At 59.9% G+C, this 110,457-nt stretch carries 115 protein-coding genes, 4 tRNA genes, 3 pseudogenes and 1 riboswitch (1 of these 123 only partly in view); of the genes and pseudogenes, 68 read left to right on the plus strand and 54 right to left on the minus strand.

Going from position 1 to position 110,457, the window contains the following annotated elements:
• Positions 1-259: 259 nt before the first annotated feature.
• The 5 genes from ACIOWL_RS17920 (at position 260) to ACIOWL_RS17940 (ending at position 3,358) form a co-directional block, all read left to right on the plus strand.
• Positions 260-1,129, plus strand: a complete 870-nt coding sequence (locus ACIOWL_RS17920; protein WP_400388224.1) for a glycerophosphodiester phosphodiesterase — start codon at positions 260-262, stop codon at positions 1,127-1,129.
• Positions 1,130-1,133: 4 nt separating this feature from the next.
• Positions 1,134-1,817, plus strand: coding sequence for a hypothetical protein (locus tag ACIOWL_RS17925; RefSeq protein ID WP_400388227.1), 684 nt, complete (start codon positions 1,134-1,136; stop codon positions 1,815-1,817).
• Positions 1,818-1,839: 22 nt separating this feature from the next.
• Positions 1,840-2,529 carry an AzlC family ABC transporter permease gene (locus tag ACIOWL_RS17930; protein WP_400388572.1) on the plus strand — a complete coding sequence of 230 codons (690 nt, stop codon included), beginning with the start codon at positions 1,840-1,842 and terminating at the stop codon, positions 2,527-2,529.
• The gene (locus ACIOWL_RS17935; protein WP_400388229.1) at positions 2,526-2,843 is read left to right on the plus strand and encodes an AzlD domain-containing protein; all 318 of its coding nucleotides are present in this window, start codon (positions 2,526-2,528) and stop codon (positions 2,841-2,843) included. The genes ACIOWL_RS17930 and ACIOWL_RS17935 overlap by 4 nt, the downstream gene beginning before the upstream one ends.
• Positions 2,844-3,043: 200 nt before the next feature.
• Complete coding sequence (locus ACIOWL_RS17940) at positions 3,044-3,358, plus strand: MTH1187 family thiamine-binding protein (protein WP_400388232.1); 315 nt, start codon at positions 3,044-3,046, stop codon at positions 3,356-3,358.
• 427 nt (positions 3,359-3,785) lie between these two features.
• On the opposite strand, the gene ACIOWL_RS17945 is transcribed toward ACIOWL_RS17940, so the two are convergent.
• On the minus strand, positions 3,786-4,091 hold the full coding sequence (locus tag ACIOWL_RS17945) for a hypothetical protein (protein WP_400388235.1): 306 nt from the start codon (positions 4,089-4,091) through the stop codon (positions 3,786-3,788).
• Positions 4,092-4,644: 553 nt separating this feature from the next.
• On the opposite strand from ACIOWL_RS17945, the gene ACIOWL_RS17950 reads away from it, so the two are divergent.
• A complete protein-coding gene (locus ACIOWL_RS17950) occupies positions 4,645-4,986 on the plus strand; it encodes a hypothetical protein (protein ID WP_400388238.1) in 342 nt (113 codons plus the stop codon).
• A 313-nt stretch (positions 4,987-5,299) separates the two neighbouring features.
• A complete protein-coding gene (locus ACIOWL_RS17955) occupies positions 5,300-5,989 on the plus strand; it encodes an O-methyltransferase (RefSeq protein WP_400388241.1) in 690 nt (229 codons plus the stop codon).
• Between the two features lie 8 nt (positions 5,990-5,997).
• On the opposite strand, the gene ACIOWL_RS17960 is transcribed toward ACIOWL_RS17955, so the two are convergent.
• Positions 5,998-6,390, minus strand: a complete 393-nt coding sequence (locus tag ACIOWL_RS17960) for a hypothetical protein (protein WP_400388244.1) — start codon at positions 6,388-6,390, stop codon at positions 5,998-6,000.
• A gap of 135 nt (positions 6,391-6,525) precedes the next feature.
• On the opposite strand from ACIOWL_RS17960, the gene ACIOWL_RS17965 reads away from it, so the two are divergent.
• Together ACIOWL_RS17965 and ACIOWL_RS17970 are read left to right on the plus strand one after the other, a co-directional pair.
• Complete coding sequence (locus ACIOWL_RS17965) at positions 6,526-7,041, plus strand: GNAT family N-acetyltransferase (RefSeq protein ID WP_400388246.1); 516 nt, start codon at positions 6,526-6,528, stop codon at positions 7,039-7,041.
• A complete protein-coding gene (locus tag ACIOWL_RS17970; protein WP_400388249.1) occupies positions 7,034-7,861 on the plus strand; it encodes a spermidine synthase in 828 nt (275 codons plus the stop codon). Before ACIOWL_RS17965 ends, ACIOWL_RS17970 begins: the two co-directional genes overlap by 8 nt.
• Here the strand turns inward: ACIOWL_RS17970 and ACIOWL_RS17975 are convergent.
• Entirely contained in the window at positions 7,858-8,394 is a 537-nt protein-coding gene (locus ACIOWL_RS17975) for a DUF2087 domain-containing protein (protein ID WP_400388252.1), read from the minus strand. The genes ACIOWL_RS17970 and ACIOWL_RS17975 overlap by 4 nt on opposite strands.
• A gap of 101 nt (positions 8,395-8,495) precedes the next feature.
• Positions 8,496-9,947 carry an NCS2 family permease gene (locus ACIOWL_RS17980; RefSeq protein ID WP_400388255.1) on the minus strand — a complete coding sequence of 484 codons (1,452 nt, stop codon included), beginning with the start codon at positions 9,945-9,947 and terminating at the stop codon, positions 8,496-8,498.
• A gap of 169 nt (positions 9,948-10,116) precedes the next feature.
• Between ACIOWL_RS17980 and ACIOWL_RS17985 the strand changes: the two genes are divergently transcribed.
• Positions 10,117-11,088 carry a universal stress protein gene (locus ACIOWL_RS17985; protein WP_400388258.1) on the plus strand — a complete coding sequence of 324 codons (972 nt, stop codon included), beginning with the start codon at positions 10,117-10,119 and terminating at the stop codon, positions 11,086-11,088.
• A gap of 99 nt (positions 11,089-11,187) precedes the next feature.
• On the opposite strand, the gene ACIOWL_RS17990 is transcribed toward ACIOWL_RS17985, so the two are convergent.
• The gene (locus tag ACIOWL_RS17990) at positions 11,188-11,955 is read right to left on the minus strand and encodes an IclR family transcriptional regulator (protein WP_400388261.1); all 768 of its coding nucleotides are present in this window, start codon (positions 11,953-11,955) and stop codon (positions 11,188-11,190) included.
• A 166-nt stretch (positions 11,956-12,121) separates the two neighbouring features.
• Here ACIOWL_RS17990 and ACIOWL_RS17995 point away from each other — a divergent pair, with 166 nt between their 5' ends.
• The 6 genes from ACIOWL_RS17995 to ACIOWL_RS18020 are packed head-to-tail and all read left to right on the plus strand — an operon-like array spanning position 12,122 to position 17,992.
• Positions 12,122-13,486 carry an MFS transporter gene (locus ACIOWL_RS17995; protein ID WP_400388264.1) on the plus strand — a complete coding sequence of 455 codons (1,365 nt, stop codon included), beginning with the start codon at positions 12,122-12,124 and terminating at the stop codon, positions 13,484-13,486.
• A 2-nt stretch (positions 13,487-13,488) separates the two neighbouring features.
• Positions 13,489-14,481: a C-terminal binding protein gene (locus ACIOWL_RS18000; RefSeq protein ID WP_400388267.1), complete on the plus strand. Its 993-nt coding sequence runs from the start codon at positions 13,489-13,491 to the stop codon at positions 14,479-14,481.
• 14 nt (positions 14,482-14,495) lie between these two features.
• On the plus strand, positions 14,496-15,281 hold the full coding sequence (locus ACIOWL_RS18005; protein ID WP_400388270.1) for a glucose 1-dehydrogenase: 786 nt from the start codon (positions 14,496-14,498) through the stop codon (positions 15,279-15,281).
• Positions 15,278-15,964 (plus strand): bifunctional 4-hydroxy-2-oxoglutarate aldolase/2-dehydro-3-deoxy-phosphogluconate aldolase, encoded by a 687-nt coding sequence (locus ACIOWL_RS18010; protein ID WP_400388281.1) that lies wholly within the window; start codon positions 15,278-15,280, stop codon positions 15,962-15,964. Before ACIOWL_RS18005 ends, ACIOWL_RS18010 begins: the two co-directional genes overlap by 4 nt.
• Before the next feature lie 2 nt (positions 15,965-15,966).
• A complete protein-coding gene (locus tag ACIOWL_RS18015) occupies positions 15,967-16,929 on the plus strand; it encodes a sugar kinase (RefSeq protein WP_400388288.1) in 963 nt (320 codons plus the stop codon).
• Between the two features lie 40 nt (positions 16,930-16,969).
• Positions 16,970-17,992 (plus strand): L-idonate 5-dehydrogenase, encoded by a 1,023-nt coding sequence (locus ACIOWL_RS18020; protein ID WP_400388291.1) that lies wholly within the window; start codon positions 16,970-16,972, stop codon positions 17,990-17,992.
• Positions 17,993-18,098: 106 nt separating this feature from the next.
• On the opposite strand, the gene ACIOWL_RS18025 is transcribed toward ACIOWL_RS18020, so the two are convergent.
• Together ACIOWL_RS18025 and ACIOWL_RS18030 are read right to left on the minus strand one after the other, a co-directional pair.
• On the minus strand, positions 18,099-18,644 hold the full coding sequence (locus ACIOWL_RS18025; RefSeq protein WP_400388294.1) for a GNAT family N-acetyltransferase: 546 nt from the start codon (positions 18,642-18,644) through the stop codon (positions 18,099-18,101).
• A 2-nt stretch (positions 18,645-18,646) separates the two neighbouring features.
• Complete coding sequence (locus ACIOWL_RS18030; RefSeq protein WP_400388297.1) at positions 18,647-18,997, minus strand: ArsR/SmtB family transcription factor; 351 nt, start codon at positions 18,995-18,997, stop codon at positions 18,647-18,649.
• A gap of 99 nt (positions 18,998-19,096) precedes the next feature.
• On the opposite strand from ACIOWL_RS18030, the gene arsB reads away from it, so the two are divergent.
• Genes arsB through ACIOWL_RS18045 form a run of 3 tightly spaced genes read left to right on the plus strand, consistent with a single transcriptional unit; the run spans position 19,097 to position 22,081 of the window.
• Positions 19,097-20,176, plus strand: coding sequence for an ACR3 family arsenite efflux transporter (gene arsB, locus ACIOWL_RS18035; protein ID WP_400388300.1), 1,080 nt, complete (start codon positions 19,097-19,099; stop codon positions 20,174-20,176).
• A 52-nt stretch (positions 20,177-20,228) separates the two neighbouring features.
• Positions 20,229-20,639 carry an arsenate reductase ArsC gene (locus ACIOWL_RS18040; protein ID WP_400388302.1) on the plus strand — a complete coding sequence of 137 codons (411 nt, stop codon included), beginning with the start codon at positions 20,229-20,231 and terminating at the stop codon, positions 20,637-20,639.
• An 11-nt stretch (positions 20,640-20,650) separates the two neighbouring features.
• Positions 20,651-22,081, plus strand: a complete 1,431-nt coding sequence (locus tag ACIOWL_RS18045; RefSeq protein WP_400388304.1) for an FAD-dependent oxidoreductase — start codon at positions 20,651-20,653, stop codon at positions 22,079-22,081.
• Between the two features lie 139 nt (positions 22,082-22,220).
• Here ACIOWL_RS18045 and ACIOWL_RS18050 read toward each other — a convergent pair whose 3' ends face one another.
• Complete coding sequence (locus ACIOWL_RS18050; RefSeq protein WP_400388307.1) at positions 22,221-23,954, minus strand: NlpC/P60 family protein; 1,734 nt, start codon at positions 23,952-23,954, stop codon at positions 22,221-22,223.
• 545 nt (positions 23,955-24,499) lie between these two features.
• The gene (locus ACIOWL_RS18055; RefSeq protein ID WP_400388310.1) at positions 24,500-24,871 is read right to left on the minus strand and encodes a metallopeptidase family protein; all 372 of its coding nucleotides are present in this window, start codon (positions 24,869-24,871) and stop codon (positions 24,500-24,502) included.
• A 135-nt stretch (positions 24,872-25,006) separates the two neighbouring features.
• On the opposite strand from ACIOWL_RS18055, the gene ACIOWL_RS18060 reads away from it, so the two are divergent.
• The 4 genes from ACIOWL_RS18060 to ACIOWL_RS18075 all read left to right on the plus strand — a co-directional run bounded on the left by ACIOWL_RS18060 (position 25,007) and on the right by ACIOWL_RS18075 (position 25,461).
• Positions 25,007-25,079 (plus strand) — tRNA-Glu (locus tag ACIOWL_RS18060).
• Positions 25,080-25,133: 54 nt separating this feature from the next.
• A tRNA-Asp gene (locus ACIOWL_RS18065) sits at positions 25,134-25,207 on the plus strand.
• A gap of 49 nt (positions 25,208-25,256) precedes the next feature.
• Positions 25,257-25,329 (plus strand) — tRNA-Phe (locus ACIOWL_RS18070).
• A gap of 58 nt (positions 25,330-25,387) precedes the next feature.
• Positions 25,388-25,461, plus strand: a tRNA-Asp gene (locus ACIOWL_RS18075).
• Between the two features lie 90 nt (positions 25,462-25,551).
• Here ACIOWL_RS18075 and ACIOWL_RS18080 read toward each other — a convergent pair.
• Together ACIOWL_RS18080 and ACIOWL_RS18085 are read right to left on the minus strand one after the other, a co-directional pair.
• Positions 25,552-26,394, minus strand: coding sequence for a hypothetical protein (locus ACIOWL_RS18080; RefSeq protein WP_400388313.1), 843 nt, complete (start codon positions 26,392-26,394; stop codon positions 25,552-25,554).
• A 15-nt stretch (positions 26,395-26,409) separates the two neighbouring features.
• Complete coding sequence (locus ACIOWL_RS18085; protein ID WP_400388316.1) at positions 26,410-27,210, minus strand: exodeoxyribonuclease III; 801 nt, start codon at positions 27,208-27,210, stop codon at positions 26,410-26,412.
• A gap of 104 nt (positions 27,211-27,314) precedes the next feature.
• Between ACIOWL_RS18085 and ACIOWL_RS18090 the strand changes: the two genes are divergently transcribed.
• The 5 genes from ACIOWL_RS18090 to ACIOWL_RS18110 all read left to right on the plus strand — a co-directional run bounded on the left by ACIOWL_RS18090 (position 27,315) and on the right by ACIOWL_RS18110 (position 30,823).
• Entirely contained in the window at positions 27,315-28,367 is a 1,053-nt protein-coding gene (locus tag ACIOWL_RS18090; protein ID WP_400388319.1) for a 3-hydroxyisobutyryl-CoA hydrolase, read from the plus strand.
• Entirely contained in the window at positions 28,364-29,260 is an 897-nt protein-coding gene (gene mmsB / locus ACIOWL_RS18095) for a 3-hydroxyisobutyrate dehydrogenase (protein WP_400388322.1), read from the plus strand. Before ACIOWL_RS18090 ends, mmsB begins: the two co-directional genes overlap by 4 nt.
• A gap of 617 nt (positions 29,261-29,877) precedes the next feature.
• The gene (locus ACIOWL_RS18100; protein WP_400388325.1) at positions 29,878-30,087 is read left to right on the plus strand and encodes a hypothetical protein; all 210 of its coding nucleotides are present in this window, start codon (positions 29,878-29,880) and stop codon (positions 30,085-30,087) included.
• Entirely contained in the window at positions 30,087-30,527 is a 441-nt protein-coding gene (locus ACIOWL_RS18105) for a hypothetical protein (RefSeq protein ID WP_400388327.1), read from the plus strand. The genes ACIOWL_RS18100 and ACIOWL_RS18105 overlap by 1 nt, the downstream gene beginning before the upstream one ends.
• Entirely contained in the window at positions 30,524-30,823 is a 300-nt protein-coding gene (locus tag ACIOWL_RS18110; protein ID WP_400388330.1) for a winged helix-turn-helix domain-containing protein, read from the plus strand. Before ACIOWL_RS18105 ends, ACIOWL_RS18110 begins: the two co-directional genes overlap by 4 nt.
• Here the strand turns inward: ACIOWL_RS18110 and ACIOWL_RS18115 are convergent.
• From ACIOWL_RS18115 to ACIOWL_RS18135, 5 genes and pseudogenes are all read right to left on the minus strand, one after another.
• Positions 30,807-30,932: pseudogene (locus ACIOWL_RS18115) on the minus strand (hypothetical protein); the annotation flags it as partial. The gene ACIOWL_RS18110 and the pseudogene ACIOWL_RS18115 overlap by 17 nt on opposite strands.
• A gap of 41 nt (positions 30,933-30,973) precedes the next feature.
• Positions 30,974-31,087: pseudogene (locus tag ACIOWL_RS18120) on the minus strand (type II toxin-antitoxin system prevent-host-death family antitoxin); the annotation flags it as partial.
• A 144-nt stretch (positions 31,088-31,231) separates the two neighbouring features.
• Positions 31,232-31,714 carry a hypothetical protein gene (locus tag ACIOWL_RS18125; RefSeq protein ID WP_400388333.1) on the minus strand — a complete coding sequence of 161 codons (483 nt, stop codon included), beginning with the start codon at positions 31,712-31,714 and terminating at the stop codon, positions 31,232-31,234.
• An 871-nt stretch (positions 31,715-32,585) separates the two neighbouring features.
• A complete protein-coding gene (nadE, locus tag ACIOWL_RS18130) occupies positions 32,586-33,416 on the minus strand; it encodes an ammonia-dependent NAD(+) synthetase (protein WP_400388336.1) in 831 nt (276 codons plus the stop codon).
• A 93-nt stretch (positions 33,417-33,509) separates the two neighbouring features.
• Positions 33,510-33,947: a MarR family winged helix-turn-helix transcriptional regulator gene (locus ACIOWL_RS18135; RefSeq protein WP_400388339.1), complete on the minus strand. Its 438-nt coding sequence runs from the start codon at positions 33,945-33,947 to the stop codon at positions 33,510-33,512.
• Positions 33,948-33,986: 39 nt separating this feature from the next.
• Here ACIOWL_RS18135 and pyrE point away from each other — a divergent pair, with 39 nt between their 5' ends.
• Positions 33,987-34,544 carry an orotate phosphoribosyltransferase gene (gene pyrE, locus ACIOWL_RS18140; RefSeq protein WP_400388342.1) on the plus strand — a complete coding sequence of 186 codons (558 nt, stop codon included), beginning with the start codon at positions 33,987-33,989 and terminating at the stop codon, positions 34,542-34,544.
• Positions 34,545-34,659: 115 nt separating this feature from the next.
• Here the strand turns inward: pyrE and ACIOWL_RS18145 are convergent, their stop codons facing one another.
• A complete protein-coding gene (locus ACIOWL_RS18145) occupies positions 34,660-34,944 on the minus strand; it encodes a hypothetical protein (protein ID WP_400388345.1) in 285 nt (94 codons plus the stop codon).
• A gap of 162 nt (positions 34,945-35,106) precedes the next feature.
• Between ACIOWL_RS18145 and ACIOWL_RS18150 the strand changes: the two genes are divergently transcribed.
• Complete coding sequence (locus ACIOWL_RS18150) at positions 35,107-35,319, plus strand: AsnC family protein (RefSeq protein ID WP_400388348.1); 213 nt, start codon at positions 35,107-35,109, stop codon at positions 35,317-35,319.
• A gap of 650 nt (positions 35,320-35,969) precedes the next feature.
• Here ACIOWL_RS18150 and ACIOWL_RS18155 read toward each other — a convergent pair.
• Together ACIOWL_RS18155 and ACIOWL_RS18160 are read right to left on the minus strand one after the other, a co-directional pair.
• The gene (locus ACIOWL_RS18155) at positions 35,970-36,674 is read right to left on the minus strand and encodes an RraA family protein (protein ID WP_400388351.1); all 705 of its coding nucleotides are present in this window, start codon (positions 36,672-36,674) and stop codon (positions 35,970-35,972) included.
• 63 nt (positions 36,675-36,737) lie between these two features.
• Positions 36,738-37,187, minus strand: a complete 450-nt coding sequence (locus ACIOWL_RS18160) for an Lrp/AsnC family transcriptional regulator (RefSeq protein ID WP_400388354.1) — start codon at positions 37,185-37,187, stop codon at positions 36,738-36,740.
• Between ACIOWL_RS18160 and ACIOWL_RS18165 the strand changes: the two genes are divergently transcribed.
• On the plus strand, positions 37,155-37,928 hold the full coding sequence (locus ACIOWL_RS18165; protein WP_400388357.1) for a LysE family translocator: 774 nt from the start codon (positions 37,155-37,157) through the stop codon (positions 37,926-37,928). The two genes, ACIOWL_RS18160 and ACIOWL_RS18165, sit on opposite strands and share 33 nt — an antisense overlap.
• A 255-nt stretch (positions 37,929-38,183) precedes the next feature.
• On the opposite strand, the gene ACIOWL_RS18170 is transcribed toward ACIOWL_RS18165, so the two are convergent.
• Positions 38,184-38,606, minus strand: coding sequence for a heme-binding protein (locus ACIOWL_RS18170; RefSeq protein WP_400388360.1), 423 nt, complete (start codon positions 38,604-38,606; stop codon positions 38,184-38,186).
• Positions 38,607-38,616: 10 nt separating this feature from the next.
• On the minus strand, positions 38,617-39,384 hold the full coding sequence (locus ACIOWL_RS18175) for a transposase family protein (protein WP_400388363.1): 768 nt from the start codon (positions 39,382-39,384) through the stop codon (positions 38,617-38,619).
• A 218-nt stretch (positions 39,385-39,602) separates the two neighbouring features.
• Between ACIOWL_RS18175 and ACIOWL_RS18180 the strand changes: the two genes are divergently transcribed.
• Positions 39,603-39,902, plus strand: coding sequence for a helix-turn-helix domain-containing protein (locus tag ACIOWL_RS18180; RefSeq protein ID WP_400388366.1), 300 nt, complete (start codon positions 39,603-39,605; stop codon positions 39,900-39,902).
• 273 nt (positions 39,903-40,175) lie between these two features.
• Here the strand turns inward: ACIOWL_RS18180 and ACIOWL_RS18185 are convergent, their stop codons facing one another.
• The 4 genes from ACIOWL_RS18185 to ACIOWL_RS18200 all read right to left on the minus strand — a co-directional run bounded on the left by ACIOWL_RS18185 (position 40,176) and on the right by ACIOWL_RS18200 (position 44,438).
• Positions 40,176-40,568: a hypothetical protein gene (locus ACIOWL_RS18185; protein ID WP_400388369.1), complete on the minus strand. Its 393-nt coding sequence runs from the start codon at positions 40,566-40,568 to the stop codon at positions 40,176-40,178.
• Positions 40,569-40,806: 238 nt separating this feature from the next.
• Entirely contained in the window at positions 40,807-41,532 is a 726-nt protein-coding gene (locus ACIOWL_RS18190) for an ABC transporter permease (protein WP_400388372.1), read from the minus strand.
• On the minus strand, positions 41,529-42,314 hold the full coding sequence (locus tag ACIOWL_RS18195; protein WP_400388575.1) for an ABC transporter ATP-binding protein: 786 nt from the start codon (positions 42,312-42,314) through the stop codon (positions 41,529-41,531). The genes ACIOWL_RS18190 and ACIOWL_RS18195 overlap by 4 nt, the downstream gene beginning before the upstream one ends.
• A gap of 1,329 nt (positions 42,315-43,643) precedes the next feature.
• Complete coding sequence (locus ACIOWL_RS18200) at positions 43,644-44,438, minus strand: HAD-IIA family hydrolase (RefSeq protein ID WP_400388578.1); 795 nt, start codon at positions 44,436-44,438, stop codon at positions 43,644-43,646.
• 198 nt (positions 44,439-44,636) lie between these two features.
• On the opposite strand from ACIOWL_RS18200, the gene ACIOWL_RS18205 reads away from it, so the two are divergent.
• The 4 genes from ACIOWL_RS18205 to ACIOWL_RS18220 all read left to right on the plus strand — a co-directional run bounded on the left by ACIOWL_RS18205 (position 44,637) and on the right by ACIOWL_RS18220 (position 48,303).
• Positions 44,637-45,290, plus strand: coding sequence for a TrmH family RNA methyltransferase (locus ACIOWL_RS18205; protein ID WP_400388375.1), 654 nt, complete (start codon positions 44,637-44,639; stop codon positions 45,288-45,290).
• A gap of 104 nt (positions 45,291-45,394) precedes the next feature.
• Positions 45,395-46,717, plus strand: a complete 1,323-nt coding sequence (locus tag ACIOWL_RS18210; protein WP_400388377.1) for a peptidoglycan DD-metalloendopeptidase family protein — start codon at positions 45,395-45,397, stop codon at positions 46,715-46,717.
• Between the two features lie 147 nt (positions 46,718-46,864).
• Positions 46,865-47,887 (plus strand): class II fructose-bisphosphate aldolase, encoded by a 1,023-nt coding sequence (gene fbaA, locus ACIOWL_RS18215; protein WP_400388380.1) that lies wholly within the window; start codon positions 46,865-46,867, stop codon positions 47,885-47,887.
• 2 nt (positions 47,888-47,889) lie between these two features.
• Positions 47,890-48,303 carry a DUF3151 domain-containing protein gene (locus ACIOWL_RS18220; protein WP_400388382.1) on the plus strand — a complete coding sequence of 138 codons (414 nt, stop codon included), beginning with the start codon at positions 47,890-47,892 and terminating at the stop codon, positions 48,301-48,303.
• 105 nt (positions 48,304-48,408) lie between these two features.
• Here the strand turns inward: ACIOWL_RS18220 and ACIOWL_RS18225 are convergent, their stop codons facing one another.
• Entirely contained in the window at positions 48,409-49,077 is a 669-nt protein-coding gene (locus ACIOWL_RS18225; protein WP_400388384.1) for a hypothetical protein, read from the minus strand.
• Positions 49,078-49,683: 606 nt separating this feature from the next.
• On the opposite strand from ACIOWL_RS18225, the gene ACIOWL_RS18230 reads away from it, so the two are divergent.
• Together ACIOWL_RS18230 and ACIOWL_RS18235 are read left to right on the plus strand one after the other, a co-directional pair.
• Positions 49,684-50,319, plus strand: coding sequence for a DUF4956 domain-containing protein (locus ACIOWL_RS18230; RefSeq protein WP_400388387.1), 636 nt, complete (start codon positions 49,684-49,686; stop codon positions 50,317-50,319).
• Entirely contained in the window at positions 50,319-51,200 is an 882-nt protein-coding gene (locus tag ACIOWL_RS18235; protein ID WP_400388390.1) for a polyphosphate polymerase domain-containing protein, read from the plus strand. The genes ACIOWL_RS18230 and ACIOWL_RS18235 overlap by 1 nt, the downstream gene beginning before the upstream one ends.
• On the opposite strand, the gene ACIOWL_RS18240 is transcribed toward ACIOWL_RS18235, so the two are convergent.
• The 4 genes from ACIOWL_RS18240 to ACIOWL_RS18255 all read right to left on the minus strand — a co-directional run bounded on the left by ACIOWL_RS18240 (position 51,183) and on the right by ACIOWL_RS18255 (position 54,453).
• A complete protein-coding gene (locus ACIOWL_RS18240; protein WP_400388393.1) occupies positions 51,183-51,851 on the minus strand; it encodes a response regulator transcription factor in 669 nt (222 codons plus the stop codon). The genes ACIOWL_RS18235 and ACIOWL_RS18240 overlap by 18 nt on opposite strands.
• Complete coding sequence (locus ACIOWL_RS18245; RefSeq protein ID WP_400388396.1) at positions 51,848-53,302, minus strand: sensor histidine kinase; 1,455 nt, start codon at positions 53,300-53,302, stop codon at positions 51,848-51,850. The genes ACIOWL_RS18240 and ACIOWL_RS18245 overlap by 4 nt, the downstream gene beginning before the upstream one ends.
• Entirely contained in the window at positions 53,292-53,744 is a 453-nt protein-coding gene (locus ACIOWL_RS18250; RefSeq protein WP_400388399.1) for a hypothetical protein, read from the minus strand. The genes ACIOWL_RS18245 and ACIOWL_RS18250 overlap by 11 nt, the downstream gene beginning before the upstream one ends.
• A gap of 223 nt (positions 53,745-53,967) precedes the next feature.
• On the minus strand, positions 53,968-54,453 hold the full coding sequence (locus tag ACIOWL_RS18255; protein ID WP_400388402.1) for an Lrp/AsnC family transcriptional regulator: 486 nt from the start codon (positions 54,451-54,453) through the stop codon (positions 53,968-53,970).
• Positions 54,454-54,530: 77 nt separating this feature from the next.
• Between ACIOWL_RS18255 and kynU the strand changes: the two genes are divergently transcribed.
• Together kynU and ACIOWL_RS18265 are read left to right on the plus strand one after the other, a co-directional pair.
• Positions 54,531-55,841: a kynureninase gene (gene kynU / locus ACIOWL_RS18260; RefSeq protein ID WP_400388405.1), complete on the plus strand. Its 1,311-nt coding sequence runs from the start codon at positions 54,531-54,533 to the stop codon at positions 55,839-55,841.
• Between the two features lie 120 nt (positions 55,842-55,961).
• Positions 55,962-57,344, plus strand: coding sequence for an amino acid permease (locus ACIOWL_RS18265; RefSeq protein WP_400388408.1), 1,383 nt, complete (start codon positions 55,962-55,964; stop codon positions 57,342-57,344).
• Here the strand turns inward: ACIOWL_RS18265 and ACIOWL_RS18270 are convergent.
• Complete coding sequence (locus tag ACIOWL_RS18270; protein ID WP_400388411.1) at positions 57,341-57,637, minus strand: hypothetical protein; 297 nt, start codon at positions 57,635-57,637, stop codon at positions 57,341-57,343. The two genes, ACIOWL_RS18265 and ACIOWL_RS18270, sit on opposite strands and share 4 nt — an antisense overlap.
• Before the next feature lie 19 nt (positions 57,638-57,656).
• Positions 57,657-57,803, minus strand: a riboswitch (SAM riboswitch).
• A 177-nt stretch (positions 57,804-57,980) separates the two neighbouring features.
• Here ACIOWL_RS18270 and ACIOWL_RS18275 point away from each other — a divergent pair.
• Entirely contained in the window at positions 57,981-58,604 is a 624-nt protein-coding gene (locus ACIOWL_RS18275) for a thymidine kinase (protein WP_400388414.1), read from the plus strand.
• On the opposite strand, the gene ACIOWL_RS18280 is transcribed toward ACIOWL_RS18275, so the two are convergent.
• Both ACIOWL_RS18280 and ACIOWL_RS18285 read right to left on the minus strand, forming a co-directional pair.
• The gene (locus tag ACIOWL_RS18280) at positions 58,601-59,158 is read right to left on the minus strand and encodes a TetR/AcrR family transcriptional regulator (RefSeq protein ID WP_400388417.1); all 558 of its coding nucleotides are present in this window, start codon (positions 59,156-59,158) and stop codon (positions 58,601-58,603) included. The genes ACIOWL_RS18275 and ACIOWL_RS18280 overlap by 4 nt on opposite strands.
• A gap of 42 nt (positions 59,159-59,200) precedes the next feature.
• Positions 59,201-59,962, minus strand: coding sequence for a gamma-glutamyl-gamma-aminobutyrate hydrolase family protein (locus ACIOWL_RS18285; RefSeq protein ID WP_400388420.1), 762 nt, complete (start codon positions 59,960-59,962; stop codon positions 59,201-59,203).
• Between the two features lie 387 nt (positions 59,963-60,349).
• On the opposite strand from ACIOWL_RS18285, the gene ACIOWL_RS18290 reads away from it, so the two are divergent.
• Genes ACIOWL_RS18290 through ACIOWL_RS18300 form a run of 3 tightly spaced genes read left to right on the plus strand, consistent with a single transcriptional unit; the run spans position 60,350 to position 63,150 of the window.
• Entirely contained in the window at positions 60,350-61,588 is a 1,239-nt protein-coding gene (locus tag ACIOWL_RS18290) for an ammonium transporter (protein WP_400388423.1), read from the plus strand.
• A 24-nt stretch (positions 61,589-61,612) separates the two neighbouring features.
• The gene (locus ACIOWL_RS18295) at positions 61,613-61,960 is read left to right on the plus strand and encodes a P-II family nitrogen regulator (RefSeq protein WP_400388426.1); all 348 of its coding nucleotides are present in this window, start codon (positions 61,613-61,615) and stop codon (positions 61,958-61,960) included.
• Between the two features lie 59 nt (positions 61,961-62,019).
• Positions 62,020-63,150: a tyramine oxidase subunit B gene (locus tag ACIOWL_RS18300; RefSeq protein ID WP_400388428.1), complete on the plus strand. Its 1,131-nt coding sequence runs from the start codon at positions 62,020-62,022 to the stop codon at positions 63,148-63,150.
• Positions 63,151-63,541: 391 nt separating this feature from the next.
• Here the strand turns inward: ACIOWL_RS18300 and ACIOWL_RS18305 are convergent, their stop codons facing one another.
• Positions 63,542-64,273, minus strand: coding sequence for an SDR family NAD(P)-dependent oxidoreductase (locus ACIOWL_RS18305; protein WP_400388431.1), 732 nt, complete (start codon positions 64,271-64,273; stop codon positions 63,542-63,544).
• Positions 64,274-64,440: 167 nt separating this feature from the next.
• On the opposite strand from ACIOWL_RS18305, the gene ACIOWL_RS18310 reads away from it, so the two are divergent.
• Together ACIOWL_RS18310 and ACIOWL_RS18315 are read left to right on the plus strand one after the other, a co-directional pair.
• Positions 64,441-64,872 carry a hypothetical protein gene (locus ACIOWL_RS18310; RefSeq protein ID WP_400388434.1) on the plus strand — a complete coding sequence of 144 codons (432 nt, stop codon included), beginning with the start codon at positions 64,441-64,443 and terminating at the stop codon, positions 64,870-64,872.
• A 168-nt stretch (positions 64,873-65,040) separates the two neighbouring features.
• Positions 65,041-65,484, plus strand: a complete 444-nt coding sequence (locus ACIOWL_RS18315; protein ID WP_400388437.1) for a hypothetical protein — start codon at positions 65,041-65,043, stop codon at positions 65,482-65,484.
• A 158-nt stretch (positions 65,485-65,642) separates the two neighbouring features.
• Here the strand turns inward: ACIOWL_RS18315 and ACIOWL_RS18320 are convergent, their stop codons facing one another.
• Positions 65,643-66,197: a helix-turn-helix domain-containing protein gene (locus tag ACIOWL_RS18320; RefSeq protein ID WP_400388440.1), complete on the minus strand. Its 555-nt coding sequence runs from the start codon at positions 66,195-66,197 to the stop codon at positions 65,643-65,645.
• A gap of 32 nt (positions 66,198-66,229) precedes the next feature.
• Here ACIOWL_RS18320 and ACIOWL_RS18325 point away from each other — a divergent pair, with 32 nt between their 5' ends.
• Complete coding sequence (locus tag ACIOWL_RS18325) at positions 66,230-67,165, plus strand: DMT family transporter (protein WP_400388443.1); 936 nt, start codon at positions 66,230-66,232, stop codon at positions 67,163-67,165.
• Between the two features lie 32 nt (positions 67,166-67,197).
• Here the strand turns inward: ACIOWL_RS18325 and ACIOWL_RS18330 are convergent, their stop codons facing one another.
• A complete protein-coding gene (locus ACIOWL_RS18330; RefSeq protein WP_400388445.1) occupies positions 67,198-67,710 on the minus strand; it encodes a winged helix-turn-helix transcriptional regulator in 513 nt (170 codons plus the stop codon).
• 71 nt (positions 67,711-67,781) lie between these two features.
• On the opposite strand from ACIOWL_RS18330, the gene ACIOWL_RS18335 reads away from it, so the two are divergent.
• A complete protein-coding gene (locus ACIOWL_RS18335; protein ID WP_400388447.1) occupies positions 67,782-69,104 on the plus strand; it encodes an MFS transporter in 1,323 nt (440 codons plus the stop codon).
• Here ACIOWL_RS18335 and ACIOWL_RS18340 read toward each other — a convergent pair whose 3' ends face one another.
• The 3 genes from ACIOWL_RS18340 to ACIOWL_RS18350 all read right to left on the minus strand — a co-directional run bounded on the left by ACIOWL_RS18340 (position 69,105) and on the right by ACIOWL_RS18350 (position 72,141).
• Positions 69,105-69,602, minus strand: coding sequence for a DUF664 domain-containing protein (locus ACIOWL_RS18340; RefSeq protein WP_400388450.1), 498 nt, complete (start codon positions 69,600-69,602; stop codon positions 69,105-69,107).
• A 110-nt stretch (positions 69,603-69,712) separates the two neighbouring features.
• A complete protein-coding gene (locus ACIOWL_RS18345) occupies positions 69,713-70,942 on the minus strand; it encodes an allantoate amidohydrolase (RefSeq protein WP_400388453.1) in 1,230 nt (409 codons plus the stop codon).
• 32 nt (positions 70,943-70,974) lie between these two features.
• Positions 70,975-72,141, minus strand: coding sequence for an FAD-dependent oxidoreductase (locus ACIOWL_RS18350; protein WP_400388456.1), 1,167 nt, complete (start codon positions 72,139-72,141; stop codon positions 70,975-70,977).
• A gap of 118 nt (positions 72,142-72,259) precedes the next feature.
• Here ACIOWL_RS18350 and ACIOWL_RS18355 point away from each other — a divergent pair, with 118 nt between their 5' ends.
• The 3 genes from ACIOWL_RS18355 to ACIOWL_RS18365 are packed head-to-tail and all read left to right on the plus strand — an operon-like array spanning position 72,260 to position 74,703.
• Positions 72,260-73,144, plus strand: a complete 885-nt coding sequence (locus tag ACIOWL_RS18355; RefSeq protein WP_400388459.1) for a LysR family transcriptional regulator — start codon at positions 72,260-72,262, stop codon at positions 73,142-73,144.
• A 60-nt stretch (positions 73,145-73,204) separates the two neighbouring features.
• Positions 73,205-73,774 carry a TetR/AcrR family transcriptional regulator gene (locus tag ACIOWL_RS18360; RefSeq protein WP_400388461.1) on the plus strand — a complete coding sequence of 190 codons (570 nt, stop codon included), beginning with the start codon at positions 73,205-73,207 and terminating at the stop codon, positions 73,772-73,774.
• Positions 73,771-74,703 carry a DMT family transporter gene (locus tag ACIOWL_RS18365; protein WP_400388464.1) on the plus strand — a complete coding sequence of 311 codons (933 nt, stop codon included), beginning with the start codon at positions 73,771-73,773 and terminating at the stop codon, positions 74,701-74,703. The genes ACIOWL_RS18360 and ACIOWL_RS18365 overlap by 4 nt, the downstream gene beginning before the upstream one ends.
• A 115-nt stretch (positions 74,704-74,818) precedes the next feature.
• Here ACIOWL_RS18365 and ACIOWL_RS18370 read toward each other — a convergent pair whose 3' ends face one another.
• Positions 74,819-75,718 (minus strand): GntR family transcriptional regulator, encoded by a 900-nt coding sequence (locus ACIOWL_RS18370; RefSeq protein ID WP_400388467.1) that lies wholly within the window; start codon positions 75,716-75,718, stop codon positions 74,819-74,821.
• Between the two features lie 163 nt (positions 75,719-75,881).
• On the opposite strand from ACIOWL_RS18370, the gene ACIOWL_RS18375 reads away from it, so the two are divergent.
• The 6 genes from ACIOWL_RS18375 (at position 75,882) to ACIOWL_RS18400 (ending at position 81,485) form a co-directional block, all read left to right on the plus strand.
• Positions 75,882-76,748, plus strand: a complete 867-nt coding sequence (locus ACIOWL_RS18375; RefSeq protein ID WP_400388469.1) for an amidohydrolase family protein — start codon at positions 75,882-75,884, stop codon at positions 76,746-76,748.
• A gap of 22 nt (positions 76,749-76,770) precedes the next feature.
• On the plus strand, positions 76,771-78,129 hold the full coding sequence (locus ACIOWL_RS18380) for a 2-hydroxycarboxylate transporter family protein (protein WP_400388472.1): 1,359 nt from the start codon (positions 76,771-76,773) through the stop codon (positions 78,127-78,129).
• A gap of 59 nt (positions 78,130-78,188) precedes the next feature.
• A complete protein-coding gene (locus ACIOWL_RS18385) occupies positions 78,189-79,253 on the plus strand; it encodes an isocitrate/isopropylmalate dehydrogenase family protein (RefSeq protein WP_400388475.1) in 1,065 nt (354 codons plus the stop codon).
• A gap of 24 nt (positions 79,254-79,277) precedes the next feature.
• Positions 79,278-80,669 (plus strand): NAD-dependent succinate-semialdehyde dehydrogenase, encoded by a 1,392-nt coding sequence (locus tag ACIOWL_RS18390; RefSeq protein ID WP_400388478.1) that lies wholly within the window; start codon positions 79,278-79,280, stop codon positions 80,667-80,669.
• A gap of 78 nt (positions 80,670-80,747) precedes the next feature.
• Positions 80,748-81,176 (plus strand): cupin domain-containing protein, encoded by a 429-nt coding sequence (locus ACIOWL_RS18395; protein WP_400388481.1) that lies wholly within the window; start codon positions 80,748-80,750, stop codon positions 81,174-81,176.
• A 9-nt stretch (positions 81,177-81,185) separates the two neighbouring features.
• Positions 81,186-81,485 carry an antibiotic biosynthesis monooxygenase family protein gene (locus tag ACIOWL_RS18400; protein ID WP_400388483.1) on the plus strand — a complete coding sequence of 100 codons (300 nt, stop codon included), beginning with the start codon at positions 81,186-81,188 and terminating at the stop codon, positions 81,483-81,485.
• 129 nt (positions 81,486-81,614) lie between these two features.
• Here the strand turns inward: ACIOWL_RS18400 and ACIOWL_RS18405 are convergent, their stop codons facing one another.
• The 5 genes from ACIOWL_RS18405 to ACIOWL_RS18425 form a co-directional block, all read right to left on the minus strand.
• Positions 81,615-83,174: a tripartite tricarboxylate transporter permease gene (locus tag ACIOWL_RS18405; RefSeq protein ID WP_400388486.1), complete on the minus strand. Its 1,560-nt coding sequence runs from the start codon at positions 83,172-83,174 to the stop codon at positions 81,615-81,617.
• Complete coding sequence (locus tag ACIOWL_RS18410) at positions 83,174-83,695, minus strand: tripartite tricarboxylate transporter TctB family protein (RefSeq protein ID WP_400388489.1); 522 nt, start codon at positions 83,693-83,695, stop codon at positions 83,174-83,176. Before ACIOWL_RS18410 ends, ACIOWL_RS18405 begins: the two co-directional genes overlap by 1 nt.
• On the minus strand, positions 83,692-84,669 hold the full coding sequence (locus tag ACIOWL_RS18415) for a Bug family tripartite tricarboxylate transporter substrate binding protein (protein ID WP_400388492.1): 978 nt from the start codon (positions 84,667-84,669) through the stop codon (positions 83,692-83,694). The genes ACIOWL_RS18410 and ACIOWL_RS18415 overlap by 4 nt, the downstream gene beginning before the upstream one ends.
• Positions 84,670-85,594: 925 nt before the next feature.
• The gene (locus ACIOWL_RS18420) at positions 85,595-86,392 is read right to left on the minus strand and encodes a MerR family transcriptional regulator (RefSeq protein ID WP_400388495.1); all 798 of its coding nucleotides are present in this window, start codon (positions 86,390-86,392) and stop codon (positions 85,595-85,597) included.
• A gap of 72 nt (positions 86,393-86,464) precedes the next feature.
• Positions 86,465-87,508 carry a hypothetical protein gene (locus ACIOWL_RS18425; RefSeq protein ID WP_400388496.1) on the minus strand — a complete coding sequence of 348 codons (1,044 nt, stop codon included), beginning with the start codon at positions 87,506-87,508 and terminating at the stop codon, positions 86,465-86,467.
• A 165-nt stretch (positions 87,509-87,673) separates the two neighbouring features.
• On the opposite strand from ACIOWL_RS18425, the gene ACIOWL_RS18430 reads away from it, so the two are divergent.
• Positions 87,674-88,288 (plus strand): TetR family transcriptional regulator, encoded by a 615-nt coding sequence (locus ACIOWL_RS18430; RefSeq protein ID WP_400388498.1) that lies wholly within the window; start codon positions 87,674-87,676, stop codon positions 88,286-88,288.
• 19 nt (positions 88,289-88,307) lie between these two features.
• Here the strand turns inward: ACIOWL_RS18430 and ACIOWL_RS18435 are convergent, their stop codons facing one another.
• From ACIOWL_RS18435 to xylA, 3 genes are read right to left on the minus strand one after another with little or no spacing between them, the layout of a single operon-like run.
• Entirely contained in the window at positions 88,308-89,609 is a 1,302-nt protein-coding gene (locus ACIOWL_RS18435; RefSeq protein ID WP_400388501.1) for a D-arabinono-1,4-lactone oxidase, read from the minus strand.
• Complete coding sequence (gene xylB, locus ACIOWL_RS18440) at positions 89,594-91,021, minus strand: xylulokinase (RefSeq protein ID WP_400388504.1); 1,428 nt, start codon at positions 91,019-91,021, stop codon at positions 89,594-89,596. Before xylB ends, ACIOWL_RS18435 begins: the two co-directional genes overlap by 16 nt.
• 51 nt (positions 91,022-91,072) lie before the next feature.
• Positions 91,073-92,260: a xylose isomerase gene (xylA, locus tag ACIOWL_RS18445; protein ID WP_400388507.1), complete on the minus strand. Its 1,188-nt coding sequence runs from the start codon at positions 92,258-92,260 to the stop codon at positions 91,073-91,075.
• A gap of 144 nt (positions 92,261-92,404) precedes the next feature.
• Between xylA and ACIOWL_RS18450 the strand changes: the two genes are divergently transcribed.
• Both ACIOWL_RS18450 and ACIOWL_RS18455 read left to right on the plus strand, forming a co-directional pair.
• Positions 92,405-93,655 carry an ROK family protein gene (locus tag ACIOWL_RS18450; RefSeq protein WP_400388510.1) on the plus strand — a complete coding sequence of 417 codons (1,251 nt, stop codon included), beginning with the start codon at positions 92,405-92,407 and terminating at the stop codon, positions 93,653-93,655.
• Positions 93,656-93,789: 134 nt separating this feature from the next.
• Entirely contained in the window at positions 93,790-94,065 is a 276-nt protein-coding gene (locus tag ACIOWL_RS18455; protein WP_400388513.1) for a hypothetical protein, read from the plus strand.
• Between the two features lie 644 nt (positions 94,066-94,709).
• On the opposite strand, the gene ACIOWL_RS18460 is transcribed toward ACIOWL_RS18455, so the two are convergent.
• A complete protein-coding gene (locus tag ACIOWL_RS18460) occupies positions 94,710-96,113 on the minus strand; it encodes a cryptochrome/photolyase family protein (RefSeq protein WP_400388516.1) in 1,404 nt (467 codons plus the stop codon).
• A 196-nt stretch (positions 96,114-96,309) separates the two neighbouring features.
• Positions 96,310-97,092, minus strand: coding sequence for a hypothetical protein (locus ACIOWL_RS18465; protein ID WP_400388518.1), 783 nt, complete (start codon positions 97,090-97,092; stop codon positions 96,310-96,312).
• A 387-nt stretch (positions 97,093-97,479) separates the two neighbouring features.
• On the opposite strand from ACIOWL_RS18465, the gene ACIOWL_RS18470 reads away from it, so the two are divergent.
• Positions 97,480-98,769 carry an adenylosuccinate synthase gene (locus ACIOWL_RS18470; protein ID WP_400388521.1) on the plus strand — a complete coding sequence of 430 codons (1,290 nt, stop codon included), beginning with the start codon at positions 97,480-97,482 and terminating at the stop codon, positions 98,767-98,769.
• A gap of 96 nt (positions 98,770-98,865) precedes the next feature.
• Here the strand turns inward: ACIOWL_RS18470 and ACIOWL_RS18475 are convergent, their stop codons facing one another.
• Together ACIOWL_RS18475 and ACIOWL_RS18480 are read right to left on the minus strand one after the other, a co-directional pair.
• Positions 98,866-100,302: an SLC13 family permease gene (locus ACIOWL_RS18475; RefSeq protein WP_400388524.1), complete on the minus strand. Its 1,437-nt coding sequence runs from the start codon at positions 100,300-100,302 to the stop codon at positions 98,866-98,868.
• 12 nt (positions 100,303-100,314) lie between these two features.
• On the minus strand, positions 100,315-101,433 hold the full coding sequence (locus ACIOWL_RS18480) for a PrpF domain-containing protein (RefSeq protein ID WP_400388527.1): 1,119 nt from the start codon (positions 101,431-101,433) through the stop codon (positions 100,315-100,317).
• A 237-nt stretch (positions 101,434-101,670) separates the two neighbouring features.
• On the opposite strand from ACIOWL_RS18480, the gene ACIOWL_RS18485 reads away from it, so the two are divergent.
• The 4 genes from ACIOWL_RS18485 to ACIOWL_RS18500 all read left to right on the plus strand — a co-directional run bounded on the left by ACIOWL_RS18485 (position 101,671) and on the right by ACIOWL_RS18500 (position 104,473).
• The gene (locus tag ACIOWL_RS18485) at positions 101,671-102,609 is read left to right on the plus strand and encodes a LysR substrate-binding domain-containing protein (protein WP_400388530.1); all 939 of its coding nucleotides are present in this window, start codon (positions 101,671-101,673) and stop codon (positions 102,607-102,609) included.
• Positions 102,610-103,072: 463 nt separating this feature from the next.
• Positions 103,073-103,390, plus strand: a complete 318-nt coding sequence (locus ACIOWL_RS18490; RefSeq protein WP_400388532.1) for a PadR family transcriptional regulator — start codon at positions 103,073-103,075, stop codon at positions 103,388-103,390.
• 113 nt (positions 103,391-103,503) lie between these two features.
• Positions 103,504-103,839: a hypothetical protein gene (locus ACIOWL_RS18495; RefSeq protein WP_400388535.1), complete on the plus strand. Its 336-nt coding sequence runs from the start codon at positions 103,504-103,506 to the stop codon at positions 103,837-103,839.
• Between the two features lie 97 nt (positions 103,840-103,936).
• Positions 103,937-104,473, plus strand: a complete 537-nt coding sequence (locus ACIOWL_RS18500) for a hypothetical protein (RefSeq protein WP_400388581.1) — start codon at positions 103,937-103,939, stop codon at positions 104,471-104,473.
• A gap of 165 nt (positions 104,474-104,638) precedes the next feature.
• On the opposite strand, the pseudogene ACIOWL_RS18505 reads toward ACIOWL_RS18500, so the two are convergent.
• A pseudogene (locus ACIOWL_RS18505) lies at positions 104,639-105,016 on the minus strand (IS630 family transposase); the annotation flags it as partial.
• A gap of 27 nt (positions 105,017-105,043) precedes the next feature.
• Between ACIOWL_RS18505 and ACIOWL_RS18510 the strand changes: the two are divergent.
• Entirely contained in the window at positions 105,044-106,105 is a 1,062-nt protein-coding gene (locus tag ACIOWL_RS18510) for an ankyrin repeat domain-containing protein (RefSeq protein WP_400388538.1), read from the plus strand.
• 99 nt (positions 106,106-106,204) lie between these two features.
• Here the strand turns inward: ACIOWL_RS18510 and ACIOWL_RS18515 are convergent, their stop codons facing one another.
• Positions 106,205-107,719 carry a sodium:solute symporter gene (locus ACIOWL_RS18515; RefSeq protein WP_400388541.1) on the minus strand — a complete coding sequence of 505 codons (1,515 nt, stop codon included), beginning with the start codon at positions 107,717-107,719 and terminating at the stop codon, positions 106,205-106,207.
• 367 nt (positions 107,720-108,086) lie between these two features.
• Here ACIOWL_RS18515 and ACIOWL_RS18520 point away from each other — a divergent pair, with 367 nt between their 5' ends.
• Together ACIOWL_RS18520 and ACIOWL_RS18525 are read left to right on the plus strand one after the other, a co-directional pair.
• Positions 108,087-109,742 carry a thiamine pyrophosphate-dependent enzyme gene (locus ACIOWL_RS18520; RefSeq protein ID WP_400388544.1) on the plus strand — a complete coding sequence of 552 codons (1,656 nt, stop codon included), beginning with the start codon at positions 108,087-108,089 and terminating at the stop codon, positions 109,740-109,742.
• Between the two features lie 173 nt (positions 109,743-109,915).
• Positions 109,916-110,457, plus strand: partial view of an AAA family ATPase gene (locus ACIOWL_RS18525; protein ID WP_400388547.1) — the 5' portion only. It continues 733 nt past the right edge of the window; the window shows 542 of its 1,275 coding nt (coding positions 1-542); it begins with the start codon at positions 109,916-109,918; its stop codon lies beyond the right edge, outside the window.

Below are 110,457 nucleotides of genomic sequence, written 5' to 3' on the forward strand. Positions count from 1 at the left end.
GGAAGCTAAGGCCCATTGCGCCGATGGTACTGCACTCGTGAGGGTGTGGGAGAGTAGGTCACCGCCGGACTTAACTTGATAGATGGGGGAGGGGTCCTAACACACAGTGTGTGTTGGGGCCCTTCTTCTGTTTAACCCGCAGGGTGGGGATGGGGTAGCGTGTGCTACCCCACTTTTCTGTTTAAGCTCTTTCTCAAAAGAAGCAACATGTCTTGCTAGGTTTGTCCGCGGAGCTATCTGACCGCGTAGCGTAGAGACTATGGATACGCTTTTTTACGCGCACCGAGGCAGCTCCCACAAATATTCTGAGAACACTCGTGCCGCTTACCTGCAGGCAATGGATGAGGGGGCCGATGGCATTGAATGCGATGTCCATCTGACCAAGGACGGAATTGTTGTCTGTCATCATGACCCGACCGTAGACCGTACCTCGGATACAACGGGGCTGGTCTCGGATCTCACCCTGTCCGAAATGAAGGCCATGGACTTCACCGGGGTGGTGCCGAGCCTCATTCCTGAAGACTACGGTCAAGAAAACGAGCAGCTTTTGAGCCTGACCGAGCTATTCGAGATTCTGGAAGCTCGTGCTCAGCCCATTGGGTTGGCCATTGAGATCAAGCACCCAAGCCCCTTTGGACACCTCCTGGAAGACGGTGTCCTTAAAGTCCTGGCCGACAATTATTTTGATCCAGCCACCGGGACTGCCGGAAGCACAGGACAGATTGCAGTGACTTTGATGAGCTTTGAGCCGGAGTCGCTGCGTTACCTTTCGCGTACCGTCGACAAAGCGTTGTTATGCCAGCTGATTACCGAAGTTGATGCCGCTTGGGTGGACGAGCTTGTCTCGACGGGGCAAATCGGACGGGCCGCGGTGTACGAAGTCCTTTACCGTTCGGTGGCTGAGGGAATCGAATTCATCAATGCCGGTGGCGCCGGTATTGTTGGCCCTGGAGTCGCCTGGACCCGCGCCAACGAGAAGTTAGTGCGTGAATGGCTCGAGCGCGGTTTAGCCGCCAGAATTTGGACGGTTGACCGTCCTGCCGACGCCCAATATTTGGTTAATCTGGGAGTAGGGCAGTTGACGAGTAATCGACCGGCAGAACTTCGCAGGGAATTGGAACAGAACTAAAAATATGAGTACGGCCTTAACGCAAGAAAACCTCTATCTTCAGAACACCTATGTCTTCGAAACGCCAGCGCAGGTGATCGCCAGCGGCGCCGATGACGACGGTTCGTGGATTGCCCTGAGCCCAAACATTTTTCATCCCCGCGGCGGTGGGCAACCGGAGGATTCAGGAACCGTCGATGGGCATCCGGTCAGTGTCTCTCGAGACGCCGATGGGCTGGTGATTCTTCATGGCGCCCCGCAGCTGCCGGTCGGGGCTCAGGTCCAAAGCGCCATCGTCAAAGAACTACGCCTGGCGCATGCCGCGTTGCACACCGCCGGGCACGTCCTGGGATTTGCCGGGGAGGATCGCGGCTGGCAGCACAAGGGGCATTCGCACTTCCCCGGTCAGTCGCGCCTGGACTTCGATCCGGCTAGCGTGGATATGCCGTTGAATGGTGAAACCGAACGCGAAGCGGCCAAAGTGTGGCTGCAGGAACGTGTCAACGAGTTGCTGGCCGGTGGTGGCAACATCACCACAACCATGAACGCTGAGGGCCTGCGTACCGTACACATCGAGGGAATCAATGCCGAACCCTGTGGTGGTACCCACGTTTCTCACGTGGACCAGCTGGTGGACGTGATCATTGTCGAGGCAAAGGTCAAACGAGGCGTTTACAAAATCCGCTACGACGCACACCATCGTGACTAAGTGGCTTACCCCAGCGACGAAGATGGGTTTGTCCATTGCGATCGCGACGGGGCTTTACGGAATCTCATTTGGCGCGCTGTCGGTAGCCGCGGGGCTGAACCTGTGGCAGACCATCGCCCTGAGCGCGCTGATGTTCACCGGTGGCTCGCAGTTTGCCTTCATCGGGGTGATCTCCGGCGGCGGTGCTGGTTCGGCGGCTTTCTCCGCGGCTTCCCTGCTGGGTATTCGAAATGCCGTGTACGGCATGCAGATCAAACAGACCCTGCGCCCGCGGGTGAAGCAGGTGCCGTGGATGGCTCAACTGACCATCGACGAATCGACGGCAGTGAGCCTTGGGCAGGTTGATGCGCAAGAAAAACGCCGCGGCTTCTTCAGCGCGGGTGTGGGGATCTATATCCTGTGGAACGTATTCACCGTTGCTGGCGCATTGCTCGGCGAACGTATGGGGGATCCAGCTGCGTGGGGACTGGATGGAGCCGCCGTCGCCGCATTCGTCGGGCTGCTGTGGCCACGCCTGAAATCGTTGGAGCCCGTGTTGATCGCGTTGGCGGCCGCCGTGGTCACCGCCTGTGCCGTGCCATGGACCAACCCGGGGATGCCGATCCTCATTACGGCCTGCTGTGCCGCGGTGTACGCGTTGCTCACCGGACGCCGGGCCAAACCCGCGACAGAGCACGGACAACTGCAAAACGTAGAGCGGGAGTCTGAATGAGTGAATTAAGCTGGTGGATCCTCGCCGCCTGCCTGAGCGCCTACGCCATCAAACTCTGCGGCTATTTTGTGCCGCGCAAGGTGCTGGATTCTCCGACGATGTCCCATGTCGCCGCGACCCTGACCGTTGCACTCCTGGCCTCACTGGTCACCGTGAACACCTTCACCACTGGTCAAGAACTGGTTATCGATGCGCGGATCGGGGCCTTGGCGGCTGCGATTATTGCGTTGCTGTTTAAAGCTCCGTACCTTGTGGTGGTGATTGCCGGCGCCTTGGCCGCGGTGCTTTTGCGGCTCACCGGGTTGGCCGCCTGAAAATCTCCAGGGCGCCGCAATGCTTTATGAATTACAGGTTCACGGTGAGAGAGTTGAATTCAGGATCGTAAGGGTTCCGGCAGCATCAGGGTTTTGCACTCCCGATGGCTCGGTGTTGCCTGCCCGAGCGCTCAAAATATGGTGCAACTCCGGGAGGCACCTGAGCTTGTGCCCGCCAAACATCTGAAGAAGGAATATCCATGATCGTCGCATTTTCCGTAGCTCCATCAGGTACCGGCAGCAACCCCGACGGGTCGGTACATGACGCCGTCGCCGCGGCGGTGAAGGTCGTTCGCGACTCGGGACTGCCCAACCGGACCTCGAGCATGTTCACCGAGATCGAAGGTGAATGGGACGAAGTCTTCGACGTCGTTAAACGTGCCACCGAGGCGGTCGCGCCGTTTGGTTCGCGAATTTCACTCGTGATCAAGGCAGATATCCGCCCTGGTTTTGAAGGGGAAATCGATGGCAAGCTTGAGCGCTTGGAACACGCCATCGAGGAATCGGGGCAGTAGCCTGTTTTGGCATGCCCTCAGTCGGAGGGCATGCCACCGTCGAAGTGCCCTGGGCTGTCGTTCTCGGAGACGGGATTGTTCCCGATGCGCAGGCGGTAGGCCAAAGAGCTCTCTGAGCTGTTCGGAGTCACCAAGCGCAGAGTCCAGAGATTCTTCGCGGAGGCCGCGAAGAAGGCCGAAGGCAAAGACCTGCCAATGACCCCGTGAAACCCGGCGACGCCAGGAACTTTACCAACCGATAGAAAGAAGCAGAACTATGAAAATACGGATACGTGCAAAACATTGAGACTTTGGAACTGTCGGGTTCTCGATCTGAACCAACAACGGCGGTAGCAACAAAATCGGTGTTGACTATACTTGATGAGGCTGACGCCTGCCACGTTCATAAACGAGACAGGCATCGGTATTCATTTAATGGCAGTCGTCGCTACAAGCCCAGCGCCTCGTATCCGTCTTCTCCGAAGCCACTGCCCTTATGAGCCTTCAAAACTTCAAAAGCTAGGGCTTGGCTACCGACAACCTCCGCGACGAGGCGAATCGCCTCAGCAAGGTCGATGCCACCATTGGCCTGCGCTAACGACAACACAGGAAACAGCTCGATCATCGGCTTGGCCCTGACTACCTGCGGCTCTTGCCCTCGCGCCCTACTCAGCACAGCTCCCAGGACCAAGTTCAGTGCCGCGCGCCGTTCACCGGAGATCTCATTCTGGGCAAGAACGGCTTCGAATGGCACGTCGTCTCGGAACTTGGCACTTAAGATGACAGAGGTCAGCACCCCCCCGCAGTTCTTCCAGATCGCGTTCGAGTTTTTCGATTCTGTGATCGTTCATCGGTGGGTCCTTCTTTCGTCGGTGGCTTTAGCGCTCAAAGTAGAATCCACAAGGCTCCTTCTACCGCGGTCGCGATCACTTGGGCGGTACCGTGGCCCAGCGATCCTTTGAGACCGTTATACACGGCAGTGCGCACTTGGTGCGTCATGATGTCGGGGATGTTCGCGACATCGTCGATGACATTGGCAATGTGTCCCGAGTTATTGCGCAGAGCTTTCCGGGCTCCAGCGTCCAGCCAGTCGCCGGCGATGTTGATGATGGTGTTCGCTTCTCCGCGAGCAACAGCACGAGTTAACCGTCGACGCTTTGGCCAGCTGGACGCATGGGAGTATGGTGCCGAACCGTTCGACTGCCCCAGCTGCGGTATTCACCTCAAGCCAATTAGAATTGACAGCATCTTCGCCACTGACTACCGAAAAGAGGCATCCCGTGGATATGCTGGCCTCCGTCTTAGGAGTGACGGCATCGTCAGTCTTCCTGACCATCGTAGGTGCCGGGTTCATCGCAAACCGCACGGTCAGCGGCACGGTACGGCACTACAAGGCCGTCACCGTCATTTTGACGGCGTTTTGGCCACTGGTGCTCCTGTCGTCGTTCTGCGCGGCAGCCCATAGCTTGGACCGCAACCTGTTCTCATCCTTCGTCTCCGTAACCCAGATCGTCATGTCCTGGATCGAATGGAACCGCTACAAGGACGACGACAACTGGTGGAAGGGCCGTGGCAAGAAGCTGGGTCGCGCAATCAAGGGGATGTTCGAGGGCTCGGCGTCCACCTCGCTGACCGGAGGCGTCGCTTAGACATCGCGTTGCGTTGGGGAGGTACGACAGCCTGAGAAGATCTTGCACTGGCGCAACCTCGGGATTCTGAAGCTGCCTGCCGAGAATGTCGAGGTCGCCGGGTTAGTCCCTGCCCTTATTACGGCTTCAGGAGTACTCTGAAATCGAGGAGCCCGGGGCTGTCCACGGCGAAATACACTGCGCCGGCTACCTGCTGATCCTGAAAACCTAAGGGTGTCCACAGGGTCAGTGAGTGCCGGTGCGCAACGCCAAGCTAGCCGCGGGAAAAGGAGACAACGGCCGGTAACGGGCAACGTGAGGAGAAGCTGGAACCATGATTCACCACTTGGCAGACAAAGAGAGTTCCGCGGTAGACGACTACCTGAACTCAGCCCTTGGGCTGGAGATCCCAGAGCTGGAAACCGGCCGGGAACATGCCCACAACGCTGGATTGCCGCACATCGAGGTAAGCGCCGCGCAAGGCAAGTTCTTGCAATTGCTGACCGAGATTTCCGGGGCTACTCGCGTTTTGGAAATTGGGACGCTTGGCGGGTATTCGACCAGCTGGTTGGCCCTCGGTGTTGGCCCGCAGGGCAGCGTAGTTTCCTGCGAGTTCGAACCCCTGCATGCCTCGGTCGCCAGGGAGAACCTGCAAAGAGCCGGGCTCTCCGACCGTGTGGAAATCAAGCTCGGCCCTGCGCAGGGATCACTCGATAAACTGATCAGTACCCGTAGCCCCGCATTCGACCTCATTTTCATCGATGCGGACAAACGGAATAACGTAGCCTATCTGGAGCGTGCCTTGGAGCTTTCTCGTTCCGGAACCGTTCTTGTGCTGGATAACGTCGTCAGGGCCGGCCATGTGCTTGACGACCCGGCGGAACTTGGCCTGCAAGAAGCGGATCTGCGCGGAGTTCAGCAGTCGTTGCGCTGGCTTCGGGACGAACCCCGGGTGTCTGCTACCGCCTTGCAGACCGTTGGTTCCAAGGGATGGGACGGTTTCGCGCTCGCCCGAGTGCTCTAAGTGCGAGGCTAGCCGCGTGAGGAGTCGCGTAAATTCAGAAAATAATTTTCGTCGACTTCCTCATCGGCTCCCGGTTCTTCAAATGGCGGGAACTTCATGATGAGAAGATAAGCCGCGAAGCCGCACAGAAGCCCCACGACGGTGCCGACCAGGATCGCGTACGTGGTGCCGCGTAAGAGTCCGCCAACTGCGGGGCCAATCATCATGGGCACCACGTAGTAGTAGGACCGTGAGGTGGTTGGTCCCCAGAATTTTTCGATCTTGGCCAAGGTGCTGAACCCGATCACCAAAACCAAGCTGCCTAAGAGGATGACCCAAAAACTGGGTGAGAGACTGATGATGAGAGTCAGGCTGGCAATAACGCCACCAGTCAGTAGTGCAAACGACTGATTTCGACGCACCGGCTGGCTCCTTCCTTCCATTAGCTCTATTTACCTATCAATCATTTCAAAGACAGGAGATGCTCGCAATCGTACTTAAGTAGGAGGGTGGTGCGTTCCGGGGCTCCACCGCCACCCTGCCGTAGGGTTGATAATGTGCCAGAACTGAAAGATTATCGAATCCGCGCAGCCACTGCCGCGGACGTGCGGCCGGCTTTGGAAATGAAGCTGATTGCTTGGAAAGAAAGTTACGCCGAATTCCGCGGCGCTGACTTTTTCACTTTCCATGAGCGACAAATCGACGCTCAGGTTGCCTGGTGGGAACGCGGTTTAGCCAGTGGTGCCCAGTTTTTTATTGCGCAGGACCCTGCCGGGCGGATCATCGGTCTGGCTGGTGGAACCCCGGTGGTGGAAGAAGATCAAGACGCTGGGGTCGACATTGAACTGGGGATGCTCTACATCCTGGCCGAATACTACGGCACCGGTTTGGGTGCCCACCTGCTTCAGGTGGTGCTGAACCAACGCCCGGCATTGGTCTGGGTGCTGCAGGGCAACCAGCGCGCCATAACCTTCTACCGCAAACATGGTTTTGAACTCGACGGAACCAGCGAAGAACTGACCGGTTCATGGGATGGACTGCGAGAACTGAGGATGGTGCGCCGCAATGGCTAAAGACGTCGCCGCGGGGCTGGTAGGAAGCTACCAGATCGATACCGGCCTAGCTGAAATTGAGTCAGACCCCTACGGTGCCAACCGCTACATCCTTAAAGTCAACGGGGTGCCCTCCTCGCACATCGACCTGGACGATCCGGGGTACCTGGACTTTGAATACATGCGTTGGATGGAACCGATCTTCACGGAGGGCTACCGGCCCGAAGATTTTGACGGGCGCGCCCGGAAGCTGCGGGTGCTGCACCTGGGCGGCGGCGGGTGCTCGATGGCCCGCTGGGTGGCCTCGCGTTATGAGAACGCCCGCCAGGTAGTGGTGGAGCTGGACGGAAAACTGGCCGAATTGGTGCGCACCAACTTCCAGGTGCCCCGCGCTCCCTTGGTGCGTTTGCGCGTGGGAGATGCCGGGCAGGTGCTGCCCACGCTCAGTGATGACAGCCGGGACGTGATCATACGCGACGTTTTCGCCGGGAGCACAACCCCGCGTCAGCTGACCACCGTGGGTTATGCCCGCCACGCGCAGCGGGTGCTGGATACCGGTGGGGTGTACATCATGAACTGCGGTGACACCGCTGATCTTGGCCTGGCGCGAGCGGAGGCCGCCACGTTGCTGCAGGTGTTCAGCCATGTGGCCATGGTCGCCGACCCGCCGATGCTCAAGGGACGGCGTTATGGAAACATCGTGTTTTTGGCCAGCGATGAACCGTTGGCGCTGGGGCCGGCCTTTGAGCGCAGCCTGCGCACCGCGCCATTGCCGGCCCAACTGGTTTCCGGAGCAGCCGTGAACCGGTTTGCCGGCTCGTCCGCACCTATCGAGGACTAGGACCCCGGATGCTGCGCGCCGTGGCGGTAGCTTGATCCGTCGGCGGCGCGCAGCACCAAGCCATGGTCTACCAGGTAGCGGCGAATCAGCGCGGTGTCCGGGTGGAAAACTCGCAGGCGTTCGTTGAGCTGATCTTCGCGCAGCTCATCCTCGCTGCTGATGACGGCATCACGAAGATAGGTCAACACCTCCAGGCGATCGCCGGGTTTAGCTGGCAGCGTGTGCAAGGCGGTGCCGGTAAAAAACCTTTGGATTCCGCTGCGGTCCGCCTTGCTGGCCTTTGCCGCGTTGAGGGTCTCATGCAGCAACGTTTCGTTCAGTTCCCACCCGCCTGGTTCGGCACGGTGCAGCAAACCGATCTGCTCCCAGCGTGCAAGGTCCTTGGCGCTGCGGGAACCTGCTGCATCCGGGCGCGGGTCTTGGCCGAGCAATACCTGCCCCAGCATCTGCCGCATACTTTGGTTGTTCAGCCCCGCCGCCACCTGGATCCAGGTTCCCGTGGGGAAATCCGCCACTTCATTGTGATCTGCCATGACTTCATGTTAACCAAGCCGTTTGCCGAAGGGCACCCCCAAATGAACTGCGGCCCGCCCCGAATGCATCGGGGCGGGCCGCAGGATCAGGCGTGATCGGGTTAGTTCACCCCGGCCCAGCTTTCAATCAGTCCAATACCGAAGAACAGCACAAACGCGGCGGCGACTGCCCACATCAGCGGGTGGATTTCCTTGGCGCGTCCCTGCGTTGCACGGATGAAGACGTAGGCGATGAAGCCCGCGCCGATGCCGTTGGCAATGGAGTAGGTGAATGGCATCAGGGTGAAGGTCAGGAAGGACGGCAGGGCAATTCCCCAGTCGTTCCAGTCGATCTTGGTGATCTGGCTGATCATCATGAAACCGACAACCACCAGGGCCGGGGCCACTGCCTCGAATGGCACCAAGTAGATCAGCGGGCTGAGGAACATCGCCACAACCATCAGCAGGCCGGTGACCACGGAGGCCAAACCGGTGCGTGCGCCTTCGCCGATGCCGGCGCCGGATTCAACAAAAATCTGCGCCGAGGAGCTCGAGGTGCCGCCGCCCACGATGGCGCCCGCGGCGTCAACCAACAGCACCTTGTCCACGTTCGGAATCTGTCCGTTTTCATCCATTACCTCGGCCTCGGAAGCCAGGCCCACCATGGTGCCCATGGCGTCGAAGAAGATCGAGAGCAGGATGACAAATGCAAGCAGCGAAGCGGCGGTCGGGCCGATCTTGGCGAAGGCGCCGAACAGGCTCACCTGGCCAATCAGCGACAGGTCCGGCAGCTGCCAGTCCGGCAGCGACGGGACCACCAGCGACCAGCCGTTGGTCTGGGACTCGCTGATGTGGAAAACTGCCTCAAAAATGTTGGCCACCACGGCCGAAACCACGATGCCAATCAGGATGGCGCCCTTGACCTTGCGCACCACCAGGGCCATGGTCAGCAGCAGGCCGATGATGAACACCAGGATCGGGAAGCCCATGAGCTGCCCGTCGAAGCCCAGGCCTACCGGGACGGTGGTGTGCGCGGCGTCCGGGATACGCTGGACAAAACCGGCATTAACCAAACCGATCAGCGCGATGAACATGCCGATACCCACCACAATGGCGGTTTTCAAGCCCGCGGGAACCGCGTTGAACACCGCGGTCCTGAATCCGGTGAGCACCAGCGCGAACATCACTATACCCGCAATCACCACCAGGCCCATCACGTCGGCCCAGGTGAGTTCCGGGTTGGTGGTGACGGTAATGGCAACAAATGCGTTCACACCCAGGCCTGTGGCCATGGCAAACGGGTGGCGGGCCCAGATGCCCATGATGATGGTCAGCACACCGGAGACCAAGGCGGTCACCGCGGCGACCCGCTGGATTCCCAGCTCGCCACCGGAGGAATCGGCCCCGGAGAGTACCAGCGGGTTGAGCACCACGATATAGCTCATGGCAAAGAAGGTGGCGATGCCGCCACGCAGTTCGGTGGCGAAGGTGGAGCGCCGCTCCGAAATCTTGAAATAGCGGTCAAGGCGTTCGCGCATACTACTGGCAGGCGCGGATTTTGTGGAGGAGGACATAGGAAAATTCTAGGTGCTCATCCACTCTTTCCAATACCTAATACTATTCTGAGTAGGCTATGCGTGAAATCTTTAGATCCAACTCACACGAGCGGGCGTCAACGAAGTACATTGGGTGTAAGGGGCATCACGCCCGAGTGAAACGGTATGTAGTTGAGGAGCGGGTCTGATGAGTGACGAAGCACCAGTCGCAGCTGAAAAAATCGAAGGCATCGTCGTCGGCGTAGACGGTTCGCAGCAGAGCAAATGCGCGCTGCGTTGGGCCGAACGCGAAGCGGTGCGCCGTGGAAGTGTGCTGAACATTGTGTCGGCCTACACGATCCCCGTTTTCGCCGCGTCCTCCATGGACGCTGGCTACTCAACGCTCGATGATGATCTGATCCGCGGCGGCGCCGAGGACATTGTGCGCCAGGCCCGCAAGGATCTGGAAAACAGCCAGGCGACCATCCGCACCTACATTGAATCCGGGGATCCTTCCGGGGTGCTGCTGGATCTGAGCAAGGATGCCGAACTGGTGGTGGTTGGCACCCGCGGTCGAGGCGGTTTTGTGGGCCGCCTGCTCGGCTCGGTTTCCTCCGCGCTGCCGGCCCACGCCAAGTGCCCCACCGTGGTGGTTCCGCTGGCCGTGGCCAAGGAGCAGGAAGGCGACGCGACGGCAGCGGCCACTCGCAAGGCCATTGTGGTTGGTGTGGACGGGTCGGATCGGGCTCGTGCGGCGGTGCTCGCCGCCGCTGATGCGGCGATCGCCAGCGACCTGACCCTGCGCCTGATCTGCGCCGTCGCCCCGGTGGGTGCGGCGCTGGCCTGGATGCCGGCTACGGTAGACCAGGAAGCGGTGCTGGAAGACGTGCGTTACCAGATGAGTGTGGGTGTGGCCTGGCTGACCTCGCACTATCCGAACCTGAAGATTGAAACCGAGGTCGTCAGCGGCCCTCCGGTTGAGGTGCTGATCCGTGAATCCGAGCATGCGGTGCTGACCGTGACCGGTTCGCGTGGCCGCGGCGGGTTCGCCGGCATGCTGCTGGGTTCAACCTCCCAGGGTGTGCTGCACCATTCAAAGGGCCCGGTGATGGTGGTTCCCGATTCGGATGATCCGCGTCTGGCGGATCGGAAGAATTTCGACACCCGCGCCAATGACTAGCTGGTGAGCTAACCGAAGTTTGGCCGCAAGGCATGGTGGGCCGGCCCGCTGCTCTTCTGCTGAAGGGCGGCGGGCCGGCCTTTTGGCGCTTGTGCGGTTTTAGAGCCAGAGATCCCTGAAATGCGGCGGCAGGCGGCGCGAGAACTCGGGTTCGTAGGTGTTCAGAAGTTCCACCAGCTCGCTAATGCGTTCCTCGGTCATGTAGACGCTTGGGGCCGAGATGGACACCGAGGCCACGGGTGCGCCCTGGCGATCGCGAATGGCGATGGCCACGCAGATCAGCCCGAGCTCATTTTCCTGTTTGTCCAGGGCGTAGCCGCGTTCGCGGATCTGGGCTAGTTCGGCTTCGAATTCCGCCGCGGTTTTGATCGAGAATTCGGTGACCGTGCGTTCGGGGTCGAACTGGGCCAGTGCGGTTTCGCGGGGTTCGAAAGACAGCAGCATTTTGCCCATGGCGGTGGTTTGCGTCTGGAAACGCGAGCCCGGCCGCGAGGCCATTTCCACCCCGCGACTGCCTCTTGACTTGGCTAGATAGAGAACTTCTGTGCCGTCGAGGACGCCGAGGTGGCAGGTTTCGCGGGTCTTGAGCGAAATGTCTTGCAGCATGCCCTGTACCTCGGCTGGGAGATCAAGGCTGGCCTCGGCCTGGGAGCCGAGTTCCAAGAGCTTGACCCCTAATTTGTAGTGGTGCTCAACCGAAAGCGTGAGGTACTTTTTGGCAACCAAAGAGGAAAGCATGCGGTGAGCCGAGGAGCGGCTGATACCCGAGAGCCGAGCGACGTCGTCGAGCCTGTTGTAACCGCTGGCGACGAGTTCAAGTAGCTCGAGGCCTCGTTCTAAGGTCTTGGAGCCGGTGGCGTTTTCCATGCTGATAGTCAATCACGAGAACATGTCCAACACCGATTCTTAAGCCGTTGTCCGAATTTTTACGGACCGGCTATTGCGTGACTCACAAAATGCGCTAGAGTCGGAGAAGAAAAATTTGGGATGCCGTCCCGATAATCGGGATGACGCTGAAATGAAAATGGTATCTATGAGCCAGAACAAGGAAGTTCACGTGGGGGACCCCGCGACTCAGAACGCACCGCAAGAGCCAGCAGTCGACCAGGCTAACGTGCGTCGCGCGGCCTGGGCGGGCCTGGTTGGCACCGCCCTGGAGCAGTATGACTTCGTCATCTACGGCACCGCCTCCGCGATTATCTTCAACACGATCTTTTTCCCGAACGTCTCCCCGGCGATCGGCATCATCGCTTCCTTCGGCGCCTATGCCGTGGGTTTTGGTGCTCGTCCGCTCGGCGGCCTGTTCTTCTCCCGCTTCGGGGATCGATTGGGACGCAAGTGGGTGCTGGTCTGCACACTGTTCCTGATGGGTATCGCGACCTTCGCCATCGGCCTGCTGCCAACCTATGCCCAGGCCGGGATCTGGGCGCCGATCCTGCTGGTCGCCTGCCGCTTCCTGCAGGGCTTCGGCGCGGGCGCCGAACAAGCCGGCGGTGTGGTGCTGCTGGCCGAAACCGCCGCCAAGGGCAGCCGTGGCCGCTTCGCGTCACTGATCTTTGTCGGGGCCGCCGCCGGTACGGCCATCGGCGCCGTGGTATGGATCCTGGTGCAGATGCTGCCCGAAGAGGCACTGCTGAGCTACGGCTGGCGTTTGGTGTTCTTCTCCTCGATCTTCGTGACCATCGCCGCGTACATCATTCGCCGCCGGCTCAAAGAGTCCCCGATCATGGACGAACTGAAGGAAGACGCCGGCAGCGCTGAACGCCAGCAGACTCCGGTCGGTGAAGTTTTCCGCCACGGCCGCAAGGGTTTGTTCCGGGTTTTCTTCATGAATGTCGGCGCCAATGCGCACTCGTACATTTTCCAGACCTTCCTCGGGTCGTACTTGATCACCTACCTGGACGTTGATTCCAAGTTCATCCCCAAGGTGCTGTTTGTCGGTGCACTGTTCGCATGTATTTCCGCGGTGGTGGCCGGAAGCCTGTCGGATAAGTACGGGCGCCGCCCGGTCTACCTCTCGATCACCAGTTTCCTGCTGATCTTCCCGTTCCCGGCCTTCATGCTGCTCAATACCGGCAGCACCTTCTGGATGACCGTAGTGATCATCCTCGGCTTCATCTTCGCCGCCCAGGGCACGGTGGGTGTCCAGGCCGCGTACTTCCCGGAGCTGTTCGGCTCGCGCTACCGCTACGCCGGCGTGGCCCTGGGCCGCGAATTCTCCTCCGTTTTCGGCGGCGGCATCGCCCCGCTGATCTGTTCCGCGCTGGTGACCTGGGCCTCGGGCTCCTGGTGGCCGGTTGCCATCTACATGATGCTGATGATGGCGATTTCCGTCATCGCCACCATCAAATCCCCTGAAACTCTCGACCGCGACCTGCGCTTGAAGGAAGATGCCTGAGCATGAGCCTGAAAATTCTGATTACCGACTGCGACCACGACTCGACCGAGGTTGAACTGCAGGTCGCCCGCGCGGCGGGTATCGAGCTCGAAGTGGCGCAGTGCCGCAGCGAGGATGACGTGATCGCGGCGGCCGCCGGATTCGACGGCATCGTGGTGCAGTACGCACCCATCACCGCTCGGGTGCTCGATGCGCTGCCTCAGCTAAAGGCCATTGGCCGTTACGGTGTCGGCGTGGACACCCTGGACGTGCCGGCCGCCACAGAACGCGGAGTGCTGGTGTGCAATGTGCCGGACTACGGGACCGAGGATGTCTCCGACCATGCCATCGCCCTGGCGCTCACCCTGGCCCGCGGCACCGCCCGGTTGGACCGCGAGGTGCGCGCCGGGAACTTCTCTCTGGAAAGCATCAAGCCGCTGCACCGGTTCAACTCCCGCGTTTTCGGTGTGTTCGGGCTGGGCTTGATTGGCGCGGCCACCGCTCGGAAGGCCAAGGGCCTCGGCTACGAGGTCATCGGTTTTGATCCGGTGCGCGAGCCTGGAACCGTGACCGAGGAGGGCGTGGCAGTGGTCAGCCGCGAGGAACTGCTGCAGCGCGCCGATGTGATCTCCCTGCACGTGCCGCTGAACACGCACACCCACCACCTGGTCAACGACGAATTCCTGTCCGCGGTGAAGGACGGCGCGGTGCTGATCAACACCTGCCGTGGCGGGGTGGTAGACACCCAGGCGGTGGTTCGCGCCCTGGAATCCGGCAAGTTGTACGGTGCCGGGCTTGACGTGTTCGAGCAAGAGCCGTTGCCTGCCGATGCCCCGATCCTGCGCCAGCCAAACGCCGTGCTGACCCCGCACGCGGCGTGGTACTCCGAGGAGTCCTACACCGAGCTCAAGTCGCGCACCGTGCAGAACATCGCCGACTACCTGTTGGGCCGCACCCCGCGCAATATCTACAACCCGGACGCGCTGAAACTGGCTGCCAAGTCAGCCGCCAACTAAGAAGGACCCGTACGTTGAATAACACCCACCCCGCCGGTTCGCCGGTCCCCAACCCGCTGGATTTGAGCGGGCGCACCGCCGTGGTCACCGGAGCCTCACGCGGCATCGGCCTGAGCATCGCGCTGAGCTTGATGACCCAAGGCGCGCATGTTGTGTGCCTGCAACGCGGGCCGCTGGCGACCGAGCTGGCGCAGCTGGCCGCAGCGACCGGGCGTACTGCCGCCGCCTTTTCGGTGGACCTGACCGATGCCCGGTCCGTGGCCGCCGCGGCTGCCGCGGTCCTTGCGCAGCATCGTGTGGATATCCTGGTGAACAATGCCGGAACGCAGATTCGCCATGACGCTGTCGAGTTCCCTTTGGAGGACTTCGACACGGTGATGAATGTGAATACCCGTGCGGTGTTCCAACTCTGCCAGGCCTTCGGTGCGCCGATGCTTGAACGCGGCGAAGGCAAAATCATCAACCTGGCCTCGATGCTGACCTTCCAGGGCGGATTCCGTGTCCCAGCATATGCGGCATCCAAGGGCGCGGTGGCGCAGCTGACCAAGGCCCTGTGCAATGAATGGGCCGGACGCGGGGTCAACGTGAATGCGGTGGCTCCGGGGTACATCGCGACCGAGATGAATAGCGCGCTGCTGGCCGACGAGGCCCGCAACGAACAAATTTTGGTGCGGATCCCGGCCGGGCGCTGGGGTAATGCCAACGACCTGGCCGGAGCGGTCCTGTTCCTGGCCAGCGACGCGGCGGACTACATCCACGGCACGGTCCTCCCGGTAGACGGAGGGTGGCTTTCACGATGAGCACCCAGTTGAGTAACGCTATCCAACGGGTTCCCGTACCCGAACTGTTGAGCGCCAACCCGGTGGTGGCCGTGCTGCGGGCCGCCCACGCCAGTGAATATGCGCCGGTCATCGAGGCCTTGGTGGCTGGCGGGGTGAACAACATCGAGCTCACGTTGAGCACCCGCGGGGTGTTTGAACTGCTCGCCGAGATCTGCGAGCAGTTTGACGGCCGGGCCCAGATCGGGGTGGGAACGGTCACCACCGCGCCCGAGGCTCGCCAGGCGATCGCCTCCGGCGCCCGGTTTATCGTCACCCCGGTCACCGACCCGGAGATTGTCGACGCCTGCGTCCAGGCGGGGATTCCGGTGTTCCCCGGCGGGTTGACCCCCACCGAACTGCATCGCGGCTGGGCGGCCGGCGCCAGCGCGGTCAAGGTGTTCCCGGCGTCCCAAGTAGGCGCCGGATACCTCAAAGACCTTCGCGGCCCGTTCCCGCAGATCCAGGTCATCCCCTCCGGCGGGGTGGGTGTCGCCGAAGCTATTGAATGGATCAAAGCAGGTGCGGTGGCGGTGTCGGTAGGCGGACCCCTGGTGGGCGACGCCTTCAAGGGCGGAGACTTATCCGCACTGACCGAGCGCGCCCGTACGTTGCAGCTAGCGGTGCGTGCGGCCCGCGATGAAGCAGTAAGCGCAGGGAACTGAGCATGATATCGGAGCAACGCTTCACGGACGTGGTGACCGTGGGGGAGACCATGGCGCTGATGCGCAGCACCGTTCCCGGCCCCTTGGCGCACAACGCCCAGCTGGGTCTGGGGGTCGGCGGCTCGGAATCCAACTTCGCCATTGCCCTGCGCCGGCTCGGCGCCAGCGTGACCTGGGTGGGCCGGGTAGGCCAAGACGCCCTGGGCGACCTGGTGGAACGCGAAATCCGCGGCGAGGACGTGCACACCGTGGTGGTCCGCGACCCGCAGGCCGCCACCGCGCTGATGATCAAGGAATCCCGCACCAGCCACCATCAGAAGGTCTACTACTATCGCCAAAACCAGGCAGGCTCCCGGATTGAGCCGGCAGACCTGCCCCGCGATGTGATCTCCCGGGCCAAGGCGCTGCACCTGACCGGCATCAGCGCCGGATTGTCCAGTTCTTCCGAACGCACTCTCCACGCGGCGATCGACATTGCGCAGGCCGCCGGGGTGCAGGTAGTTTTCGACCTGAACTACCGGGCGGGACTGTGGAACGAAGAACAGGCCCGTGAAGCCTACGCGCGGATCCTGCCGCGTGTGGACGTGGTTTTTGCCGGGGACGACGAGGCCGCAATCGCCCTGGGACACCACGGGGAACCGGCCGCACTGGCCGAAGGACTAGCCGCCTTGGGGCCGACGCAGGCGATCATTAAGCTCGGTGAGCGCGGTTGTGCCGCGCTGATTGACGGAACGTATTATGAACGCGAAGCGGTGGCCGTCGACGCGGTGGACACCGTGGGAGCAGGAGACGCTTTTGTCGCCGGGTACGTGGCGGAACTCCTTGCCGGTTTGCCGCCGGCCGACCGCTTGGAGACCGCGGTGCGCACCGGCGCATTCGCCTGTTTGGTCCCCGGCGACTGGGAAGGGATGCCGCGCCGGAATGAACTGGGCCTGTTGGGGACCAGCGAACCGGTGATCCGCTAAACGGCCCGCGGGCCAAAAAATTTTGATGAGGGGAAAAAACATGAAGGCAGTTGTGGTTCGCGGAGCCATGGATCTACGCATCGAACAAACCCCGGTGGCCACCGCCGGCGCGGGCCAGGTTCTGGTGGCGATCAGCTACGGCGGGATCTGCGGCTCCGACCTGCACTATTGGCAGTACGGAGCCAACGGTTCCTTCCAGGTGCGTGAACCCTTGGTGCTGGGGCATGAAGTTGTTGGACGGGTGGCCCAGCTCGGGCCGGAAGTCAGCGGGTTTGCACTCGGTGATCCGGTGGCGATTCACCCGGCATCCCCCTGCCCGCTGCCTGGTGCGGCCCCGAGCGGACTGCACCTTGCGGCAGGCGGAAGCTACCTGGGCAGCGCCAGCACCACCCCGCACACCCAGGGTGGGTTGACCGGGAACCTGGTGGTCCAGGTTGAACAGCTGCGTGCGCTGCCCGCCGAGTTGGAACTGCGCACCGCCGCGCTCGCCGAGCCGCTAGCCATTGCCCTGCACGGCGTTGGCCGGTTGGGGGATGCGGTGAAGGGTGCCCGGTGTTTTGTCAGCGGGGCCGGACCAATCGGGTTGTTGGCCGCCGCGGTATTGCGGTTCCGCGGGGCGGCCCATGTTGCGATCAGCGACCTGCAGCCGCGGGCGCTAGAGGTTGCCGGTGCACTGGGAGCAGATGAGCTCATCAACATTGCCGAGGGCCAAGCACCGAGCGATGCAGGGTTCGACATCGGCATTGAGGCGGCCGGTGCGCCGCGCAGCCTGCAGACGGTGCTGGGTGCGGTGCGCCGTGCTGGTTCGGTGGTGCAGCTGGGGATTCTTCCACGCGATCCGTCACCAGTGGGCCTGGCCGAACTGGGTTTGCGCGAACTGACCGTCTACGGCTCCCAGCGTTTCGAGACCGAACTGGATGAAGCCATCGAGTTGTTGGCCGCGCATCCCGAACTGGAACAGGTCATCAGCCACGTATTCGAACTGGAAGATGCTGTCAGCGCCTTTGAGATGGCGGCGGATTCAGCAAAATCGTCCAAGGTGCTGATTCACCTCGCCGACTGATACGGTCAATGATGTGAGCTAGAAGTAGAGGAAAACGGCCGGGATCATTGCGATCCCGGCCATTTGCCTGCCCGCACGGGACTGGCGGGTTCAACGAAGAAAACAGTTAGTGTTGGCTCGAATTGGATGCGGGCGATAGGTGATCCAAACGCAGCTCGCACAGCGTTGTATTCATCCAATGGCCGGCGAAGGGGCCGGTTGCCGCTTGGGCGATTCGTTCTCGGTAGCCGACTTCACGAAACCCGAGCTTCTGATGCAGGCTCAGGCTGGGGTGATTTACGGAGAAGACGGAGCATTGAATCATCCAATAACCATGCAAGGTCGCCTGCTCGATCAGCTTCTGGAGCAAAAGGTTTGCCACGCCTTGGCCTGAAAATCTGGGGTCGACGTAAACCGAATGCTCTATGACGCCGCGATAGGCCTGCCGTGTGGAGACCGGGGTGGCGGCAATCCAGCCGAGTACACGCTGATCTTCGGTGACCGCGACGTATCCAAGGTTTTGGATTTTGCCGGTGAAGAATTTTTCTTCCGCGGGCACGGTATGTTCGAAGGTCGCAATGCCGGTGTCGATTCCCAGCTGGTAAATGCGGCTGACTTGGGTCCAGTGGTGGGTGGTTAGTTGCTCCAGCTGGAAACTCGGGTGGGTGTTCACGCCTAGAGCCCGCGAATGAGGTTTACAGCCTGATTCAGGGCCTGTGGGTGCAGGGTGTAGTACGCCCACGTTCCTCGTTTCTCACGCGTCAACATCCCGGCCTCGACCAGGATTTTGAGGTGGTGTGAGACCGTTGGCTGGCCTAGTTGCAGGGGCTCAGTGAGATCGCAGACGCAGGTCCCGTCTGCCGGCCCGTTTTTGATGATGGAGAGCAGACGCAATCGATTCGGGTCAGCAAGTGCCTTGAAGAACCGAGCGCTGTCCCGCGCCGTGTGCTCGTCCAAGGTTTCTTGCGCTGTCGGTATGCAGCAAGCGGCCTCGCCTGCAGCGGTGGTTGTAGGCCCTGCAACCATCAGTGCACCTCCGTACTAAATTGACATTCATCGATGTATGCAATCATACTCGAGGCGAATCAAATATCGATAAATGTCAATATTTCAAAAGGATGCGCTGTGCCCTCGAAGACAGTTCCAGATGCCAGGCGGAATCCGGGGAAACTTTCAACACTTGATCGCTTCTTGCCGGTATGGATTCTTCTGGCAATGGGCCTAGGCCTTGGCTTGGGACGTCTTGTTCCTTCCTTGGGACACTGGCTCGATTCCATGTCAGTTGCAGGAATCTCAATGCCGATCGCGTTGGGTCTCCTCGTGATGATGTATCCGGTGCTTGCCAAGGTGCGTTTTACCGAGGTCGGTAGTGTGGCGGCTGATAAGAAGTTGATGATCACCTCACTGGTGATCAATTGGCTTCTGGCTCCGGCCTTCATGTTTCTATTGGCATGGGTGTTTCTCCCGGATTTGCCCGAATACCGCACCGGCCTGATCATTGTTGGGCTCGCTCGATGTATCGCTATGGTGCTCATCTGGAATGAGCTGGCTTGTGGAGATCGGGAAGCGGCCGCAGTTCTGGTTGCCATCAATTCGGTGTTCCAAGTCTTGGCGTTTGGGGTACTTGGATGGTTCTACTTGCAGGTGCTTCCTGCCTGGTTGGGTCTTCCCACAACCAGTGCCGAGTTCTCCATCGGCGCGATCACGCTTTCCGTGCTTGTATTTCTCGGGCTGCCGTTGCTGGCAGGGTATCTGACCAGGTTTGTCGGGGAGAAGACCAAGGGCCGAGAGTGGTATGAGAATAGGCTTCTTCCCCAACTTGGTCCCTGGGCTCTGTATGGACTGCTCTTCACCATTGCCCTGCTTTTCGCCCTGCAGGGTGAGGCCATTACGAGCAAACCCTGGGACGTGCTCCGTATTGCGCTACCGCTTTTGGTGTACTTCGTGGTGGTGTTCGGCGTCGGAATGCTCAGTGGGAAGGCGCTGAACCTTGGTTATGAGCGAACCACAACACTGGCCTTCACTGCGGCGGGAAACAACTTCGAATTGGCCATTGCCGTGGCAATTGCAACTTTTGGAGCCTCCAGCGGTCAAGCTCTGGCAGGAGTAGTTGGACCGTTGATCGAAGTGCCAATCTTGGTCGCCCTGGTCTACGTAGCTCTGTGGGCTCGCAAATTCTTCAGAAATGCACCGAGGCGAATCTGACGGGTGGACCCGAGAATATGCTCAACAACTACGAAAAACTGGGGAAATCACGGTGAATCAGCAAAAACCATCCGTCCTGTTCGTCTGTGTCCATAACGCTGGGCGCTCGCAAATGGCCGCCGCCTATCTGCATCACCTTTCCGCGGGGTTGATTGCGGTTCGCTCGGCAGGTTCGATGCCGGCGCAACGGCTGAATCCTGTTGCGGTGCAAGTCATGTCCGAGGCGGGCATCGACATGTCGGCGCAGATGCCAAAGATCCTAACCGCCGAGGCGGTTCAGTTATCGGACGTGGTGATCACCATGGGGTGCGGGGATAGTTGTCCGGTATTCCCGGGTAAACGCTATGAAGATTGGAAACTTGATGACCCCGCCAACCAGACAACGGACGCCGTCCGCCGCATCCGTGACGAAATACGTTCGCGTGTCGAAGTGCTCATCAGCGAGCTACTTCCGGCTCGTTAGGAGATTCCCTCATGATTGCTGACTACCCTGTCATCGTTATTGGCGCGGGCCCTATCGGCTTGTCAGCCGCCACCCACCTGCGTCTACGCAAACAAAATTTTGTTGTGTTGGAAGCTGGAGATGCGGCGGGAGCCACAATGAAGCAGTGGGCTCATATCAAGCTCTTTTCACCATGGAAATACAACGTTGATCCCCAAGCGCGGCGACTGTTGGAGACTTCGCGTGGATCCTCTCCAGACGGCTGGGAAATGCCGCGAGAAACCTCGTTACCCACCGGTGGCGAACTGGTCGACCGCTATCTCCGGCCGCTCGCGGCTCACCCAGGGCTGTCCCCGTCGATCCATTACCAACACCGGGTGCTGAATGTATCCCGAATCATGGCAGGCGGACAGGGCCTGGACAAAACCCGAAAAACCGACCGTGACAGGTCGCTATTCTTGGTGCGCACGCAGACACCTCAAGGAATCAGGGACCTTGTCGGGCGGGCAGTCATCGACGCTTCGGGAACGTGGGAAACCTCCAACCCAATCGGTCGCGCAGGTCTGAGCGCACCAGGGGAATCTGAAGCGCGGGCGCTGGGCAAAATTACTTCTCCGCTGCCGGACCCGCTAGGTGCCGACCGCGAACGGTTTATGGGGAAGACTGTCTTGGTACTCGGGGCCGGGCACTCGGCTGCGAATACGCTGATCGCTTTGGGGCGGTTGAAGCAACAGAACGAAAATACCCGGATCTTATGGGGTCTGCGCGGGGCCGCCAATCCGGTCAAACTCTACGGAGGTGCAGCTGCAGACCAGCTCCCGGCCCGTGGCCAACTGGGCATCAGCTTGCGACGCCTCGTTGACGCGGGGCACATCACCATCGTTGAAGACCTTGCAATCACGGGTATTAGGAGTCGCAAACGGATCGATCTTGAGTCGGCGGATGGCCGCGAGCTGTCGGTGGACTACGTTGTACCGGCCACGGGTTTCCGTCCCGCTTTGGGTATGCTCTCGGAACTGCGGTTGGATCTCGACCCTGCGGTGGAAGCACCGAAGGAACTTGGTCCGCTGATTGATCCCGAGTTCCATAGTTGTGGAACGGTCTCAGCGCACGGTGAGTCTGCGCTGGCCCACCCGGAACAGAACTTTTACATCGTCGGGGCAAAAAGTTATGGGCGTGCACCGACCTTCCTCATGGCCACCGGCTACGAACAAGTACGATCAGTCGTTGCGCACCTGGCGGGGGACTTCAAAGCTTCCTTGGCAGTTGAACTGCGTCTACCGGAAACAGGTGTATGCTCTACCGGGCGTGACGGAGCACGCGACGAGCCGGCCGGTGAAATCTCGAGAGGCAGCCTTATGCGGACTCAAGACAATGATCGTTGCCAGACTGCTCAACAAACGAAGTTCGGCGTCCCCACGGGAACGCTGCATGGGTTTACCGAAACGCAGGCCCCGAACTAACAATCGCTGAGGTGATGGCCAAGTGCCTATCCCATGGTGAATCTTTCCCTGGGCGCGCGAGTCCTGTTGCGCCAAAAACACTAAACCGCCCCGGCCGCCGTAGTAAATACGGGAACCGGGGCGGAGAAGTGTCTTGAATTTAGTAGCGGGCAGCCTTCGAGTAGAGGTTGTTCACCCAACTCAGCGGGGTGACCGAAATGCCGGCATTAGGGTTACGGGCGTGAACTACCTGGCCGTTACCGATGTAGATGGCCACGTGGTAGAACGAGGACCCACCGTTAGAGGAGGAGAACACCAGGTCACCTGGCTGCAGGTTGCTCAGCGACACGTACTGCGGTGCTGAGAAGAACTGCTGGGTCGAGGTGCGGGGCAAGCTGATGCCGGACTGGCTGAACGCACGCTGCGAGAAGCTCGAGCAGTCGAAGGCGTTCGGTCCATTGCCGCCGTACACGTAGTACTTGCTGTTGTCATTGGCGGTTTTCAGGGCCCAAGAGATTGCCGCACCGTAGCTCTGCCCGCTGCCCTGAGGAGTGACTTCCTGCTCCTGCTTGGGAGCTTCGGTCTTCTCTACCTTGGGCTTCTGGGTAGCTTTAGGAGTTTCCTTAGGCTTCTGCGTGGCCTTAGGGGTCTGCGTAGCCTTGGGGGTTTCCTTGGGCTTCTGGGTTGCCTTTGGAGTCTCTTTCGGCTTCTGCGTGGCCTTTGGAGTCTCTTTTGGAGTCTGAGTTGCCTTGGGGGTTTCCGCCGGCTTCTGCGTGGCCTTAGGGGTTTCCTTTGGAGCTTGGGTTTCCTCGGCCTTTGGAGTCTCTACCGGCTTCTGAGTTTCCTCAGCCTTCGGAGTCTCGGTTGGCTCAGGCTCTTCGGTGACTTCCGGCTGCGGAGCGAGGGTCGGGGTGACGGTCTGGACTTCGTCCAGCTCAGGCTCTTCGGCCTTGGGCTTCACAGTTGGTTCGGCGGTCGACTCATCAACCTCCAGCTCCTGCGGCGCTTCAACGGCCAGTGGCTGAATGGTGCCCACTTCGCTCGGCATGGCCACAGGGGCATCTGCGGCGCTGATGCTCGCCTCCAGGGCGGTTTCGCGCTCTGCTTCTTCCTGCTCCTGCACCTGCTGGCGGATGTCGGCTTCTTCTTGGTCCTTGAGCGCTGCCAGGTTGCCAATCAGGTCATCACGCAGATCCTGCTCAGGCTGGATGGACGCCTCGTAAGCGGCCAGCGTGCTGTTTGCGGTCGCGGCGGAAGCGTCGTAGTTATCGGCTGCTTCCTTGGCTGCGCTCTGCGCGGCGTCTGCGTAGGACTGCCATGCGGAGACCAGTGCCTCGGCTTCGCTGGCCGAATTAACCGACTGAACCTGCTGCTGGCTCAGGGTGTCAATGGTGGCTGCCTTGTAGAAAAGGTCTTTGGAGTCATCGCTGTTCAGCAGGATGCCGAGCGTGGAACTGCTGGCTCCGTTGCGGTAGATGTCCGAGGCGATAGCGCCAAGATCCTTTTGGCTCTGCTCGAGGTATTTTTTCGCGTATTCCAGCTGCTTGACAGCTTTTTCAGCGTCGGCGGTACGCAGGTCACGCTCTTCACCGGCGCTCAGCAGCGACTCCTGAGCTTCTGCGGCCGCTGTCTCTGCCTGGAGGAGCTCTGCACGGCTCGATGCCAGCGAGGCCTCTAGGCGGGCGATCATCGCATTGGTGGAGTCTTTGTCTTTCTTGGCGGCTTCAATCTCAGCTGCGCTGGGCAGGCTGGAGACTGACGGCTCGGCACCGATCGACACTGTGGTCGGGAACGACGTAGTGGTTGCTGCTGAAGCGGGTGCTGCTCCGGCCAGGCAGGTGACTGCCAGAGCAAGAGTGCTCGCTGCAACGCCGAGCGTGTGGCGATAAGCCATATCGTTCCTCACTAAATCCAAGAGATGACGGTGGGGCCATTTCATTCTGTGACCATCCAAGGTCGAAAGGTCACGATTTGGATAAGCCCCAAATAGCACACTATGCCAACACTGGTAGCGTTCGCAACAGTAGTCACACCAGTCACACGAATTACACTGATGGAATTCTGCTCAAGATCTCGCGTGTGATTTGGAACGACGCGCGCATAAGGTCAGAGATGGCAGCACTGCCAAAACATTAAACCTTCACCCGACCCTGTGTGCCTTTTCGTAATTTTGAGCCTGCGGGTGACAAAAATGTAACGGTGGGCGACTGCCGACTCGGCGTTGGATTTTTCGACCTCTTAAAGGTGAGTTCAAAATATCCCGATCCGCGATCGATCGCCAGGGGAGATTCCGAGAACCTTCCGGATTGCATGGACCGATCCCTCGTGCCCGGCCGGACACTCGTCGTGTGAGCTCGGCCACCTACGAGTGCAGGCGTAGCTGCAATCTCACCACTTTTTGTGACGCACATCTCAGAAAGAGTTTTTCGAAAAAATCGCTCATGACCACCCGAGTTCGTGCAATTTTGCGTCGTCGATACCGAAGTGATGGGCCACCTCATGCATGACCGTAATCTTGATTTCGCGGACCACATCTTCGCGAGTTTCGCAGGCTCGAAGGGTGGGGTTTTTGAAGATGGTGATGCGATCTGGAAGGGCGCCTGATGCCCAGCCCTGATCTCGCTCGGTGAGTGCAACACCGTCGTAAATCCCCAGAATCTCGGTGTTTTCAGGCTCTCCGGGGAGGGGTTCATATTCGTTTTCGATAAAAAATATGACGTTGTCCATCATGTCCAGCGCCTGCTGCGGAATGGCATCGATGGCTTGCTGAACCAGGGCGTCGAACTCGTCGTCGGGCATCTGTAAATCCATGATTCCAGCCTAGGTTGGGTGGCTGCTTTTTGGGTGGCTTGCCGGGCGCTAGGTGCCGATTTTGCGAAATCAAAAAAGCCCACGTATAGTTATTGGAGTCCGCAGCGGAGACGAAAGAAACCGCAGCAGATATAGGCCCCCATCGTCTAGCGGCCTAGGACACTGCCCTTTCACGGCAGCGGCACGGGTTCGAATCCCGTTGGGGGTACAAACAACCATTTATGGTTGTCAGATGGAGAAATCCATTGGCTTGCGAAAGCAAGGCCCTGTAGCGCAGTTGGTTAGCGCGCCGCCCTGTCACGGCGGAGGTCGCGGGTTCAAGTCCCGTCAGGGTCGCTCAATTTACTAGAAATGGTAAATTAGGTGTCCAAATATTGTGACGCCAGGCTCTGTAGCTCAGTTGGTAGAGCGTTCGACTGAAAATCGAAAGGTCACCGGATCGACGCCGGTCGGAGCCACGCAGGCCCTCGGGTAACCGGGGGTTTTACTGTGTGTGTTGGGTTTCCCAAAACACCAGGCCCTGTAGCGCAGTTGGTTAGCGCGCCGCCCTGTCACGGCGGAGGTCGCGGGTTCAAGTCCCGTCAGGGTCGCATTGTAAAAAACTCCAGTTCTTCGGAACTGGAGTTTTTGTTTTCCCTGGCTCGTTAGCCAACCGTGGGTCCCGGCCTACAGGCCGATCTTTAGTTGGCTCGACCCAGCTGGCGCGGACCGATCCAGCGGTTGTTTAGACGTCGGTAGGCGGCCGCGGCGACGGTCATATCCCCGTCTTCGAGTGCTTGAATTCCGTAGACCAAGTCGTTGACCGATTCGTCGGGCCAGAGGATCTCGGCAAGAAGTCCGTAGTCCAGCTCGATAACGGCCTGAGAGTCGAATGACTCCAGCCAGCCTCCCAGGGAGCCGAGCTCCTCGAAGAGCGGTGCCTGGGGTGCGTGGGTGGCCATGGTCTGGACCGCCCATGCGAGCCGTTCGATGGCCTGTTCAAAGGGAACCAGCAGACGGACGGTACGCAGGCGTTCTCCGACGTAGAGCACCTCGCACTCGTCATCATCACGAAACAGGGTGAACCAGCTCAGCGGGATGCCCCAGGTGGACGTGCGGGTGTGCAGGTGCGTCAGGTCTGCGGCGAGTTTGTCCGTATCTACCCGCTGGCCGTTCGCGCGGCGTGCGGCCGGCGGGATGAGCAGGTCGAATACTTCGGCGCGCATGGCTTCTTCGGCCTGTTCGGCCGCCAGCAGGCTGCGGGCCTGTATTTGCGAGGGGCAGTAGCGTGTGTGCTCTGCTCCCTGATAGTCCAGAACCTTGACCGAGCGGAAGATCTCCTGCTCGGTATGCGGGAAGGGATCCGAGACGCCGCGCAGGGTGCGTTGCCACAGCTGCTGGTTTTCCAGCGCATCCAGCTGTTCGGGGGTGCGCGGAGGAGTGTTGAGGATGATTGACTGGGCCCAGTCCTCGAAAGCGGACAGCGGCTCGTAGACGCGCAGGTGCGCGGTCGCAGCCGTGAGGTCGTCGAGGGGCCCAGTCATCTTCATTCCCCTAATCTATCCGTCCAGTTCCACAATTACCGGTGTATGGTCGCTCGCGCCCTTGCCTTTGCGCTCTTCGCGATCAATGCTCGCCCCGGTGACACGCGCGGTCAACGCCGGTGAGGTCAGCGAGAAATCAATACGCATCCCTTCGCCCCGGGGGAAGCGGAGCTGGGTGTAGTCCCAGTAGGTGAACTGTCCTTCGGTATGCGGGCGCACCACATCGGTGAAGCCGGCATCCTCGAACGCGGAGAACGCGGCTCGTTCCGGCGCCGAGACGTGGGTGAGTTCGTTGTCGCGGAAGAAGTCGATGTCCCAGACATCCTCGTCCTTCGGGGCAATGTTCCAGTCGCCCAGTAAGGCGATTTGGGCTTCCGGGTCGGCTTCCAGCCAGCCGATGGCATCCTGCTTCAGCGCATCAAGCCACGTGAGCTTGTAACCCATGTGTTCATCATCCAGGGCGCGGCCGTTGGGGACGTAGAGGCTCCAGATGCGTACGCCGCCGCAGGTGGCGCCGATGGCGCGGGGCTCCAGGATCGGGTTTTTGCCGCCCTTGCCGAATTCGGGCTGACCCGCGAAACCGCGCTGCACGTCTTCCAGGCCAACACGCGAAGCAATTGCCACGCCATTCCACTGGTTGACGCCGCAGTGAGCGACCTCGTAATCGTTATTTTCAAACAATTCCCACGGGAAATTGTCGTCTTTGCATTTTGTTTCCTGGATGGCCAGGACATCTACGTCGGTGCGGCGCAGCCAGTCTTCAACACGGTCGGCTCGGGCGCGCAACGAATTTACATTCCAAGTCGCAATCTTCACTTGTTCAACCTATCAAGTTTGGCCGAGTCAGCCACTTCAATCTAATTGGATGTCCGAGTATATTCGTTGCTAAAGGTGACCCTGATCACTCAAAGGAGAGGTTCTTGTCTGAAATCCTGACCGAACGCCGAGGGCATTTGGGGCTCATCACCCTGAATCGACCGGAATCCCTGAACGCACTGAACACCACAATGTGTCGAGCTATTTTGGACATCTTGTTGCAGTGGCGAGAGGACCCACGGATCGCTCAGGTGGCCGTTGTCGGGGCGGGGGACCGGGCGTTCTGTGCCGGCGGTGACATTGTTGCGATTTATCGCGACATCCTCTCGCGTGAAGGCACCTCGGAGGATTTCTGGCGCGTTGAATACCAATTGAACGTCTTGATTGATGAGTATCCCAAACCATACATCGCGTTTATGGACGGGATTGTGCTTGGCGGGGGCATTGGAATCTCCGCTCATGGCAGCCACCGAATTGTGACCGAGGCCAGTCGCTGCGGTATGCCGGAGGTTGGAATCGGGTTCTTCCCTGACGTTGGCGGCACGCACCTGCTTTCGCGGGCGCCGTGGGCTGCGGGGAGGCTGGCCGCCCTCACCGGAATGAAGTTCGATGCCGCGGACACCATGGCCCTGGGGCTGGCCGATACCTACGTGGCGCAGGCGCAGATCCCGGCTTTGCTGGCGGCTTTGGAAGATGAACCAGTGGACCGCGTGCTTTCGAGGTACGCCGGAATTCCGGAGGGAGGGTATCTGCAGGAGGAATGGGTCCAGTCCTTTGCCGAAACGAGTATTCCGGCGGTCGTGCTGGGTCTCTCAAAATTTGAGAACCCCCGCGCCGAGGCGGCGCTGTCGGCGCTCAAAGCCGCGTGCCCCAGCTCGGTGCGACTGGTTCAGGAGCTGCTGCGGCAAGCCGGAGTGGACCTGCGTGAAGATTTGATTAGAGAGTTCAGGGCTGCGGTTCACCGGCTTGATGACCCAGACTTTGCCGAGGGAATTCGCGCCGCGGTGATTGATAAGGACCGCAACCCGCAGTGGACTGAGCTCCTGGCAAACCTCACTGCAGAGCAACGCACCGCCCGGCACTTCGGCCCCTTGGCTGGATCCGAGTTGACCTTCACCCTGGTGGACCAGGGGCTACGTGAAAAGAGTGGACGATGAGCGAGCTGCCAGTAATCGGATTTCTGGGATTGGGGCACATGGGATTGCCCATGGCGATCAATCTTCACCGGGCCGGCTATAAACTCAAGGGTTTCGACGTTGTCCCGGCTGCGGTACAGGCCGCTGCGCAGGCCGGTATCCAGACCGTGGACAGCGGAGCCGCCGCGGCGCAGGGGGTGGATATCGTGTTGACCATGTTCCCCTCCGGCCAGCATGTTCTGGATGCGTATCGCGGATACTTGCTTGACGTGGCTCAGCCGAACACACTGTTTTTGGAGTGCTCAACCATTGATGTCGCCCAAGCGAAGGAAGCTGCTCAGCTGGCCGTTGCCGCCGGGCACCGCAGTGCGGATGCGCCCGTCTCCGGCGGGGTGGTCGGCGCCGAAGCCGGAACCCTGACCTTCATGCTCGGCGCGGAAGCTTCAGATCTGGAGCAGATCACCACGGTGTTGGAGCATATGGGACGACGGATTGTGCACTGCGGCGGTCACGGGTCGGGGCAAGCCGCGAAAATCTGCAACAACATGCTCCTAGGAATTTCGATGATCGGGGCTGCCGAAGCTTTTGTGCTCGGCGAGCGTTTGGGTTTGGAGCATCAGGCCCTCTACGAGGTGATTTCCACCGCGTCGGGGCAGTGCTGGTCTGTGACAACTAACTGTCCGGTGCCTGGTCCCGTGCCAAGCTCGCCGGCCAACCGGGATTATCAGCCAGGCTTCGCCGCGGCGCTGATGGCCAAAGATCTGGGGCTTGCCTCCAACGCAGTGGAGCATACCGACACGGATGCGCAGTTGGGCGCCTTGGCTGCTGCGCTCTACCGCAAGTTCAGTGATGCAGGCAATGCTGGAACCGATTTTTCCGGAATTATCAACGCCATCCGTGAAGGGACCCTCTAGGAGATCTCCTGATTTTTTGGCGGAAACGCGAAAGATTCTGGAACAGATCCCGCACCTCGCCCGGCAGTAAGCCGCTGCCTGCGAAGAGGTGATTATTGAGGTCGCTTCTCGCCGCGGACAAGACACCTCAACCCGTGGACGCAATCTCCAGAAGCCGTGTGCGGCCGTCGGCGGGGTGCTGAATTCTGCGCACCGGTCCGGTGGCCTCCAACCGATCCGCCGAATTGTTGAGGCTGGTGGCATGAACCTGTAGCAAACGGCTCACCATGTGTCATGGGCAGCGAACCCCGTTTGGAGAATTCCAAGAGTGCGAGGACCATAAATCGCGCATACGTGAGGCCTGGGGTTTCAGGATCGTGTCTGCACGCTGAATAAAGATTAGGGCCGCGCGCATCTGCGCTGTAAGCGCGGCCATGGTATCCGCTACGGCATTCCAGCCATGGGCAAGCCACTGGTCGCGGGCTTGAAACAACTTGTGCGGCGAGTTGAGTAGGTGTGTCAGCTGACTTGTGCTCGGCCAGGAGCGAATAGATTCGAAAGAAAGTACTTTCCAAAATGGAAAGTACTTGTTAGTCTCTAGATGCAAGGTCAAACACAAATCGCAGAGGAGCAAGACCATGAACAAGACATCGAATGCCAAGTACGCCATCACCATCATTGTTGCCGGTGCACTATTTGTGGCACTGGCCCTCTTTGCTTACTTCTCCGGGCAAAACTTCTTGGTTTTTGTGGGGATGGGAATCTTTATGGCAGTGGCTATGACCATGACTTCGCTGATCGCCCGTCGACAGGCTGCGGCTCGCGCGGCTGAAACCAAGAGCGCCTAATGAGCGACGAAAAGGAACTGGACGCCCAGCGGCAGCTGGCAGCGCTCGGGCAGGCTCAGGAAAGCATGGATCGTGCCCTGAGCTACGGTTCGAAACTCCTCGGCTGGTACAGCATCATCGTTTCATTGGTGATCGGCGCCCTGGCGTTCCTGCTTCAGCTGAATAACCCACGGGATAACATGGGCGGCTTCATCCTGATCATGGGACTTTATGTGGTCGTGATTGTGGCCGTCTCCCTGGCTTACCGCAAGCTGTATCGTTCGCTTCCGGTTGGCTACTCCAAGCGCTACACCAAAGGGTTTGTTTTCACGATCGTGCTTTATGCCGCTTCGCTGGCGCTCATGCCATTGGAGCTGGAGTCTTGGATCCTTCTGGTGTTGCTCGGATTGGTGGTCGCAGCGCCACTGCTGCTAGCTGGAATCGGGATGGTGCGGAAGTGAGCACCCATGCTCGGAATCGGCTCAACGACGATTTCTCCAATCCGGTTCGACTCTCCATCATGGGCTCGTTGACTGCCGCTGATGAAGCGGATTTCAAGTCACTCAAAGAAGCACTGGGGATTTCGGACTCAGTATTATCCCGCCACTTGAGCGCGCTGGAAGAGAAAGGCTACGTGCAGATCCGCAAGGGGTTCGTTGGAAAGCGCCCCAGGACCTGGGCCAAGCTCAGCACTGAGGGCCGCACCGCCTTCGCGGAGCATGTGCAGGCATTGAAGGAAATCACCGGAATAGCCTAGCGTCGATGGGTATTCCAAGCCGCTGGAAGAAGTCTCGGAGGTCAGCCTCGATCAACGTGTTGACTCTCTTGAGAACGTGCCGTCCGGCGGCTTGCCAGTGGGCGCAGTCGTCCCATCCAGCACGGTCCTAGACCAGTCGCACTTTTCTTCTCAGTCGAGCTCATGGGTCTCGGTCACTCCTGGCCGTGCACGTTCGTAGGCATCTAAAAGCCGCCGGGCATTGGCTGGTGAGCGGAAGAGATACGCGGTCTCCTGCCATGCCGCGTCACATCTGCCCTGAGGCCGGTTCGCCCGCTGAATTGCAGTTGAATCAGGTGACCCTTTCCTTGGCTTGATAGTGGGGCTGACCACATCAGCAGAGGCGCGTATCAGGTTTCGCTATATCGATAGCCGTGAAGCCACTGCGGTTCATGAACCACTACTACTTTGCGAGTCTGATGCTTGGCTCTCGCTTTTGATCCATTGTCCAAAATCGGGGTCAACGTAGCCTGCTAGTGTGGCAAGATCATCGAATTTCCTCTCTAGCTCAGAGGCCCAGATGCGATGGTGATGGCCGATCCTGTTCCTCAAGTCCCGAAGCGCGCCGACCTTCTTGCTGACGAGCGTTTGATTGCGGCCTTTCATGTAGGGGGAATGCTGGGCAAGATCCGGCCAGAGGAACATCTGACTCTTCGAAACCATCTGATGCCAAAGACTCAAAGAAATCTCAGAGATGACCTGCCTGGAATCCATGGGCATACGGTTTTTGCGCACCCGAGATTTCGCAGTGTCGATATCGACATAGGGGAAATCATGGCGCCGTGCCCCGCGGCCCGTATCACGACTTAATTCCCTGGAATCATTAAAAATCCAATGCCCGGTGCGACGTTTAGCAGTGTGTCGAGCACTCATCTGCCGGTTGATAGCGTTTCGCAAACCCACTTCTAAGTGGCCTAGAGATTCCCAGAAAACCGCTGAGATGTCCGAGATTCACTCGAATAGGAGTTTGGCTTGATCTTGATCTCCACCACATTCAGTGAGGTAGTGCTTGAGCCGTGCAGCGCCGAAACGAAACTCGTTGAACACCCAGGACTGCAGGTTGGCCATCAATACTCACTTTGTCTAAAATAGAAGAGAACATTCCGGAACCGTCCCTGTAGTCTTTTTTTACGAAAGACCGATCAAACGGCCGGGATTCTGCTTTTAAAACGTCATTTCACATGTTCGACTCGCTGAGCCTGAGGCGGCGGGGGAATGAGTCTAGGGTTAGCTTTCTGTAGCTCCGCGTATTGTTCTTGAGCATGCTGCGCGCAGGTTGCCAATGAACCCTTCGAGCCATTTACTGCCGTGGAGATGTTCCAGTAGCGGATGTCATCATTGGTACCAGTCGCGGGCAGCTGGTGATCCGTAAACTTCAGGTCGCGACTCTCAAGGACCGCAGACTTCCGTAGTGGCCTAGCTTGGCGCAGGGGTCGCCTTGTGAGAACGCAACGACCCTGCACTGCGAGTCGCTAAATCACCACCTCATGCGTTCGGTTCGTCTGGGCGCTGAGCCAGAACGAGGATTCCGCACTGCGAGATTGCAGGTTCAGAACTACTGCCAGGTCCAATGCCATTGAACGTATCTGACAACGCTCAGTCTGAATTCCAGCGGTCTTCACTCACGCGATCAGTCAATGGCCAGGGCCTCTTGGTTGAAAATTAATTGTCTACCGCGGCAGCTACTTCGGCCAACGCCGTGCGAACCTAAAGGTCCCGCACGGCGCTGGCTTTCCAAAGTGGGCTAACCCTGGGCGCGCCACCATGGATCCAAATTGGTGGCCGGCACGGTGCGCTTGTGCCGCGAGAGGGTAAAACGACGCTCGATGACCTGCGCCGCGGCCTGATCAATCTCACGGCCTTCAAGGTAGTCGTCAATTTGTTCGTAACGCAGGCCCAGCTCGTCCTCGTCGGTGCGTTGCGGCTGGCCGTCGAGCAGATCGGCGGTGGGGGCCTTGGCCCAGAGCTGTTCCGGCGCATTCAATTCACGCAGCAGCGCCTGGTTCTGGCGTTTGTTCAGTCCGGCCAGCGGGAGCAGGTCCGCGCCGCCGTCACCGAACTTGGTGAAGAACCCTGTGACCGATTCGGCTGCGTGGTCAGTGCCGATCACCAGCATGCCGCGGTCGCCGGCAATCGCGTACTGAACCACCATGCGGGTGCGAGCCTTGGCATTGCCCCGGTTGAAATCGCTGATGACCGGGTGCCCGGCATCAGCCAGCGCCTCATCGAGCGCGGCCACAGGTTTGGCGATGTTGACGTCGAATTCCTGATCAGCCGCGACAAATTCCATGGCGGCGGCGGCGTCGGCGGCATCCTGCTGCACCCCGTGAGGCAGCCGGACCGCGATGAACTCGGCCGTTCCGCCGGCTTCCCTGACCTCCTGGACGGCAAGCTGCGCCAGGCGTCCGGCGAGTGTGGAGTCGATGCCTCCGGAGATCCCCAAAACGAAACCCTTGGCGCCGGTTGCGGCCAAATAATCTTTGAGGAAGTCTACGCGGGAGCGTACTTCGTCGGCCGGATTGATGGACGGTTTGACGCCCAGCTCTTTAATGATCGCTGCTTGCAGTTCACGCATGTAACTAATCCTAGGCATACCGATGAGAGCCTGCAGGTCTTCCTGCGGGAAGGGCGGCGAAAGTTAACATGTTCTCAACATTCGCCGCAATTCCTAACGGTCTTCCAGATCCGGATCCCAGCCGAGGTTGCGTGCCATCTTTTCCAAGGTGGCAACCACGGCGTCGTACTCCGAGCCGTCGAGGTCCTGCCCGGACTGGGTGCGGATCCGCTCAACCAGCTCGCTGAGCTTGAGCAGTGAAACATGTCCTCGGTCGGTAATCGAGTATTCACCCTCGCTCAGAGAAATCCAGCCGGATTCCACCAATTCCGAGAGGTGCTCGGAGACCGAGGCAGGTTCGTCAGGCGACGCGAAAAACGGGGAGAGTCCGGCGGTCAGTTCCGGCTCGGTGGCCGGCTGCTGTTCCAAAAGATTCAGCACCTGCCATTGCCGGCGTGTCACACCGTGTTCTTCCAAGGTCGCTGCAAACTGCTCGTCAATCAGCGAATCCACCAATTTCAACCAGTAACCCAAGGGGCGTGTAGCGTTCATGGGATCAGCCTAGCGAGGATGCCGACTAGAATCGAGGGTATGAGCGAAACCAGTGCCCGTGGGCGTTTAAAAGAATTGATTCAGAAATTTGCCGTTGTTCGCGGCAAGGTCATCCTTTCGTCCGGTAAAGAAGCCGATTATTACATTGACCTCCGTAGGGTCACCCTGCAGCAGGAAGCTTCGGGTTTGGTTGGACAGGTCATGCTTGACCTGCTGGATGAGGCAAACCTCGAGTTCACCAACGTGGGCGGCCTGACCATGGGGGCTGATCCGGTAGGCACCGCGATCATGCACACCGCGCGTGAAAAGAACCGTGCCGTCGACGCGTTTGTGGTGCGCAAGGCGCAGAAGTCCTACGGCATGGGCCGTCAGGTTGAGGGGCCAAGCGTTGAAGGCCGCAACGTGATTGTTTTGGAAGACACCTCCACCACCGGTGGTTCGGCGCTGACCGCCGTCGAGGGCGTCCGTAAAGCCGGCGGCAATGTCATTGCCGTGGCAGTGATTGTGGACCGCGACACCGGGGCCAAGGAGCGTATTGAGGAAGAAGCCGGTGTGCCTTACCTCTTCGCTTACGGCAAGGATGAGTTGGGTCTGTAACCAAAGCCTTAATATTAGGGTTTGATTTCGAGGCTCCTAAATAGCTTCACATCAGGTCTTCGGGAGACCAGTAAACAATTGGGCCTTAGGCGACGAAAGTTGCCTAGGGCCCAGGCTATTCCCCGGATGCCCCGAGCGCGTTCGAAACTACAGAAACGTCGTTCAGTCCGTAGTGTTTTCCCCCATTCGGGGTGTCGGAATCCGCCGAGGTTTTTCCGAGGCGCCCTAGGAGAACCCCGCTGACTACCGAATGGTCAATGCAGGGTGAGCTGCCATTTGTTGAGTTCGGCAACGGCCTCTCCCGAGCAGTCTTCTCTGACAGGTCGGCATGCGTGACGCCGTTACCGAGGGACTGGGCAGTCGTGACGCACCCATGCTGATACAGCGCAATCTCACTCATTTTGTCGAGTTTGGTTACCGTCGGAGTGTCAAAACCTTGCCAAAAAGGAAAGGTTTTGACACTAGTGAGAATCTTGGTGTGTGCAATGAGTTTGGAGATAGGTATCTCACCGAATGTCAACTTTGGTTGACGCGCTAGCTTTTGTCAACTATTGTTGACGGCATGGAGCATGGAAATAAAACGGCCATCGATTCCGAAGACCGGGGAGGCCCATTGGCCCAACTGCGCCGGCTCACCGCCGGGCAGCGGGAACTGGCGCGGGAACAAACCGCCCAAGTGCGCCGAGCCCGTGCCGATGGATACTCTTGGCAGTCAATTGCCTCGGCGTTGGAAATTTCAAAACAAGCGGCACATAAAAAATACGGGCGTAACTAGGGATTATGCGCCTTGCGTTCGGCTCAAAGCCAGGCGTGAGAGACCGTGAACCTCTGCGTTAGTTTGCGGATGAGCCCCATCAATTTATCTGAAAACGTTTTAGGATAGGCGCTTACGCGTGTCGACCTGCTTAAGGCACCTCGTGTATTGCCGATGCGCTGAAATGTTGTGACGACGCAATCTTTCGTTCCAGCAGAGCCGCCGATGACGTTTCCATTTTCCGGCAATACTCAAGGGTGCAGTCCCTCGCAGAATGCGGCAGCGCGTAATTACCAACTGCGACGCTCACTATTGAAAGCGGAAAACTGACCGCTGGATCTTGTGCTCAAACATCCGCGAACCAGTATGCGACATAAACATGACGACGGTTGACTCGGAATCATTGCGCTGTTTATTGCTGATCGTGTTCTTCGTATCATTCAACGCAATCCGAAGTTTTCGGGATGCCGTCCAGTACTATTTGGACTTCTTGAAAAGCCTGCAGGCAGGTCCGACTTGGCAAAAAGTAGGATGTCCGTGACAGTTGCCGCTGAACTCCTACTGCCTTGTTGACCTGGGTTTGGGCACCTTTGGCGGTTTCGATCAGTGGGCCTAGTGCCTTTCGAGACGGGCTTGGAGCCTAGGATTTGCCGACGAGGAGCGATCGGTCGCTATTCCTCAATTTCTCCGCCAATCCTCCTTAGGTGTTGGCGAAAAGTAATGCCCTCACTTTCGCGGGCAGACAGGAAGTCAGCAAATCGGGCTTGCTCTCGCAAACTGGTCCCAGAGCGCATGAGGGAAGCCTGGCGGCGTTCGGTCTCACGAATGGCCACGGCAACCTCGGCAATGTCGGCTGCTCGTTCTAGTGGCATGGCCAAGAGGCCGTCGTCATCGCCCAGCACGAAGTCATCAGCAGTGACCGTGAAGTCGCCAAATTGTGCGTGTGTAATGGCGGTCTTCGACTGAGGATCAAGTCGCTGTGGGCCAGCCGGCAGCGATCCCATGCTGAAAATCGGAAGGTGAATTGCGCGTAGTTCGCGGGAATCCCGGTGCAAACCCCAAATGGCAATGCCCGCCAGTCCTGCTTGGGATGCTTCGAGCGTTACTAGGTCCCCAACACATGCTTCATCTGTGCGCCCCGAATTGTCGACGACCAGGACGTCTCCCGGGCAAGAGTTGTTGATAGCTTCCAGGAATACATCAACGCTCCCAGTGTGTTGAGCTGGAAGAACTCGGCCAACGATGTGGGTTTCTGACCAAAGTGCGTTCAACCCAGCGGGCGCCTGGCGTACGGGGATACCTAAGCGCATGACTGCGTCAGCGACATGCGGTGTTGTCAGATCTAGGTAGAGCCGCTGCAATTCGTGTGAATCCATTGGTGGTTTGCCTTTCGGTTGACAGGTGGCTTTGGAGGTCAGGTCCAGTTGCAAAGAAGTAGGTCAGACCGGCGCGTGATGGTCGACAACTGTTTTCATCACTAACGTGGAGGTCAGTCGTTGCACTCCTGGTAAGAGTGAAAGTTGCTGGTCATAAAGGGTTTGGTAGTGCTGCTTCGACTCGACGGCGACGAAAAGCTGGTAATCCGGTTCTCCGAATAGGCGGTGTGCTTGGACAACGTTTGGTATTTTCGCTACCGCGGATTCAAAAGCCGCTACCGCGTTGCCATCACCGGCACGCATGGTGACGAACACTAAGGCTTCGAAGGGCAGGCCCAGCAGGTCGAGGTCCAGATCGACGCTGAATCCTTGAATCACTCCCGATGCTTCGAGGTCGCGGAAACGTCGGTGGCAGGCAGATAGGCTCAAGCCTACTTTTTGCGCCACATCTGTCATCGTGGCTCGACCATCAATTTGCAGTTGAGAGAGAATCTCCCGGTCAAGTTCGTCCATGCAGAAAAGTATGCTCTCAAGGAGCAGATTTTGCAAAATTTTCGGAACACATTGCGCGGAAGTTCGAATATTATTGCATCAAAACGAGTTTGGGCTGGAAGGCAGCAGATGGAAATAGGGTTGGCGTGGGCATTCTGGGGTGTTTCAATGTTGTTCGTCCTGACTCCGGGGGCTGACTGGGCATATGCCATTTCGTCAGGGGTTAGGCAACGAGCGGCTGTTCTTCCCGCGGTGTCCGGCATGCTGATGGGTCATATTTGCGCAGTATTGTTGGTAGCTGCAGGTGTGGCGGCGGTCGTTTCTGCTTCGCATCTGGCGATGACCTGCCTGACTATGGTCGGTGCGATGTATTTGATTGTGCTGGGTATCCAAGCCTTGAGGAATCTCGCTGATTCCCCGGTCCACGCCGAAGGGACACTGCCTGGGAGAAACAAGCTGTTTGCTAAAGGAGTGGGTATTAGTTTGTTGAACCCGAAAGTTATGCTCTTGTTTCTTGCCTTGTTGCCGCAGTTCGCCAGCGCTGAAGCTTCGTGGTCGATAGGCCGGCAAATCGTTTCGCTTGGGGCAGTGCACGTGGCCAATTGTGCTTTGGTCTATTTTGCCGTTGGTTACGGGGCCAATACGGTGTTGAGCCGAAAGCCTCGTGCCGCTCGACGGGTCACCATCACCAGCGGAATAGTGATGATAGCGCTGGGTGCATTGTTGGTGGTGGAGAAAGTAGTGTCGGCCGTCAATGGGTAGTCAGAGTTTCAAGCATCTATGCGTCTACACATGCCTTTCACGGCAATTGATGGGCGGGAGTAGTTTCGCGCTTCTAAATGTAATCCTCGCGAATCTCAAATTTTGGGCTGGGACTCGCGGACATCGGGCAATCGCGATTAAACTCAACGGCCGCCGTTCAATTGTCCAGAAGTTGTCTGAACAATTGAACGGCGGCCGCGATGGTCTACAATCAGACCAAGTTATCTCCATAGGTCTACCAAATTGTTAAGCGTGTCATGTTGTCAGAGATGGAATACGAGACAATTCCCCTTGGCCGGCCAGAGCGACTTCTTGATCGTTTTCCACGGTGCTTCCGCTAACGCCGATGGCGCCAATGACTCTTCCATCGATAGTTAGCGGAACACCGCCTGCGAAAGTCACAAGGCCGCCGTTGGTGACTTCAATGCCGAACAGAGGCTGCCCCGGCTGGGCCAAGACTCCAAGTTGCTCGGTGGGCATATCGAAGTATCGAGCAGTGCGGGCTTTGGCCATGGCGATGTCAATGCTTCCCAGCCAGGCGCCGTCTTGGCGGGCGAACGCGGTCAGGTTGGAACCCGCATCCACCACGGCAACGTTCATCGACAATCCCAGAGCCTTGGATTTGGCTAGGGCCGCATCCAGTACTTTTTGCGCGAGTTCGTAGTTGAGTTCAATCATTGAAGTCTATTCAATACTTGGTTCCAGACGCGTTGTCACGGAAGAATTCCAGTAACGAAACACTACGAATCACCGCCGGCAACTCATGGAACACTCCACGATAGACCTCCGCGAGGATCTTCCAGTTCTTCAAATGCGCGTTGCCTCGTTCAACCGCAGCACGATGCTTTGACAGCTCTTTGTTGAACAGTTGATCATGCTCAATCAACTCCCCGGTTCCGGGACGGTGTCCCTTCTTGTACGGGATCATCCCGGACGTTCCTTGGTAGCCGAGATCCGCGAGGTAAGGCGACTCCGTCAGCAGCTGCTCCACACCGGTGTGGGTGAAAGCTACCCTGTCGTGCATCCTCCCGGGCACTGGTTCACCGATATAAAGGGCCCGTCCGGCCAGCGTGGTGACGACTTGGATATTGACGCAATGCCACTTCTTTTTCCCTGAGTAATGCGTTTTGATCGCGGGTCGGTGTTTGCGAACTCGCACGTCAGTGCCGTCTACGATCAAGGATTCACCCCTGGCTAGTGCCTCTTTCAGATCGGGTGCCTCCAACGCGAGAGCCATGCTGATCAATGGCATGATCTTGCGGTAGATCCGGGAGACTGTGGGTTGGCTGATGTCGTACTGGTCGGCGATGAATGCTTGGCGGACGTTGTGGCGCAGCAGGTGCAGGACGATCCGTAGTTGCTGGTGCAGGTTCAGAACCTTAGGTCTGCCACCGGGGCCTTTGTGGGGGTTGGGACGTGAGTCGAGGATCTGTTGGATCCTGTTCTGTAGTTCCATGAACTTGGTCAGGGGCAGACCTGTACTATACTTGTAACTCATCGGCTTCTTCGGTTTTTGTGTTGTTTGATCACTTCCATTATTAATCGTTGAAGCCGATTTTTCTATGTTTTCACTGGTCAGGTGATGAATGTCATTAACTAGAGTTATGAATTAAGTTCATTCTAAAGACAGTTAAGAATCGATATTCTGGATTTTATAACCGACAGGAGGTTCCCTTGCAGAAGCACATTCCGGCTAAAACCCGCCGCGAGGCCATCCAGGTCGGCGAGCACTTCTCCGATTGGAGAAAACTCACCGGCCTGAAACTCTCAGAAGTGGCTGAACGTGCGGGAGTCTCAATTAATACTGTCCGTGATCTTGAAAGCGGCAAGGGCAGCACTTCCTTGAGCAACGTCTTGCAGGTTGCCCGAGTCCTCAGCGTGGATTACCTGCTAGCCGAGGCGTTAGACCCCTACAACACAGAACTCGGACGGGCCCGATCTGCTGAGAAACTCCCGCAGAGGGTTCGGTCGTGAACAACAACATTCACGTCTGCGGGCCCGAATCAGTCCCGACCCAAGCGTTGCTTTCTCGTGATGGGCAGGCCCTGCAGGCTCAGGAGCGCGTGATCTTGAAAGTCGCCTTGAGCATCTTCGGATCTCGCGCGTTTTTACCAACGAGCAGGAAAAAAGTGCCTGGCTCGACGATACAATCTCCTTTGTGATCCACCAATGAACATGCGCTCGCCGGGACGGAAAACAGGTCGGCACATTAACCAGTCCCACATGCTGAGGTTAAAAGATGGATAGTTATCCTAGAAGCTCTCCAGCGCCGCGAAGGTTTACTTCTCCAAGACGAACTTTTTGCAGGTAATAATCTGGTGCTTCGCGTTCCGCTGTTTTCTGACTGAAAAATAGAGCTTCGGGAACCGGCGATTCCATGATTCCGAAGATCGGATTTCCGTCGGTGTCGTAATCGAGCGGTAGAAACGTGGTGTGGGTGAGATGCAGGATTTGGTCTCCGTCCAGGGATTTGTTGCCCGCGCCCTGCACCTTCCGCGCTTCCCAACTGACTTCCGTGTCCGAGTACTTATCCTGCAGTGCATAGCAGTCGCCCTCGCTGGACAAGACCGCAATAATTGGCTCTATGTACTCCAGTGGCGGAAATGGCTTAGGTTGTTTGCCGTCGACAACGTAAACCAATGAGTCATCTGAGGTTCTCGACCCACGTCGGCTTTTCGATTTTTGCCAGGGCCTTGCTTAGAGACAATATGGGGTGCCCTTCAGTACAGAAGTGTATGCAGCGGCATCATCACTCTGGCCATATGGCCTTCTTCGCTGTTTTGCAGGAGAGTTGGTGGTTCTTCTGGTTCGAGAAGATTGGAGTCGCTGCTTTTCTGAAACACGGCGTAGCCCCATCTGAAATTGGCTTTATTTCCCCCTAGGCCGTGCGTCGCCTAAGCGTCAGGGAACCAATAAGAAGCGCCCCCAAGATCCAGGCTCCGATGACCAACAGGCTAGTGAAGGTGGCGCTGTCTTCGGTGCCTGCGGCGACATCTCCCAGCGCGTCGATTGCGTGTGAAAGGGGTAGCCAATCACCAATGGCGTGCAGCACCTCGGGCAGCTGTTCGCGGGGCAGGAGCAACCCGGAGAGCAGGAACTGCGGGAGAACCAGCAACGGCATAAATTGAACTACCTGGAATTCGGTCCGGGCGAACGCGCTGGCCATGAGCCCGAGGCTGGTTCCGAGCAACGCATCCAGCGCTGCTACAAAAAAGAGCAGTCCGAGGCTTCCAGAGATCTCCAGCCCCAAAACCAAAACAGCGAAAGAGACCGCGATGATGGTTTGCAGGATGGAGATGAGCGTGAAGGCTATCGCATAGCCGAAGATGAATTCGCCTTTGGCCAGGGGCATGCTCAGCAGGCGCTCCAGGGTTCCGCTGCGTCGTTCGCGTAACGTGGCGATGCTGGTAACCAGGAACATGACAACAAAGGGGAACAACGCGATCATCGCCGGACCGATGTGTTGAAAGGTCCCGGTGTCCGTGAAAATCCAGGCCATCAAACCAATGAGCAGGCTGGGCACAACCAGCATCAGCGCGATGGTTCGTGGATCGTGCCGGATCTGGGTCAGTACCCTGGCTGCGGTGGCTAAGGTCCTTCTCACGACGTTTCTCCCTTCGCGGTAGTGCGGTGCCGTGCAGGCGGTGGGTTGTGCAGCTCGGTGGATTCCAACCCGCCGGCGGCAATGATCCGCAGGAAAGCTTCCTCCGGGTCATCCGCGCCGGTGCGCCTGAGCAAATCGCTGGGGGAGAGTTGCGCGAGAAGTTTTCCGTCTCGAAGCAACAGGATTTCATCGCAACGCATCGCCTCGTCCATGACGTGGCTTGAGACCACCAGGCAGATGCCGCTCTGTGCCAGCGTGGCAAATAATCCCCAGAGTTCCGCGCGGAGTACCGGATCCAGTCCGACCGTCGGCTCATCAAGGATGACAATATCCGGGGAACCAAGCAGCGCGACGGCCAGCGACACCCGGTTGCGTTGGCCTCCGGAGAGGTCTAAAACCAGGCGTTTGGACTGATCGCGCAGGTCGGTTGCTTCGATGACACGATCGGCTTCGGTGGCAGGCAAACCAAGAATTTTGGCGAAATACACAATGTTCTGTTGGACCGTCAGGTCATCGTAAACGCTGGCAGCCTGGGTCATATAGCCCACTCGGCTTCTCAGCGACTTGTGTCCCGCTGGCTGGCCCAGAACCGTAACCGTGCCGTCGGTGATGATCTGGTTGCCCACGATGCTTCGCAGCAGCGTGCTTTTGCCGCTTCCACTGGGCCCTAGTAGCCCAATGATGCGGCCCGGGGCCAGCGCGCAGTCGATATCCTGCAGGACCAGCGACTTGCCCCGTTTGACGTTCAATCGCTGCACTTGAATACATGCCGTCTTGTTCATCACACAATGAATTAGAGACCACCGCGCGGTCTGGGTCAATGCTTAGAGATACCAAGTCTGAAAGCGGCGGAAGGTTGTTACTCCGATGATCCGGGGAGATCAGTATGGACGGTAAGTCAAAGACTTGATCACTGCGAGTAAACGTTCAGTTCCCCTGTTTAGAGCGAGGTGTGGTTGCCATGAAGGACTGGTCTCAGTCAACCCTGGCTGACAGGGTTCACGCTCATCGTCAGGCAATTCGTATGCGTATGACTGTATCTACGAGAAGCGATTTACGTAATTAGATTGATTTAAAGAGTGTGTTCTGATTACCCTGCTAACAGGGGCGCTGTCTTTTCGCTTCACCGTTCACTCGCAAGAATGGAAAAAATGAGAAAGAGCATTTTCCGGGCCACCGGAAACGCGATTGCATCGTCAGTGTTCTCGATTGAGCTTCCAACGGGTGCACGTGCCAACACTTCACCTGTTTCGATTAGTTGTAGGACCTGACGTAAGCACCGAGTGCCTTAGCCTAGCCGACCTGCGTTGGGGGTAATTGGGCTAGAGCCATGGCGCCAAGACGAATGAGACCCAGACGCGTTGCTTCGGGCAATAAGCATTTTGTGTATTTCCGAAGCTAGCGGTTTTCAACTATTTTTTGATTAGTGAGGTTTAGATAAGATGTGGCTCATAGCGATAACATCAGGATTAGGGTGCGCTCTTCTTTTTAGCAAGTCCAGTACTCGACAGATACGTTGGCTGCCTACCGTGGCCTCGCTGGTTCTGATTATTGCGACGTATCTGATGTTGTTTGATCAGGGAACGCTCTGCGTAACACTTTTTGTTGTATCGGTAGTTCTAACGTACCTGGGGGACCTATACACGACGTGGTCGAATCATCCATATTTGCAAGGTGCGAATCCTTTAGCGCGCCTGTGGGAGATTTTTCGATGCCTCGGTTCCCTTCGAACCGCATCATCAATAATTTAACTTGTAAATCTTGATGCGCCCAATGGGTGGCCGGAGATCCCTTTTTTGGGCGGGCCGATCAAAGCTGAGCCATCTGGGAAGAACACATCCGTAGACGACGCAGTTTTTCGTACTGTACGTTCCCAAAACGAGATCTTGGTGGCCATCGCACGCGGCAGCGATCTTCGATGTGCAATGAAGCGTCGCTCGTGCGCCCAGAATGGAACCCATCTCGTTTTTTGGGGCGATGAAGCGCCTCGGTGCCAGGTCGAGTCTCACGACGGAAAATGAACTTCCAGGTCTCTCTTGCTGGAAGAGTCAGGCATTAAAAATGCGTAGCGGCCGGAGAACCGGCCGCTACGCAAGTGAAAACTACTGAGGCTACTTGGAATCGGCCTTGGCTGATGCCGGTTTGGTTTCGGCTGGGCGACCCTTGACGAGCTCGGCATGCAGGTTTGCCACGGACGGGTACTGCAAATCCGGGCGGAACGGGAAGGTATCCATATCCCCGGTGGCGGTGATGCCCGAATAAACCAGTGCGGTCAGCAGGCCGGCTTCCATGCCTGCCACGATGTCGGTATCCATGCGGTCGCCAATCATGGCGGTGGTTTCCGAATGCGCATCGATTCGGTTCAACGCGGAGCGGAACATCATCGGGTTGGGTTTGCCCACCACATATGGTTCGCGGTTGGTGGCCCGGGTGATCAGTGCGGCAATGGCACCGGTGGCCGGGAGGATGCCCTCGGTGGACGGGCCGGTGGCATCCGGGTTGGTGGCGATGAATTTCGCTCCGCCTTCAATCAGGCGAATGGCCTTGGTGATCGCCTCGAAGGAGTAGGTGCGGGTTTCGCCGAGCACCACATAGTCGGGGTTCTGATCGGTCATGATGAATCCTGCATCATGCAGGGCAGTGGTCAACCCGGCCTCGCCGATCACGAAGGTGCGTCCCCCGGGGCGCTGGCGCGCCAAGAACTCGGCGGTCGCCATGGCGGAGGTCCAGATATTCTCCTCCGGCACATCCAAACCGGAAGCCAACAGGCGGGCTCGCAGGTCGCGCGGGGTGTAGATGGAGTTGTTGGTCAGCACCAAAAAGCGCAAGTTGTTCTCGCGCCAGTACTGCAGAAGCTCTGAGGCACCCTTGATTGCATGGTTTTCGTGGACCAGGACGCCGTCCATGTCGGTCAACCAGCATTGAATATCGTGGACGGTGCGTGCTGCGCGGTTGCTGAGGGTCACGAGGTGTCATTCCTCCGGTGGCAGTAGGTGGTGGGAGCTATCTGCGCTGAAAGTTTCCCCTGTAAAACAAAGCCTACACAGCATCCGGTGACCGTGCAGTGAACGGCAACACTGATTTGAGCTACTACGCTTAAATACGTGAGCCATGAAGTGAATGAAGCAGCCGAAAATCCCGTCGAACACGTTATTGGTGTTGGGCCGTGGGAAGGCGAGCTGCCGCAGGACGAAAAATATGACCCGCAGCTATTGGCTGAAGGGGACCGTCGTAACGTTGCCGACAAATATCGTTACTGGAGCATGGACGCGATCATTGCCGACCTCGACGAGCGCCGCCACGACTTCCACATCGCCATTGAGAATTGGCAGCATGACATGAATATCGGCACCGTAGTCCGCTCCGCTAACGCTTTTTTGGCCAAGGAAGTCCACATCATCGGCCGCCGCCGCTGGAACCGTCGCGGCGCGATGGTTACGGATCGTTACCAGCATGTACGTCACCACGCAACGGTTGAAGAGTTTGTCGCTTGGGCTGAAGCCGAGGGGCTGACCATCCTGGGAATCGACATCTTCCCCGATTCCGTGCCCCTGGAGACATATGACATTCCACGTAACTGTGTGCTGGTTTTCGGGCAGGAAGGACCCGGGCTGAGCCCGGAAGTGCACGCCGCAGCGAAGGACACCCTGTCGATTGAGCAGTTCGGCTCTACCCGGTCCATCAACGCGGCTTCGGCCGCAGGTATTGCGATGCACGCATGGGTTCGACGCCACGTTTTTGGGCAAAAAGTAGGTTAACAAGGAATTTATTAATAAGTTCTTTATTCGAGCATCTGGATAAGTTGCCTGTGACCACTTAGGCTAGGAAACGATATGAATTTGTGATCCGGGGGGATTAATCAGTGCGTCGACGTCATCAGGTGAACCATGACCTGCTCCTCATTGGGCTTCCGCGGCGCAAAAAACCGGTTGTTATCTGGGGCATTTCCACGGCCGCAGCCCTGGCTTTGACCAGCGCTGTAGCGATTCCCTTGGTGGCGCAATCCGCTGATCCGCGTAGCGGTGACATCCCCGTAGCTATCGAAGCGTTATCTGATCCAGTTTTCTATAACGCTCCGGTGCTTGTCAGCCAGGATGCGCCGCTGCATGCGTTTGGCGGCTCCGGCAAGGAGCTGGCTATCGACGGGCGACCGTTGGGCATGGTGGCCGGTGCGGCCGAATCCTCGGAAGACGAGGACTCGCAGTCTGATGAAGAATCGACCCTGCTCGCCGGTGAGGTGGGCCAGATTGGCGAGCTGCCCGGCGGACTGCAGCTGATGCACCCGGTGACAACCCGCCGGATTTCCAGCCCCTACGGTTGGCGCGCAAACCCTACCGGTCCCGGGAATCAGATCCACATCGGTCAGGACTACCCGATTTCCTGCGGCTCTCCGGTGTACGCCTCTGAGGCGGGGACCGTGACGGTCTCCGGCTGGGCGGGCCACTCCGGCATGCGAGTGACCATTGACCACGGAAGTAATGTCCAGACCGGTTACAGCCACAATTCAAAACTCGTCGCCAAGGTGGGCCAAGAGGTCAAGCAGGGTGAACTGATCGCTCTGGCCGGAACCACCGGCAACTCCACCGGCTGCCATGTGCACTTCGAAGTGATCGTGGATGGCCGCTGGCACGACCCGCGCAACTACCTGCCAACCATCCCGGGCCAGAGCCAGGCAATGATTGATTCCTCGCGCCTGACGGTCAGCGCCAACAGCGCGCCCAAGGGCAATGGCGGCACCTCCTCGCCTAGCGAGAATTCGAATACCGGTAGCAACCCGGATGTGGTGGTGCCCAAGGACGACACACCGGTGGTTCCCAAGCCGAAGCCCAGCGCCACGGCTAAACCTTCGCCGTCGGTCAAACCGTCTCCGAGCACCAGCCCTACCAAGCAGCCAGAAGAGTCCACCGGCACAAGTGAATCGCCGAGCACCAAACCCACGCCGACGCAGCGTCCTTCCGAGTCGGAGTCCGAATCGCCGAGCGAATCGCAGAAGCCAACCGACGGAAGTACGGCTCCTGCGCCGTCAACTCAGGCGCCGCCGAGCGGCTCGAACAACTCGCAAAGCACCGCCCCGAATACCCCTGAGAACACCTCCGGTTCCGGGGCAAGTCCCGAGAGCGGGGCGGCCAAGTCGAGCACCGAAAGCCCGTCGACCACCGGTTCAGAGCTGGCGCAGACGAACTAGCCGAGGCGCGTTGGCCGGCTCAACACAAGAACTGCGCGCGTCACGAAGGGAGATTTAGGTCTCTAAGTTCGTGTCAACCGATAGGATGGACACGAACTGCCGTCGACGGCGACGCGTGAACCCCGCTAATCCTCACAGGAGTGAAGCATGCCTATCGCAACCCCTGATAAGTACAATGCAATGATCGATGCCGCAAAGGCTGGCGGCTACGCCTTCCCAGCGGTGAATGTCACCAGCTCACAGACCCTGAACGCCGCCATTCGCGGTTTCGCCGAGGCCGAATCTGATGGCATCATCCAGGTTTCGACCGGCGGCGCAGCGTACTGGTCCGGCGCTTCGGTCAAGGACATGGTGGTTGGCTCGCTTGGCTTCGCGGCCTTCGCCCGCGAAGTCGCCAAGAACTACGGTGTGAACATCGCACTGCACACCGACCACTGCCCAGCAGACAAGCTGGACGGTTTCGTTTTGCCGCTGCTTGCCGCTTCCGAGGCTGAAGTTGCCGCTGGCCGCGACCCATTCTTCAACTCCCACATGTGGGACGGCTCGGCCGAGACTCTGGAAGAGAACCTGCGCATCGCAGCCGAGCTGCTGCCGCGCACCGCTGCCGCCAAGCAGATCCTCGAAGTTGAAATCGGCGCCGTGGGCGGCGAGGAAGACGGCGTGGAGAACGCCATCAATGACAAGCTGTACACCACCGTCTCCGATGCACTGGCAACCATCGACGCCCTGGGCGCCGGTGAAAAGGGCCGTTACATCACCGCGCTGACCTTCGGCAACGTGCATGGTGTCTACAAGCCGGGCAACGTGAAGCTGCGTCCAGAGCTGCTCAAGGACATCCAGGATCAGGTTGGCGCCAAGATCGGCAAGGCCAACCCGTTTGATCTGGTGTTCCACGGCGGTTCGGGCTCCACCGACAAGGAAATCGCTGACGCGGTGTCCTACGGCGTGATCAAGATGAACATCGACACCGACACCCAGTACGCGTTCACCCGTCCGGTGGCCGGCCACATGCTTGCCAACTACGACGGTGTGCTGAAGATCGACGGCGAAATCGGTAACAAAAAGACCTATGACCCACGTGTCTGGGGTGCCAAGGCTGAAGAGTTCATGGCCGCCCGTGTGGCGGAAGCCGCCCGTCAGCTGGGTTCGGCAGGAAAGAGCCTGAAGTAACCATGCTTGGAGATAACCTGCTGGGTATCCCGGCAACACTGCTGCCAGAAGAAACCGACGTGTTGGCCCGCCTTGAGGCCGGCGACGAAGCGGTAGACCTGGCCGCCAAGTTCCCGTCGTCCTCCTTGGTGTGGGCGTTGCTGGCCGACGAGGCTCATGCCGAGGGACGCACCGTGGAATCCTATGCCTACGCCCGCGTGGGGTACCACCGCGGACTGGACGCGCTGCGTAAGGCCGGATGGCGTGGACAGGGTCCGGTGCCTTTCAGCCATGAACCCAACCGTGGTTTCTTGCGCTCGCTGTACGCCCTGGGCCGGGCGGCTGCGGCCATCGGGGAAACCGAGGAAGTTGAGCGGATCGGGAAGTTCCTGAACGACTCGGACGCGTCCGCGCGAGCAGCTATCGAGGCCAAATAGCCTCACGGTTTGAGACCGCATCGGTGATGGCGGCCAGTTTCATGAAAATGAAGCTGGCCGCCATCACTGTTTCGTCGTCTACTCCTGAATGCGTCCGCACCATATCTATTTTTGCGGCTTGGAAGCCAGCAGCGAAGGCACCGAAGAAGTAACCAGCAAGGCCGAGGCCGAATCCCGATCCAGCAAGCCGGCGAGCTTCAGTATTGCCTCATGAGCCTGCTGAGCTCCTAGCCTGGCATGTTGACCCGGCAATGGAAACCCGGAGATAAAAGGTTCGTGATGAGCTGCTCGATTCCTCGCAGCATGAACGATAGTCACAGTCTCCAAGGTCCACGTTCTTGTAAAGTGAGCTCCCTCAGTGGCAGCGGCTACCTTACCGCCAGGAAATGCCCCATGCAGAGCAGTACGCCATAATTCCTCATAGTCCATCTGGAATCGCTGCGGCTCGCGTCCAACGTAGCCGCCAGAGCTCAGCAGGTCACGCCAAAATCCAAACATCAGATGAGAAACCAAACGATCGAGGTTTTTTCTACCCTGGGATAGCCTTCTCCAGGCCTGGGAAAGATCATTCCGAGATCGCTCATCCAACCCAATATCCCGCTGAAGCCAGTTAGCCCCATAAGCGCTGACAAGCTGTTCGTTAAGAGCATTGCGCAAAGCCACCTCAAGTAGAGCAATACCAGCAAGAAGAGCGAGCGAAACATCGCGATCCCAAACATAGAGGGTGCGTGCATCGGGCGGGTCATTATTTGCACTGGCCAGGAAGGTTGACATGCGATTCCGAGCGATCGCCTAATTGGGTGCACTCCCATAAGGCTCATGCGACCATGTTTGGTGATCAGTACTCAAAGCGAAGTTCCCTGTTTTCTGAGTTACAGTGGCGTGGAAGTCCCCGGAACCGCCTCTCTGATCTTGAATCATGATGCGACCGGGGTTATTTCCTTAAGACCATTTCGTAGTTCTAGGCACCTTCAACCTCACACTCTGTGATAGCGGAACATCGAAAATGATCGACGCGAAGATATCACCGTCTCGGAGCTGCCTTCCATGTTCGGCGTACTGCGGGTCCCATCTGTTGAAAATCTGCATATCCTAGAGCTCGTTCCGTCGTGGATCTCGGTACCGCAAATTATGAACGAACTCTCATGAGTCGATTCCTTGGGTGGCTCACAACCGGTGCCCGCGAGCTGCGGAGAATTAAATTATGGCTTTTGACTAGTGTTTATGCCATGTTGGCCAGATGTTCACCTGCGTTTTGCATCGCGGTTGCCGGCCGGAGCGGCGCGATACATGAGAGTCCCCTCATCAAATTCTCTTTTTTCTTTCACATGCACTTTCTAGTCTCTGGTTAGACAGAAAGTTCCACGAGAGGAAAAGTTCATGTTGTCATTCTGGATGGGTTTGACCGCCAACATTGTTGGTATGACGGTGCTGGTGTACTTTGTTTACTTCCGCCGGCACTTCCGCCGCGACCTGGTGCTGGCCTACATTGCCCTGAGCATGGGCATCATGGCGGTGACCATGTTGCTCTCCGGCTCTGGTGCGGGTGTCGGCCTGGGCATGGGGCTGTTCGGTATCCTGTCGATCATTCGCCTGCGTTCAGACACCTTGACCCAAGAGGAAGTGGCCTATTACTTCATCTCCCTGGCCATCGGTTTGGTCAACGGTTTGCATCCGGACCCGGCCTGGTTCTCCCCGGCAGTGACTGCGGCCTTGGTGATCGTGATGTTTTTCGCCGACCATCCAGGATTCGCCCCGCGCACCCAGCGCCAGACCGTGACCCTGGAGAAAGCCTACCCGCGCAGCGACGAACTGGCCCAGGCGCTAGAAGAACTGCTCGGCGCCAAGGTGCTGCGCACCGTTGTCATCGAACTGGATATGGTCCGCGACCTGACAATTGTTGATGTGCGATTCCGGGTGAACACCAAGGGTGCGCAGTCGAAGACCGAACAGCCAACGCAGCTGGCCGCAACACCACAGCAGAACACCGCGGTGCCGCAGGAGGTGTGGAACTAATGACCTTCCCTCCCAGAATCGCGCGCACCGCGCTGGAAGATGCGGTCCGCGACCGTGAACCCATTGGCCTGGCCGAGGTGATCGACCAGGCGGCCCTGCAGACCAGGGTGGACCGCAAATTCCTGCTCACCCCGGAAGAGTTCACGGCCTTGGCCCGGAAGCTGGGGGAGGACTTTCGGATCATGGAGATCGACGGGTTGCGAACCTTCAGGTATGAGTCGGTCTATTTTGATACCGAAGATTTCGCCCAGTACCGTGCGCACCGGCAGGGGCGCCGGCGCCGCTACAAGGTGCGCAGCCGCACCTACGCGGACACCGGGTTGTCGATGTTCGAGATCAAAACCAAGGGCCTGCGCGGGGCCACGGTCAAACACCGTATCGAACAGGAGCTGGATGAGGCCGGGCAGCTCACCGACCGCTCGCTTCAGTTCCTCGACGAGGTGGTCTCCCGGGAATACGGCGAGCATGTACCCAAGCTGCGCCCGGTGCTGGATAGCTCCTACATCCGTGGCACGTTCGTGAATCCGCTGGATGGCGAACGAGTGACCTGCGATGTTGATCTGGGCTACGCCCATGACGGGCAACAAATTCAAGGACCGGACCTGATTGTGGTTGAAACCAAATCCGCGGACGGCCGCGGAGCCAGCGACCAGGCCTTGGCCGCGCTGGGGATCCGCCCGGTGAGCATGAGCAAATACTGTATCGGGATTGCCTTGCTTAACCCGGAACTGCCCGCCAATAAGTGGAGCCGCCTGCTCACGCAGCGGTTCGACTCGGCGCCGCATTCCACCCGGGCACGGGTAGGCTGCGAGCCGCTGAGGGGTGCTTCGGCGGGGCTCAGGACCCGCGGCCGGGACCGGTCCTTAGGATTCGCGGGCTAGCCGGTAACCGACACCCCGCACGGTTTCAAAACGTTCCGAGCCGAGTTTGTTGCGCAGGTAGCGCACGTAAACATCCACCACGTTGGAGCCCGGGTCGAAGTCGTAACCCCAGACCCGGGAGAGCAGCTGCTCGCGGCTGAGCACCAGTCCGGGATTGCGCAGGAACGCTTCGGCCAGGGAGAACTCCCGGGCGGAAAGATCTACCTCGGTCCCCTCGATGGTGACCAGCCGGCGCAACAGGTCCATCTCCAAAGCTCCATGGGATAACACCGATACCTCGGAGGACGAGTCCTCGGTCCGCAGGCGCAGGCGCACCCGGGCCAGCAGCTCATCAAAGTGGAACGGTTTGGCCATGTAGTCATCCGCTCCGTTCTGAAGTCCCGCAACGGTGTCATCCACACTGTTGCGGGCGGTCAGGATGATCACCGGGGCATCGATGAATGATTCGCGCAGGCGCCGCAGCAGGCTGAACCCATCCTCGTCGGGCAGGCCCAGATCCAGGATGATCAATTCGAAGTTTCCGGACTGCGCCTGCCGGTAGCCATCCTGAGCGGTGGCGCAGACCGTGGGGGTGAAGCCGGCGGCTTTCAGCCCCTTGGCAATAAAGGAACTGATCCGGGGTTCGTCTTCAATGATCAAAATGAGGCTCATACGCGAGGGGCTCCTTGGGCTAGGGGAATATCGATGTAAAAAGTTGAACCGCTGCCGGGGACGGAATCCACCCACACGGTACCGCCATGAGATGAGGCAATGGCTGAGACAATGTTCAGTCCCAACCCTGAACCCTTGGCGCGGTCGCTGTTTTGGCCCCGCCCGAAGCGCTCGAAAATCCGTTCCAGATCGTCCTGGACGATTCCCGCCCCGGCATCATGGACCCACAGGCGCAGCATCGGTTCCCGGTCCGACCCTTCCAGCACGGCCGAACCCAAATCGATGCGTGAACCCTCTTCGGAGAACTTCACCGCGTTGGCCGCCAGCTGCAGCATCCCCTGGGTGATCCGGGCGGGGTCCAGGATGGCGGTGACCTCCTCGCGGTTGCCGATACGCCAATCGCGGTGCCCCAGGGCCCGCGCCTTGTCCAGGATCTCGTCGAGCAGTGCACCCACGTCGGTTGGTTTGCTGTTCAGGAAGTCGGAGCGGTTGGCCCCGGCCAGGGTCATCAGGTCGTTAATGAGCAGTGACATGCGTTTGAGTTCATCCAGCGCGATGTCCTTGGTCTGCGAGACGTCCTCGGGATCCTTGACATCCATCAGTTCCAGATGCCCGCGGATGATGGTGACCGGGGTGCGCAGTTCGTGGCCCACGTCGTCAAGCAGCTGGCGCTGGGAATTCAGCGCTTCCTCCAGCCGGTCAAGCATTTCATTGATGGTTACCGTCAGCTCGGCGAACTCGTCGTGCCCGGTGACCTCGATGCGCGAGGACTGGTCGGATTCGGAGATTTGGCGGGCGGTATCGCGCAGCCTGCGGATGGGCTCGAGCATACGTCCGACAATCAGGTAGGCGGCGCCTCCGGCCAGCAGCATGACCGCCAACCCAACACCGAAAAACACCATGAATTGGGTGTTGATGCGCCCGACCTCGGCCGAGTAGTCGTAGGCCAACACAAAACGGGCTGGTTTGGGATCCGAGGACAGCTGGATGGGGACCGCGATGGCGCGGTAGTCGCTGAGTTTGGTGTCGACGTTTTCAATGAGCACATGCTGGTCCGTGGCGCTGGTTTTAGCCCAGTCGAGGAACTCGGGGTCGTTCTCAAGGCGCATCTGCACCGTTGCGGGTGCGGTCCACTGCAGCTGATCCGCGCTGAGCCCCACCATTCCCTGATACCGTGCGGGCAGGGTGCGCTGCATAGCGGTATACAGCAGATCCTCGGCATGCATAAACCCGTCACCGGTCTGCGGGTCGATCCCCGTTTCTGCCAGCATGCGGAATTCCTCCACGGTGCGGGTTAACGAATCATCCAGCCTGGCGTTGAGCTCCTGGCGCTCGTACACATAGATCGCCGCCCCAGAGGTGGCCAGGGCGAAGCCGACCAAAAGGATCATGGAGCCCAGCACCCGGGCGCGAATGGAAACCCGGCGCCGGGGTTGGCCCTTAGTCGTCATCGTCGTCGCCATCATCATCCCAGTCGTCGTCATCATCGTCATCGTCGACGGTGACCGGCGGCCGTGGGGGAAGAGGTTTCACCGGCCCCTGGGTAGGTTTAGGCGAGATGGTTTTGCTGGGGGTCGGTGTGGGGGTTTTCGATGCTTTAGCTGAGCTGGATGCGGAGGGGCTTTCAGACGGCGAAGCGCTCTCCGAGGCGCTGGCAGAATCTGTGGGGGTGCTGCTTTCACTCGGTGAAGTCGTGGCCTGGGCGGGGTCGCTGCTGGGGTCGGGGAAACCGGTATCACCCCCGGGCAACTCGGATTGATGGACCACAATGCCCGGTCCCAGATCGCGTTGTGATGGCCCGGAGACCAACTGAGCCAGCGCTGCGATGCCTACCCCAAGGACGGATAGGGCCGCAACGATGCCGACAATCCGTAGTACTGCACGTTTACCCATACATTCATTCTCGTCTTTTTAGATGAGATGAAGATGAGAACTTGGCGTTGCTGATTTTGCAGGCGGCCCCCAAAATACGGTGCTCGCCTTCCGGCGCTCGAAGAAAATATCAGGTCAATGACGGTTCCCAGGGCGGTGCGCGAGGATTGAGCGCACCAGCATGGGGTGCGAAGCGCCAGCTGATCGGCACCAAAAATTTGGCCCGTGTTTACCCTGGGCTGGCTTAACGCAGGTGCTCAAAAATGATATTGGTTTGTGTTGACGAAAACGTCCGGTTGGCCCCCAGATGGGTGGCGACAAATCCACGCAGCTCATCGATGGAACGGGTCGCGACCCGCACCAGCAGGTCGGGGGTTCCGCCGAGCACAAAAACGTCGCGGACCGGGCCCAAAGCCGCCAAGGCCTTGGCGGCCGGCAGCATCCGATCCCTGGCCTGCGGGGCAACGATAATCGAAATCATCGCATTGACAGAAACACCCAGCAGCTTTTCGTTGATGCGGGCCTCGTAACCTTCAATCACCCCTCGGGTGCGCAGTGCCTTCACGCGGCCCAAGCAGGTTGAGGGCGCAAGTCCCACTCGCTGGGCCAAAATATTGTTCGCCAACCTGGCATCTGCGCTCAACTCGCCCAGGATGGCAAGGTCCACCTCGTCAACCTGAACAGAATTCGCCGCACCGGCGCCCATGTCCGTCCATCCTGAACTCTGCACGATTCTTCTCCCTAATCCTTTAGAAAAATTCGAGATTCACCAAACATTACCGATACTGATTCTACGATGGAAGGAGCATGGACGGCTTGAAGGAAGGGACTCACAGCGTGCAGTCGATACACACCCGCGAACACTTGGCACAGCGCGATGCGCAGGACACGCTGCGAGAATTCAAGGAGCGTTTTTCACTTCCAGAGTCGGTGATCTATCTGGATGGGAACTCCTTGGGCGCACTGCCTCGTGGTGCCGCCGAACGCGCCGCCGAGGTGGTGAACGCCGAATGGGGCCAGGGCTTGATCCGGTCGTGGAACGAGGCCGGCTGGTTTGACCTGCCACTGAAACTTGGCGACAAACTGGGGCAGCTGCTGGGAGCCAATCCCCAGGAAACCGCCATTACCGACACCACCAGCCTGAACCTGTTTAAGGCCCTGGCCTCAGCGTTGCGCACACAAAAAGCCGACTCCCCGCACCGTCGGGTCATCATCACCGAACGGGACAACTTCCCCACCGATATCTATATCGCCCAGGGGCTCACCGATCTGGTGAATTCGTTGTCCCAGGAAATCGGCGTGCCCTACGAGGTGAGGCTGATTGACGACGAGGCTTCGCTGCGCGCGGCACTCGATGAGGACACCGCCGTCCTGGCGCTCTCCCACGTGAACTACCGGACCGGTTCCATGTGGGACATGGCTGAGATCACCGCCGCCGCCCATGACGCAGGAGCCCTTGTGGTGTGGGACCTGGCTCACGCGGCCGGTGCCGTCCCGGTGGACCTGAATGGCGCGAACGCAGACTACGCGGTCGGGTGCACCTATAAATACCTCAACGGGGGACCCGGCTCCCCGGCCTTCATCTGGGTTAATGCCCGCCACCATGACCGGTTCTGGCAGCCACTGTCCGGTTGGTGGTCCCACAACGCGCCGTTCGCCATGGAGGAAAGCTACACCCCGGCCAAGGACGTGCGCCGGTTTATGTGCGGCACCCAACCGGTGACATCCCTGGCCATGATCGAGGTGGGCCTGGATATCGCGTTGGAAGCCGACATGGCCGCGGTGCGGGCGACCTCGCTGGAGCTGACCGACCTGTTGATTGAGCTGGTGGAAACCCACTGCGCAGAATTCGGGTTTGAACTGGTCACCCCGCGCGAGCATGCCCAGCGCGGAAGCCACGTGAGTTTCCGCCACAAACACGGTTACGAAATCATGGCCGCCCTGATTGCCCGGGGCGTGATCGGTGACTACCGCGAACCCGAGGTGCTGCGTTTTGGCATCACCCCGCTGTACATCTCGCGCACCGATATCTGGGATGCGGTGCAGATCCTGCGTGAGATTCTGCACACCAACGCCTGGCAACGCGAAGAGTACTCCCTGCGAAACGCCGTGACCTAGGCGCAATCTGCCAAACCCCGGATCTTCAACGGAAATCCGGGGTTTTGGCTCCCGAGTACGCTTAGTGGCGGCGTGTGTGCAGATTCCACGCGCCGCCTAGGCACGTCGTAGGGAGTAGCAGTGGCGCAACAGCCGGTTGGAACCGGGAGGCCAAGCACCGGCCTGAAGAAGTCGCTTTCTCCAGCGCAGATGGCCATGATCGCTTTGGGCAGCGCCATCGGCACCGGGCTCTTTGCCGGGAGCAAGCTTGCCATCGCGATGGCAGGTCCCTCGGTGATCCTCAGCTATGTGCTCGGCGGGGTGATTGCGCTGCTGGTCATGGGAGCGCTTGCCGAAATGACCGTCAAGCAACCGGTGGCTGGCTCATTCGGGGTGTATGCCGAAAAATATCTTGGCCGTTACGCCGGCTACCTGACCAAGTATATGTACTGGTCCGCATTGATTTTCGCGGTTGGCACGGAAGTCAGCGCCATCGGGGAGTACATGCAGTTCTGGTTCCCGCAGGTTCCCGGGCTGCTCTGGGTGCTGCTTTTTTCTGCCGCCCTGCTGGCGGTGAACTTTTCCAGCGTGAGGGTCTTCGGAACCACCGAGTACTGGTTCTCCGCGATCAAGGTGTTCGCGGTCATCGCGTTTATCATCATCGCCGCCTGGTTGGTTTTCCATGATCCGCACGACGGTTTCGGATTCGCCAACTACACCGTTGACTCGGGCTTTTTCGCTCATGGCCTTTCGAGGACCTGGAGCGCGGTGATCGTCGCGATCTTCTCCTACATGGGAATCGAAGCGATCTCCATTGCCGCCGCGGAGGCGCACAACCCTCAGCTCGCGGTACGCAAGGCGTTTAAAGTGTCGTTCCTGCGGTTGTTGCTGTTTTACGTTTTGACCATGGCTCTGATCCTGGCCATTGCCCCCACCAGCGAGCTGGTAGCCGGCGGGTCGCCCTTTGTGACCGTGATGAACCAGGTGGGTATTCCTTTCGCCGCATCGGTGCTGAATTTTGTGCTGATCATCGCCGCGTTATCCGCCATGAACGCCCAGCTGTACGCGGCGACCCGGATGCTGCATTCGCTGGCCGCGGCCGGACACGCACCGAAACTGGCCCAGCGCACCAGCCGCGCCGGCGCCCCGGTGCACGCAGTCTGGATGTCCGGCGGAGGAATCGCCGTGGCGGCCCTCGCCGTTGGCCTGGCGCCCGAAAGCGGGTTCGGGTTGATGATGTCCCTAGCCACCTTCGGCGCGCTGGCCACCTGGCTGATGATCCTGTTAACCCACGTCGAATTCCGCCGCCAGATCAGCGCTGAGCAGGGCACCTTGAACTTCAGGCTGCCGGGCTACCCGGCAGCCTCCGTCCTCGGCGCGGTATTGCTTGGCGGGCTGCTGCTCACTACGCTGTTTGTCCCGGAATTCAAGTTCACTCTGATTTTCGGGGTTCCGTTTGTGCTGGTCATGTCGGCGTTGTATTGGCTGGTTTTCGCCCGCCGGTCCGACGTGGGCCGGAATTAGGCGCGCAGCCGGAAAAATGAGCTTCCCACCAGCTGGTGGGAGCCCGGAATCAAGGCGATCTTCAGTCCGGGATTGAACTGCCCTTGAACCTGGATTCCCGAATCCACCGCGGAGCTCAACTTCAACGGGTCAACCGGTTCAAGAATCCATTCGCGCGGCCCGGCGCCGATATGAAGCAGCCCGGTTCCGCTGTCGAATTGCAGCCAGGCGCTGATCCAGTCGTTGGCGAAGCGGGGCAGCGGATTGATCAGGTTCGAGGTTTCGAGGGAACCTGCATATGTGGTGTTGTGCATGGGAACACACCTTTGCAACTTGTTGTCCTTGCCCGAAACACCTGGTGTGCCACGGGCCGCTTCGTCATCCGAGCCACCCGCCGTACAACTGTGTGGGGTTGGCGCCTGATCGGTCGGAGCCTTGCCAAGAACCCTTGTGGATTCCCAGCGATCAGATCTCGTGAAGCTGTCTTCATGGTATAAAACGATGCCGACAGGATGGAAGAGTTCTGCCCGCAAGGTGTATCGATGCTTCACAAAGATTCGCCGGGCGACACGGCACGTCATCTTCCACGGAGCCCGGAGGGCTAAAATCATAGGTGGCCTGCCGTTGGCAGGCCGAAGAATTTAGCGAGGGGCGAGCGTGGCCAAACTGTATTTCCGCTACGGGGCAATGAACTCGGGCAAGTCGACGAGTTTGCTGCAGGCCGCATTCAACTATGAGGAGCGCGGGCAACGGATCTTGTTGGCCAAACCCGGAGTGGATACCAAGGGGGACAGCTCGATTGTGTCCCGGCTCGGCCTGAGCCGAGCCGTGGACCTGATTGTGGGTCCCATGGATAACCTCCGTGAGCAGTTCGCCACGCTGGCCTCCGGCGATGACCCGCAGGCGCTGGTTCCGCACATTGACGCACCACCGGTGGCCTGCCTGCTGGTGGATGAAGCCCAGTTCTTGAGCCGTGAACAGGCTGATGACCTCTTGCGGATTGCGGTCCTTGATAACGTGCCGGTGCTTGCCTACGGTATCCGCACCGATTTCCGGACCCATGCGTTTCCGGGGTCGGCCCGGTTGATGGAGTTGGCTCACTCGCTGGAGGAGCTGAAAACCATCTGCCGGTGCGGGCGCAAGGCAATGTTTAATACCCGTCGCGTCGGGCAACAGGTGGTGTTTGACGGGAACCAGGTGGCAATCGACGGTGAAGACGTCTGGTACGAATCGTTGTGCGCCGCCTGTTATCTGGAACTATCCGGCGGAAAACTCGGTTAGCCTAAACGCTCAGCGGATTCCGGGAACAGCAGCCCGGCGACGGCCCGCTGCAGACCCCAATCGAACCCGTCGCTTTCCGATGAATTCACGTCCAGCTGGATCAGGTTCTGGCGGTAGGCCACCGAACCCAACACATGATTCAACAGCAACTGCTGGCCGAAGCGCGCCTGGTCTTCGCCCAGCCCGGCCTGCTGCAACAAGGCACGCAACTGCAGCACCGGCTCCAAGGATTCAACCTGCATGGCGCTGGCAACCTCAATCACCTCGGGGCTGTCCTGGATAGGCAGCAGTGCCAGGTACAGTTTGCGCATCAACTGCAGCACCGCCTCGCTGGGCGTGGCGAAGTCATCGGCCCGGACGGATAATGCGGGGGTGTTCAGCAGTTTCGCGGCTACCTGAGCCAGCAGCTCCTGCTTGTTTTTGACGTGCCAATACAGGGCACCCACCTGGACATCAAGTTCCTTGGCCAGGCGACGCATCGACAAATCAGCCAATCCGAACTGTTGCAGGATGTCGACCGCGGTATCCACGACCGTTAACTGAGTCAATGCCATGCCTCAAGTCTAGACGCACGGCATTAACTCAGGGCGCGGCGACTAGGCGTCAACCAGCTGATTTTCCGCGGTGTTACGTGGTGCCGGTGCGTGGTGGCCGAGTTGCCGGGCCAAACGCTGGATCAGCGGGCCCAGCTGGGTGTCTGCCGTCTGCGAGTGCTCTGGGTGCCACTGCACCCCGGTGAGCTTGGCGGTGTGGTGAACCACCGCTTCAATCACCCCATCAGCGGACCTGGCCACAATCTGAAGTCCGTCCCCAAGCGAGTCGATGGCTTGGTGATGGGTGCACTGGTGCGCGGAGAGGGCGGACAGGTCCACTGCCAACTCGTCGTCAACCACACTGACATGGGTCTGGGCGAACGGATCGGTTCCCTCGCCGCGGTGGGCCAGCGCAGGGTCAAGGTCCTGTATCAGGGTTCCACCCAGCGCAACGTTGATCAGCTGCAGTCCGCGGCAGATCCCCAGAAGGGGAGTATCCGTGGCGATCGCGTGGTGGATGGCCGCGATCTGGGTGCGGTCTGCCTGCGGCTCGTGGGAACCGGAACCCGGATAGGAAAGTGGTCCGTTGTATAGCTGCGGGTCAACATCCTCGCCACCCATGATGATCACCGCGTCCGAACGATCAACGATCTGCTGAAGCTGTTCCAAACTGAGCTGCCAGGAAGAGATCAGTTCCGGGAGGTGCCCGGTCTGATGAATCTGGGTGAGGGTATTGGTATTAAGCTCATCCAGTTCGAGCTGGAAGCCGGGGTTGTGCTCGCGGGTGTCGCGAATATGTAGAACGGCAATCTTCAACGGTTCCAAAACACACTCCAATTAGCCTGGGACCGCCCCGGCGGCTTGTGCCAGGGCGGAAAATTCGTGGGTTACCTGATCAGTGTAGGGTGGCACGATTTCCCGGCTGGGTCCTAAATGTTTCACCAGTATTTCACGGATCTCTTATATAGTTTTTCGCTAATAATCGCATTCTGGCGTGTATGAATCTGTCCTCAAAAATACGCCTGGCGGGAGTGTGTGGCAATAATATTTCCGACTGGGACACGCAATTTACACAGATTTCACGACACCGATATCTGGACCAAATGACGAAACATTCTGTTTCCTTGCAGAAACAGAAACGAAAGCACCGCGGAACCTTGCCTCGATAGTTTGAAGTCACTCGCAAACAAACTCTTCGAAAGGGGTCCCGTCATGGAAGCTGCTGACATGGCTTGGCTACTGGCGGCATTCGCCATGGTTCTGCTGATGTTTCCGGGACTGGCAATGCTGTATGGCGGCATGCTCAACGGACGCAACGTACTGAACATGATGCTGATGGTGCTCAGCTCTCTGGCTGTCACCGGCGTTGTTTATGTTGTTGTTGGTCACGGGCTAGTGCTCGGCGACTCCGTAGGCGGTCTGGGGTTGATCGGAAATCCCCTGGAGTTCTCCTTCTTCACCGACTTCATGAGTGATGACGAGGCAGGCGGGACTTTCTGGGCCGCGTTCTACGTATTGTTCGCCGCGATCTCCGCCGCGCTGGTGGCCTCGGGCGCCGCTGGACGTATGAAATTCGGATCATGGCTCGTTTTTGTGGCGCTGTGGATCCTGGTTGTCTACAGCCCGCTGGCACACTGGGTTTTCGCTTTCGACAACCCGGAAGCCGGAACCGTGGGCGGTTGGATGCGCAACCAGCTGGGCTTCCATGACTTTGCCGGTGGCACCGCAGTGCACATGAATGCCGGTGCCGCAGGCCTGGCGCTGGCAGTGGTCCTGGGACGGCGCAAGGAGCAGGCCGGACGCCCGCACAACCTGCCGCTGATGATGATCGGTGTGGGCCTGCTGGCCACCGGATGGATGGGCTTCAACGGCGGCACCGCCGGAGGCGCGAACTTCCTCGCCCAGTACGTGGTTTTGACCACCTTGCTCTCACTGTGCGGCGGGATGCTCGGCTTCATCGCCATCGAGCGTATCCGTGATGGACATGCCACCATGCTGGGCCTGGGAACCGGCGCAATTGCCGGCATGGTGGGCATCACCCCGGTGGCAGATGTGGTTGGCCCCATCGGAGCCATCATGGTTGGTTTCCTGGCCGCCGCCGCGGCAGCCTGGGCGATAACCTGGAAGCGCCGCCACCGTATCGATGATTCGCTGGATGTTTTCGCGGTGCACGGTATTGCCGGCATCACCGGTTCATTGTTCGCCACGTTCTTCGCCAATCCGGCGGCCCCCGGAGAAATGGCAGGTATTTTCTTCGGCGGAGCCTTCTCCGAACTTGGACATGAACTGATCGCCATCTCCGTGACCCTGGTTTACAGCTTCACAATGACCTTTGCCCTGCTGTGGGTCATGAACAAGATCCGCCCGATCCGCGTCGATGAAGCGGATGAGGAAGCCGGTCTGGACCGTTCGGTTCACGCAGAGACCGCCTACGACAGCCGCCCGTTCTAAGCCCGGGATTCGAAAGGCAGAGACATGAAACTTATTACCGCAGTGATCAAACCGATCCGGTTGGAAACCGTCTGCTCCGCACTGGAGAAAGCAGGGTTCTCCGGTATGACCGCCACCGAGGTGCAAGGCCGCGGGGTCCAGGGCGGGCGCACCGAATACTACCGAGGCCAGCAGTACTCGGTGAACTTCCGCACCAAGATCCGCCTGGAACTGCTGGTTCCCGACGCCAAGGTGGACAGCGCGCTGAGCACCATTCTTGACTCCGCGCGGACCGGCGCCGAGGGGGAAATCGGCGACGGCAAGGTCTGGGTCACCAGCCTCGAGCAGATCATCCGGGTCCGCACCGGTGAAACCGGCGAAGAAGCCATCTAAGCAGCACTGAACTTTTCCAAACGAACAATCTTGACCAAAACCTCCGAAAGGTACCAACGATGACTACCATCAACTTCCGCTACCTCAGCGAACAAGACATGATCGCAGCCGGCGTCACCGACATTGCCCGTTGCACCGACGTGATGGAAGAAGCGCTGATCCTGCTGCGCAACGGCGATTACCGGATGGCCGGGGAGAACGGCAACTCCCACGGCGCAATGATCACCTTCCCCCAGGTGCCGGTCCACGAGGGTATGCCATGCGACGGCCCGGACCGGCGCTTCATGGCAATGCCTGCCTACCTGGGCGGCCGCTTCGGCACCACCGGTGTGAAGTGGTACGGCTCGAACACCAACAACCGCGCCAAGGGCCTGCCGCGTTCCATCCACCTGTTCACCCTGAACGACACCGACACCGGTGCCCCGATGGCAGTGATGAGCGCCAACCTGCTCAGCGCCTACCGCACCGGCGCGGTGCCGGGTGTGGGTGTGAAGCACCTGGCTAAGGCGGATGCCAAGGTGGCCGCCGTGGTCGGCCCCGGCGTGATCGCCAAGTCGGTCATCGACGCCACGCTGACCCTGCGCCCAAGCATCGACACCGTGACCATCAAGGGCCGTTCGGCTGGCGGTGTGGAGACCTTTGCGCAGTACATTCGTGAGAACTTCCCGCAGGTCACCACCATTGTTGCCGCGGATACCATTGAAGAAGCCATCAAGGGCGCGGATATCGTGATGGCAACCACCAGCACGGATATCGAAGGTTCCGGAGCCTTCCCGTACTTCCCGAAATCGGCCATCAAGCCAGGCACTCTCTTCCTGTTGCCGGCCGCCGCACGTTTTGACGATGACTTTGTGATCAATGAGGCCCGCCTGGTGCTGGATGCCCGCGGCCTGTATGACGCGTGGGCCGAAGAGTACGACACCCAGGCCTACGAGCTGCTGGGTATCCCGGGCACCCACTTCCACGATCTGATGCGTGAGGGCAAGCTGTCCGAGGCGAAGCTGGAGGAAATCGCCGACGTTGCCACCGGCAAGATCCCGGCTCGCCGCGACGACGAGGAGATCATCCTCTACTCGGTTGGCGGCATGCCGATCGAAGACGTCGCCTGGGCCACCGATCTCTACCACTCGGCCGAAGAGAAAAACATCGGCCAGGTGCTGAACCTGTGGGAGACACCGGTTCTCGCCTAACAACGTCAGGCGCTAACGCGGAAAAGCGACCCGAACACTGTGTGTTCGGGTCGCTTTTCCGATGTCTCTGGCGCAAGAAACGTGAGCGGCTAACCGCACCAGGAGCTCAGCGCCTAGGAGGTCTCTTCATCCTCGAAACGCTGTTCGTTCCGGTACATCTCCAGCTTCTGAACGTTGGCCTTGTGCCATGTATTGATGACTTTACACAAGAAAAAAGCTACAAGGATGACGAACAACGCGCTAATAACCATCAGAACGATTTCGTAGGTACTCGGCACTAAAGGGTTCATTGCATCAGACTAACCCACTGATCCCTCGAATGGCACAGTGCGGCCGCCGTTCGAGGGACCTGCGGGTTGCAGGTTCAGCGACGTGACGAAGGCGGTGAGCCCTACAGCCCGCCCGCGACACGCAGCGTCGCCCCGGTGGTGTAGGAGGCCTCGCTGGAGAGCAGCCAGTTCACGGCTCCGGCGATTTCCGCAGGATCTCCGGCCCTGCCCAGCGGAATGGCGGCGGCGACTTTGGCTGGGCGCTCGGGGTCCTGATGGAAATCGGTCCAGACCGTACCCGGCTCAACACAGTTGACTCGAATTCCAAGCCCGGCAAGTTCCTTGGACAGGCCAATTGAAAGGGCAGCCACCCCGGCCTTGGCCGCGGCGTAGTGGACATAGGTTCCGGGGCTGCCAAGTGTTGCGGCTCCGGAGCCCACCAGCACCAGCGCACCCTTGGTGCGGGCGAGGTGCGGGATCGCCGCCCGAGCGGTCAAAACCGCACCGAAGAGGTTGACCTCCAGGTCCCGCCGAATATCTTCGGGGTCTAAATCGCTGAGCGCACCAACGGCCTGGATGGCTCCCGCGGAGGCTACAACGCCGGTTAGCGGGCCCAATGCTTCGCCTGCTGCGAAAAAGTCGGTTAAGGAATCAGCGTTGGTGATGTCTACGGAAGCGATCTCCGCCGCTGATCCAAACGCGCGGATTTTTTCGGCAAGTTTGCTGGCTGCATCCTTGTCTTTTCGGTAGCCGATGAGCACCGAATGCCCTGCCTGGGCGAGTCGTTCAACGATGGCGGCGCCGATACCCCGGGATCCTCCGGTGACGGCTATGGCAGAAGAGGAAGTTTCCATCCGACCAGTGTATCGATGGAGCGTTCATGTTCGCCATCCAGCGGCAACCGGGGAATCTGTTTCTATTAGATCTGGAAACCATCTTGTGCTGATAATAAATACTCCGTAGTGTGGATGAAAGGTGATCGATTGATCGCGTGGCCAATCCTGGGGATGGGGTAGCAAGTTTGCTGAAGACACGAGTGTTGGCCATTGCCGCCATCGTTGGCCTCGCGGCCGCAGCCCTTACTGGGTGCAGTGGAAAGCTGACCACCGAGGAAGCCTGCAATTTCCTGGTGGAAAAGGGCAATGAGTTGGAGATCAAAGCGGTCAGTGAAGAACTGATCTCCAGCGTTGAAAACTCTGATTCGGCAGGCGCAAAAGCAAGCGCCGAGAAGCTCAAGGACTGGCTCCTCCAGGGAGCCGGTGAAAGCGCCGACGGCGACTTTAAGGATGCCCTGGAATTCACCGCCAGCAAGATGAATGACGTGGTGGACGCTCGGCTGGACGCCAACTCGGACTCCACGCTGAGTGCTCAAGAAACCGAGGCGTTGGCTTCGGAGGAACACCGCGAAGTGCTGCGGACTAGCTGCCCGCAGATCGGTGAATACTTGGGGTAGTTTGCGTAGTGGCGCCGCACCCTGCGGTGCCCAGGTGCAAGACGGGCGGACGAATCCTTCTCATTACCGGTGATGAGAAGGATCTTGCCTTGTTGCCAGTGGCGGTCGAGGCAAAGACCCGCGTGTCCAGGCTTTCGCCGCCGACTTGATCTCTCGTAGGGTTGAACTATGAAGTGGATCATTTTGGCACTGATAATTTTGGCAGTCGTGATTCTAGTGTTGCGGGTTGCGCAAGCGCGAGCGGAAAGGAACCTGCACAATTCGCCAAACGCGCGTCCGGGAACCATCCACGATATTGATCAGTTGGTTGCCAACGGACAAAAAATCGAAGCCATCAAGAAACTGCGAGCCACGGACCCAACACTGAGCCTCCGGGAGGCCAAAAACCGCATCGACTATTGGACTCCGGAAAACAAACCCTACGCAGAATCGGCGGCCGCACGCTCTGCTCAGGCAGGGACGCCACTTCCAGCGCACGTGATCGTTGAAATTGACCAGCTCGTGGCGGCGGACAACCCAATCAGGGCCATCAAGGTGCTACGCGAACATACCGGCCTGGGGTTGAAAGAGGCGAAAAACCGAATTGACCGCTGGGTGCCGGGGCGGAACTAGGCTTTTCTAAAAAATACCGGGTGCCCAGTCGATCACCTTGTTTCCAGGCGTCTTGCCGAGGGTCGCAATTCGTGGTTGGGTGCGGGTGATATGAGGGGTATGGCGATGCCGGGTCCGGAAGCGTTCTCGCCCCGCGGTTGATCAAAAAATTGGTCACATCAGCTGACAACAACTCGAACGAACCTGGTGATCTGCTGCCCCGGGTTGGTATACGAGTAGTGCTGTGAGCTGGGGAAGGTGAAATGCTCCCCGGTGTGCAGCGCTACGGATTCATTTTCACCGTCAATACGAAGAGAACCTTCGGACACAAAGATCATTTCCGACCAGCCTTCAGGGTCGGGTTCGCCGTGATAGCGCTCGCCGGGTTCAAGGGACCAGCTCCACAGTTGCGTCTCCTTGGTGGCGGGAACGGCTGACATGAGCGTTGCGACGCTCTGGGGACCCTCACCGCGCCAGGTGATTTCATTAATGGTGGTGCGTGGCGCGGTAGGTGCGGCAACAAGGTCTACAAAGGTGACCCCCAAGGCTTCCGCGAGATGGTCTAGGCCGGTGAGGCTGATATTGGCTTCGCCGGCTTCGAGTTTGATTACGGTGCGACGGCTGACTCCGGAGATCTCGGCGAGCGCCGCTTGGCTTAGGTCTGCGGCCAGTCGAAGGCGGCGCACGTTTTGACTCACGTGTGTGAGCACTTCTGGATTCCCACCGGTTTGCATGTGCACTATTATGCACCATATGATTGTGCACTATGTTGCACAATCTGAAACGAAGGCGTCTGCTTTCTCGTCAAGAAACGGTACTCGTCTTCATTACCGCGCTGTGGGGAGCGACGTTTCTTATTGTCCATACCGCCGTTCAGTACAGCGGTCCGTGGTTTTTTGTGGGCAACAGGTTTATCGTGGCTGGCCTCATCAGCGCGCTGCTCTTTGCTCGCGTTCTTGCCGGGCTCACGCTCAAGGAAGTCGTGGCCGGTGTGTCGATCGGTGTAATGATCTTTCTTGGGTATGGTCTGCAGACGGTTGGTTTACAGAGCATCAACAGCAGCACTTCGGCGTTTATCACCGCGCTGTATGTGCCCATAGTTCCGTTGCTGCAGTGGGTGGTGTTCCGCAAGCGGCCTGGGCTGCTCACCTGGATCGGTGTGGGTTTGGCCTTCATTGGCTTGATCCTGCTGGCCGATCCGGGCAGTGTCGGGTTCAGCTTCGGCGCGGGTGAGATTGCCACCATTATCAGCACCCTGCCCATGGCGGCGGAGATTATCCTCATTGGATGGTTCGCCGGGAAGGTGCATCTGGGGAGGGTGACCGTGGTGCAGCTGCTGGTTGCCGGGATCCTGGGGTTCTTGATGATGCCGGTGGTCGGCGAGGAAGTTCCGGCGTTCTCTTGGGTGTGGGTGGCCGCGTCGGTTGCGTTGGGAATTGCCAGTTGCCTGATCCAGTTGGCCATGAACTGGGCGCAGAAAACGGTGTCTCCGACTCGCGCCACCATCATCTATGCCGGCGAACCGGTGTGGGCGGCGATCATTGGCCGGGTTGCGGGTGACCGGCTGCCTCCCATTGCCATCCTTGGCGCCTTGTTTATTATTGCCGGCGCGCTGATCAGCGAGCTTAAGCCGCGGAAGCGTGGTGTGGAGCAAGCTGATGAGTTCGCGAACCAGCCTGCGGGGAGCGTCGAGGAGCGGTGAGTGTGCCGCTCTTATAGCGGCCGCGGTGCGGCTCAGGCCTCGGTGGCAAGTGGTGCGAGTGTACCCGGAGCAACAAGGTTGTCGCTCGCGTTTTTCCAGGGCTTAACCCAGGTCATCTGCTCCGGCACCAGAATTTCTCCGCATGAACTGCAGACTTCGCCCTGGGTGGTTTCCTGGCCGCATTCTCGGTGAATCATGCTCATGTGCCCGCCGTTGGCGGGTGTTGGTGTGTGTTTTTCTCCCCAGAGCGCCAGCTGCTGCAATACGGGCAGCAGTTCAGCCGCCGCGGGTGTTGCGGCATACCCCTGGCGTGTGCGCCCGCCATCCCGGTAGTCCACGCGAGTTAACAGTCCGGCGTCAACCATGCCGTGCAGCCGCCGGCTGAGCACGGCTTCTGAGATTCGCAGATTGTCTCGAAGCGTATCGAAGCGGCCGCGCCCATGCAGCACGTCTCGGATGATGACCAGCACCCAGGGGTCGCCGAGTACATCTAAGGACCGGCGTATGGGGCATAGCTCATCGGACCAATCGGAACGTAACGGCATCACTTTCTCCTTGGATGGTTTATCGGGTAGTCTCTTGAGTATCTCATGACTTCGCTAAAGAAAGTTTCAAAATGTCGACTTCGCCAACACCTCCCGTGGATGTAGTTGCCTCCAGACGCAGGAGAATCCACCCTGCCTGGTGGGTAGCCCTCGTGACATTTTTGGCGCTTTTTGCCGCGGCTGGATTCCGCGGAGCACCCGGAGCGCTGATGGTGCCGATGCACCATGAGTTCGGTTGGTCGATGAGCCTGATGTCTTTGGCGGTCAGCGTCAACCTGGTGTTGTATGGTCTGGTCGCGCCGTTCGCCGCGGCGCTAATGCAGCGGTTCGGTATTCGACGTGTCGTCTCCGTTGCCTTGTTCCTGGTGGCCGCCGGCGCGGCGGGCAGCGTCTTCATGACCGCTTCGTGGCATCTGCTGATCTTCTGGGGTGTGCTCATTGGAGGCGGAACCGGGGCGATGGCGCTGGTGCTGGCCGCGACAATCGCCGAGCGCTGGTTTGCCACCCGCCGCGGGCTGGTGATGGGTGTACTCACCGCCGGCCAAGCCACGGGACAGCTGCTGGTTTTGCCACCGGTTGCCATCCTCGCAGAGGATGTGGGCTGGCGACCGGCTTCGTTGCTGATTGGCCTGGTAGCGCTCGCGGTGATTCCCCTGGCGGCCTGGATTCTGCGCGACTACCCCGAAGGCCGGGGTGTGCTTCCCTATGGGGCTGATCCAACCACGTATCACCCGCCGGTGCGGCGTTCCACGGGTGCCATGAAAACTGCCATCGACGGGCTGGTCTACGCCGCAAAACACAAAGCGTTTTGGGCGCTGGCAATATCATTTGCGGTCTGCGGTGCGACCACGAATGGCCTAGTGGGTATCCACTTTATTCCTTCAGCCCACGACCACGGTATGCCCGCGGCCACCGCAGCGGGCCTTTTGGCCGCCGTAGGTGTTTTCGACATCCTCGGGACGGTGGCCTCCGGGTGGTTCACCGACCGTTTCGACCCCCGGAAACTGCTCGCCATCTACTACACCTTCCGCGGGGTCAGCTTGATGCTGTTGCCGTGGCTGCTCTCCGACCAAGTGCACGTGAGCATGATCGTTTTCATCGTGATCTACGGGCTGGACTGGGTGGCGACCGTGCCGCCTACCGCGGCGCTGTGCCGGTCCCTTTTTGGAGAGCGCAGCACCATCGTCTTCGGTTGGGTTTTCGCCTTCCACCAGATTGGTGCGGCCCTGGCGGCCTTTGGCGGCGGGGTGGTGCGCGATGTGTTCGGCGCCTATACCTATGCGTGGTGGGCCGGGGCGGCCACCTGCATCATTGCCGCGGTCCTGTCCATCATGGCAAAACACCATTCGAGCCATCAGGCGAAGCCGGAAACCTCGCCGGCAATCGACGCCTGATCAGCGGCCCAGTTGGTTTCCCGGTGTGCGTTGTTCAAAAACCAGGACGTCGCGCGTGATTTCCAGCTGGCCGAGGTGCTGGCAGAACTCCTCGTACACATGCAGAAGCACACCCAGACAGGTTGCAAGCCAAATCTCATGTTCCCGGCCCGGCGGTATCGCCACCGGTGAGCTGTGCAGATCGGTTTTCGCCAGATCCTTGGCGAAAGCCTGGTGTGTGCTTGCCGCCAGGGACAGCGCCTCTGCCTTGGCCATGATCGCGGTAAATTCGCCCTCACGGTCCCGGGCTACCGGAACCCCCAGATTCACGCTGGATGACCAGCGCCGCATCATGCCGCAGCAGTGGACAAGGATCTGCACCGGCGAGTTGGCGCCCGGCAAAGACGGTGTGGCGTTCACAAGGTCTTCGGGCAGCTGGTCGATCAGCGTGATGATTTCATCAAATTTTTCGTTCAACATCTGAAGCAGGATGTGATCACTGACTGAGGTGGCAAGCATATATAGAGTCTAGGCGACTGGGCGCTCAAAGATGTGGGGCTGACGGGCTTAGCTGAGGCCGGGCTCCTTTCCCGGCCTCGGATAAGCCTTGGCTGCGCACTGCCGGAGACTCAGACCAGCAAGGCCGCCAGCGCATCCGCCAATGCTTGCGCGCCCAACTCCGCGTCGGCGTCTTCAACATATTCCTCGGGGGAGTGGGAGATGCCGCTGGGATTGCGCACAAAGACCATCGCGCTGGGGACATGCCCGGCCAACACCCCGGCGTCGTGACCCGCGCCGGTGTCGAGGACCGGAACGTTGTTCAGCGCACTGCCCAGTGTTGCCGATAGTTTGGCATCAAAGGTGACGGTGGGGCTCAGCGATTCCTGCGAGAACTCGAACCCGCACCCCTCTTCCGCCGCAATACGCTGGGCGGCCTCATGGATTTGCTGAACCAGGACGGCGGTGACCGCGTCATCTGGATGGCGGACATCCAGCCAGAAGTCCACCCGGGAGGCGATCACGTTGGTCCCGCCGGGGACTGGTTGCAGGCGTCCCACAGTGGCCCGGGCGTTGTCCTGGGCGCGGGCAATCTGCTGCACCGCGCTGATGCTGCGGGCCGCGGCAACCATGGGGTCGCGCCGGTCGCGCATGAGCGTGGTGCCGGCGTGATTGCCCTGCCCGCGCATGCTCAGCTTCCAGCGGCCGTGGCCCAGGATCGACCCGCCAACGGCCACCGGATGATCCAGCTCGCTCAGGCCCAAGCCCTGCTCCACGTGAAGCTCGACGAAGGCGCCGATCTGCGAGAGCAGCTGGGGGTCGGGGCCGATCCGTCGCACGTCCAGTCCATTTTTGCCGGCAACATCCGCAAAGGTGTTGCCGTCCGGGTCACGCAAGTTCAGTGCCTTGGTGGGGTCAATGGCGCCGGTGAGCAGCCGTGAACCGAGGCACGCCACACCGAAGCGTGAACCTTCCTCTTCGGGGAATACCACAATGGCAAAAGCCCGGGTGCGGTTCAGCGGGCGTTCACGCAACAGGTCAAAAGCAACCAGCGCGCTGGCCACACCCAATGGCCCGTCAAAAGGACCGCCGCCGGGCACCGAATCCAGATGGCTGCCGGTGACCACCGCATCGGTGCGGTCCCCGGAGGGCAGATCCCACCAGGCCCACAAGGCTCCGTTGCCGTCTTGTTCAACACTCACCCCGCGGCGTTCGGCCTGTTCGATGAACCAAGCGCGCAGATCCAGTTCCGCAGGGGAATAGACCGGGCGGGTGTAACCGCCGCGCAGCGGGTCCTGGCCGGTGCTGGAGATCTGGGCCATCAGCTCGGTGACGGTGAGGGTGGGTAGCTCTAGTGGCATGACGGACATGGCCTTTCTGCTGCGGGATAGGTTTAGGCCAGCGCCTTGGCGTGGGAGGAGAGGCGGAACAGTTCCGGGACGGTGCCGGTGCCGCTGGACAGGTCTGCGGCCATCTCACCCAGTAGCGGCCCGAATTTCGCTCCGTGTCCGGAGCAGGGAGACATGATGGTGATCCCTTGGGTTTCATCCATGATGAAGTCCTCCGTGGGGGTGGAGGTGAAGATGCAGGTGGTCTCCGCGTAGGGTGTTGGTTCCAACCCCGGCAGGTACTTCTTCACGTAGTCGATCACCCGTTCGCGGTTGGCTGGATCGATGAGCCCGTTCTGGGCCGCGGCGGTGTCCATGCGGCGGCCACCCATGTACTCGGCCACCTTCTGGCCGCGGAATCCGGCGTCTCGGCCGCCGGGCAGGCCATAGGACTTAAACGCCGGGTCCTTATGGATGTAGGTTGGCCAGGACATCCGGGCCTCTGGTTCCTGGTCGCGGTAGGGGAAGTGGTAGGCATTCTCCTGGTAGACATCCATGGTGGGAACACTGCTGACAAAACCAGCGGGCAGCGACAGGTTGCCCAAAAGGCTTGGGAGGAACCCTCCAGCGGCGACAATGATCTTGGAACCGTAGTAGGTGCGGCCGTCGGCCGCGATCACCTTGTAACCGGTGCCGCTGGCCTGAACGGAAGCCACCGGCCAGTTCGTCTCAACCGCCGCCCCGTGGAGTTGGGCCTGGGCGACCATGGCCTGGACCGAACGTTCGGCATCAATCACGCCGGCCCCCGGGTGCCACAGCACCTCGGTGTCGAAGGCAATGCCGGAAAAACGTCCGCGGGCTTGCTCCGCGGTGAGCAGCTCGTGCTCCACCCCGGCTTTTTCCAAGCTTCCGGCAAGCTGGCGGGGATTGCGGATCGCCCCGTAGTCAACCGATCCATGCGGGCTGATCAGGCGTTGACCGCTGGCAAGTTCCAGCTCATCCCACGCGCCGCGCGCCTGGACCACCAGGTCCGTATAAAACTGATCAGGGTAGGCGTAGCGGAAGATGCGGGCCGAGCCGTGGGAGCTGGCATCCTCAGCGGCCGGAACCTTGCGTTCGAGCAGGGCCACCTCGTACCCGCGCTGGGCTAGTTTCCACGCCGCGGCTGAACCGGTCAGGCCGGCGCCGATCACAATGTATTCGGCCGAAGGGGACTGCGTGGACGAGGTCATGATGTGCTCCTGTGGTGCGGGAAGTTTGTGTTTCCATATCTAGTAACCCACGCTGATCAATACTTCGTCCAATACTATTTATGTTCGTATTTTTAGTCTGTGTGTAATAATGTTGTGCATGGAACTTCGCCAGCTTCAGTATTTTCTTGTGGTCGCCGAGCACCTGCACTTCGGCCGAGCCGCCGAAGAGCTACGGATGTCGCAGCCGCCGCTGACCGTGGCAATCAAAAAATTAGAGCAGGAACTGGGGGTGCAGCTGTTTGCTCGCACCACCCGGAGCGTGAGCCTGACTCCCGCAGGGCAGATGTACCGCGAAAAAATCTCTCCGCTGCTCGAGGATCTGCAACGGGTGAACCAGGAACTGGCGGAAGTCGGCGAGGGGTTGCGTGGGCGAATTTCGGTGGGTTTTGTCAGCTCGGCCAGCTACGCGGCCATCCCGGAAGCCATCCGGCTCTTTCGCGAGCGCCGCCCGCACGTGGAGCTGTCGCTGCGCCCGCTGACCACCGATGAGCAGATCGAACAGCTGCTGGAGGAGCGCCTGGATCTGGGGGTTCTGCGCGACCCGGTGCGGCTTCCCGGGGTGGATCTGGAGGAGATTTACACCGAACAGCTTATGGTGGCGCTTCCCTCGGGGCATCCGCTCGCCGCCGAAGCCGAGTTGAGTATCGAACAACTGGCCGGTCAGGACTTCATCCTGTTCCCCTACAAGTACATGAGCGGGTTCTACTCGCTGGTGCATTCACTGTTCGATGGGCATACTCCGCCGCGAATCGTAGAGCGTGCAATCCACCAGGAGACCATTTTGGGTTTGGTCGCCGCCGGGTTGGGATTATCCATCCTGCCCGCCTCGGTGGCGCGATTCCAAATGCCCCAGGTGACCTACCGGGCGCTCGCCGGGCACCCGCGGACCACGCTGTATGCGGGCACCGGTACGCAGAACCCGGCCGCGGACGTGTTTTTGCAATGCCTGCGTGAAGCGAGCGCGAGCGTCACCCCGGGATAGACCGATCGGTATAACTAGACTAATCTGTCTATTTAGACAGATTGTTCTAGCGGAGGTCTTGTGGCTACCCGTAGTGAAACTCGCGACAAACTCTTAGAGGCAGCCGCTCGGCTGTTTTACGCTCACGGCATCTCTGCGACCGGCATTGACGCGATCATCGCGGAGGCTGGCGTCGCCAAGATGAGCCTGTACAACAACTTCGAATCCAAGTCCGGACTGGTGGTCGCCTACCTGCAGGTCCGCCATGAGCAATGGCTTGAGCTGTATCGCGCACGCTTGGGAGATTCGAGCGATGGCGAAGCCGGTGTGCAGGCGGTTGTTGATGCCTACCTTGATCATGCCGAAGCCGGGTATGAGCATGGATTCCGTGGGTGCGGGCTGCTTAACGCCGCCGCGGAACTGCCCGCAGGGGATCCGGGGCGAGCGGTTGTTGCCGGGCATAAGCAGCAGGTCGAGGCGCTGCTGCGCGATCATCTGGCCCGGGTGACCGATGAGCGTCGGGCAGCCGAGCTCGCCGAACAGATCTCATTCCTGCTGGAAGGCTCCATCAGCCGTGCCGGGCTGGAAGGAAACAGCGAGCTGCTGCATCGAGCCAAAACCCTGATCATCGCCCTGGTGCGGGCCTTGTGAGGGCCCACCGTTCGGGGCGAAACACCGCGGTGCTGTTGCTGCTGGTGGCCTCGATACTCTGGGGAACCACCGGCACCGCGGCGGCCCAGGCAACCGGGGTGTCCCCGCTGGCCATCGCCGCGGTTTCATTGGGTGTCGGCGGACTGCTGCAAGCACTGGTCGGTGTGCGTGCCATCCGCCGTGCGCGCCCGGTGCTGATCCGCGAACGCCGGATCCTTATGGTCGGTGGGGTGGCGGTATTCTGCTACCCGCTGGCGTTCTACTCCGCCATGAGCCTAGGCGGCGTCACCCTGGGCACCGTGATCTCTTTGGGCACGGCCCCGTTAGCGGCGGGCTTGTTGGAACGGATGGTCGACGGAACCCGGCTGACCGGACGCTGGTACCTCGCGGCGGCGCTGGGCATCGGCGGCAGCACGTTGCTTGGAATCGCTCGGGCGGAGGGCGGCGGGGGACGCGCGGTTCTCGCCAGTTGTTTGCTCGGTCTGCTGGCCGGTGCGAGTTATGCGGTGTATTCCTGGGCCAGCGGCCGGCTGATGTTTGCCGGAGCGCCCCGGGCGGCGTCCATGGGATCGGTCTTCGGGCTCGGCGGGTTGTTGCTGCTCCCGGTGCTCTTAGTCACCGGTGCGCCGCTGCTGGGCAGCGCGCAAAATCTTGCGGTGGCCGCCTACCTGGCGCTGATTCCGATGTTTTTGGGTTATCTGCTCTTCGGCAAGGCCCTGACCAAGGTCAAGGCCAGCACCGCCACCACGGTGACTCTGAGCGAACCCGCGGTGGCCGCCGCGCTCGCCATGGGGTTGCTGGGGGAACGGCTGGGGATTGCCGGATGGCTGGGGCTGGGGTTGATTGCCGCAGCCCTGGCGGTGTTGCTCCTGCCGGAAAGCCGGGAGCGGAGCGTAAACCGAGTCCCGGAACAGGTGGCGGCTCAGTAGCCAAACTATTTCCTGGCTCGGGCCAGCGGTTCGGGGTGCCCCCGTTGCGGCAGGGTGGGCCAGGCAACCATCGCGGGGTCTTTCGCCGACCTGATCTGACCAGGTTTGTGTGAAATCAGGGCGCGTCGGTAGCGGCTTCCTGGTCAGAAGTTTTCTCGAGGCTGACGCTGCTGAGGTGTTCGCGCATGTAGGTGGATGCGGTTTCCAACTTGCCATCCAGCAGCAGGTCGATGATCGCCAGGTGTTCCTTGCAACGGGCAAGCGCGCGATCGCGTGGCAAGGACTTGCGGTATTCGATGAGCCGGCGCAGCTTGTCCACCTTTTGCAATGCGTCGGAGAAGAAGGTGTTGTTCGAGCAATTCATGATGGTCTCGTGCAGGGCTGAATTCGAGTCGAACAGCTCGGCGTTGCTGGCCTCCCAAATCCCGCCGTCCACAAGGCGTTGCTGTTCTTCCCGGCACTTGAGGAGCTTTTCCCGATTGACGACAAAGCTCGGTTCGAGGATCGCGGCTGGTTCGAGGGTCAGGCGGAACCGGTAGCTGTCTTGGTAGACGGTGACGGTGTCCAGCATGGGCTGGAATTCCCATCCGTACCCGGGAAGCCGTTCGATCCATCCTTCGTTGGATATTCTGCGCAACAGCTCGGTCAGCTCGGTTCGAGTCAGATCATAATGGCGCAGCAGGAAATTCTCGGTGATTCGGTCCGGCAGCTGCCCGTTGAGCCGTTCTTCGGCGAGCTTGTAATAGACCTCGTTTTCATCCGCCGCACCGGGGTGTGGAGGCAGCTCGGCAGGAACTTCAGAAACAACAATCCCGCCCTGCGGGGAGCGTTCCACCGTGCCTTCGGCTTCAAGCGCTTGGAGCGCTTTGCGGATGGGTGAGCGCGAAACCTTCAGCTCCTCGCCGAGTTTGCGTTCCACCAGCCGTGCTCCGGGGGCCAGGTTGTGCTCCTGAATAAGTTTCAGGATGTCCCGACGGACTGAGTCAACGAGCTGGGAGTGCTTGGTCTCTGTCATTCATGGTCCTTCGGGTTGCGTGTCTCGGCACGGGTTTGGTGGACGGCAACGTCGCGAACCGGTGTCTGGTTAATTCTATCGGTCGGGAGGCGGGGGACTTGGGAAAACACATTAACGGTTTATTTGTGTTGTAAAAAACCAAAACTGGCGTTATGGTTGAGGTGTGCTCAATCACAAGGACTCGCGAAACGTGGACGCCCACGCGCATATCTTCAACCCGGCTTTCCCGCTGTCGCCCGCTCGCAGCTACACCCCCGGCCGCGCCCTGCTCGGCGAATACGGGAATGCCGCGGCCGGCTGGAACGCGGGGCGCGTGGTGCTCGTTCAACCGAGCCCCTACGGGTCGGATAACAGTGTGCTGCTGTCTTCGTTGCGTGAGCTTGGACCCGCGAAGGCGCGCGGAATTGCCGTCATTTCCGGGCAATCTTCCGACGGTGAGCTGGATGAACTGGGTGCCGCGGGTGTTGTGGGCGTTCGACTGAATCGGCAGGCGGACCCTCGTGGCGGTTATGAGCCCTTGGTGGAAACGCTGGGCAATCTAATTCAGCGAGTCGCGGGCCGAGAGTGGATTGTTCAACTCTATTCCGACCCTGAGAGCCTGGCGGCATGCCAAGATGTTTTGGCCGCGTCGACGGTACCGATCCTGCTGGATCACTATGCGGGCCTTCGGGCTGGCGCGGAGGGGTTTATCAACACCACCCAGATGGTACTTGATCTTGTGAAAAACCCTAATGTGTGGGTTAAGCTTTCAGGCCCGTATCGCGCCTGCCAACCTGCCGTGGATCACTCAGCCTTGGCGGGGATTACCAGAAAACTCAGCGAGGCCATCCCCGACCGCCTGGTGTGGGGATCCGACTGGCCATATACCGGTGGCGGTAAAGACCGCGCCAACCGGAGCGTGAATGACGTGGAGCCATTCCGCAATTTCGATGCAGCGAACTACCTGCAGCAAGTCACTGAATGGGTTGGAGATCGAGAGCGCATGGAAAAGCTTTTGATTCACAATCCGACAGCGCTCTTCGGCTTCTAGAATTCTCAAGGACCTCGAAACAATGCCAAATACTCACAAAGCCGAAAAGAACGGTGCCGTTCCGCCGCCGGCGAATGAGAAAATCCCAGCTGGCCGCCAACGATGGTGGAAGCTCATGGATTTCGATATCGGGATCATCCCGTTCCCGGTCTACGTCGGGCTCGTGGCGTTACTCGCCATCTTCGGTTTGACAGGAAACATCCACACGGAACTGGCAATGGTTATCGCCATCATGACCGTTGGCGCCTTCACCTTAGGTGAGCTTGGCAAGCGTATCCCGCTGATCAAACACATCGGTGGGGCGGCCATCATGGTGACGATCCTCCCGTCGTTTATCAACTATCTTGGGGTGTTGCCGCAAGAGATGACCGCGGCGGTAGGGGATTTCTTTTCCTCCAGCAAGATCCTGAACCTGTTCATCGCCGCCGTGATTGTGGGCAGCATCCTGGCCATGAACCGAACCTCTCTGATCAAAGGGTTCTCGAAGATCTTTGTCCCGCTATTAGTGGGAACGGTCTGCGCCATTGTGCTGGGTACCGTGACCGGTACGTTGCTCGGGTTGGGGACACTGCACACCTTGTTCTTCGTTGTCGCCCCGATCATGGCCGGCGGGGTGGGTGAGGGCGCGGTTCCGTTGACCATCGGATACTCTTCAGCGTTGGGCTTGGATCAGGGCGAATCGTTGGCCATGGTGCTGCCGCCAATCATGATCGGCAATGTCACCGCAGTACTAGGTGCCGGAGTCCTGTCCTACCTGGGCAAACGGAAGCCGCACCTGACCGGTAACGGGGAGCTGCAGCCTGGCGGGCACGGGGAAATCACCCAGCAGGCCGAAGAGAAGTTCGTTTTGAATGTGCAGAACTTGGCCGCCGCCGGAATGGTCGCGGTGTTCTGCTACCTGTGCGGTGTACTTGCCAACGACCTGCTCGACTGGCCGGCCCCGGTGGTGATGCTCGGGATCGCCATTGTGCTGACCCTGCTGCACGGGGTGTCTCCGCGCTTGCGCAACGGGGCCAACGGAATCTACAAACTGGCCATTACCGCGCTGGCCTTTCCCATCCTGTTCACGTTCTCGCTGGTGATGACTCCATGGGAATCCCTGGTGGCGGGCTTCGCCCCGGCGAACCTGATTACCTGCGTGTTAACCGTTCTCGGCATGATCGGCGGCGGATACCTCGGCGCCAAATGGGTGCGGCTGCATCCGATCGACACCGCCATCGTCGTGGCAACCCATAGCGGCATGGGCGGCGCGGGAGACCTTGCCATCCTTGCCTCGGCCAACCGCATGAGCCTGATGCCATTCGCCCAGATCGCCACCCGCATCGGCGGCGCGCTGACCGTGGTGCTGGCGCTGATTGCCGTCGGACCGCTCCTGGGCTGAGACCCCAACGCAGAACTTGCACTGACCTAACTACACCCTCAACAAATTGAAGGAACATCATGAAGATTCTTGTCTTGCCAGGTGACGGCATCGGCCCGGAGATCACTGAGGCAACCCTCGACGTACTGAACGCCGTGGACGCAAAACTGGATTTGGGATTCGAGTTCGACACCAAGGAAATCGGTTTGGCATCCCTTGAAAAGCAGGGGACAACCCTTCCCGAGGCGGTCATGCAGCAGATCCCGGAATCTGATGGCGTGATCCTGGGCCCGGTCTCCCACTACATCTACCCGCCGAAGTCCGAGGGCGGATTCAACCCTTCAGCAGAACTCCGTGTCCAGTTCGAACTGTTCGCGAACATCCGCCCCTGCCGTTCACGCGAGGACCTGTCGATCCTGCGCACCCCCATGGACCTGGTGATCGTCCGGGAGAACACCGAAGGCTTCTACTCCGACCGCAACATGTACGCCGGCTCCGGAGAATTCATGCCGGATGAGAACAGCGCATTTTCGATTCGAAAGATCACCGCAGAAAGTTCCGCGCGGGTAGCCCGGGCCGCCTTCGAACTTGCCCAGGGGCGCCGCCAAAAGGTCACCGCGGTGCACAAGGCCAACGTGGTCAAGCTCTCCGACGGACTCTTCCTGCGTGAAGTGCGCAAGGTCGCCGCGGAATTCCCCGACGTTGAACTCGAAGAACTGATTGTCGATGCCACGGCGGCGCTGCTGATCCGCCGCCCGGAGTCCTTCGACGTCATCGTCACCACCAACATGTTTGGCGACATCCTCTCTGACGAGGCATCCGAGCTCTCCGGTTCCCTGGGGCTGGGCGGATCGCTCAACCAGGGCCACGATATCGCCGTGGCCCAGGCGCAGCACGGCTCGGCACCTGATATCGAAGGCCTGGGCATCGCCAACCCGGTGTCGCTGATCCTGTCCGCCGCCATGATGCTGGATTGGCGCGGCAAACGCGATGGCAACACCAAGCTCATCGCCGCGGCGAAACTCATCGAGGACGGCGTGGAAAACGTCATCTCCGACCGTGCAAGCCGCACCCGCGATGTTGGCGGAACCCTGGGAACCAAAGACTTCACCGCGAAGCTCATCGATTCAATCAACAGTCTCTAGATCATTCAAGGAGGACGGAACACCATGGCAGAACTGACCCGAGAAACATTTACCGCAATCAATCCGGCGACCGAGGACGTGCTGGCCACCTTGGCTGGGCACAGCGCCGAGGAAATCGACTCCATTTTGGATCGGGCCGTTGCCGCGCAGCGCGCATGGCGCCAGGTACCGGTTGCCCAACGCGCGGCCAAGTTGCTGGACGTGGCCCGGGTGCTGCGCGAAGGCAAAACAGAGTACGCGGCGCTGATCAGCGACGAAATGGGCAAACCCATTACCGAGGCATTGGCCGAGGTGGAGAAGTGCGCGGTGACGGCCGAGTACTACGCCGAGAACGCACCGAAGTATCTGGCGCCGGAAGACATTGAATCCAATGCAGCCCAATCGGGTGTGGTGTTTGAACCGCTGGGCACCGTGCTGGCGATCATGCCGTGGAACTATCCGTTCTGGCAGTTCTTCCGTTTCGCGGCCCCGGCCCTGGCAGCCGGCAACGCGACCATTCTCAAGCACGCAGCGAACGTTCCGCAATCAGCGGTAGCCGTGGCCGATATTTTGGAGAAGGCCGGGTTCGACCGGGGGCTTTTTGCCTCGTTGCTGATCAGCTCGCGCTCGGTGGCGGCAATCATTGCCGATGAACGTATTGCCGCTGTGACCCTGACCGGGTCAACCGAAGTCGGGGCGATTGTTGCTTCGCAAGCAGGCGCGGTGCTCAAGAAGCAGGTCTTGGAGCTGGGCGGTTCCGACCCGTACCTGGTTTTGGCAGATGCAGATGTCGAAAAGGCCGCAGAAGTCGCGGTCAAGGCCCGCTTCACCAACAACGGCCAGAGCTGCGTAAATTCCAAACGCTTCATCGTGCACGAAGATATTGCAGACCAGTTTGTCGCCTCCTTTGTAGCTCGTGTCGAAGCGTTGGTGGTCGGCGATCCGCGCCAGCCTGCCACCCAGCTTGGCCCCATGGCTCGCGCCAACTTGCGCGACGAGTTGCATGCGCAGGTCGAGGCAACGGTTGCCGCCGGGGCCACGGTACGCACCGGCGGGCACAAGATCCAGGGCAAGGGCTACTTCTACGCGCCGACCGTGCTGGACCATGTTGAGCCCGGCCACACCGCATTTGACGAAGAGACCTTTGGCCCTGTCGCCGCGGTGATCCGGGTGTCCTCGAACGAGCAGGCCATCGCCCTGGCCAACCAGACAGAATACGGCTTGGCCGCAACCATCTGGTCGCAAGATCTGGATACCGCCCGGGCGGTTGCCTCGCAAATTGACGCTGGTGCGGTCTTCATCAACGGCATGGTTGCCTCGGACCCGCGGCTTCCATTCGGGGGTATCAAGCGTTCTGGATACGGCCGCGAGTTGGGCAAGTACGGCATCCGCGAATTCACCAATATGAAAACGCTCTGGGTCGGCCCAGCCAAGTAAAAAAACTGCACACGCCGGGAACCTGATACGGGTTCCCGGCGTAGCAGCTTAACCCTCATCAAGAAAGTAGGAGAGAACATGAGCAAAATCCAGACCAGCGTCAGTGCGCTCGACGCGGTGATCTTGCGTCCTGCGGAACTTCCCGTCAAGGATCGTGGAAATGGCGCGCGCACAGTTTCACTGGTGGACTCCGAGCTTGGATCCACCGCCTTTCTCAACGGAATTACCACCTTCGCACCCGGAGCGGCCATCGGGCACCATAGCCACAACGTGGTGGAGTCCGTCTGCGTGATTGAGGGGACCGCGTGGGTGGACATCGACGGCAGCGAATATTTTATGAACACCTACGACACCACTTTCGTGCCGGCCAATATCATCCACCGTTTCAGGAACGCCTCGGATGCCGAGGAGATGAAAATCTTGTGGACCTACGCTTCCATTGACGCCACGCGGACCCCGGCCGGCAGCGCCGTGGCCCACCGTATCGATTCCGAAAAGGCAGAATAGGGGATACCCATGATTCAGGAAACCGCAATCATCACCGTCAAGCCAGGCACCGAAGCGGACTTTGAAGCCGCGGTGGCGCAAGCACGACCGTATTTTCAGGCAACTCCCGGAGCATTGAGCTTCAAGCTTTCGCGGCGTATTGAAAACCCGCAGCAGTACGTGCTGAGCGTGGGGTGGACCTCCGTCAACGCGCACATGGTCGACTTCCGCGAGTCGGAGAACTACCAGCACTGGCGTGAACTGGTTTCTTCCTACTTTGACGGACCGGTAGAGGTCCATCACCAGCAAGAGGTCTACACCGGCTTCTAAGGCCCGGTCTGGAGAACTGCCCGGTACGGCTCTAGGTGAGATTGGAGCCGTGCCGGGCTAGCTTGTGCGCAGAGAAAAATGTGCCGCCGCCCCTGAACGGGGACGGCGGCACATTTTTTGGTTTGGGGTTTACCGGGACACCTCGTCCTCAGCAGCCGCAGCGGTAGAAACTGTTTTTATTTCCCGCTTGAGCACGGTGCGGTTGCGAAGCCGAATACCGGCTAACACCAGCGCTCCGATGATCAGCACACTGTACAAGATGATGGTGACGGGGCTGGAGACAAAAAACAGCAGGTTGCCTTCGGCCACACTCACCGAACGCCGCAGCTCGGTCTCGGCCATCGGGCCGAGTATGACACCAATCAGCACCGGTGCCAGCGGGAGGTCGAATCGCCGCATCATCAAGCCCAGCAGGCCTAATCCCAGCAGCAGCAACAAATCTACGACCGACCCTCCGATGGCATAAACGCCGACGGCTGCGAGCACGGCAATACCCGCATAAAGCAGGTGTGTTGGAATTTTCAGCAGCTTGGCCCACAGCGGCGCAAACGGCAAGTTCAGCGCGAGCAGCACAAACAACCCCAGGAAGAGGCTGGCGAACAGGGTCCAGACCAGATCTGCGCTGCGGTCGAACAACAGCGGGCCGGGCTGCATGCCGTACTGGCGGAACGCCGCCAGCATGATCGCGGCCGTCGCAGAGGTCGGCAAGCCAATGGCCAGCAACGCACCCATGGCGCTACCCGCGGTGGCGTTGCCCGCCGCTTCTGGACCTGCGACACCTTGGATGGCACCGCGGGTGCCGAAAAATGCATCCTTGCGTCGCTCGGCCAGTTTTTTCTCCGTTGAATACGCCAAGAATGAGGGAACTTCGGCGCCACCGGCAGGGATGGCACCGAAGGGCAATCCCATGGCGGTGCCGCGTAGCCAAGCGGGCAGGGCCTGACGGATTTCCTTGCGGTTCAGCCAAGGGCGCCCCGAGGCAATGATGGAGTTTCGACCGTTGACGGTCCGGCGGCGCGAAGCGCGGTAGAAGACCTCTCCCAGCGCGAGCAGGCCAACTGTCACCACGATGATGTCGATCCCGTCAAAGAGATGCGGCACATCCATGGTCATCCTGACGGTGCCGCTGACACTGTCCACCCCGATCAACGCGATGAGCAGGCCGATGGCCAGTGAAGCGATGCCCTTGAGGAAAGATTCTGCAACAACCCATGAAATGGCGACGAAGGCAAAAATAGCCAACGCAAAGTATTCGGCCGGGCCGAACATGGAGGCGAGCTTAACGATGTAGGGAGAAGTGAAAACCACTACCGTAGTTGCCAGCAAACCACCGGTGAAAGCGCCCAAAGCGCTGGTGGCCAAGGCCTTGGCGGCTCGACCGTCAAGTGCCATGCGGTGGCCCTCGAAAGAACCTGCAATCGCGGTGGCGCTTCCCGGTGTGTTCAGCAGGATTCCGGAAATTGAATCTCCGAACAATCCGCCGTAGTACACCCCGGCGAACATGATCAGCGCACCGGTAGGGTCCATGGAAAACGTCACCGGCAGCAACAGCGCTACCGCCATGGATGAACCGAGGCCCGGCAGCACTCCAACTGCGGTGCCCAGCAGCGCGCCGATAAAAAGCAACAGCAGGTTCATCGGGGTCAACGCCCCGGCGAATCCTCCGATCAGGTTAACGAGCTGTTCCATCAGCTAAGACCTCCGAGTATTCCAGCGGGTAAGTTGATTCCCAGGCCCATGGAGAAGATGATTTGAGTAATAGCGGCGAAGAGCACTGCGATGGCGGCATTGCTCAGGTGTTTTTTGCCGCCGAGGCTAAAGGACATGAACCAGAACAGGGCACTGGCGCAGATGAGCCAGCCCAGTGGTTCAAGTAGGAGGATGAAGCCGACGAACGAGGCAACCGCCCCACCCAGCGAAATCCAGTCCATCGTGGTCCTGGATTCCTGGGGATGATCCTCGGCGCTGCTACGGAACCATTGAAGCGACAGCAATACAGCGGTCAACAGCAGCAGTACTCCGATGACATAAGGGAAAAAGTCGGGTCCCGGCATGCTGTCGCCAATAATTTTCATGCTGGCGGCTTGCTGCAGGGCGAATACCCCGAAGACCAGCAGCACTGCACTGACGATGAGCGCGCCGACCGGACGTTTGTCGGATACCGCGGAGGACGGCTCTTGGGCCTCGTCGCGGATTTGATTCTCACTCATAGGGTGTCCTTCAGCAGGTCGCGAGTTCGTGCGACATCTTCATCGATGAAGTTCCTGAACTCTTCTCCTTCGCGGACATCCTCGGCCCATTGCTGGCGTTCCACCGCCAGGTCCCATTCTTCTGCCTGCCGCATTTCTTGGAACATGGAGATCAATTCATCGCGTTGTTCATCAGTTATTCCGGGTGGTGCAACCAGTCCACGCCAGTTCGGCACCACGATGTCGTAGCCGAGCTCGCTGAACGTCGGCATGCCGAAGTCGGGTCCGTCCGCCTCGGAGGCTACGGCCAAGGGCTTAACCGTTCCGGCCTCCAGCTGATCGGCAACCTCCGCAAAACCGGAGACTCCGGCTTTAACGGTGTCCGAAAGCATGGCCCCCAGCACCTCGCCGCCTCCCGAATAGGCGATGTAGTTGACCTCTTTAGGGTCGATTCCAACGGTTTTGGCGAATTGCAGCGCCGCCAGGTGGTCGATGTTGCCAAGAGCTCCGCCGCCGATAGGGAACCCGGCGGGGTTTTCTTTCCACGCGTTAACGAAGTCGTCAATTGACTCGTAGGGAGAATTGGCGGGCAAAACGAAAACGGGGTAGTCGGTGGTCATCGAAAGCAGCGGGGTGACGTCATCGAGTGTTGATTCTGAACCGGTGATTTCAATGCCGCCGACCATGGCCGAACCGACGATCAGCGCGGCGTTGTCCCGGTCTCCCATTTCAATGAGTTGTTCAAGGCCAACGGTGCCGGAGGCTCCCGGCACGTTGACAACTTGAATGTTTCCGGAAATGCCGTTGGTTCGCAGTGCTTGTTGCGATTCGCGTGCCAGGGAGTCGTACCCGCCACCGGCGGATCCTGGTACCAACAAGGTCAGTGATGCGCGTGGCCCACCTGTGCCTTCACTGGAGATTGCGTCAGATATGGCAATGGGAAGGGCAACGACGAGAGCAATGCCGAGCAAGGCCCCTCGTTTTGTCCATTTCATGAGTGATGATCCTTCGGTGTCTCAGTTGTGTGATGCACATGTGATCTGCACCATCCTTGGTACTATGTCACAATAAAATACCGAAATCAATAGGGTTCATCGGTGGTAAGTGGGAAACTGGCGGGGTCTCATAGTTTTTTTAATTAGATAAATACCTCATTGAGGAGTGTGTTTGGATGCAGAGGTCTTGTGGTTGCGCGGGATTTGCTGCAGGTTTTACGCACGGACCGGCCAGAGGGTGGTCCTGTTTGTCGAGCGGATTGTTGATGTTAATGGTCGGGAGCGCCCAGTTTCTAGGCCTTATCACCGGGTGTGGCCGGGGCGGAATCATCTGGGTCATTGGTGGTCGCGGATAGAACAGCCGCACGTGAAGCAGGCGACGTTAGGTGAAAAGGTCCGTCGAGGGGTGTTCGGGAAACCGGGGTGGCCCGATGGCACTGTCGAGTTTCACGGCGGATGCGGGTGCTCGGGGATTCGCGGGGTTTTTCGCGCGTGCTCCGCGCCCCGTTGCGCGTGGAAGGGTCTTGCCTGAACGAGGCTCGGAGGAGTTATTCGATGCCGTGTGCTCGCCAGGGGTGGGAGATGCGTCTCAAGATAAGTCGTGGCCGCAGGTGAATATTCGGCCGGAGCGCGAGGGGTGCCGTGACGGCGACAGCGTCGGCGCCTGAGTGCTGTTGGCTTTTTGCCGGTCTTGGATGGGATCCGGGGGCTCAATGCGAGGCGGATTCCGCCGGCAGGCACAGCGGGGCATGGTGGTTTCGGGCCCGCGTGCGGGTTTGCGGATGAGCGGGAATCATGGGGCCGGCTGCCGTGACGATGCTGCTGGCGCGGTGTTGCTCCTGCCGGAAAGCCGGGCTGGGAAACCGCACCCCAGCCCGGAACCTGAACAGGTGCCGGCAAGTTAGCCGGTGCGTGGGCCGGCGAGTTACGCCGGACCGATGGGCTGCTGCAGTTCGGTCACCCAATCGTGCTGATCCGCGGACTGCGAGCGCACATACACCTCGCGGCACGGACCGTGGGCGGTGGCTCCGCGGCCGAAGATTTCCTGGTGCACCGCCTGCCAGCTTTCATGGATGGTGTCCATGGAGCCCAGGTGCACACCGCAGACCGCCTGCGGGCTTGCCGGAAGCTCGATGATGCTGAATTCCTCGGAGCTTTCCCCGTCGTATTCAAATCCGGCGGTCACCTCCAGCCCGTTCTCCAGGGCGCGGTATTGGGCGATGGGCATGCCCGGTTCGTTTCCACCCAGCGCTTGGGCGACGGCGTCGAACATCCCTCCGATCACCAGCGCCACCTCCGGCTGGGATGAAACCACCGTTGTTTGCGCCGCGAGCCTCAGTGCCGGCAGGGGTTTGTTCACAATTTCAATCTCACTCATGTGATGCTCCTTCTCAATCAGGTCCAGTCGCCTGCGGACATCGGCAAGACGAGCCGTGGCTAGTTCATGATCAGCGGCGACCTCCGCCTGGCGGGCCTGCAGCAGTGCGGTCAGTTGAGCCTGGTCCGCGGGTTTGGCCAGGAACTGCGCAATCTCGCGCAACCCGAAACCCAGCTGGCGCAGGGCCATGATGCGGTGCACGTGATTTAGCTGGCTGGGGTCGTAGGAGCGGTAGCCGCTGACGCCATCCACATGGGCGGGAACCAGCAGCCCGGCGGTGTCCCAATGCCGAAGCATCCGGTGGGTCACCTGAGCGATCTGCGCGAACTGCCCGATGGATAACATGCCTCTACCTTCCGCCCTGACATCGTGTCAGGGTCAAGTCTGCGTGAGAAATGCCCATCGGGCCAGTGGCGATCAGGCTGCCGCCAGCTCGCCGGCGCGTTCGGCGGCATGGGTGGTGACCTGTGAGCGGAAGTGGCCAACCAGGGTCAGGACTGCTCCCAGGGCAACCCAGCCAGCCAGGACGGCCCACTGCACGGTGGTGTTCGCGTCCGGGAAGTAGTTGACGCTGCGGGTCAGTGTCGCCGCGGCGCCGGGAACAAAAAACTGGCCAATGGCGCCCCATGGTTCTGGCATGAACTGCCACGGGGCCGCGGCGGAGGCCAGCGGGTTGCCCACGAACATGGTGATGATTGCGCCGACGGCGATCCCTGACCGGCCCAGCAGGGAACTGCAGCCCACCACAAATGCCGAGGTGGCAAGCGTGGAGAGTCCCATGACCAGCATGTTGAGGCCAAAACTTGCCTGCAGGTAGTCGAACCAGGTGTGCATGATCAGCGTGAGCACCACGCTGACGGTCAGGGCGAACCCGGCCAGGGCCGCCAAGCGGCGTACCGGCCCGATGACCAGCAGGGAGATCAGAACGCCGCCGATCATGCCGCCCATGGTGAGCGGGAAGGAGGCCGCGGCAAGCCCGGTCCCGGCCGGATCGCCGTCCGAGAGCGGGACCACGGGGGTGATGCTCACGGTGGGGGCGGTCGCGCCGGCTGCCGCGGCGGCCTGGTTGAGCTGGGCCTGAAGCTGGGTTGCCGCCTGGTTCAAGAGCTGGGTGGCGACACTGCTGGCGGCCGGGGCGGTGAGCACCTCCGGCGCGCCGGTCATCTCGGCAGGCAGCACGATGGCCCCGTAGCTTTCGCGCTGCTCGATCTGGGCGACCGCATCTTGCCGGTCGGTGGCTTCGATGAAGTTGAAGGTGCCCGGCGCCTGCTGTTCCAGGGCCTGTTCGAGTACCTGGGTGGTGGCGGCGGGGCCGCTGAGGCTCACCGGGAGGTTGTGGACGGTGCTGGTTTTGGATGGCCAGAGGAAACCGAGGACTACCAGCCCGACAATCAGGGCGCCAAGCGCCCCGAGGGCGACGGCTAGCGGCCAGCGGGTGCGGACGGTGGGTGCGGAGCTCATTGGATGCCTTCCGACGAAGTGGTAACGCCGGGAATCACACAGCCCAGCCGATGTCCACAAGTGTAGAATTCCACACTTGTGGAAGTCAGCTTTCACGGTAGGATGGAAGGCATCTCACAGCGTCTAGGGCTCACCACAGCGATGGTGGCAAGGGGGAATGATCCGTTGGCTTCTCAGGAGCAGGCCAGGACCGGGCGGCGCCCGGGATCCAGTTCCAGCCGGCAGGACATCCTCACCGCGGCGCGCGCGCTGTTTACCGAGCGCGGCTACAAGGGGGCGACCATTCGGGCCATCGCCGCGCAGGCCGGTACCGATACAACCTTGATCCGGCATTATTTCGGGGACAAGGACAACCTGTTCGCCACCGCCATGCAAGTGCCGGAGGGTTTTGGGCATCAGCTGCTGCGGGCCATCGAGGGGGACCTGGCAGGCATGGGGGAGCGGCTGACCCGCACCTACCTCAGCCTGTGGGAAGACCCGGAAATATCCGCGCCGCTGCGCGCCATGGTGGTTTCCAGCTTCACCAACCAGCTCGCGCTGGAGAAACTGCGCGGCTTTTTGGTGGCAACCCTGCTGGAACCCGCCGCCCGCAAAATTCCCGGTGAAGACCCGCAGCTGCGATTGCTGGTCACCGGCAGCCATCTGTTGGGGATCGCCATAGCCCGCCATTTCCTGCATGCCCCGGTGCTGAGCGAGGCAAGCCTGGAGCGAATCGTCGAGCTGGTGTCTCCCGCCATCCAGGGGTACCTTGACGGCGGGAGCCCTTCCCCGGCCGCCTAGGAACCCGGCCGGTGCGAAATCATCGGCCCTGCAGGGTGCGCTTGAGGAACTGATTGGAAAACTTGCCCGCAGGGTCAAGCTGCGCGGCGAGGTCCAAGAAGTCGCCCGCCCGCGGGTACAGCTCGCGCAGCTGCTGGCCCTGGACGGTGAAAAGTTTGCCCCAGTGCGGCCGGGCGTTGTAGGGAGCCAGGGCCGCCTCGATCACCGGAAGGAGCGCCATGACCGCCGGCTGGTCCGGGCGCCAGGTGAAATGCACCGCCACGGACTCGCGCTGATAGCTCCCGCTGAGCCACAACTCATCGGCGGCGACGGTGCGGATTTCGGAGACCAGCAACAGCGGGGAAATCAGCGCGGTCAGCTCGCGTAGGGCGCCCAAAGCCGCCACGGCATGCTCGCGCGGCACCAGGTATTCACTTTGCAGCTCGGCCCCGGCGCTCGGGGTGAAATCCATCCGGAAGTGCGCCAGTCGACGCGACCACGGTCCTGGCTGGTTCAGCTGGGTGGTGCAGATTCTCCCGTCGATGCCCGGCAGCGGATGACGCGGGAGCGTGGCCAGCCGCCCGCCAAAAAGCTCGGGCTGCACGGAGCCCCCAGGGCCGGCAACCCGGTGCTTGAACCACCCCTGGCCAATGCGGGTCCCGCGCCAATCGGTAAACAGGCTCACGCTGTAGGCGCTGGAGGTCACCGCGGTGAAATCCGCCAAGACCGCCTCCCATTCAAGGTCCTCGACGACCTGCTGGCGTACCGCGAAGTCGGGCTGCAGCTGAAGTTCAAGGTGGCTAACCACCCCCAGCGCGCCGAGATTCACCACCATGCCGGGGAACTGCGCATCGCCGCGGCGTACGGTCTTCAACGAGCCGTCGGCGAGCACCAGACTCAGCGCGCGCACCGCGGTGGCCAGATTTCCCTGGCGATCACCGGACCCGTGGGTTCCGGTCGCCACGGCCCCGGCCACCGAAATGTGCGGCAGCGAGGCCAAATTGTGCAGGGCGTAGCCCTGGGCCTGCAGCGCCTGGGCCAGCGTCCCGTACCGCAGGGCACCGTTGACCCTCACGCTCAGGGTCTCGCGGTCCACCCGCAGCTCATGGGGCAGGTGATCCAGGCTGATCAGTGTGTGCGGGGTATCGGCAATCTCATTAAACGAATGCCGCGAACCCAAGACACGCACCTGAGCGGACCGCGCGACCAGCTGCTGAAGCTGGGTGAGGTTTTGCGGCAGGTTCACCTGCGGCGCCTGATACCGCAGATTCCCCGCCCAATTGCGGCCCGCCGGCCGTTGCACCGGCAGGTGCTCCTGCATTCCCATCAGCCGTTCAGCCACTGGCTGGAAACCAGCTGGCGGTAGCGCTCGAGCACCTGTGGGGTGCGGGGAAGTTCCGGCAGCTGCTGATGCGCCTGCGCCCAGCGGGGGAAGGAACCGGCCAGCACCCCGGCGGCCTGCAGGGCCGCACCCTGCGCCACGTACTCCTGCGGTTCGGGAAGGACCACGGGCAAATCCAGCAGCTGCGCCGCGACCTGTTGGACCGCCGCCGACTGCGCGCCGCCGCCCACCAGCAGGATCCGCCCGGTGCGCACCCCCTGGGAGCGCAGGGCCTCCAAGCCATCGGCCAACGAGCAGATCACCGCCTCCACCGCGGCCCGAGCCATATTGGCGGGGGTGTAATTTCCCTGGGTGATCCCATGCAGCGACCCGGTGGCCTCAGGCAGGTTGGGGGTGCGTTCGCCCTGGAAATACGGGATCAGGCTCAACCCTTCGGCTCCGGCCGGAGCCTGCAGGGCCAACGCGCTGAACTCCTGATGGGTTACCCCCAGCAGCGCCGCGGTCGCATCAAAAATCCGGGTGGCGTTCAGCGTGCATACCAGCGGCAGGTAATTCCCGGTGGCGTCGGCGAACCCGGCCACCACCCCGGAGGCATCCGCGGTGGGGGTGGCGCTGACCGCGCACAGCGTCCCGGAGGTACCAAGGGACATCACCACATCGCCCACGCGGGCACCCACCCCCAGGGCCGCCGCGGCATTATCCCCGGCGCCCGGGCCAATCAGCGTCCCGTCACCGGTTTGGCCGATCACTTCCAGCGGCCCGGCCACCTGCGGCAGCACCGGAACCCGGCCCAGGCACTGCTCCAGTGCCTGCAGGTCGTACTCGCCGGCGGCGGTGCGGTAGTACCCGGTGCCGGAGGCATCCGAACGGTCGGTGCGCAACGCCGCCAACCCCGCGGCGCCGCTGCCCGGGCCGTAGCCGGCCAGCCGCCACGAGAGCCAGTCGTGAGGCAAGCACACCGCGGCAATCCGCGCAGCCTGCAGCGGTTCATGCCGCACCAGCCAGCGCAGTTTGCTCAAGGTAATGGAGGCCACCGGCACGGTGCCGGTGCGCTGCGCCCAATACCGGGCCCCCGCGTGCGGCTCCCCGCCGCCGGCCTGCTCAATCAGCTCCTGCGCGGCGGCGGCGCTGCGGGTGTCGTTCCAGAGCAGGGCCGGGCGGATCACCGCCCCGGTCTCATCCAAAACCACCAGGCCATGCTGCTGCCCGCCCACCGAGAGGGCGGCGACATCCTGCAGGCCGCCTGCCTGCTCGCACGCGGCGCGCAGTGCCTGCCACCAGTGCTCGGGATCCACCTCGGTTCCCTCCGGGTGCACCGCGCGCCCCTCCCGGACCAGGGCTCCGGTGGCGGCGTCGCGGATCACCACCTTGCAGGACTGGGTTGAACTGTCGATGCCGGCCACAAGGGACATGTGCTTCGCTTTCTGCCAGGGTTTCAGGCGCAGGCCAGGGGGAGGTGCGGGTTAGCGGGCGCCGAGCAGGTGCTCGATGGCCAGCTGGTTGAGCCGGACAAAACCGAAGTTGCGCTCGGCCGCCGCGTGGGCGTCGAAGCCGGCGAAGGCCGACGCATCGTCCAGCAGGTCCGCCGCGCTTTCCCCGGCGGCCAGCGTCGGCTGACCCAGCTCGAATACCCCGGCGGCCTCCAGGGCTTGACGGACCTGGGGATCGGCGCGGAAGGCGGCGGCGCGTTCCTTGAGCAGCAGGTACATGGACATGTTGGCTCGCGCCGATTCCCACACCCCGTCGTAGCCTTCGGTGCGTGATGGTTTGTAGTCGAAATGACGCGGGCCCTCGTACCGCGGCCCGCCATTGGGGAATCCGTTCTCCAGCAGGTCCACGGTGAAAAAGGCACTGGTCAAATCCCCGTGCCCAAAAACAAGGTCCTGGTCGTATTTGATGCCGCGCTGGCCATTGAGGTCGATGTGGAACAGCTTGCCGGCCCACAGCGCCTGGGCGATGCCGTGAGTGAAGTTCAGCCCGGCCATCTGTTCGTGGCCGGTCTCCGGATTCAGGCCCACGATGTCCCCGTGCTCAAGCTCGTTGATAAATGCCAGCCCGTGACCCACGGTGGGCAGGAAGATATCACCGCGCGGCTCATTCGGTTTCGGCTCCAACGCGATCCGCAGCGAGTATCCCTTCTCCTTGATGTACCCGGCGGCGGTATCCACCCCTTCCTTCATCCGCTCCAGCGCCGCGGCCAGGTCCTTGGACCCGTCGTATTCGCTGCCTTCGCGCCCGCCCCACATCACAAAGGTTTCAGCCCCCAGCTCGGCGGCCAGATCGATATTGTGCAGGACCTTGGAGAGCGCGAAACGGCGGATGGAGCGGTCATTGGAGGTGAAGCCGCCATCCTTGAAGACCGGATGGCTGAAGAGGTTGGTGGTCACCATGGGGACCTTCAGCCCGGTCTGTTCCAGGGCCGCGCGGAACGAGTCCAGGATTTGGGTGCGCTCGCCGGCGGTGGCGTCGAAAGGGATCAGGTCGTTGTCGTGGAAGGTAATGCCGTAGGCGCCGAGGTCCGAGAGCCGGTTCACCGCTTCGATGGGGTCCAAGGCCTTGCGGGTTGCGACGCCAAAGGGGTCCGCTCCGGTCCAGCCGACGGTCCAGAGGCCGAAGGAGAAACGGTCGGCACGGGTTGGTTCAATGCTCATGGGGACATCCTCTGGGGTAGCTGGTGGCGCTCGTCGCCTATTAGTTTATTGTCTAAACTATATGATTGGCGATGAGTTAGAGTCAATGGACACGGGTAGAAAATATTTGGCCGGGTGGTACCGATCCGGTGATGAGGGGAAAAGATGCGCAGCAACACTTCGGCTTTGCTTGGTGAGGACACCGGTTCACCGAGCAGTATTGGGGATGTTCGCCGCGGAAATCTTGCACGGGTCCTGTTGGCCATTGCCGCGGCCCCGGCGGGGGAGTACCCCACCCGCGCCCAGCTGGCGACGGCCACCAAACTGACCAAGGCTTCGGTTTCCAGCCTGGTGGCCGACCTTCTGGCACGGGGTCTGGTCTGCGAGGTGGGACTGCATCATGACGGCGAACGGGGACGGCCCGGCACCGGGCTGAGCCTGGATGCCTCGCGGTGCATGCTGGGCATGGAAATCAACGTCGATTATGTGGCCGCCGGCTTGGTGGATCTCACCGGGGGATTGCTGTTCGAATGCCATCGCGCCCGACAGCGTTCCCAGCGCAGCCCCTCGGCGGTACTGGATGCCTTGGCGGAACTGGTCGCCCAGGCGCGCCAGCACGCCGCGGCCCAGGGGCTGGATGTGCTTGGCGGCGCATTGGCCGTGCCGGGTTTGGTCGCGGCCGACGGACGGACCGTGTTGCAGGCTCCCAACCTCGGGTGGGATGCGGTGATCCTGGACCTGGAGCGGCTGGGTCCCGCCCTGCCGTTGGGCATCAGCCTGTTTAATGAAGCCAACGCGTCAGCCCTGGCCCAGCAACGGCTGGAAATCAATGATGCGGAGAGTTTCCTTTTTGTCTCCGGAGAAGTCGGAATCGGCGGGGGACTGGTGATCAATGGGGAACTGTATGCGGGGCCGCACGGGCACGCCGGTGAACTGGGGCATGTGCCGGTGCAGCCCGACGGGTTGCCCTGCAGCTGCGGTGCGCGGGGGTGCTTGGAAACCGTGGCCGGACAGGACGCCATCTTCCGAGCCGCACGCATCCTTGGACGGGAACCCGGCGGGGCGCAGCCGGCCAGCTCGCGCGCCCAGTGCCTGGAATCGCTGAAAAGCGCGCTGGAACGCTCCGATGCCCAAGCCCGGCAAGCGGTGGCGCAGGCCGCGCAGGCACTGGCCATGGCAATCGTTTCCACCATCCGCCTGATGGACCTGCCCAAGGTGGTGCTCGGCGGCCACTTCGCGGTGCTCGGGCAGTGGCTCCTGCCGGAGCTGAATGCCGCGCTGAACACCTATGCACCGGCGCTTCTCGCGGAAGACGCCATCCGGCTTTCTGATTTGGGACGCAGCGGCGCGCTGACCGGTTCAGCCCACGCCATGGTCCGGTCGCTGCTTGAAGCGCCGCATCAGCTGCCGGCATAGAGCGCGGGGAATCAGAATCCGAGAGCTCATTTGAGCTTCATGCCTGGGTTGACGAGAGCATGCGTTCGGTAAACGTTCCCCAACCGCTCTATATGCTCGGGGCAGCAATTGCCGATCCTTCGTCCTGTGAGAGCATGCGCCAAGAACAGCGTGCGCTACGCAAACATGGCCTCAAGCTGCATTGGCGAGAAATGGATGTTTCTGCGAAGAAGGTCGCGATGGACCTCATAAGCCGGATCGATGTGGCACATATTGTTGTTGTAGCTGCTCCCATGGATCCGAAACGTCAAGAACGAGCCCGCGCAAAGTGCATGGAACGACTACTCGCAGAACTTGGCGATCTTGGGATCAGCGCTGCCTTTCTTGAATCGCACACAATCGCTCAACGCACGGGACATGCGACTCATTGACAAGCTTCGGGGTAGTAGAGCTATGCCAAGTTTTCTGCACGCCGATATTGAGCTCCCGTCGATAGAGCCAATGCTGTGGATACCAGATCAAATACCGGGAGCAATGGGAGACGATGAAGCGGGTAATGGCCAATGGATTGAGAGATTCCCAGGAATAATTAGCAGGCACTACATTTGACGTGTTGGAATTAAACGCGAAAGCCAGGTCCCGTCATTCGGCGGGGATCCTGGCTTCTACTTCCCAACCACCCGGCAGGAGGTGGGCTGATTCAATAAAACCGCACTGCCGGTGAAGCGTCAACAAGAATTGGTAGAGCTGGCCGAGGCCATGGGAGCGTCCCCGACCTACCCGAAACCGCACTGCAGGATCTGAAGGCATCCTTCGCCGGCAAAACACTGATCGAACCCAGCCACGGCGATTTCCAAACACACCGCTTCCTGCTCACCGAACGCATCCACGCGATCGCCACCCTTGCTCTCTTGACATGCTCCTTGGCATGTTGAAGTTCAACGAGCAAGCCAGAGTCCGCCATCCGGTGCGAATCCTGGATTCAATCTCCCTCATCGGGGACCAAGCGGCCACCAGCATCATGAGCCCCGCACCTCACAGTCGGTGTCCCGTGCACGAATGGCCGTATTCCGGATCACTGGCTCTGGGCGGATTTCATCTGCTGGTAGGCATCGAGTGCCGCCTGCCGCGATTCCTTCAGATCCACCACCGGCTCAACGGCCAACGGCGCATAGCAAGCCACGTAGCTGCCCGAAGGATCAAATTTCTTGGCTTGAAGTTCCGGATTGAACACCCTGAAATAAGGTGCGGCGTCGGCCCCGCTGCCGGCAACCCACTGCCAGTTGCCCGTGTTGCTCGCCAGGTCCGCGTCCACCAAGGTGTCCCAGAACCATTGTTCGCCGACCCTCCAGTGCAGCCCCAGATTCTTGACCAGCAAGCTGGCGGCCACCATGCGCACGCGATTATGCATCCAGCCGGTCTGCCATAACTGGGCCATCCCCGCGTCCACCAGTGCGAATCCGGTGCGGCCACGCTGCCAGGCCCGTGCCAGGTGCGCTGCCTGGTCCGAATCCTCAGGCCACGACCAATCAAAATCATCAAACTCTGCCCGCAGGTTTTCGGTGGGCAATCCTGGATGGTGGTAGTAGAGGTGCCAACAGAAATCCCTCCACGCAATTTGGCGGCGCAATGCCAACGCGCCGTTGGCAGCCTCTGGGGTGCGGCTTGCCAACGCACTGAGCCCGTTCCACACCTGATGCGCATTGAGGTGTCCCCAGCGCAGGGCAGGAGACAGCGCGGAGGTCCCATCGAGGTCCGGTCGATCGTGCTGATCCTGATAATCTTGCGCGATCTCATCGAGCACCGTGGCCAGGCGCTCATGGGCCGCTGGTTCTCCTGGTGTCCACGCTTCGGCCAGGCCGGTGGACCAATCCGGTGAGGTGGGCAGCAGTTTCCAGCTCTTCAGTTCATCGCTGTACGGCAGCTGACCCTGCGGAGCGGATTGGGGTGTTGGAGCGGGCTGGGCCGGGCGAATGTCGGTGCCGCATAATGCTTTGTGGAATGCGGTGAAGACCTTGTATCCGGTCCCGGATTGGGTCAGCAGCTCCCACGGTTCGTGCAGCAAGGTCCCGGCGTAGCTGTGCGCAGTGATCCCGGCTTTGCGCATCGAGCTTTTGAGCCTGGTGTCAACGGCGCGTTCGGCCTGGCCGTAGCGCCGATTCCAGTGCACCGCGGCCACGGTGCCATCGGCGATCACCTCTTCGAGGAGCTCCGCCGTTGTCCCGCGGCGCAGCAGCAGCGGAATGCCGAGTTCGGCGAGCGATGCCTGCAGGCTGAGCAGTGCGTGGTGCAGCCACCAGCGCGCCGCGGCGCCCAGCGGCCGGATTCCGGGAGAGCTCTCGTCAAAGATGTACAGGCCCACCACCGGCCCCGCTTCGCTGGCCGCCAACAGCGCCGGATGATCAGCGGTGCGCAAATCATCGCGGAAGAGTACTAACTGGTATCCCTGGGCGGAATCGTGGTTGCGGTTGGGGTGCATGCAGTCAGCGTAAATGAATCGCGGCGGGCGGACCCGGAACCTGTGTGCCAGCAGGGTGCGCCGTAGCAGCGGGGGCAGGCCGCTTCGGCTGATCGAAGGCACAGGCAACCATTCGGCTTCGGATCTGGGAAACCGGGAATCGCAGTGATTCCTCGGAACCTCGCTTCCAACTTACGCATGTTGTGTTTTTGCGCGCTCACTTGACGGAGACGGAAAGCATCATCGCCTTCAGATTCTGGTACTCCTGCGATTTCATGATCTGCCGTGCGTCCTCCAGGCTCACCTGGTCATCCTCGATCCCCAGCGCTTCGGGCAGGTCGTCATCGGACTCGAAGACCGAGTAGGCATCGGCAAGAGGCATGAAGTAGGACAATTCCGGGTCGGAGGTGCGGTCCTCGGCTCGATCTGTGGTGCTCAGAAATATCACAAACTTTTCATCATTCGAGTCGTCTCCGGCTTCGGACTGAACGAAGTGCTCGGCCACAAAAACCGCGGGGGTGTGCAAGCTGGCCGGCACGTTCTCGGTTTCCAAGGTGGTGCGCTGGTAGGTGGCAAGGTCTCCGTCGGTGTCCTTGGCTGAATTCGCCTCGAACGTGGCAATGGAGTGGCCCTTGTCGGTAATGATGTCCCATTCTTGATAGGGGTTATCCGGGTCGGGCGCGGGATTGTCATCCGAATCATCCATGCGGATGCTCCAGTCGCTTGGGTATTTGAAGGAGATGCCGTGGGCGGTGAACGTTTTCCAGGTGCTGGTATCGACTTCTGTGGAAGTCTCGGTTTCGCTGGCGCTGGCGCTCGGCGATTGCCGGGTTGCGCTCGCGCTTGGAGTTTCCGAAACGTTTGGGGCTGAAACCGTTGTTGTGGGTGCGGCAGGGGTGCTGGGTGAATCGCTGGCCGGTGAGTCAGGGGAGCCCGAGCTGCAGGCGGCGAGCAACGCCACCAGGGGAACAAAAGCCAGGATACGTGCTGCTGATTTCATGACATGTCCTTGGGTGGTGGGTGGTGTGCGGTCCCATCGCGGCAGTGGGTGCGACGACAACGGGAGTCGGATCCAGGGTCTGCCGTTGTCCCTCCATCCTGCCGTAGCTGGAGCATTAATCAATACCGTGGAAAGAAATGAAACCCAACCTATACCGTTTTTCCGCCGGTTCTTCACGTGTTTGATACCGGTGTGCCACACGCCAAGAGGATTCCCAGCTCGCACATCCGCTGGCTGTTCGGTAAACTTTGGTCGTAAGAGCCCCTAACTCTTGCGTTGCCCGGCTCGGGCAAGTGAGCAGGACAGGGGCATATTTTTTGCCCGGCACCGTGCCGGGACGGCGGAAAGTACGCCGCAACCGCTGCTTTATGCAAGGGGGAGGATCCCATGCCAGCAATCGTGATCGTCGGAGCCCAGTGGGGCGATGAGGGTAAAGGAAAGGCCACCGACCTGCTCGGAGGCAAGGTCGACTATGTGGTGAAGCCAAACGGCGGCAACAACGCCGGGCATACCGTGGTCGTAAACGGCGAAAAGTATGAACTCAAGCTTTTGCCGGCCGGTATTCTTTCCCCCAACACCAACCCGATTATCGGCAACGGCTGCGTGGTGAACCTCGAAGCGCTCTTTGACGAGATCGACGGCCTGGAATCCCGAGGTGCTGACACCTCGCGCCTGCGGGTCTCGGCCAATGCCCACCTGGTCGCCCCGTACCACCAGACCATGGACAAGGTCACCGAACGCTTCCTGGGCAAGCGCGCCATCGGCACCACCGGGCGCGGCATCGGCCCGGCCTACATGGACAAGGTCGGACGCCTGGGCATCCGCGTGCAGGATGTGTTCGACGAGTCGATCCTGCGCCAGAAGGTTGAAGGCGCCCTGCGCCAGAAGAACGAGCTGCTGGTGAAAATCTACAACCGCCGCAGCGTCCTGGTTGACGAAATTGTGCAGTACTTCCTGTCCTACGCCGACCGCCTGCGCCCGCTGGTGATCGACTCCACCTTTGTGCTGAACAAGGCGCTGGATGAGGGCAAGGTCGTGCTGATGGAAGGCGGCCAGGCGACCTTCCTGGATGTTGACCACGGCACCTACCCGTTCGTCACTTCCTCGAACCCCACTGCCGGCGGCGCATCCGTGGGTTCGGGTATCGGCCCAACGCGGATTACCCGGTCGATCGGCATCATCAAGGCCTACACCACCCGTGTGGGTGCCGGCCCGTTCCCCACCGAACTGTTTGATGAGATGGGTGAATACCTGCAGAAGACCGGTGGCGAGTTCGGTGTGAACACCGGACGCCCGCGCCGTTGCGGTTGGTACGACGCGGTGCTGGCCCGCCACGCCTCGCGTGTGAACGGCTTCACCGACTACTTCGTCACCAAGCTGGACGTGCTGACCAACATTGAGAAGATCCCGGTCTGCGTGGCCTACGACGTGGACGGTGTGCGCCACGATGAAATGCCGATGACGCAGACCGACTTCCACCACGCCAAGCCGATCTTCGAGTACTTCGACGGGTGGACCGAGGACATCTCCGGTGCCAAGACCCTTGAGGATCTGCCGGAGAACGCCCGCAACTACATCCTGGCCTTGGAGAAGATCTCCGGCACCCGGATCTCCGCCATCGGCGTGGGCCCGGACCGCGACCAGACCATTGTGCGCCACGATCTGCTCAGCGACTAAGTTGTCGACAGCGCCAAACACCACGGGCGCCGAACCTGTTTCAGGTTCGGCGCCCGTGGTGTTTGTGTACGGAAGGTGCGAGCGATCTGCCGCGGCTTACATGATTCCGGTGGGGACCAGCAACACCCAGGCCAGGGCGGGAGCGACGAGCACCACGCCGCCTGCGTAGAACATCAGCTGACGGTATACCCGCTGCCGGTCGGTGTCCCGGGCGTTGGCCACCACCAGGGCGCCGTCGGTGGAGAACGGGGAAACATCCACCACGGTTGCCGCAATGGCCAGTGCTGCCACGGTGCCCGAGGCGCTCAGCGAGCTGGTGGCCAGCAGGGGGCCGGCCATGGGGATGAAGGCGGTGAGCAGGGCGGTGGAAGAAGCGAAGGCCGAACCGACACCAATCACGTAGCAAAGCACCAGTGCAATGAGCAGCGGAGCACCCAAGGCCAGTGCCAGGTGAGCCAGCGAATCGATGACCCCCACATGCTGCAGCAGGGAAACATAGGTGATCATGCCGGCCACCAGAATCACCGTTGACCACGAGATCCCGTCGATAAAACTACGGTGTTCCTTCAGATTGGTGAAGGCGAGCACCAGCCCGGCCGTCAGAGCGACAAAACCGATCGGCATGTGAAGCCCCAAGGTAGCGACCAGGATGGCCCCGATCAGCACGAGGGTGAAGATCTGCTGTTTGGTCGGGCGGCCGATGGAGGTGAGCTCGGCGCCGTCGTAGGCGTTGGCGGTAGCGTCGTTTTTCTTGCCGAGGATTGAAAAGAGCACCAATGTCAGGGCGCAGAGAATGAAATTGACTGCGAAGCTGGCCAGGAAGAGGCCGCCTTGCGAGATCGGGAAACCGTTTTCGGCCGCGATGTCATGCACCAGCACCCCGGCAACGGACAGGGGAGAGAAGCCGCCGGCGTGCGCCCCGTTGATGACGAAGGCACCCATCAGCACCGGGTGAATACGCGATTCATAGGCCAGGCCCAGGGCCGCCGGAGCCAGCAAGGCCACGGCTGCCGGAGAGAAGGTGCCCAGCGCGGTGAGCGCCGCGGCCAGCAGGAAAAAGACCCACGGCAGCAGGATCGTTTTGCCACGCACCATCCGCACGCACTGCTGCACAATGATGGCTATGGTGCCGTTCTTCTGCGCCATGCTGAAGAAGTAGGTGACACCGATGATCGTCAGGACGATGCTCGCCGGGAATTCGGACAGGATTTCCTTGTCGCTCATTCCCAGCAGGAAGTATCCGACACCAAAGGAGGCAACCAGGCCCATCACACCGATATTGACCGGCCACTTGGTGGCAACAACAAACATCACCAGCAAGATGACCAGCGGGATGATCTGAATTGGCGTCATGTGCGACTCCGTAGGGATGGAACCTGCAGAGCCGGAAAATGAACCCCACATCGCCACTGCGGCAAGAACCAAGACTACTAAAGCCGACGCGATGAGCGTTAGCGTGCGTGTCCTACGGGGTTTTGGCGGTGCTGAATTTTCGGTGGCCGGTGTGCTGGTTTTTTCTTTGAGCATGTTCATGATGCTTCCTCTTCATCGAGTAGCGCCAGCCAGGGAAACTTCGGTGAGAAGTCCAAGGCTTTCGGGGAAATAGAGTGTTGATGAGGCGATGGTGCGTGCGGTGCGGTCGACCCCGACAACCAGGGTTCCGCTCTCGGTATCGGTCCAGGTCTCAAGGAGCCCGGCCGGGGTGCGCAGCCGCAGCCGCTGCCGGTCGCCGCCCGGAAGCACGTCATTGATGACGGTGCCAGCGGTGAGTGCGGCGACGGTCAGGGCCACGCTGCCGGTAACGGCTAATGCCGGATGGGGTTTGCCCATGGAGAGCATCATGACCTGTACGTCAACGTCATCTTCAACGGTGCTGGGTGCTGAAATGAGAGCAATCTTGGGAATTGCGCGCGCTGCCGAGGATTCGGTCGGCGCCAACCCCATGCGGACCGCAGCCCGGCGCCGGAGACGGTCCAGCTGCTGCAGATGCGGTTCAATGTCCTGCGCCCAGCTGCCGAAGCGGTCCGGTTCCAGGGCGAAGTCGCGGCCGTTGAGGATCACTAGCGGTGCTCCGGCATCCACGAGGGAAACGGTCCAGGATCCATGCTCGGTACTCAGTGTTTCTTTGGCGGCTCCGGTAGGCAGTAGGTGGCCGGTGGTCTTGCCGACGGGATTTCGGAATCCAAGTCCCACCCGGTGCCCGGGGAATGGAACTCCGGGAATCGTTGCCAGCGGGTCGGCCGGTAGCTGGCCGGTGGGTGTTGGAATGCGCTGAACGATGATCTGATCGGTATTGGTATTCCGGGTGACAACTTCTGTCATGTTGCCAGTTGGGGTAACCCACCCATGTTCCAGGGCATACAGCCCCACGGCGGCGGAGCAGTTTCCGCAGTTGCTGCCCCAATCGACAACGGCTTCCTCGATGCCAACCTGTGCGAAGGTAAATTCCACGTCTACCAAGTCATCGATCGGCCGGCGAATGATCATCGCTTTGCTCGTCGTCGAGGTTCCGCCTCCAACACCGTCGATTTGACGGTGGTCGGGGCTGCCGAAGAGGCGTGGGAGAAGCTGGTCTGGGCTGATCTGCGTCGCGTCGAGATCTTCGGATTCGATCACCCAGCACTTGCTTGTGCCACCACGCATCCATGTTGCTTTGATATCCATGGTTTTTCCTTGCAGCTCGTTTCTTGTTGGCAGTTGGGGCTTATATCGAGCATGCTCCGGATCACATTTGAAGACAATGTTAGCTTTATTGACTCCTATGTAGTTTTACTTAATTCATGTTCTGGTGTGGCAAAAGCATGATTTGAGGCAAACGATCTGTGATTGAGAATCTTCCCAATTACTTGGAATGATGCAATGATTTCAGTGAAGTAACCTAAAAATCAGTGGGGTGTAGAGATGCTTAAGGATGACGCGGGAGAAAAATTTGATATTCGTCGGCTCTCCTTGCTTTTGGAGGTTGTTGAGCAGGGTTCCATCACTGCCGCCGCCGATTTGATGCTTTACACACCCTCGGCGGTGTCCCAGCAGCTGCGAAAACTCGAGCAAGAAGTTGGCCAGCCGCTCCTTGTGCGCAAATCGCGCGGAGTGGTTCCGACCGAGGCAGGGCAGATCCTGGTTGAACATGCCAGGAAGATCATGTGGCAGATGGATGCCGCGCGAGCCGACCTGGAACAAATTGCCGGGCTGAAACGCGGGGCGGTAGCGATCGGTACGTTCCCAACGCTCGCGGCGTCGTTTTTGCCGTTGGTGATCAGGGCATTTAAGAAGCGGTATCCGTCCATCGAGCTTTCCGTGCGCAGCGCACGGTTTGATCAGCTGCTCAAGGACCTGCAGACCGGTGCGACGGGTTTGTGTTTATTGTGGGACTATCCATGGGGACGGTTCCACGACGACTCGGTGAATATCACCGAGGTTTTTCAGGAGAGCACGGTGCTGCTCGTCTCAAAAACACATCATTTTGCGGATCGCGACAGCATCCAGATGTCCGAACTGCGCGATGAGTCGTGGATTGTGCGTTCGGACGCCCACCCCGTAGTGGAAGTGCTCGAGCGATCGGCCCACGAGGCCGGTTTCGAGCCAAAAATCGGCTTCATGGCCAACGACTACCAAGAGGCCCAAGCGATGGTGAGTGTCGGAATGGGGGTCGCGATGGTTCCCAAGACTGCCGTGGCGCTGCTGCATCCAGAGGTAAAAGTGCTGCAACTCGGTGCCGACGCTCCGCGCCGCCGCGTGTTCCTCGCGCAGCGCCAAGAGAAAGTGTATGCACCGGCCGAGGTCGCATTCCATGCAACCCTGCGGGAAATTGCCAGTGCGCAAAAGGCTGAATACATCTAGTGGTGTTGAGTGGGACGAGAAGAGAATCCCGCCGACGTCCCGGCTTTCGGAGTTAGCCAGCTGACGTGCAAATATGCGCGAATTCGGCGTAGATCGGTGCGCAATGAACTCTAAAATCAAGTAATGCAGGCACAGGGCACCAAAAAGCCATCCTCAAATTGTTGTTTGCCGGCGCAGCTGGTGACTATGTTCTATCTACGAAGTGTTCTTGACCAGAGCCAGGCGGTGTCCTCACGTTGTGAACCTACCGGAGAGTGCTATGCGGCTCGTGCTGTGGGCGGAGGGCTGTTATGCGCCTTCAGCGCATAAGCGTGGTGCCTGTATTTACTTGGGCTGGGCGGTAGTCGTTTCTTAGGGTGATCGATTAAAGGATCAATGAGGCCTTGCGGTGGTCAACCATAGTTGAGTGTGCGTTTTAGTGGAAAACTTGACCTCCTAAATCTACATAGGTAGCATGTTGGGTATGGAACGATTAACGAGGCATACCCCCGCAACTGCTGCTGTCATCGGTGTGCTTATGGAATCGCCTGATGCGATCTGGGGTCTCCAGGTTGTCAAGGCAACCGGCCTTAAGACTGGGACGGTATATCCAATCCTTGAGCGCCTGGAAGATGCGGGCTGGATAACAAGCGAGTGGGATACGGACTTGACGCGCAAAGGCCCTCGTCGTCGGTACTTCAAATTGGATGCGGCTGCTGTTCCGTATGCTCAAGAGTACATTTCCAGTCAGCAGCCAAAACCTGTCATTGGTACTGGTCTCCAATCTGGGAAATTTGCATGAGTCAGACACTGCTGGTGCGTGTGATACTGCGAGTTTCGCTCCTTGTGACTCCGGCCCATTTACGTCAAGTGCGCTCCGAGCAGTGGAGGGCGGACCTACGGGACTGTGGAGATATGGATATCTCATCGGCCGATGTTGTAGTCGGAGCCCTTGTTGCCGGAATGCGTTTGAGAATTACGCATGGATTCGCATCACTGTCCAGCCCCACTCAATTCAAAGAGGAAAAATCAATGAAAATTCTGTTACCTACCGCCCTAGTCGCTGCTGTTCTGACGCTCGGAGGAATTGCGGGTGCATCAACGATGCCGAATCATGAGGTCGTGCATATTTCTATCCCTGAAGGGATGATTCAGGAGAATGAGCGAAGCACTCCATCGGATCCGATGATTATTGATGGCGTAGAAGTCCTTGGGGGCGGCGAAGTTGCGCCTACCTATGAGGGTGAATAAATAGTTGGCAACAATTTGCCTGTTTCTCTAAATCTACATAGTATGAGATCGACGTATGTTGTTTACGTTGGTCTCCTACTATTCAATAGGAACTTTTATGAAACGTGCCGCGTTGGCCGCGAAAGCTGGCATATTGGCCTTGGCTTTCTCTCTCATTCCGGGAATCGCTTCAGCGACTGAAGCTGAGACCCCGCAATGGGCAATTGATGAGGGCATCACCATTGTTGAACTTGACCCAACGGAGGGAACGCCGATTTCGGGGCACGAACTGGCTGAAATCGAAGCGTTGGAAGAAACGCAAATGCCTGCGCAGGGTAGTCCGATTTACCTTAGTGATGCGCCTATTGCCCAACCATTTATCAACATCGTGACCTGCGGTAGTCGTATTGATTGGTACCGTTGGCGTGGACAAGACGGAAAGAATGTACTTTGCTTCGCCAACAAGGGGGACGCAAATATAGATAGGTACAACAACGTGCGCTACGTATGTCCCGGCTCCAACCGCGGTCAGACCCGGTATTACTACGGGAATCAGCACTACTGGAGCACCTTGCGCGGCCCAATGTCGGACCACAAGACTTGCTACTCGTTTGGCGACTACGCAGTTGCCGCCAAAGGGGTAAGTATTAAATAAGCTCTGCTCTACATTTTGGAGGGGCGGGGAAAATGCGGAGTTGCATTTGCCCCGCCCTTTGCGCGTCCAAAGGCATTCCAATCTCAGGAGACCCTGTCTTGCCTTGTCATGTAGGATAGACCACTCTAATTTCGAATGCTGTGACGGGCAGCTTGACCCTTGGTTCTTGTATTGAAATACCTTGGACTTCATGCGATCCTCAAACGCGGACACCGTAGACTCAAAATCATCCCGCTGCACGTTACTGATCGCATTCTTCGCATCATTCCACTCGTGCTCGATCGAATTGCGATCCGGAGCATGCCGCGAAAAATGGATCAACTGAACACTCTGCAACCTCTGACTAGCTACGATCCCAGTACGAATCAGTTTCCTTTGATGCTACGTGGTGTCATTCCGCACAATCACGTTGTTCTTCCCCGAACGCAACCCCGCCAATGTAGGCACCGCTTCTAGGATGGTTTCGCTGTTCTGCCAATCTAACCGCATCGTGATGCAGCGCCCGGTGTTTTGGTCTAGGAACCCAATCAACGACTGTCCGCTACCATGCACTCCGGTAACATTTTGGCCATGGCCAAACGCAAAACTCTGCCCAAAAATTTTGAAGAGATGCTCGGTACTGCTTCGCTGGATGAACTCAAAGCGGTGTTCAACAAATGCCTGCTTGACGCACGCGGTGGATACAACAAGTGCACGGCCTTGGGCTTTGTGGATTGTCCCGATGCTCTGGTTACGTGGCTGGTTGAGCAGGGGCTTGAGGTGGATGCGGAAGATACCTATGGCGCAACAGCCCTGTGGCAACGGGCCCGGTGGGGCCGTACGGAGCAGCTGCCATTGCTTGTTGCTTTGGGGGCAGGCATCAACAAACCGCGTAGTGGCGGGGTGACGCCACTACACGCCGCCGCTGAAGGAGGCCATGTCGAGGCGGCCCGGATCCTGCTCGACGCCGGGGCACAGCGTCAGCCGCTGACCGACGGCACGCGCCAGACGCCACTGCATTATGCGCTCAGCTGCACCAGTAACGCCCAGATTCCCGGTACCGCGCAGATTGCTCAGTTGCTCTTGGCGGAAGGCGAACCGGTAACGGTGCCGATGCAAGAGGAAGTAACACGCATCGGTAAAAGCTTCGAGCAATTTCGTGAATCCTTCAACCCGGACTATCTAGAGCAAACAGATGCTGCGCTTCACCGTCTCTACGAACTTTTCGACGTCACGCCGGTGTCGCCACGACTCACCTACGATGGACATTCGCCAATCATCTTGGCAGACGGACCATGGCAGAAGCAGCATGAACAGTTGTGGGAATTGCTGGTTCCTGCCAGCGGGGTGGCAACAACCGTTCAAGGTGAAGTGATCAGAGTGAGTGGACGGATTGCCAATGAAATTCTTGGCAACGGCTCGATCAACTGGGACAAAGATTTTAGGGCCATGGCGGATGCGGTGCTTGGGTACGTGAACCAGGGTCAGGCCCTGCCTCCTGCGCTGCTGTCCGCGGCGCGGGACTCGGCCAAGAGCGTGCGCTCGGGAACGGCCGATGATCGGCAGGTCTACCGGCTTAGCGAGCTGGCGGTTGCTTGGGTTCGGCTGAACCCGACGCCCATCAGCTTGGAACAGGTCGCTTACCGGCGGTAGTCGTAGAAGCAGCCAGAGCCTTGATCCGCGAGTTTGCGGATCAAGGCTCTGGCTGTTTGTTATGAAGTTTGGTGTGTGCTTTGAGTGACCGTCGGCGAGTTAGCCGTCGATGCTGACACCTTCTTCTTGCGACTTGCCCGAGACGCGGAGGTTCCAGTGTTCAAGGACCTTGGTGTCGGTAGGTTTGGACGCCAGCGACACTACGATGAATGTCAGTGCTGAGGCGATCAGGCCGAAGTAGATTGGTTCGTTTGCGTAGACGCCGTCGAACTTGTTTTCGGCTTGGATTTCCAGCACGATCATGGTTCCCAGCGTGACCAGTGTGCCGGCGGCCATGGAGACGGTGGCTCCCGCGCCGTTTCCGCGCTTCCAGAGCAGTCCGCCGATGATTGCCACCAGCAGGCCGCCAACCAGGATGTCGTAGGCGATGGTCAGGGCCGCGACCACGTCATCCACCAGGATTGCCAGGGATACCGTGACCACACCCAGCACCAGCACCCAGATGCGGTTTGCCCGTACGTCGTGCTCGGGGTTTTCGTTTGAGTTCACGGTGACGCTGCGACCGAACCACCCAGCCACGAAGGGGGTGACGTCGGTACGGGCGACGGTTGCCGCTGCGATCAGCGCACCCGAAGCGGTGGACATCATGGCGGCTACTGCGGCGGCCATGACCAGGCCGCCCACGGCTACTGGAAGTAGCTGGGTGGCAACCTCGGCGTAGACAACGTCCTTATTGGTGTCGGCGCCGGTGATATCCGGCAACGCAACCTTGGCGGCCATGCCGATCAATGCGCCGGCCACGCCGTAGATGATGCAGTAGATACCTGCGGTCATCCCGCCCCAGCGGGCAACCTTTGGAGTTTTGGCGGTGAACACACGCTGCCAGATGTCCTGGCCGATCAGCAGGCCCAGGGTGTAGACCACAAAGTAGGTGATGATCGACTGCAGGCCGATGCCGGTGATGTCAAAAAATTCATCACCAATACGCTCGCGGATTCCGTCCATTCCGCCGGCGGCATTCAAGGAGAATGGAAGCATCAGGGCGAAGATACCGATGGTTTTGATAACAAACTGCACCTGGTCGGCCAGCGTGATTGACCACATGCCGCCGATGGTTGAGTAAATCACCACGATTGCACCGCCGATGGCGATTGCCACCCACTTCTCCCAGTCGAAAAGCACCACAAAAATCGTGGCGTAGGCGCTGGTGGATGTGGCGCACAACATCAGGGTGTAGGCCAGCATCACGATGCCCGAGGTATTGGTGGCCGACTTGCTGCCGTAGCGCAGGCTCAGCATCTGGGACACGGTGAAGACCTTCAGCTTTTGCAGCGTCGGGGCAAAAACAAGCGACAACAAGATGACGCCTGCGCCAATCGCAGCCACAAGCCACATGCCGGAGATGCCCCACTTGTAGCCTAGGCCCACACCTCCAACGGTGGATGCCCCGCCCAAGACAACTGCGGCCATGGTGCCGGTGTAAAGCACCGGGCCCAAGCGGCGTCCGGCGACCAGGTAGTCGCTGCTGTTTTTGGTACGCGATTTACCCCACCAGCCGAAGGCCAGCATGGCCGCGAGGTACAGCGCGACAATCGTTCCGTTTATGAATTCCATGGAGAACCTCACTGGAGAGTTTAACCAGCCGGTGATGCCTGCCAGTAAACATTAGTTTTCTAATAGAATATTGACTCGGCGTGATCTGGTCAACATTTCCGCAGTGTTCGCCGTAGAATGTGCGGTGCGAAATCCGAGTGACGAAGCACACTGTCTTGCCGCGCGTCATTCTCTGGACAATATGAGCAGGCATATGCATGAACTCGCGCATCGTGTCATACTCGCGTAGCAATCGGTATTCATGGTGTGCAATTGCAGAGATTTTAGTACTGTTTTGCCACGACGCAACGTTGCATCACCCGGTCCCCGTACCGTTTAACTCGTTGTTGCGTCTGATGACCATGAAACAGAAAGACGCCTCCTGAACATGAGTGATAACGGTCAAGAGCAGACCCGGAAATCTGCTGGACATGTCATTGTCGATACCCTCGCTGCACACGGTGTTGAGCGCACCTATGTTGTGCCCGGCGAAAGCTACCTCGACGTCCTTGACGGTCTGCATAACTCTTCTATCGAAACGATCGTTTGCCGCCACGAGGGCGGCGCGACCTACATGGCCGAGGCCGACGGAAAACTGCATCAGCGTCCGGGCATTGCCATGGTGACCCGCGGCCCGGGAGCTGCCAACGCACACGTCGGTTTGCACACCGCGTGGCAGGACTCGACCCCGCTGGTACTTTTTGTTGGTCTCATTCCCTTTGAACACCGCGAAAAGGAAGCCTTCCAGGAATTTGATCCGAAGGCTTGGTTCGGCACCGGCGCCAAACGTGTGATGATCCTTGACCATGCCGAGCGTGCCAGTGAAATTGTCGCCGAGGCGATGTTTGCCGCGATGTCCGGACGCCCCGGACCGGTGGTGGTTGGTTTGCCTGAAGATATCATCCGCCATGAAATCTCGGCCGAACTGCATCCTGAAATCCCGGTGGCCACCGGCGGTATGACCGTTACCGACTGGAAGGCTCTGAATGCCGCCCTTCAGGAAGCCGAAAAGCCGTTGTTTGTGTTCGGCGGGAATGACTGGTCGCATGAGGGTGCGGCGGACTTCACCTGCTGGCTCGAAGAACACGACCTGCCCGCTGCCGCCGAATGGCGCTGCGAGGGTACCGTTCCCTTCGATTCCCCGTCCTACGTCGGACCCATCGGCTACGGCCGCCCCAAGCCGACCTATGATCTGCTTGAAGAAACCGACCTCCTGATCTTTGTCGGGACCGTGCCGGGCGACGTGATCACCGACGGCTTCAACGTCCGCCAGAACTGGGAAAAGAAAAACTTCATCGTCACCATCGACCCGGCCCTGCGTGGCCGCTCCGGTCCGGTGTCGCATCAGATTGTGGCCAAGCCGGATGTTTTTGTCCGCGACTTGCTGCTGATGGATCTGCCGGTCAAGGATTCCTGGAAGGAGTGGACCTCACGGATGCGTGGCGAGCAAGAAAAATTTGCGCAGCTTCCACCGGCCACCCCCAGCCAGGGGCAGGCCAAGATGGCCACCATGATGTCCAACCTGGTGAAGTCGTTGCCTGAGGACGCATTGGTCACCTTTGGCGCCGGCGAGCACACCAACTGGGCACACCGCTACTTCCCGACTAACGGGTATGCCTCGATGATCTCGGCGCGCAACGGATCCATGGGGTATTCGGTGCCTTCCGCCGTGGCCGCCTCACTGAGCTACCCGGGTCGCCGGGTGGTAACCATTGCCGGTGACGGCGAGTTCCTGATGAACGGTCAGGAGCTGGCTACCGCAACCCAGTACGGGGCCACCCCACTGGTCATCGTGATGGACAACCAGCAGTACGGAACCATCCGCACCCACCAGGAACGCCAATACCCGGAGCGTGTCTCCGGGACGCAGCTGGCAAACCCCGACTTCGCCCTGATGGCGCAGGCCTTCGGCGGGTTTGGGGTACGCGTTGAGCAGGATGCCGACGTGCCGGCCGCGCTGGAAGCAGCGTTGAAGGCGATTGATGAAGAGCAGAAGTTTGCACTGATTCACCTGATCGTTGAGCAGGGAGTTAAGGCTTACTAAGCCTGGGCAACAAGCGCATACACGGCTCGGGTCCGGCAATTGTCGGTAAGCTGGGCATATAATTCCAGCGGGTGTCCTTTTAGGTTGCCCGCTGGATGCCTTTAACCCAAGGTGTTGGCCTGGCACGGAGGACTCGTGGCAGGGGAAAACGAGTTTCAGAGAGCCGAGCGATCATGAACGAAGCCCTAATTGCCAGTCTGGCCCGCGCCGTAGACCTGACACCGGATGACCTAGAACTCAGGATGCATCTTGCGCAGCTGCTTCACGGGGCCAATCGCCAGGCCGAAGCGCTGACACATCTGAATGCGGTCATCCAGAACGATCCGGGGAACACTGCGGCATTGGGCCTGCTGGGGCAGGTCACCGCGGCGCTGGTGGGCGGCTCGGCCCCCGGTACGCAGAGGAAACCAGAAACCGAGACGGCTGCCGCGCCAGCGGCCACCACCGCGCAAGCGCAGGAGTACGACTGGAGCGCCGCCGCGGCGCAGTTTGATAACTCCGTGGCCGCGCCCTTTGTGGAACAACACATCGACATCACCGAGGAATCCGGCGAACTGGAACCTCCGCTGGAACCTGCCGGTGAGCCGGTGACACTGGCTGATGTGGGTGGCCTGCAGGCGGTCAAAGACCGTCTGAATGAATCCTTTTTGGCTCCGATGCGCAATGCGGCCATTGCCAAGGCTTTTGGCAAGTCACTGCGTGGCGGGCTGTTGCT

The sequence above is a fragment of the Glutamicibacter sp. NPDC087344 genome (assembly GCF_044744225.1).
GTDB lineage: Bacteria > Actinomycetota > Actinomycetes > Actinomycetales > Micrococcaceae > Glutamicibacter.

Coding starts and splice junctions, on each gene's coding strand:
- ACIOWL_RS17920 (WP_400388224.1), top strand. CDS start 260: ATGGATACGCTTTTTTACGCGCACCGAGGCAGCTCCCACAAATATTCT.
- ACIOWL_RS17925 (WP_400388227.1), top strand. CDS start 1,134: ATGAGTACGGCCTTAACGCAAGAAAACCTCTATCTTCAGAACACCTAT.
- ACIOWL_RS17930 (WP_400388572.1), top strand. CDS start 1,840: ATGGGTTTGTCCATTGCGATCGCGACGGGGCTTTACGGAATCTCATTT.
- ACIOWL_RS17935 (WP_400388229.1), top strand. CDS start 2,526: ATGAGTGAATTAAGCTGGTGGATCCTCGCCGCCTGCCTGAGCGCCTAC.
- ACIOWL_RS17940 (WP_400388232.1), top strand. CDS start 3,044: ATGATCGTCGCATTTTCCGTAGCTCCATCAGGTACCGGCAGCAACCCC.
- ACIOWL_RS17955 (WP_400388241.1), top strand. CDS start 5,300: ATGATTCACCACTTGGCAGACAAAGAGAGTTCCGCGGTAGACGACTAC.
- ACIOWL_RS17970 (WP_400388249.1), top strand. CDS start 7,034: ATGGCTAAAGACGTCGCCGCGGGGCTGGTAGGAAGCTACCAGATCGAT.
- ACIOWL_RS17975 (WP_400388252.1), bottom strand. CDS start 8,394: ATGGCAGATCACAATGAAGTGGCGGATTTCCCCACGGGAACCTGGATC.
- ACIOWL_RS17980 (WP_400388255.1), bottom strand. CDS start 9,947: ATGTCCTCCTCCACAAAATCCGCGCCTGCCAGTAGTATGCGCGAACGC.
- ACIOWL_RS17985 (WP_400388258.1), top strand. CDS start 10,117: ATGAGTGACGAAGCACCAGTCGCAGCTGAAAAAATCGAAGGCATCGTC.
- ACIOWL_RS17990 (WP_400388261.1), bottom strand. CDS start 11,955: ATGGAAAACGCCACCGGCTCCAAGACCTTAGAACGAGGCCTCGAGCTA.
- ACIOWL_RS17995 (WP_400388264.1), top strand. CDS start 12,122: ATGAGCCAGAACAAGGAAGTTCACGTGGGGGACCCCGCGACTCAGAAC.
- ACIOWL_RS18000 (WP_400388267.1), top strand. CDS start 13,489: ATGAGCCTGAAAATTCTGATTACCGACTGCGACCACGACTCGACCGAG.
- ACIOWL_RS18010 (WP_400388281.1), top strand. CDS start 15,278: ATGAGCACCCAGTTGAGTAACGCTATCCAACGGGTTCCCGTACCCGAA.
- ACIOWL_RS18015 (WP_400388288.1), top strand. CDS start 15,967: ATGATATCGGAGCAACGCTTCACGGACGTGGTGACCGTGGGGGAGACC.
- ACIOWL_RS18020 (WP_400388291.1), top strand. CDS start 16,970: ATGAAGGCAGTTGTGGTTCGCGGAGCCATGGATCTACGCATCGAACAA.
- ACIOWL_RS18030 (WP_400388297.1), bottom strand. CDS start 18,997: ATGGTTGCAGGGCCTACAACCACCGCTGCAGGCGAGGCCGCTTGCTGC.
- ACIOWL_RS18045 (WP_400388304.1), top strand. CDS start 20,651: ATGATTGCTGACTACCCTGTCATCGTTATTGGCGCGGGCCCTATCGGC.
- ACIOWL_RS18050 (WP_400388307.1), bottom strand. CDS start 23,954: ATGGCTTATCGCCACACGCTCGGCGTTGCAGCGAGCACTCTTGCTCTG.
- ACIOWL_RS18055 (WP_400388310.1), bottom strand. CDS start 24,871: ATGGATTTACAGATGCCCGACGACGAGTTCGACGCCCTGGTTCAGCAA.
- ACIOWL_RS18080 (WP_400388313.1), bottom strand. CDS start 26,394: ATGACTGGGCCCCTCGACGACCTCACGGCTGCGACCGCGCACCTGCGC.
- mmsB (WP_400388322.1), top strand. CDS start 28,364: ATGAGCGAGCTGCCAGTAATCGGATTTCTGGGATTGGGGCACATGGGA.
- ACIOWL_RS18100 (WP_400388325.1), top strand. CDS start 29,878: ATGAACAAGACATCGAATGCCAAGTACGCCATCACCATCATTGTTGCC.
- ACIOWL_RS18105 (WP_400388327.1), top strand. CDS start 30,087: ATGAGCGACGAAAAGGAACTGGACGCCCAGCGGCAGCTGGCAGCGCTC.
- ACIOWL_RS18125 (WP_400388333.1), bottom strand. CDS start 31,714: ATGAGTGCTCGACACACTGCTAAACGTCGCACCGGGCATTGGATTTTT.
- nadE (WP_400388336.1), bottom strand. CDS start 33,416: ATGCGTGAACTGCAAGCAGCGATCATTAAAGAGCTGGGCGTCAAACCG.
- ACIOWL_RS18135 (WP_400388339.1), bottom strand. CDS start 33,947: ATGAACGCTACACGCCCCTTGGGTTACTGGTTGAAATTGGTGGATTCG.
- pyrE (WP_400388342.1), top strand. CDS start 33,987: ATGAGCGAAACCAGTGCCCGTGGGCGTTTAAAAGAATTGATTCAGAAA.
- ACIOWL_RS18145 (WP_400388345.1), bottom strand. CDS start 34,944: ATGAGTGAGATTGCGCTGTATCAGCATGGGTGCGTCACGACTGCCCAG.
- ACIOWL_RS18150 (WP_400388348.1), top strand. CDS start 35,107: ATGGAGCATGGAAATAAAACGGCCATCGATTCCGAAGACCGGGGAGGC.
- ACIOWL_RS18155 (WP_400388351.1), bottom strand. CDS start 36,674: ATGGATTCACACGAATTGCAGCGGCTCTACCTAGATCTGACAACACCG.
- ACIOWL_RS18160 (WP_400388354.1), bottom strand. CDS start 37,187: ATGGACGAACTTGACCGGGAGATTCTCTCTCAACTGCAAATTGATGGT.
- ACIOWL_RS18170 (WP_400388360.1), bottom strand. CDS start 38,606: ATGATTGAACTCAACTACGAACTCGCGCAAAAAGTACTGGATGCGGCC.
- ACIOWL_RS18175 (WP_400388363.1), bottom strand. CDS start 39,384: ATGGAACTACAGAACAGGATCCAACAGATCCTCGACTCACGTCCCAAC.
- ACIOWL_RS18195 (WP_400388575.1), bottom strand. CDS start 42,314: ATGAACAAGACGGCATGTATTCAAGTGCAGCGATTGAACGTCAAACGG.
- ACIOWL_RS18200 (WP_400388578.1), bottom strand. CDS start 44,438: ATGGACGGCGTCCTGGTCCACGAAAACCATGCAATCAAGGGTGCCTCA.
- fbaA (WP_400388380.1), top strand. CDS start 46,865: ATGCCTATCGCAACCCCTGATAAGTACAATGCAATGATCGATGCCGCA.
- ACIOWL_RS18220 (WP_400388382.1), top strand. CDS start 47,890: ATGCTTGGAGATAACCTGCTGGGTATCCCGGCAACACTGCTGCCAGAA.
- ACIOWL_RS18225 (WP_400388384.1), bottom strand. CDS start 49,077: ATGTCAACCTTCCTGGCCAGTGCAAATAATGACCCGCCCGATGCACGC.
- ACIOWL_RS18230 (WP_400388387.1), top strand. CDS start 49,684: ATGTTGTCATTCTGGATGGGTTTGACCGCCAACATTGTTGGTATGACG.
- ACIOWL_RS18235 (WP_400388390.1), top strand. CDS start 50,319: ATGACCTTCCCTCCCAGAATCGCGCGCACCGCGCTGGAAGATGCGGTC.
- ACIOWL_RS18240 (WP_400388393.1), bottom strand. CDS start 51,851: ATGAGCCTCATTTTGATCATTGAAGACGAACCCCGGATCAGTTCCTTT.
- ACIOWL_RS18245 (WP_400388396.1), bottom strand. CDS start 53,302: ATGACGACTAAGGGCCAACCCCGGCGCCGGGTTTCCATTCGCGCCCGG.
- ACIOWL_RS18250 (WP_400388399.1), bottom strand. CDS start 53,744: ATGGGTAAACGTGCAGTACTACGGATTGTCGGCATCGTTGCGGCCCTA.
- kynU (WP_400388405.1), top strand. CDS start 54,531: ATGGACGGCTTGAAGGAAGGGACTCACAGCGTGCAGTCGATACACACC.
- ACIOWL_RS18270 (WP_400388411.1), bottom strand. CDS start 57,637: ATGCACAACACCACATATGCAGGTTCCCTCGAAACCTCGAACCTGATC.
- ACIOWL_RS18280 (WP_400388417.1), bottom strand. CDS start 59,158: ATGGCATTGACTCAGTTAACGGTCGTGGATACCGCGGTCGACATCCTG.
- ACIOWL_RS18290 (WP_400388423.1), top strand. CDS start 60,350: ATGGAAGCTGCTGACATGGCTTGGCTACTGGCGGCATTCGCCATGGTT.
- ACIOWL_RS18295 (WP_400388426.1), top strand. CDS start 61,613: ATGAAACTTATTACCGCAGTGATCAAACCGATCCGGTTGGAAACCGTC.
- ACIOWL_RS18300 (WP_400388428.1), top strand. CDS start 62,020: ATGACTACCATCAACTTCCGCTACCTCAGCGAACAAGACATGATCGCA.
- ACIOWL_RS18305 (WP_400388431.1), bottom strand. CDS start 64,273: ATGGAAACTTCCTCTTCTGCCATAGCCGTCACCGGAGGATCCCGGGGT.
- ACIOWL_RS18315 (WP_400388437.1), top strand. CDS start 65,041: ATGAAGTGGATCATTTTGGCACTGATAATTTTGGCAGTCGTGATTCTA.
- ACIOWL_RS18320 (WP_400388440.1), bottom strand. CDS start 66,197: ATGCAAACCGGTGGGAATCCAGAAGTGCTCACACACGTGAGTCAAAAC.
- ACIOWL_RS18325 (WP_400388443.1), top strand. CDS start 66,230: ATGTTGCACAATCTGAAACGAAGGCGTCTGCTTTCTCGTCAAGAAACG.
- ACIOWL_RS18330 (WP_400388445.1), bottom strand. CDS start 67,710: ATGCCGTTACGTTCCGATTGGTCCGATGAGCTATGCCCCATACGCCGG.
- ACIOWL_RS18335 (WP_400388447.1), top strand. CDS start 67,782: ATGTCGACTTCGCCAACACCTCCCGTGGATGTAGTTGCCTCCAGACGC.
- ACIOWL_RS18340 (WP_400388450.1), bottom strand. CDS start 69,602: ATGCTTGCCACCTCAGTCAGTGATCACATCCTGCTTCAGATGTTGAAC.
- ACIOWL_RS18345 (WP_400388453.1), bottom strand. CDS start 70,942: ATGCCACTAGAGCTACCCACCCTCACCGTCACCGAGCTGATGGCCCAG.
- ACIOWL_RS18350 (WP_400388456.1), bottom strand. CDS start 72,141: ATGACCTCGTCCACGCAGTCCCCTTCGGCCGAATACATTGTGATCGGC.
- ACIOWL_RS18355 (WP_400388459.1), top strand. CDS start 72,260: ATGGAACTTCGCCAGCTTCAGTATTTTCTTGTGGTCGCCGAGCACCTG.
- ACIOWL_RS18370 (WP_400388467.1), bottom strand. CDS start 75,718: ATGACAGAGACCAAGCACTCCCAGCTCGTTGACTCAGTCCGTCGGGAC.
- ACIOWL_RS18380 (WP_400388472.1), top strand. CDS start 76,771: ATGCCAAATACTCACAAAGCCGAAAAGAACGGTGCCGTTCCGCCGCCG.
- ACIOWL_RS18385 (WP_400388475.1), top strand. CDS start 78,189: ATGAAGATTCTTGTCTTGCCAGGTGACGGCATCGGCCCGGAGATCACT.
- ACIOWL_RS18390 (WP_400388478.1), top strand. CDS start 79,278: ATGGCAGAACTGACCCGAGAAACATTTACCGCAATCAATCCGGCGACC.
- ACIOWL_RS18395 (WP_400388481.1), top strand. CDS start 80,748: ATGAGCAAAATCCAGACCAGCGTCAGTGCGCTCGACGCGGTGATCTTG.
- ACIOWL_RS18400 (WP_400388483.1), top strand. CDS start 81,186: ATGATTCAGGAAACCGCAATCATCACCGTCAAGCCAGGCACCGAAGCG.
- ACIOWL_RS18405 (WP_400388486.1), bottom strand. CDS start 83,174: ATGGAACAGCTCGTTAACCTGATCGGAGGATTCGCCGGGGCGTTGACC.
- ACIOWL_RS18410 (WP_400388489.1), bottom strand. CDS start 83,695: ATGAGTGAGAATCAAATCCGCGACGAGGCCCAAGAGCCGTCCTCCGCG.
- ACIOWL_RS18415 (WP_400388492.1), bottom strand. CDS start 84,669: ATGAAATGGACAAAACGAGGGGCCTTGCTCGGCATTGCTCTCGTCGTT.
- ACIOWL_RS18420 (WP_400388495.1), bottom strand. CDS start 86,392: ATGTTATCCATCGGGCAGTTCGCGCAGATCGCTCAGGTGACCCACCGG.
- ACIOWL_RS18425 (WP_400388496.1), bottom strand. CDS start 87,508: ATGAGCTCCGCACCCACCGTCCGCACCCGCTGGCCGCTAGCCGTCGCC.
- xylB (WP_400388504.1), bottom strand. CDS start 91,021: ATGTCCCTTGTGGCCGGCATCGACAGTTCAACCCAGTCCTGCAAGGTG.
- xylA (WP_400388507.1), bottom strand. CDS start 92,260: ATGAGCATTGAACCAACCCGTGCCGACCGTTTCTCCTTCGGCCTCTGG.
- ACIOWL_RS18450 (WP_400388510.1), top strand. CDS start 92,405: ATGCGCAGCAACACTTCGGCTTTGCTTGGTGAGGACACCGGTTCACCG.
- ACIOWL_RS18455 (WP_400388513.1), top strand. CDS start 93,790: ATGCGCCAAGAACAGCGTGCGCTACGCAAACATGGCCTCAAGCTGCAT.
- ACIOWL_RS18460 (WP_400388516.1), bottom strand. CDS start 96,113: ATGCACCCCAACCGCAACCACGATTCCGCCCAGGGATACCAGTTAGTA.
- ACIOWL_RS18465 (WP_400388518.1), bottom strand. CDS start 97,092: ATGAAATCAGCAGCACGTATCCTGGCTTTTGTTCCCCTGGTGGCGTTG.
- ACIOWL_RS18470 (WP_400388521.1), top strand. CDS start 97,480: ATGCCAGCAATCGTGATCGTCGGAGCCCAGTGGGGCGATGAGGGTAAA.
- ACIOWL_RS18475 (WP_400388524.1), bottom strand. CDS start 100,302: ATGAACATGCTCAAAGAAAAAACCAGCACACCGGCCACCGAAAATTCA.
- ACIOWL_RS18480 (WP_400388527.1), bottom strand. CDS start 101,433: ATGGATATCAAAGCAACATGGATGCGTGGTGGCACAAGCAAGTGCTGG.
- ACIOWL_RS18485 (WP_400388530.1), top strand. CDS start 101,671: ATGCTTAAGGATGACGCGGGAGAAAAATTTGATATTCGTCGGCTCTCC.
- ACIOWL_RS18490 (WP_400388532.1), top strand. CDS start 103,073: ATGGAACGATTAACGAGGCATACCCCCGCAACTGCTGCTGTCATCGGT.
- ACIOWL_RS18495 (WP_400388535.1), top strand. CDS start 103,504: ATGGATATCTCATCGGCCGATGTTGTAGTCGGAGCCCTTGTTGCCGGA.
- ACIOWL_RS18500 (WP_400388581.1), top strand. CDS start 103,937: ATGAAACGTGCCGCGTTGGCCGCGAAAGCTGGCATATTGGCCTTGGCT.
- ACIOWL_RS18510 (WP_400388538.1), top strand. CDS start 105,044: ATGGCCAAACGCAAAACTCTGCCCAAAAATTTTGAAGAGATGCTCGGT.
- ACIOWL_RS18515 (WP_400388541.1), bottom strand. CDS start 107,719: ATGGAATTCATAAACGGAACGATTGTCGCGCTGTACCTCGCGGCCATG.
- ACIOWL_RS18520 (WP_400388544.1), top strand. CDS start 108,087: ATGAGTGATAACGGTCAAGAGCAGACCCGGAAATCTGCTGGACATGTC.